Source organism: Salmonella sp. JXY0409-18, from assembly GCF_020268625.1.
In the GTDB taxonomy this organism is placed as follows: Bacteria; Pseudomonadota; Gammaproteobacteria; order Enterobacterales; family Enterobacteriaceae; genus Salmonella; species Salmonella enterica.
Genome location: NZ_CP084216.1, coordinates 3,561,764 through 3,677,106, shown reverse-complemented (window position 1 = coordinate 3,677,106; position 115,343 = coordinate 3,561,764). Strand labels below are relative to the sequence as shown.

Genomic DNA, 115,343 nt, shown 5'->3' with positions numbered 1-115,343 from the left:
TCAGCGTCTGACCCTGAAAAAATATATCAACATCGGCGTGGCGGTTGATACCCCGAATGGCCTGGTGGTTCCGGTCTTTAAAGACGTGAATAAGAAGAGCGTGACCGAGCTGTCTCGCGAACTGACCACCATCTCCAAAAAAGCGCGTGATGGTAAGCTGACCGCTGGCGAAATGCAGGGTGGTTGCTTCACTATCTCCAGCATCGGCGGCCTGGGAACTACCCACTTCGCGCCGATTGTTAACGCGCCGGAAGTGGCTATCCTCGGCGTTTCTAAGTCGGCGATGGAACCGGTGTGGAATGGGAAAGAGTTTGTGCCGCGTCTGATGATGCCTATCTCTCTTTCCTTCGACCACCGTGTGATCGATGGTGCTGATGGTGCGCGTTTCATTACCATTATCAACAATATGTTGTCTGACATTCGCCGTCTGGTGATGTAATGAAAAAGCCGGCCCGACGGCCGGCTTTTTTTGATAATCTCATGTATTTTGTGAGGTTATTAGCGAAAGCGATAATTCGTGATCCGTTTGTTGTTTCAAAATTGTTAACAATTTTGTAAGATACGGGCGGATAGAACGACCCGGTGGATGATGGGCGATCAAGTACCCCGGACCGCCGGATACAAATAAAGAGGTCATGATGAGTACTGAAATCAAAACTCAGGTCGTGGTACTTGGGGCGGGCCCGGCAGGCTATTCTGCCGCTTTCCGTTGCGCTGATTTAGGTCTGGAAACCGTAATTGTAGAACGTTACAGCACCCTTGGCGGTGTTTGTCTGAACGTCGGCTGTATCCCTTCTAAAGCGCTGCTGCACGTAGCAAAAGTTATCGAAGAAGCCAAAGCGCTGGCTGAACACGGTATCGTCTTCGGTGAGCCGAAAACCGATATCGACAAGATTCGTACCTGGAAAGAGAAAGTGATCACGCAGCTGACCGGCGGTCTGGCGGGTATGGCCAAAGGCCGTAAAGTGAAAGTGGTCAACGGTCTGGGTAAATTCACCGGGGCGAACACCCTGGAAGTTGAAGGCGAAAACGGCAAAACCGTGATCAACTTCGACAACGCGATTATCGCGGCAGGTTCTCGTCCGATCCAATTACCGTTTATTCCGCATGAAGACCCGCGCGTATGGGATTCTACCGACGCTCTGGAACTGAAAGAAGTGCCGAAGCGTATGCTGGTCATGGGCGGCGGTATCATCGGTCTGGAAATGGGTACCGTATACCACGCGCTGGGTTCAGAGATTGACGTGGTTGAAATGTTCGACCAGGTTATCCCGGCGGCTGATAAAGACATCGTTAAAGTCTTCACCAAGCGCATCAGCAAGAAATTCAACCTGATGCTGGAAACCAAAGTAACTGCCGTTGAAGCGAAAGAAGACGGTATCTACGTTTCGATGGAAGGCAAAAAAGCCCCGGCTGAAGCGCAGCGCTATGATGCGGTTCTGGTGGCGATCGGTCGTGTGCCGAACGGTAAAAACCTCGACGCGGGCAAAGCAGGCGTGGAAGTTGACGACCGTGGCTTTATCCGCGTCGACAAACAGCTGCGCACCAACGTGCCGCACATCTTCGCTATCGGCGATATCGTCGGTCAGCCGATGCTGGCGCATAAAGGCGTTCACGAAGGCCACGTTGCCGCTGAAGTTATCGCCGGGAAGAAACACTACTTCGATCCGAAGGTTATCCCGTCTATCGCGTACACCGAGCCAGAAGTGGCATGGGTTGGCCTGACCGAGAAAGAAGCGAAAGAAAAAGGCATCAGCTATGAAACCGCCACCTTCCCGTGGGCAGCTTCTGGCCGTGCTATCGCTTCTGACTGCGCAGACGGTATGACCAAACTGATTTTCGACAAAGAATCTCACCGCGTGATCGGCGGGGCGATTGTCGGCACCAACGGCGGCGAGCTGCTGGGTGAAATCGGTCTGGCGATCGAAATGGGCTGTGACGCGGAAGACATCGCGCTGACCATTCATGCGCACCCGACTCTGCATGAGTCCGTGGGCCTGGCGGCGGAAATCTTCGAAGGTAGCATTACTGACCTGCCGAACCCGAAAGCGAAGAAGAAATAATCTTCTGTAGGTGGCAATGCGCCATTCGACACAGAAAAGCGGCTTTACAGCCGCTTTTTTTATGCATGGCAAATCAGATGTGTCAAATGATGGCGAAGGATAACGAAACCGCAAAATTTATCTTTTCCGCAGCAGTGCGCTTTTCAAACCTTATGCCGTCGGTAGTGCCTTTGTCAGTCATTTTCGACCAACTAATTGTTTCATAAGAAATACCTCTCCTTACTTTGTCATCACCCTGAAATTAGTAACGCCATAAAATAATAGCGAGCTAATTATGAGGTTTGATATATGAAACTTTTTCTGACAACAGCAGCGCTAACCGCGACGTTGATCTCCGGCATGGCATTTGCCAGCGATCCCGTCATCCCCTGGGCGACTAACAGCGGCGGTACGGAAAGTACGCATATTGCGGCAATGGGCGAGGATTTGAATGCGCAGCATCAGCAGATCACCCACACGCATGAAGGCGTATGGGCGGCCAATTCCGGCAGCATTCAGGCTGATGAAGCCGCGCTGACCAGCAACAAGCCGCCGGTACAAGGCCACCCGGAATTAATGCCGCATCAGGGCTAATGATCATGGCCTGGCGATAACGCCAGGCGCTTACGGGTTATTCGGCGACCTGCCACTGCGCGTCTGGCGCAAAACGCGTGATAGCCTGAACTTTACTCTCCGTCTCTTTGCCTAAATCCGCCTGATAAATACGATCGTCTTGGTTGACCATAAAACTCATCACCCCGGTTTCGCCGTAATGCATCGGCCAGGCCAGAAGCGCCGCGCCGTGACCGTCGTTATCGCTGATAATACGGAAATGGTAGCCGTGGTAACCCTCATCTGGCGCTGCGGGGCTAAAGTTTGGGCCTAAGGGACTGGGGGCGTCGCCTGCTTTGGTTGGCCAGTACAGGCCATCTTTTTGGCCTTCGCTACTGATTATCCTGTGCGCCCAGCGATGGTTTTGTAAGTAATAGTCCTGCTGTGCATCAACGTAAGCATGCATAGCCTGTAAGGTAGAAAGTTCATTTCGCCCAATAGTACGGGTGAGGATCTCATTCCCGGCTGCCGCCATATCAAAGTGCCAGCCGCCAGCCTCTTTCACCATGGGCACCGGGAGCTGCCAGTCTTCTCGTCCGACATTCAGGTGCGCCGTATTGTCTTTTTGTACAATGCGATGGCCTTCGCGCCAGTCACGGTTGAAGCGGGCCACGGCCTCGGGATCGGCGCCTTCCGGCGGCAGAAATTGCCGCCAGTCATCGCCCAGTAGCGCGGTAAGCTGCGTTTCGTTTTTTCCGGCTACCGCCGCGGCGAAGGCGCTGGCGGCCGCTTCCGGGGAGGGGAACCGTTCCTGCGCGTAGCCCAGCAAGGGTAACGACAGTAACAGAGCGCTTAACATAACCTTTTTCATTATCTGCTCCGGTTAACGGCGATGAAATTCATGATGTTCAGAAAAATGTTCCCGCGCGGCGGCGTGTTGCTCGGTGTTTAAGTGGCTGCCGCGACGGCTTTCCAGGCCGCGTAGCTGTTGCGATTGCCATGACGGCGATCGACTGTCGTTCCCGCTAAACACATTGGCGTGCATATTCTGGCGAAATGCCTGACGCTGCTGCGGCGTAGAGGATGCGATCCGCTGATGCGCCGCGTTACGCTGTTGCTGCGATAAGGGATGCTGCTGCGTCTGGGATTTCAGCGTCGCGCTATGCTGCTGCGCCGTCTGTCGACGCGCGCTGTCATACTGATTGTCATAACCGCGATAATTATTACGCCGGGCTATCTGATTTAATTGTTGTGAGGCCGCTTTACGCTGGGCATCGCGGGTGCCTGGCGCTGGCAAAGAAGCGTTCGCTGTATGGCTGCGCTGTTGGAATTGCGTCATGGCCGCCTGGCGCTGACTGTCGCGAGACACTGGCGCTTGCTGCGTTGCGCTTAACCCGCCGCTAACATTGGTGGGATGGAACCGTTGCGCAACGGTATTATTCGGATAGGGGACGCCATTGCGCCAGGCGGGATTATGCTGCCAGCCCATCGTTTGGCCCGGCAGGTTTTGCCCGGATATCCGGTTGAAATTATTGACATTGATATTGATATTATCGCCATTGTGTTGATAACCGTTACCACCATGATGGTAATCATCATCATGATGGTCGTCGTCATGGTGGTGATGATCGTCGTCATCCCAGTCTATGCTGCTGAACAACGCATAGGTGGTGGCGACGCCCAGACTATAACCAAAACCTTTAACAAAACTATCGGCAAACTGCTGTCCCGGAGGGGGCGGTAAATACACCGGCGGATAAGCGGTATTGGGCCAGGCGCCATACACCGTCGCGGGGTTATAGTTCGGCACGTACACCACCTGCGGATTCGCGGGTTCAATTTTGATGACGGTCGACGGTGTCGCTGGCGTACTGGCGGATGTGGTGGTTGTCGTCGTGACGGCGCTAGAAGCGCTGGACTTCGGCACGCTGGTGACGGTTTGCTGCGGCGTTGATTTTAGCGAACCGGTTTGTTGAGCGAGCAGACGCAACCTTTGTACCGCATCCATCACATCCTGTGGCTGGGCTAAGAACGCATCGCCCAGGTTTTGCACCCATTGCGGATTCTCGCCCATAAGCGCCATCAACTGGGGAAAGGCGACCAGCGATTTGACGCTGGGATCCCACGGTTGGCTGGCCACCGCCTGAATAGCGGCATCGCCCTGCAGCGTGGGGTTATCTCGCGACCACTGGACGGCCTGAACCACGTTCGCCGGGTAGGTGGAGGCCATGAGCACCTGCGAAAGCAGGGCATCGGGATAAAGCGCGACAGGCGCGACCCATTGATCGATTTGCGCAGTGGTAAAGGTCGTTTTCGCGACAGGCGCGGGCACAGCGGTCTGCGTTGGCTCAGGGGCGGGAGCCGCCGCCTGCGCGGGCGCTTCGGGAGCGCGGCTTTTAACATACAGTACGCCCGAAGCGGCAAATAACCCGGCACTGCAGACAAGGGCAATGAGATGGGGTTTAAAGGGCAACGTCATTTTATCTCTCCCGATTCCAGAGAATCGCTATGGTCATTATGCCTGCCGCCGACGGGGTGCAGTTTCGCGTGAGTATAAAGGGACGATAGTTTAATTTTTAGCTAATGTTGGGATCGATAACGTTACGTGACGATCAAAGCACGAAATGAGGTAAGCATTTATGGCTGTAGCTCCCGTCTCAGTAGAGCATTAGACCATCCTTAACGATTCAGCCACTTTTTTATGTTGCTTTTTTGTAAACAGATTAACACTTAAAGAAAATCCTGTTATTGTGCCTTATGCGGTACCGGGCATTTACCCTACTAACTACTGTCTCACAGGAGCGTGAAGAGAATCGCCCATCAACAAAAGCGCCGCATTATGACAATGAGAGCGAGGAGATATCGTCGTGCTAGAAGAATACCGTAAGCACGTAGCTGAGCGTGCTGCCCAGGGGATTGTGCCAAAACCTTTAGACGCAACCCAAATGGCTGCGCTTGTCGAGCTGCTGAAGACCCCGCCTGTGGGCGAAGAAGAATTCCTGTTAGACCTGTTGATCAACCGCGTTCCTCCTGGCGTAGATGAAGCCGCTTATGTTAAAGCCGGTTTTCTCGCTGCTGTCGCGAAAGGCGACACCACCTCCCCGCTGGTCTCCCCAGAAAAAGCCATTGAACTGCTGGGCACCATGCAGGGTGGTTACAACATTCATCCGCTGATTGATGCGCTGGACGATGCGAAACTGGCGCCGATTGCGGCCAAAGCGCTGTCCCACACCCTGCTGATGTTCGATAACTTCTACGACGTAGAAGAGAAAGCCAAAGCGGGCAACGAATATGCCAAACAGGTGATGCAATCCTGGGCCGACGCCGAATGGTTCCTGAGCCGTCCGCCGCTGGCGGAAAAAATCACCGTCACTGTTTTCAAAGTGACCGGCGAAACGAATACCGACGATCTCTCTCCGGCGCCGGATGCGTGGTCGAGACCGGATATCCCGTTACATGCGCAGGCGATGCTGAAAAACGCCCGTGAAGGCATTGAGCCGGATCAGCCAGGCGTTGTTGGCCCCATCAAACAAATCGAAGCATTGCAGAAAAAAGGCTACCCGCTGGCCTACGTGGGTGACGTGGTGGGCACCGGTTCTTCCCGTAAATCCGCGACCAACTCCGTGCTGTGGTTCATGGGCGATGACATCCCGAACGTGCCGAACAAGCGCGGCGGCGGTCTGTGCCTCGGCGGCAAAATTGCGCCTATCTTCTTTAACACTATGGAAGATGCGGGCGCACTGCCGATTGAAGTTGACGTTTCTAACCTGAATATGGGCGATGTGATTGACGTCTACCCGTACAAAGGCGAAGTGCGCAACCACGAAACCGGCGAGCTACTGGCAACCTTCGAACTGAAAACCGACGTGCTGATCGACGAAGTACGCGCCGGTGGCCGTATTCCGCTGATTATCGGTCGTGGCCTGACCACCAAAGCGCGTGAAGCGCTGGGTCTGCCGCACTCTGATGTTTTCCGTCAGGCGAAAGACGTGGCAGAAAGCAGCCGTGGCTTCTCTCTGGCGCAGAAAATGGTCGGTCGCGCCTGCGGCGTGAAAGGTATCCGTCCGGGCGCGTACTGCGAACCGAAAATGACCTCCGTCGGTTCTCAGGATACTACTGGCCCGATGACCCGCGATGAGCTGAAAGACCTAGCCTGTCTGGGATTCTCCGCCGATCTGGTCATGCAGTCGTTCTGTCACACCGCAGCCTATCCGAAGCCGGTTGACGTCACCACGCACCACACGCTGCCGGACTTCATTATGAACCGTGGCGGTGTCTCTCTGCGTCCGGGCGACGGCGTTATCCACTCCTGGCTGAACCGTATGCTGCTGCCGGACACCGTGGGGACCGGCGGCGACTCCCATACCCGTTTCCCGATCGGCATCTCCTTCCCGGCGGGATCTGGCCTGGTGGCATTTGCTGCCGCGACCGGCGTGATGCCGCTGGATATGCCGGAATCCGTGCTGGTGCGCTTCAAAGGCAAAATGCAGCCGGGCATCACCCTGCGCGATCTGGTACACGCCATTCCGCTGTACGCCATCAAACAGGGCCTGCTGACCGTTGAGAAGAAAGGCAAGAAAAACATCTTCTCTGGCCGCATTCTGGAAATTGAAGGTCTGCCGGATCTGAAAGTTGAGCAGGCATTTGAGCTGACCGATGCGTCCGCCGAGCGTTCCGCGGCAGGCTGTACCATCAAGCTGAACAAAGAGCCGATCATTGAATACCTGACCTCCAACATCGTCCTGCTGAAGTGGATGATTGCGGAAGGCTACGGCGACCGTCGTACGCTGGAACGTCGTATTCAGGGTATGGAAAAATGGCTGGCGGACCCGCAACTGCTGGAAGCCGATGCTGACGCGGAATACGCGGCAGTGATCGACATCGATCTGGCGGATATCAAAGAGCCAATCCTGTGTGCGCCGAACGATCCGGACGACGCGCGTCTGCTGTCTGACGTGCAGGGCGAGAAGATCGACGAAGTGTTCATCGGCTCCTGCATGACCAACATCGGCCACTTCCGTGCCGCCGGTAAGCTGCTGGATAACCACAAAGGCCAGTTGCCAACCCGCCTGTGGGTAGCGCCGCCAACCCGTATGGACGCCGCGCAGCTCACCGAAGAAGGTTACTACAGTGTGTTCGGTAAGAGCGGTGCGCGTATCGAAATTCCAGGCTGCTCTCTGTGCATGGGTAACCAGGCGCGTGTAGCCGACGGCGCAACGGTGGTGTCGACCTCTACCCGTAACTTCCCGAACCGTTTAGGTACCGGGGCGAACGTCTACCTGGCTTCTGCGGAGCTGGCGGCGGTGGCGGCGCTTATCGGCAAACTGCCGACGCCGGAAGAGTACCAGACCTTTGTGGCGCAGGTGGATAAGACGGCGGTGGATACTTACCGTTATCTGAACTTCGACCAGCTCTCTCAGTACACTGAGAAAGCGGACGGCGTGATTTTCCAGACTGCGGTGTAATTTGCCTGACGGCGTCAGGCTTACCATGCCTACGCCTCTTATTGCCCGGTGGCGGCTACGCTTACCGGGCCTACAACACCCATCGCAACTGCGGTGGGTTTTTATTTTCATTCCGCCTGCTGTTCCCGCTTTTTTTCTTCTCCGCTGCTGCGATAATGACTGTAAGGGCTTTGCAGAGGAAAACAATTATGGATTACGAATTTCTGCGCGACGTTACCGGAGGGGTAAAAGTACGAATGTCGATGGGCCACGAGGTGGTCGGTCACTGGTTTAATGAAGAGGTTAAAGACAACCTCTCGCTACTGGATGAAGTAGAACAAGCCGCGCGTACGGTCAAAGGCAGCGAACGTTCCTGGCAACGAGCAGGGCATGAATACACGATCTGGATGGACGGCGAAGAGGTGATGATTCGCGCCAATCAGCTGGATTTTTCCGGCGGTGAGATGGAAGAGGGGATGAGTTATTACGATGAAGAGAGTTTATCCCTGTGCGGCATGGAGGATTTTCTGCGGGTCGTCGCCGCGTATCGGGAATTCGTCAGTAAAGCCTGACCCTCTCTTCGTTATTGTCCCGCAACGCCAGTCGACGGACAGTTGGGGGCGTAGTGGAAACGAAATCACCACACATTCCAGCCGGGAGTATCCCGGCTTTTTTATTGCAGAATGATTTTTTGATTTTTATTAATCATTTTAAAACTGTGATCTGACGCGTTTGTGATCTTAATTTGATTGAATATAATCGTTATGATTTTATTCAATCACAACAAGCAACAGGCGGTAAGACCATGAACATCAAAAAAGCAATAGAGCGCGTACCCGGCGGCATGATGGTCGTACCGCTCGTTATTGGCGCAGTCATTAACACCTTCGCTCCACAGGCGCTTGATATCGGCGGTTTTACCACCGCCTTATTTAAAAACGGCGCGGCGCCGCTGATTGGCGCTTTTCTGCTGTGTATGGGAGCCGGTATCAGTGTGAAAGCCGCACCCCAGGCGCTATTGCAGGGCGGGACGATTACGCTCACTAAGTTGCTTGTCGCCATCGGGATTGGCCTGGGCGTGGAGCATCTTTTCGGCGCGGAGGGTATTTTTGGCCTGAGCGGCGTGGCGATTATCGCGGCGATGAGCAATTCGAATGGCGGACTTTATGCTGCGCTGGTAGGCGAATTCGGCAATGAGCGCGACGTCGGCGCTATCTCTATTTTGTCTCTTAATGATGGTCCTTTCTTTACGATGATTGCGCTGGGCGCGGCAGGGATGGCGAACATTCCCATTATGGCGCTGGTGGCGGTGCTGGTTCCGCTGGTTGTCGGCATGATCCTCGGCAATCTTGATCCTCATATGCGCGATTTTTTGACCAAAGGCGGCCCGCTGCTCATTCCTTTCTTTGCTTTTGCGCTGGGGGCGGGCATCAACCTGGAAATGTTACTGCAAGGCGGACTTGCCGGAATTCTGCTCGGCGTGCTGACAACGTTTGTTGGCGGTTTCTTTAATATCCGCGCAGATCGTCTGGTTGGCGGAACTGGCATTGCCGGGGCGGCGGCCTCCAGCACCGCGGGTAATGCCGTTGCGACGCCGCTGGCTATTGCGCAGGCCGACCCTTCGCTCGCCGAGGTGGCCGCTGCTGCCGCTCCGCTGATTGCCGCCTCGGTGATCACCACGGCAATCCTGACGCCAGTGTTGACCTCCTGGGTTGCGAAAAAACAGGCGCGTCAGGCTTCTTTGGAGAAAAACGCATGAAAATGATAGTCATCGCCGACGATTTTACCGGATCGAATGATACCGGCGTCCAGTTGGCGAAGAAGGGGGCGAGAACGGAAGTCATGTTGAGCGCGTCGCAAAAACCGTCCCGCCGCGCCGATGTGTTAGTCATTAACACCGAAAGCCGGGCGATGCCCGCAGATCAGGCGGCATCTGCCGTTTATGCCGCGCTTTCCCCGTGGTGTGAGACATCGCCAGCGCCGCTGGTGTACAAAAAAATCGACTCTACATTTCGCGGCAATATCGGAGCCGAAGTGACGGCGGCTATGCGCGCCAGTCAGCGAAAACTGGCCGTTATCGCCGCCGCGATCCCTGCGGCTGGACGCACGACGCGTGAAGGAAAATGTCTGGTTAATGGCGTCCCGTTACTGGAAACCGAATTTGCCAGCGATCCGAAAACGCCCATTGTCTCTTCCCGTATTGCCGAGATAGTGGCGTTGCAAAGTGAGCTCCCTGTGTATGAAGTCTTTTTGCAGGATGTTCGACGCGGTGGGTTAAGCGCCTTACTTACGGCTTATGCGGCTGAGGGCGAAGGGATTATCGTCGTGGATGCGGTGGAAGAGCGGGACCTGACGTTGATTGCGCAAGCAGCGTGTGAACAACCGTCGATGCCGCTGCTCGTCGGCGCCGCTGGTCTGGCGAATGCGTTGCCGGTTGAACTTTTTATGCAAGACCGGCAGCGGCTGCCGGTACTGGTGGTGGCCGGTTCGATGAGCGAAGCCACGCGACGTCAGGTGGATAATGCGCTGTGCCGGGGACGTGCGGAGGTCGTGGATATCGATGCCGCGCGCATGGTGTCGGATAGCGCGGAGCAGGAAATCGCGTCTGTCGTAGAGCAGGCCTGCGCGCTGTTAAGTCAGCATCGACATACGATTTTACGCACCAGCCGTCGCGCAGAAGATCGACAGTTAATCGACGCGTTGTGCGAAAAATCCGCGATGAGCCGTCAGCAATTGGGCGAGCGACTGAGCCAGCGGCTTGGCGTCGTCACGTTAAACATTATCGAGCAGGCGCGGATTGGCGGGTTGTTTCTGACCGGCGGCGATATCGCTACCGCCGTCGCCGGCGCGCTTGGCGCTGAAGGTTATCGCATTCAGAGCGAGGTGGCGCCCTGTATTCCCTGTGGAACGTTTGTAAACAGCGAAATTGACGATCTGCCGGTCATTACCAAAGCGGGCGGATTCGGTTCAGACAGTACGTTGTGTGACGCGCTTTATTATATTGAGGAGATGTATTGTGGAGACTAAAACCGTTGCCATTACCATGGGCGATCCAGCGGGCATTGGGCCGGAAATTATTGTTAAAGCGCTAAGCGAAGACGGTCTCAACGGCGCGCCGCTGGTGGTTATTGGATGCCTCGCAACGTTGAAACGTTTACAGGCGAAGGGCATTACGCCGAACGTCGAGTTACGGGCCATTGAACGGGTTGCCGAAGCGCGTTTTGCGCCCGGCATCATTCATGTGATTGATGAGCCGCTGGCGCAGCCGGAGGCGCTGGAGGCCGGGAAAGTTCAGGCGCAGGCGGGGGATTTAGCGTATCGCTGCGTGAAGCGCGCCACCGAGTTAGCGTTACGGGGCGACGTACAGGCTATCGCTACCGCGCCGCTGAATAAAGAGGCGCTGCACCTGGCAGGGCACAACTATCCGGGCCATACCGAGCTGCTTGCGACCCTGACCCATAGCCGTGATTACGCGATGGTACTTTACACCGATAAACTAAAAGTGATTCACGTTTCAACGCATATCGCGCTGCGTAAATTCCTTGATACGTTAAGTACCGCGCGTGTCGAAACGGTGATTGGTATTGCTGATACTTTCCTCAAGCGTGTGGGTTACGTTAAACCGCGTATCGCCGTGGCAGGCGTGAATCCTCATGCGGGCGAGAATGGCCTGTTTGGCGATGAAGAGACGCGTATCCTGACGCCAGCCATTACCGATGCCCGCGCAAAAGGTATGGACGTTTATGGGCCATGCCCGCCGGATACTGTATTTCTCCAGGCTTATGAGGGGCAGTATGATATGGTGGTGGCGATGTATCATGACCAGGGGCATATCCCGTTGAAATTGCTTGGATTTTATGATGGTGTGAATATCACCGCGGGGCTGCCATTTATTCGGACCTCTGCCGATCATGGCACCGCATTTGATATCGCCTGGACGGGAAAAGCAAAATCTGAGAGCATGGCCGTATCGATCAAACTGGCAATGCAACTGGCATAATTCCCTGTTATGAAAGGACAACACCGTCTGGATCTCATTGTGGCGTATCTGAAAAACCATACGCTGGTTACGGTAGAACAGCTGGTTGAGGCGGTTGACGCATCACCAGCCACTATCCGTCGCGATTTGATCAAGCTGGATGAGCAGGGTGTGATCAGCCGTAGTCATGGCGGCGTGGCGCTGCGGCGTTTTGAACCCGCCCAGCCCACCACCAATGAAAAACAACTGCGATCGCCTGCTGAAAAACGGGCGATCGCACGCGTTGCCGCATCGCTGGTGAATGCTGGCGATGCCGTCGTGCTGGATGCAGGTACGACAATGATGGAGCTGGCGAAATGCTTAACCCATCTTCCGCTGCGGGTCATCACCGTCGATCTGCATATTGCGCTGTTTTTAGCTGAGTTCCGGCAAATTGAAGTGACGATTGTCGGCGGTCGTATCGATGACAGCAGTCAGTCCTGTATCGGTGAGCATGGGCGTAAGCTGTTGCGTAGCGTGTATCCGAACATCGCGTTTATGAGCTGTAATTCATGGGAGGTAAAAACGGGCGTGACGACCCCAACGGAAGATAAGGCCGGGCTTAAACAGGAGATTATTGCTAATGCGCAGCGCAAAGTGTTGCTGGCGGACAGCAGTAAGTATGGCGCGCATTCGCTCTTTAATGTGGTGCCGCTTGAGCGCTTTAATGATGTGATTACCGACGTCAATCTGCCGCCGTCAGCGCAGGTTGAACTGAAAGGGCGCGCTTTTGCGCTAACGCTGGTGCAGCCGGAGTGACAGCGCCGTCAGGCGCTGCCAGTGGTGAATCAGACCGCAGAAATATTGCGGCCGTAGTAAATCTCGCGCATCTCTTTCCACAGCGCGGCGGTGATCTCCTGGCGTTCGGTTTCAGTGAGATCTTCCGGTTTGGTGTGAAACATGTAGTGCTTAAGATCGAACTCTTTAAGCAGCATCTTGGTATGGAAAATATTTTCCTGATACACGTTTACATCCACCATGTCATACAGCGACTTCATATCTTCCGACATAAAATTCTGAATAGAATTAATCTCATGATCGATAAAGTGCTTCATACCGTTGACGTCGCGCGTAAAGCCGCGCACGCGGTAATCGATGGTAACAATATCAGACTCTAGCTGGTGGATCAGGTAATTGAGCGCTTTTAGCGGTGAAATCACCCCGCAGGTTGACACTTCGATGTCGGCGCGAAAGGTGCAAAGCCCGCCTTCCGGATGGCTTTCCGGATAGGTATGCACACAGATATGGCTCTTATCGAGGTGCGCTACCACGGTTTCCGGCAGCGGGCCGGGATGTTCGGTTTGGTCGATAAGTTTCGGGTCGATCGGCTCTTCGCTCACCAGAATCGTGACGCTGGCACCCTGCGGTTCATAATCCTGACGGGCGATGTTCAGGATGTTCGCGCCGATAATGGAGCAGGTCTCCGACAGGATCTCGGTCAGTCGGTTGGCGTTATAGAGTTCATCGATATAGGCGATATAGCCATCGCGCTCTTCTGCGGTTTTGGCGTAGCAGATATCGTAAATACAAAAACTCAGGCTTTTCGTCAGATTGTTAAAGCCATGCAGTTTCAGCTTTTTCAATTTTTATCACCTCCTTAACGTCACTGTGCGGACAGTGCGTCATGTAGATATTGCGGTAGCGCAAATGCAGCGGCATGAATAGCCGGGTTGTAATAGCGACATTTGAGGCCGGCGGCATGAAAACGCGCCTGAATAATTTCGCTCGACAGGTGACGAAGAGCGTCGTTGTCCGTCGCCCAGGCGAAGGTCATAATGCCGCCGTAATAGGTCGGAATCGCCGCCTGGTAGAAGCCGACATCGCTGAAGTAATGACTCAGCTTGCGGTGGCTATCGAGCGCTTCATCCTGTTGCAGGAAGCACACGCCGTTCTGGGCGACAAAAATGCCGCCCGGATTCAGGCAACGCTTACAGCCTTCATAAAAGGCGGAGGTAAACAGGCTTTCGCCGGGGCCTATCGGATCGGTACAGTCGGAAATGATCACATCAAAGGCCTGATGGGTCTGATTGACGAAATTCACGCCGTCGTCGATTACCAGCGTAAAGCGCGGATCGTCGTAGCTGCCGGCATTGTGGTTGGGTAAATACTGGCGGCAAAACGAGACTACGCCAGCGTCGATCTCCACCATGGTGATGGTTTCGACGTTTTTATGCCGGGTAACTTCACGTAGCATTGCGCCGTCGCCGCCGCCGATAATCAGAACGTGTTTCGCATGACCGTGCGCCAGCAGCGGGACGTGGGTCATCATTTCATGATAAATAAACTCGTCGCGTTCGGTGGTCTGTACCACGCCGTCCAGCGCCATCACGCGGCCAAAAGCGGCGTTTTCAAAGATGATTAAATCCTGGTGATCGGTTTTTTCATGATACAGAACGTTGTCTACGGCAAAGTACTGACCAAACTGGTCGTGTAGCGTTTCATGCCACATCGTATTTTCGGCCATTGGCTGATACCTCCATTGTTAACACCCGTAAAAAAAGGGCGCAACATCATAGCTAACAATGACCGTGGATGCACGGTCATTATTTCAGCAATAGGATCGCGGAGGATTATTTAACGTAGGCTAACAGGCTCAGAGAATCACGGGCCAGAGCTTTGCATTTTTTAGCGACCGGAATACCGATGCCGCTAAGATCGCGGTAGCTGTCTTCGCCCAACGATTTCATATCGAAGGTGTCGTAGTTACTCAGGTCCCACTGATTTTGCTGGGCAAAAAAGACCAGCGCACGGCGAATCTGACTGTTGGGTAAATTTTGGTAACCACAGTCATTTTTCAGAAAAACGAAAACCGCCGTTAAATCGGCCATATCTTCGGCTTCGGATTCAGTAAGCGCATAGCTATTTGCGCATAAGGCCATCAGGCTGCCAAACAACACGGGTCTGAAAAACGTCTTCATTGCTTCTACCACGGCATCAGGGAAAGTCAACGTTAGCATACTGAGAACGTAGCGACGACTTTTATTATCAGGATTGGTCGCGGCGTTTTCATTCTTATTGTATTGCTGTCAGGAATGGTAAAGACGTGTTGCTGGCTTGACCTTCCCGTTAGGGCAGGGTCTAAGCTTAGACACCCGCCTGTTCATTATAAGGAAATGATTATGTTACGCCGTGATTTCTTAAAATATTCAGTGGCGCTGGGGGTTGCATCAGCGCTGCCGCTGTGGAGCCGCGCCGCTTTTGCCGCCGAACGTCCCGCGTTGCCTATTCCTGACCTGTTAACGGCAGATGCGAGCAACCGTATGCAGTTAATTGTTAAAGCCGGACAGTCGACATTCGCCGGTAAGAACGCGACAACCTGGGGCTACAACGGTAATTTGCTGGGGCCAGCGGTACAGCTTCACAAAGGAAAAAGTGTGACCGTTGATATCCATAACCAACTGGCCGAAGACACGACGCTTCACTGGCATGGTCTGGAGATTCCGGGCATCGTCGACGGCGGCCCGCAGGGGATTATTCCCGCAGGCGGAACCCGCACGGTGACGTTTACACCGGAGCAACGCGCCGCGACCTGCTGGATTCATCCGCATAAACACGGCAAAACCGGGCGCCAGGTGGCGATGGGCCTTGCTGGACTGGTGCTGATTGAAGATGACGAGATTCGCAAATTGCGCCTGCCGAAACAGTGGGGCATCGATGATGTGCCGGTGATCATTCAGGACAAACGCTTCTCCGCCGATGGTCAGATTGATTATCAACTGGATATTATGACCGCCGCCGTCGGCTGGTTTGGCGATACGCTGCTGACCAATGGCGCTATCTATCCGCAGCATTCCGCGCCGAAAGGCTGGCTACGTCTGCGCTTGCTAAATGGCTGTAATGCGCGTTCGCTGAATATCGCCGCCAGCGATAATCGTCCGCTTTATGTGATCGCCAGCGACGGCGGCCTGCTGGCGGAGCCGGTGAAAGTCACCGAACTGCCGTTATTAATGGGCGAGCGTTTTGAAGTGCTGGTGGATATCAGCGACGGGAAAGCCTTTGATCTGGTGACGCTGCCGGTCAGCCAGATGGGAATGGCGATCGCTCCGTTTGATAAACCGCATCCGGTGATGCGTATCCAGCCGCTGCGGATTACCGCCTCCGGTACGCTGCCGGATACGTTGACGACGATGCCTGCGTTGCCGTCGCTGGAAGGGCTAACGGTGCGCAACCTGAAACTGTCGATGGACCCGCGTCTTGATATGATGGGGATGCAAATGCTGATGAAGAAATATGGCGCTCAGGCGATGAGCGGTATGGATCATGACAGCATGAACGCGCATATGCAGGGCGGCAATATGGGGCATGGCGAGATGGATCATGGCAACATGGATCACAGCGGGATGAATCATGGCGCGATGGGCAATATGAATCACGGCGGAAAATTCGACTTCCATAACGCTAACTTTATCAACGGCCAGGTCTTCGATATGAACAAACCGATGTTCGCGGCGCAAAAAGGCCGACATGAACGTTGGGTGATTTCCGGCGTGGGCGACATGATGCTGCATCCTTTCCATATTCACGGCACGCAGTTCCGTATTCTGTCAGAGAACGGCAAAGCGCCAGCGGCGCACAGAACGGGCTGGAAGGATACGGTACGCGTTGAGGGCGGTATCAGTGAAGTGCTGGTCAAGTTCGATCACGACGCGCCGAAGGAACATGCCTATATGGCGCACTGTCATCTGTTAGAACATGAAGATACGGGAATGATGTTAGGATTTACGGTCTAATCGCTGTCTCCGACGCAGGCCGGGTAAGGAGAAGCCGCCACCCGGCACAATGCCCGGCATACGCCGGGCATTAATGGTTATTTCGCGTCGTCAGGCAAAGCATAGGCGACGATATAGTCGCCCATCTTCGTACCAAACGAACCGTGGCCTCCGGCAGAAACGACCACATACTGCTTACCGTTTACCTCATAGGTCATCGGCGTTGCCTGGCCTCCGGCGGGTAAACGTCCCTGCCACAGTTTTTCTCCGTTGCTCATGTTATAAGCGCGCAGGTAGTTGTCGGCGGTCGCGGCGATAAACAGCACGTTACCGGCGGTTGAGATTGGCCCGCCGAGCATGGGCATCCCCATGTTGAACGGCACCGGAACCGGCATCGGGAACGGCATACTGTCGCGCGGCGTCCCTATACGTTTCTTCCATACGATTTCATTGGTCTTCAGATCCAACGCGGAAATATAGCCCCAGGCCGGTTGTTTACACGGCAGGCCAAACGGCGAAAGGAACGGATTCAGCGTGACGCCGAATGGTACGCCGTACTGTGGCTGAATACCTGCTTCTGTACCGGTACCTTTCGCGTCTTTCGGCGGCTCCATCGGATTACCCGGGCCGCGTGGGATCAGCTTCGAGACAAACGGCAGCGCCATCGGGTTAGCGATAGCGACCTGACGGTCTGGATCGACGGAAATACCGCCCCATTCAAACATCCCCAGGTTGCCAGGGAATACCAATGTCCCCTGCTCGGACGGTGGAGTGAAGATACCTTCATAGCGCAACTGGTGGAACATAACGCGGCACACCAGTTGGTCGAACATGGTCGCGCCCCACATATCCGCGCCGGAGAGATCTTTTTTCGGGCGGAAGGTTAAATCAGAGAACGGCTGAGTTTTGGCGACGTAATCGCCTTTTGCCGCGCCCTGTGGGACCGGTTTTTCCGGAGCGGGTACGACCAGCTCGCCATTACGTCTGTCGAGCACAAAGATATTACCGGTTTTCGCTGGCGCATAGATAACCGGAACGGTGGTACCGTTAACGGTGATATCCGCCAGCGTCGGCTGTGCCGGCAGGTCCATATCCCACAGATCGTGATGGACGGTCTGATAACTCCAGGCCAGTTTCCCGGTGGTGGCATTCAGCGCCAGGATGGAGCTGGCATAACGTTCCTGCTCCGGCGTGCGGTTACCGCCCCAGATATCCGGCGTGGTCACGCCCATCGGCAGATAGACCAGATCCAGTTTCGCATCATAGGCGGCAGGCGCCCAGGAGTTCGGCGAGTTAAAGGTAAAAGCGTGCTCATCGGCTGGAATCGCGTTCGGATCTTTCGCCCCCGGATCGAAGGCCCACAGTAGCTTACCGGTATTAACGTCAAAACCACGGATAACGCCGGACGTTTCGCGGGTAGAGAAGTTATCCGTGACCGAACCGGCAATGACGATCGTTTTATCGGTGATAATCGGCGGCGACGTCGGTTCATACAGTCCCGGCGTGGTGTCCGGCATATTGGTTTGCAGATTCAGGACGCCTTTATTGGCGAAGGTTTCACACAGCTTGCCGGTTTCGGCATTCACCGCGAAAAGGCGACCGTCATTGACCGGGAGGATAATGCGGCGCGGACAGTCGGCGATGACCTCCGGCGAGGCGGTATCCGCTTTGGCCTCATGATAAGAGACGCCGCGGCAGGTCACATGCTGGAAAGACGAATCGGTCTTCAACTGAGGATCAAAATGCCACTTCTCTTTACCGCTGGCGGCGTCCAGCGCGAACAGACGCTGGTGAGCTGTACACAGATAAAGCGTATCGCCGACTTTAATCGGGGTCACTTCGTTGGTGATTTCGCCCGGATCGTTGGGTTGTTTCAGATCGCCGGTGCGGAAGACCCACGCTTCTTTCAGTTGGTGAACGTTATCCGCAGTGATCTGTTTCAGCGGCGAATAGCGTTGGCCTTCCTGATTACGTCCATAGGCCGGCCAGTCTTCGTCGGCGATCGACGAGCTTGTTGCGGCGGGCGTGGCGTCGGCGCGAAGCGTACCGTTGATCTCCTGCGGGTCGTTGAAGCCAGCCCAGGTCAGAATGCCGCCGCTAATCAGCAGCGCCACGACCAGCGCCGCCACTGCACCGCTGGAAGGAACCACCAGACGATGCCAGACAAACGGCAATATTAGCCAGATGCCGAAAAACACCAGGATATCGCTACGCGGCGTGAGCGCCCAGAAGTCGAACCCGACTTCCCATACGCCCCAAATCATTGTCGCCAGCAGCAAGGCGGCATACAGCCACAGCGCGGCACGTTTACTGCGCCATAGCAATCCGGCCACAACCAGCATCACGAGGCCCGCGATGGGGTAGTACCAGGAACCGCCAATAGCAACCAGCCAGACACCTCCGATAAGAAGATACAGCCCACAAAGCGCTGCAAAGAGGGCCGTCAGCGTCACGAGTAATCGTGGCGATCGTGCGTTATTTTCTGCCATAAAAAGACACCATCCCAAATTGTTAATTTTTTAGTAGCAATTAAGTATAGGAATTAACATGTGTGATCGTAATCACAAAATGAGCTTTCTTATCAAATGCCGCGAATGAATACGTTTGCTGTTATACTGCGTGCCTTGCGCGTCAATGCGGCGTTATTAGTCACCGGCATTGAGTGATTTGTTTTTAAATCATATGGTTATAAATATGAAACATACTGTTGAAGTCATGATCCCCGAAGCGGAGATCAAAGCACGTATTGCCGAGCTGGGTCGTCAGATTACCGAACGTTATAAAGACAGCGGCAGTGAAATGGTGCTGGTAGGTCTGTTGCGTGGCTCATTTATGTTTATGGCGGACCTGTGCCGTGAAGTCCAGGTTCCTCATGAAGTCGATTTTATGACCGCCTCCAGTTATGGTAGCGGCATGTCCACCACCCGCGACGTGAAAATCCTCAAAGATCTGGATGAGGATATTCGCGGTAAAGACGTGCTGATTGTCGAAGACATTATTGATTCCGGTAATACGCTGTCGAAGGTCCGTGAAATCCTGGGCCTGCGCGAGCCGAAATCGCTGGCGATTTGTACGCTGCTGGATAAACCGTCTCGTCGCGAAGTGGACGTGCCGGTTGAGTTCGTTGGCTTTTCGATTCCGGACGAATTCGTAGTCGGTTACGGTATCGACTACGCCCAGCGTTATCGCCATCTACCGTATGTTGGTAAAGTGGTGCTGCTGGACGAGTAAGAGCAGAAATGCCGGATGGCGTCGCTAAAGCGACTTATCCGGCCTATAGCTAATGGCTTATTGGTGGGGAATGTATTTCAGACTTAGGGCGGAGATACCCTTATGATAGCCGTTCTCCAGCGTTTTTTTGTTGGTGGCGGTGACGTCAAGATCGCGCAGCAGGCCATCATTGATACTGTACGCCCAGCCGTGAATGGTCACATTCTGCCCGCGTTTCCACGCTGACTGCATAATGGTGGAATGCCCCAGGTTATAGACCTGCTCCATGACGTTCAATTCATAGAGCGCGTCCAGACGTTGCTCTTCGGGCATTTTTCCCAACAGCGAGCTATGTTTAAGCCAGATGTCGCGGATATGCAGCAACCAGTTATTAATCAAGCCCAGCTCAGGGTTTTCTACCGCAGCCTTGATACCGCCGCAACCGGAGTGGCCGCAAATGATAATATGCTCAACTTCCAGAACATCTACCGCATACTGAACCACGGAGAGACAGTTCAGATCGGTGTGAATAACCAGGTTAGCCACATTACGGTGAACAAACAATTCGCCCGGTTCAAGCCCGGTTAAACGCTCTGCGGGAACGCGGCTGTCGGAACATCCAATCCATAGAAAGCGCGGTTTTTGCGCTTGCGCCAGTTTCTCAAAAAATCCGGGGTCCTCTTCCACCAGCATTTTTGACCATAGTGCATTGTTGCTGATGAGTGTATCTATGTCTTTCATGGAAGTTAACGACCTGTAACCAAATAAGTGCGTTGGGCTAATATAGGGCAACTCCGTAGTTATTTAAACCATATATAAAGTGTAAGAACGTAAAGTAAGTGAGAATTTATGACCATTGCGCTGGAACTTCAACAACTTAAAAAAACCTATCCCGGCGGCGTTCAGGCGCTGCGCGGCATAAATTTGCAGGTCGAAGCGGGGGATTTTTACGCGCTTCTGGGGCCAAATGGAGCAGGGAAATCGACCACCATCGGTATTATCAGCTCATTGGTTAATAAAACGTCCGGGCGCGTTAACGTTTTTGGTTACGACCTGGAAAAAGACGTGGTTAACGCCAAGCGACAGCTTGGACTGGTACCACAGGAGTTTAACTTTAACCCGTTTGAAACGGTGCAGCAGATCGTAGTGAATCAGGCCGGTTATTACGGCGTGGAACATAAAGAGGCGGTTTTACGTAGCGAAAAGTATTTAAAACAGCTCGATCTGTGGGAAAAACGTCATGAACGCGCGCGGATGCTCTCCGGTGGGATGAAACGCCGTCTGATGATCGCCCGCGCATTGATGCATGAGCCTAAGCTATTGATTCTCGACGAGCCGACGGCGGGCGTCGATATTGAATTGCGTCGCTCGATGTGGGGATTCCTGAAAGACTTAAACGCCAAAGGCACCACGATTATTCTCACCACCCACTATCTGGAAGAGGCGGAAATGCTGTGCCGCAATATCGGTATTATTCAGCACGGTGAGCTGGTGGAAAATACCTCCATGAAAAATCTGCTTTCAAAGCTGAAATCGGAGACGTTTATTCTGGATTTAGCGCCAAAAAGCCCGCTGCCTAAGCTTGCGGGTTATCAATATCGTCTGGTGGATACCTCGACTCTGGAGGTTGAAGTGTTGCGCGAGCAGGGGGTTAACAGCGTTTTTAGCCAACTGAGCGAGCAGGGGGTTCAGGTATTAAGTATGCGTAATAAAGCCAACCGTCTGGAAGAACTGTTTGTGTCGCTGGTGCATGAAAAACAAGGAGATCGCGCATGATGCAGCTTTACTGGGTTGCCCTTAAAAGCATCTGGGCGAAAGAGATCCACCGCTTTATGCGGATCTGGGTGCAAACGCTAGTGCCGCCTGTCATCACGATGACGCTCTATTTTATTATTTTCGGTAACCTGATCGGTTCGCGCATCGGCGAAATGCATGGTTTTAGCTATATGCAATTTATTGTGCCGGGCCTGATTATGATGGCGGTTATTACTAACTCCTACGCGAATGTCGCGTCGTCATTTTTTAGCGCCAAGTTTCAGCGCAATATTGAGGAACTGCTGGTCGCGCCGGTACCAACGCACGTGATTATCGCCGGATTTGTCGGCGGCGGCGTAGCGCGCGGGCTGTGCGTGGGGATTCTGGTGACGGCGATTTCGCTCTTTTTCGTGCCTTTCCAGGTGCATTCCTGGGTATTTGTCGCGCTAACGCTGATTCTGACCGCGATTCTGTTCTCGCTGGCCGGACTGCTGAACGCCGTGTTTGCGAAAACCTTTGACGATATCAGCCTGATCCCGACCTTTGTGCTGACGCCGCTGACCTACCTCGGCGGGGTATTTTACTCGCTGACGCTGCTGCCGCCGTTCTGGCAAGGGTTGTCGCACCTGAACCCGATCGTCTACATGATCAGCGGCTTCCGTTATGGTTTCCTGGGTATCCATGATGTGCCGCTGGTCACCACATTTGGCGTACTGGTGATCTTTATCGCCGCTTTCTACCTGCTGTGCTGGTCGCTGATCCAGCGTGGGCGCGGTTTGCGCAGTTAAGTGTTGACAGGGGAGATGGGGCGTTGGGTTGCACTTCGCTTCACCCCATCTACGGGGCCGTAATATCAATGGGTTACGGGTCTGTAGGGGGAGGCTTGCTGAAACCCAACGCTTCTCTCAGCGAATCTGAATCTCCAGCGTGGCGGTAGCCTGGTATTCTCCGGTGTGGGGAACATGTCCGGTGGTATTGACCGGCGCGGCGGTGAACTCGGTGCTGCCTCTACCGTCGGCGTAATCTTCAATCGGCAATTCGGCGCTGCCGCCGGGAACGATGGTCTTATCGTATTTATCGGAAATCCGTATCCCTAAATTCTCATTGTCGGTTTTCAGGTATTCCGGGTTGTGCGGATCGGTTTCTCCATTCAATGACATTGACAGGTTGGTGCCGTCCGCCACGTTGCTACAGGTAAAGTTTACCTGAGTGGTGATGTGCGAGTTCTGCGGACTGTCGCCGAGGTGACGAATATCTTTGCCCTCAATATCCGGCAGCCTGACCTCGATAACCTGCCCGGCGTTGATGGAACAGGACTGTGGCACGGTAATGGTCCCGGACATGGTGACGTGCGCGATAGGGGGAACGGAGGGGGGAATATTATCTCCACTGCTGCCCGGCGTTTTTGATAAATAGAGATTCATGATCGTTGTTTGCGGGATCGAGATTTCTCCGACCAAAGGATGAGTAATATAAATCCTTACCGTGCCTTTATTACCCGCCGTCATTGATTTCATTTCTGCATCGCCACAGCCGCCTGCGGAGGCATCATTATTGCTGATTGAGGAAAACGGGACGGGAATATATTCGCCAAGCTTCCCGGCTATATACGCTTCGGTACCAATTTCCAGTTTGCCTGCCACGAGGACATAGTAATCCATATGTCCGTAGTATCGCGCCTCGCTGTGCGTGCCTTTCTGCGTCAGATCGCCGGTGGTCGCGGTGAAATAGTTGTACCCGCGATAATCACTGTTATCGCAGTCGCATTTAGCCGAATATTCTCCGCCTGCTGACCAGTGCTCTTCAACGATGGTTCCCGTCTGGTTCCCATCCGTATCGGTAATGGTTTGATTAAAACTAAAAGGAAAATCATGCGTGCCGCTGGTTGGTTGACACCAGCCGCTTCCGTTGCCCATCGTTCCGTCTGCCAGCGCATGGCCTGAAAATAGCGACAATGCCAGCAGCATCCATAAATTCTTCATTGTGTTCCTCACTGGCAGACGGCGTTCGCCATCACGATGCCGTTCATATTTTTGCTGATATCCAGACGGTAATCCGCGCGGCAAGAGGCGCTTCCCCAGTTCACCAGGAGCAGGCCCTCTTCCGGCAGGCCGCTGAGGAAGACCTGGCCTTTATCGCCGACGATACTGGCCAGGTTCGCATCCTGCCCATCGACGCTTGCCGTCGCGCCAAAGGGCACGGGCTCGCCATTGCTGCGCGTCAGCGTTAACAGCGCGCGATAGCCCTTATGCGTGTCATACGCCGCGCGCACCACCGCATTACGTGTCGGGTAGACGGTCTGGTTGTTGAGTGGAATATCCACGTTGTCGGCAAACGAGCTGCTGTCGAGCGAGATATCGTAGCGATAATACGGAGTGACGTTGGGGATCACCGTATAACCCCGGAAGTCGGTGGCGACGCCGGTCTGGTTTTCAACTGAAACGCCGCTGGCACCGGGCGCTTTAATTAAAATCGCCGCGCCGGTAATTGGCTGGCTCAGGGTAATACCGTTTTCGTGCGCCAGAATGCCGCCGCTGATGCCGTAGCTGACCTGTTGGCTATCTGGCGACTGATTGTAACCGGCGTTGAGGTTGGCATAAGTGCCTTTGTAGCTGGCGTTTACCCCGCCGGAATCACCGTCTTGTGTGCTGTGGCTCTGCTGTAACGACCAGTTCAGGTTTCTGTCACGCAGCGCGGTGCCGCTAAGGGTGGTGCTGTTCACCGTAGCATCGTGCTTACGCGTGTTCAGCATATAGCTGGCGTATAGCCTGGAATCGAACACCGTAAACGGAACATGCAGCGACAGCGTGAACAGCCGATCGTTCTGGTTATAACGATCGTCGTCGTTATCATCATCGTCATTATCCGATCGGTACTGGTAGGTGTTTTTGTTATAGCTGTAGCTTAACGTATAGCTCACCGGGCCCCAGCTATTGTTGTAGTTGGCGCTCAGAGATTCCATCTGCTGCGCGCTGTGCCAGTAATCTTCTTTTACCCAACTTAGCGTTAAGGAACCGAGCGTATCGCTAATTTGCTGGTTGACTGAAGCTTCGAAACGATTATGGCGCTTGCCGTAGTTATCATAAAAATCGTCGTCCGGGTTGATCACCTCGCTCAGCGAATTGTAGTTTTCGCTGGCGTAACGATAGCCGGCCAGCGAAAACGTGGTGCCCGTACTGACGACGCCCTTGCTGTAGCGGACGCGCCAGGATTGCCCGGCTTCTTTGCGGCCATCGTCAAATTTGGCGTGCGACCAGATACCGTCCAGGGAAATGGCCCCCAGCATCTGCATATTTTGCCCGACGCCGAAGGCGACGGACTGGTATTTATCGCCGGCAATCTGGCTGCCGCCGTACAGCGTGATACCCCACGGCAGGCCGTACAGCAGGGTCGCCTGGCCGAAGTCGTCCAGCGTGTGGTTGTCGTAATCACGATATTTACCCACGGTCACGCTGTATTTTGCCCGTCCGGTGCGCTGCAGAATCGGCAGCGAAGAGTAGGGCACGATAAAATGCTGTTCGCTACCGTCGGCTTCTTTTACCGTCACGTCGTAGTCGCCGTTGCTGCCGGTGGGAAACATATCGTTGATTTCAAATTCGCCCGGCGAAACGGCAGTTTGATAGGCGATATAACCGTTTTGCCGCACGATAACCTGCGCGTTTGAACGGGCGATGCCGCGAATCGTCGGGGCGTAACCACGCTGGCTGTTGGGCTGCATTTGATCGTCAGAGGTGAGCTGGAGGCCGCGAAAAGGTACGCTGTCGAACACGTCGGATGGCGTATTGCTGTCTCCGGCGGTGAACTGGCTTTTCAGCGCGATAATGTCGCGCTGTAAATAGTTATAAACGCTGTTCCAGCTACCGCTCTCGCCGTTATTTGCGCTCCAGTTACTGTAGTTGCGAAAACGCCACGGCCCGAGGTTAAAACCCGGCTGGAGAGCGAGATACTTCGATTCCGCATCGTCGGAATCCTCACTGGAACCGTACTCTTTATAGCCGCTGAAACTGTAGTTCAGCATTAGCGCGGTAATTCCCTCCTGCCACTTTTCCGGCGGCACGTAGCCGCGCGCGTTGTTGGCGATGTAGAGTTGAGGGATGCTTATCGATAATGCCTGTTGCTGAAAATCAAACTGCTGGCTGGCGCCGGGGATAGCGCTGAGATTGACGCAGCTTTTTTCACTCTCCAGCGTTGGAAAAAGGTCGGTTTTGACGCCGTTATCTTTTAGTTCCTGAAGCCGTAAACAGCCCTGTAATGCCTGTTGACCGTCACTGAGCGTCGTGAGTTGAAAATCAACGTTTCGCGCGCCGATTTCTGTTTTGTTGATAATGATAGTGACGTAATAGGTGCCAGGAAGTTGGCTTTTGTCGTTATCAAATGTCGACAGATCGACGCTTGTGCGATTCGCCTGCCCATGGTGTTCAATAAATGCCGGATTGAAATAGTCGCGCGCCCATGCAACATGTGCGAACGTGCTGCCCAGCGCGATACACACAGCGCAGCGCGATAAATAAAATCCCCTGTGTTGCCCTTTGCGCATCGGCACTCTCATCCCTGTCACTCTTCTCAAGGCGTTTGTTTATGTTCGGGGCCAGTACCGCCAAAATCGTTGATGATAGACCAGGCGATCGGGCCGCTGGCGGCGGCAGGCAGCGTGTACTGCGCGTTGCCGAAAGGCGCCACATAGCGCGGGGCTTTTATTTTTTGACTGCCAACGGAAAGGGTGGCGAAGTTCATATAATAGGGCGTGGGGTTCTTCACGGTGAGCGTGCGACCCTGACGCGACCACGTTAACCGATCGGCAACCTCTTCTGGCTTTTGGGTTAACGCTTTTGGCCGGTAAATCAGCTTAAATTCCGCTTTAACGGCCAGCATGAGCGTATTGTGCTTATTGTCCGGATTGCTGCTGGGAATCGATTTAATATCCAGCCAGTACAGCGACTCGCGATCTTCCGGCAAATTGCCGCCGGTACGGATAATTCGCAGTACGTTCTTTTGCCCGCCATTAAGGCGAAAAAGCGGCGGGGTGACCATAAACGGCGCATCGCCGCTCGCCCCGGTTTCGCTGATCGATTGCGCCCAGGACTGAATTAAATAGGGAACGTTGTCGCTATTGCTTATCGATATGGATGCATCTTTGGCATCGCCGTGAAAAATAACCCGCGTTGCGCCGATGTTTATCCCTGCGGCATGCGCCAGCGAACCGCACAACAGGCAACAAAGCAACCCTGCTTTAGCCAATGAATTCATTGATGACCTCAATAAACAAATGGGCCAGCCGACGCTGGCCGCCAGGATCAGTTATATTGCAGATAGAATGTTGCGCTTGCATCGACATTTCCCGACCCAACGGGAACCGCGGTGGCGATATAGCGGGCGGTGAAAGGCATTGAGAGTGTCGTCACCCCCTCTTCTGTAGGGAGCGCGACTGCGGAAGACCATGCCTGAAGATCGTTAAAGGTCACTGGCGTACTGTCACCCGTTTTATCAAGAATTTGCACGCCAATATTCTGAGCATCAGCCTCATTTTTCAGGATGGTCGCATCGGTTCCGTTGAGCGTACCTTCAAAGCGTGCCTGTACATTGCTGTAGATGTTTGCGTCGCAGTTTTCGAGATCGATGGTGAAGCCTTTATCCCCTGCCGTTTGCCCTGCGGCAGTAAAAAGAGAGGCAAATTCGTTCTGTAATGTTACCTCTATTAATACTGAATCCGTTTTTACCGTACAGGCGTTTTGCTGAATGAGGCCGGTGATATGTACGGTGCCGTCTTTAGCGGTGTCTGCCAGCGCGGCGGGGGAGAGGGTGATGGCAGCCAGTGCCACAGCGAGTGTTTTTAAGGTGAGTTTCATTATCTTTGATCCTTTAAGATATTATAAATATTGACATAGTAGCAATATTTATTGTGTGGAAAGTTATTGTTCTTTTTATTCCCGAATGAGTAAATATGATGTTCGATGATTTTTGCGGCGCGAAGAAAAATTCAGAATACATAAATATAAAATATTTATAATATATATTTTATTGATTGTTTTGGTGGGTGTTTGTTTAATAATTGCCGTGATTATACTTTCAATGGGCCAGATTCTATGAAGGCTGCGAACATTTTTAAAAATAATGCAAATTTTTTTGAATAAAAAATGATCGTGGTCATAGAGTGTTGTCGGCCAAAAAAACATGCTGACATGCTGGATTGGAGCTCAATGGAGGAGAAGTTATGCTGGGATGGGTGATTACCTGCCATGACGATCGCGCACAGGATATGCTTGATCGCCTGGAGAGAAAAAATGGTCCGCTGGCGCAATGCCGGGCGGTCAATTTTTGGCGCGGCGTGAGCTCAAACATGTTGAGCCGTATGATGTGTGATGCCCTCCATGCCACCGACTCCGGTGAAGGCGTGATATTTTTAACCGACATTTCCGGCGCGGCGCCTTATCGTGTAGCGTCGCTGATGAGCCATAAACATTCTCAATGTGAAGTTATTTCAGGTGTCAGCTATTCATTGATAGAGGAAATGCTTCCTTTGCGAGAGTCGATGAGCAGTTCAGCATTTCGCGACCAGATTGTCGCGCTTGGCGCGCCGGATGTCACCAGTCTCTGGCATCAGCAGCAGAAAAACCCGCCTTTTGTATTGCTACATGATTTGTATGAGTTTTGATCAATACCATTGACGACGCTTTTGCTACAATAACGGCGTTTTTTCGCCTCGGTTATGATATATGGTTATGCGCGTTGTTCTTATCTTGCTGTTCTTTTTCTCCGGTAATGTGTTGGCTGCCTTGCCCGCTCGTTATATGCAAACGACGAAAGACGCCGCCATCTGGTCGCAGATTGGCGATAAAATGGTGACCGTAGGGAATATCCGCGCCGGACAAATTCTTTCCGTAACGCCTGTTGCGGCTGATTATTATGCCTTTAAATTCGGCTTCGGCGAGGGGTTTATCGATAAAGGCCATCTGGAACCTGTGCAGGGAAAACAAAAAGTGGAAGATGGCCTGGGCGATCTTAACAAGCCGCTCAGCAATCAGAATCTGGTGACCTGGAAGGACACGCCGGTGTATAACGCGCCGGACATCAGTAGCGCCCCGTTTGGCGTATTGGTGGATAACTTGCGTTACCCCATTATTAGTAAGCTGAAAGGCAGGCTACATCAAACCTGGTATCAGATCCGTATTGGCGACAGGCTGGCTTATGTCAGCGCCATGGATGCGCAGGAAGACAACGGCATTCCGATTTTGACCTATCATCACATCTTACGTGATGAAGAGAATACCCGTTTTCGCCATACGTCCACCACGACTTCGGTTCGGGCATTCAGCAACCAAATGACCTGGCTTCGCGATCGCGGCTATGCCACGTTGACGATGTACCAACTGGAGGATTACATCCATAACCGCGCGAATTTCCCGGCGCGCGCGGTGGCTATCACCTTTGATGATGGCCTTAAATCGGTGAGTCGCTATGCGTATCCGGTATTAAAGCAGTACGGTATGAAAGCGACGGCATTTATTATTTCATCGCGTATTAAGCGCCATCCGCAAAAATGGAATCCCAGGTCGCTGCAATTTATGAGCGTGTCCGAATTGCGCAAGATAAGCGATGTTTTTGATTTTCAGTCGCATACTCACTTTTTACATCGGGTAGATGGGCATCGTCGTCCGATTTTATATAGCCGCAGCTACCATAATATTCTGTTTGATTTTGAACGTTCGCGGCGGGCGCTCGCACAGTTTACTCCGCACGTATTTTATCTTTCTTATCCCTTTGGCGGCTATAACGCGACCGCGATCAAAGCAGCAAAAGACGCCGGTTTCCATCTGGCGGTCACCACGGTGAGAGGGAAGGTGAAGCCGGGAGATAATCCGATGCTGCTCAAAAGGCTGTATATTTTACGCACGGATTCGCTGGAAACCATGTCGCGGCTGATCAGCAACCAGCCGCAGGGGTAAGGACTATCAGGCGACCTGGACCGGAATGGCTTTCGCGGTACGCTTCATTTCGTTGTCGCCTTCAAAGTAGGCCACTTTCGGCCGCCATGTCCGGGCTTCTTCATCAGACATGGTGACGAAGCTGGCGATAATCACAATGTCGCCAACCTCAGCGCAGTGCGCCGCCGCGCCGTTCACCGAGATGATTCTGGAGCCGCGTTCAGCCGCAATCGCATAGGTTGAGAAACGTTTCCCATTGGTCACGTTCCAGATATCAATCGCTTCGTTTTCCAGAATACCGGAGGCATCGAGGAAATCCTGGTCAATGGCACAGGAACCTTCGTAGTGCAGGTCCGCCTGCGTGACTTTTACGCGGTGGAGCTTGCCTTGCAGCATGGTGCGAATCATAACATCTATACCCTGTCGTTTATCTTGACTAAGCAGGCGCTTGTGGCCTGCTTTGGAAATTCTCAGGCAGTATTGCCCGATTTTTAACCCCTGTCTACTGGGCTAATGTAACGCTTTGATTATCGATCAGACGCGCCTGACCCAGCCAGGCGGCGGCCAGAATCACGGCGCGTTTGCTGGTTTCCGTCAGTTCCAGCAGCGTGTCGGCATCACGGATTTGAATGTCGTCGGCACGGAAGCCTTTTTCATTCAATTCCTGTTCGGCAATGGCAATAATCTCTTGCAGCTCACGATTACCCGCAATCAGTTTTTCAGCGATGCTATTCATCACGTTGTGTAGACCTGGCGCAATTTTGCGCTGCTCTGCGGTCAGATAACTGTTACGTGAGCTGAGCGCCAGACCGTCTTTGGCGCGAATAATCGGCACGCCGACGATCTCAATGTCATAACTCATATCCGCCACCATTTTGCGAATCAGCGCCAGTTGCTGGAAATCTTTCTCGCCAAAGCAGGCGATATCCGGCTGGATCAGGTTGAACAGCTTGCTGACGATGGTCGAGACGCCGCGGAAGTGGCCCGGACGGCTGGCGCCTTCCAGCATGGTGGAGAGGCCGGGAACATCAACGTACGTCTGGCCTTCCAGCCCCTGCGGGTAAATTTCCTCAACGGCTGGCGCAAAGACATAATCGACTTTGCGCTTGTTCAGCTTTTCACAGTCTTCCTGCAGCGTGCGCGGATAACGCACCAGATCGTCCGGCCGGTCAAACTGCATCGGATTGACGAAAATGCTGACGAACACCACATCAGCCCGGGCTTTTGCCTCATCGACCAGCTTCATATGACCGTCGTGCAGATTGCCCATGGTGGGAACCAGTGCGACGCGTTTGCCTTCCTGACGCAGACGACGGATATGCTGGCGCAGCAGCGGCAGGGTTTCAATGATTAGCACAACAAGACTCCTTGAGTTGCCTGATGATCCTGCCCGATGGCGCTGCGCTTATCAGGCCTACATCCGTTGAGGATCTGTAGGCCGGATAAGACGCGTCGCGTCGCCATCCGGCACGGTTAGAAAAATTAGTGAAAGCTGTGTTCTTCGCCCGGATAAACGCCGGACTCCACTTCAGCTATATACTGCCGTACAGCTGCGCGCATGTCGCCCGTTTCGGCAAGGAAATTTTTCGCAAATTTAGGGATATGGCCGCCGGTGATGCCGAACGCGTCGTGCATTACCAGGATCTGCCCGTCGGTAACGTTGCCCGCGCCGATGCCGATCACCGGAATCGACAGTGCTTCCGTGACGCGCTTCGCCAGTTCAACCGGCACGCATTCCAGCACCAGCAGCTGTGCGCCCGCCGCTTCTAAGGCCAGCGCGTCATCCAGCAGCACCTGCCCGGCGTCGCCGCGCCCCTGAATTTTATAGCCGCCGAAGATATTCACCGACTGCGGCGTCAGCCCCAGATGGCCGCACACCGGCACGGCGCGTTCGGTGAGCATTTTCACCGTATCAACCAGCCATGTGCCGCCTTCGATCTTGACCATATTGGCCCCGGCGCGCATCACGATGGCCGCGTTTTCAAACGCCTGTTCCGGCGTGGCATAAGCCATAAACGGCAGGTCGGAGAGCAGCAGGCAGTTCGGCGCGCCACGGCGAACGGCGCGGGTGTGGTAGGCGATATCTTCCACGGTGACCGGCAGGGTGGAGTCGTGCCCCTGAATTGTCATGCCCAGGGAATCGCCCACCAGCATCACGTTGATGCCTTCATCGGCGAACAGTTTGGCAAAGCTATAGTCGTAGGCGGTGATTGTCGCGAAGCGCTTCTTTTCCTGTTTGCATTTTTGCAGCAGTGAGATAGTGGTGGGTTTGCTCATAACCTCTCCGGCCATAATATTGATGAATAGAATGGCCGCATTGTAGGGGAATGACCGAAGAAAGTGTTAGCGCTTTGTGGGAAAGGAAAAAACCGGCAGAGGAGGTCTACCGGAATAAACATCAGGGATAAGTAATGGTGAATTTACCCGTAGCTTTGAATTTTCCTGGGGTTATCGCTTTGTTACCATCCTGTTTCAGGGTCGCCTGGAAATTCATTACCTGCTCAGCATTCCCAATTTCGCTATTTCCGTAATCCGGGGAATTAGTAAAAGAATAAATAGAACTGCTGATGTTTGGCTTAAGTAAGGTCCAGTCAGCAGGACTGTTTGGATTTTTCTCCCCTTCGATCATAACACCAATGCCATCAGCCGCTTCACTGCCGGTAAGTGTATTACCGAGCAAGGTGTTATCCTGTCCTCCTACCGTTGCAGAACTTAACGTAACATTCAATTCTTTAACGTAAGCGCAATTACTGAGCTTTATGGAAAATTTGCGGTTAATGGTATTCGCCGAAATGTCTTTGGCATTCTGTTCCCCAAATGGAACCGTTGAATTTGTTACCCCATCGCCTGTGACCGCATTGGCCTGGCAGGTAGGATAGTTAATCGTCAACTGATTTGGTGCTATATTGTAATATACATTATGTGAGCCTGAGAAGGCTGGTGATGAAGCAAATTGATAATCATACGATTGTTCTTTTCGTAGCGAGACAGATAACGAAGTTGCTCCGGCAGGATTAAAAGAGTCATCAATATACAAATGATATTTAACCCACAGAACAATACCGCCTAATCCAAAATAGGTCCAGTTGGTTGGCCTCTGACAGAGTTCGAAACGACCATCCTTTGGCATGATATTTGTTAAATCAAATTTTTTTGCGCCGGACGTTTCTCCGTTGCTCCAGTTTATCCAGAATTTTTCACCCCAGTATTGGCCGCCAAAGTTGATATTGGTGACTTCGATACCCATGTACATACCAGGAGTATTAGTTTCCCATAACATATTACCGTTGTAGGTTTTACCGGAGTTCTTGTAGCCATGATACAGTGTCAGGACATGGTTATCATGATCTTTGTTACAACTTAGCCCAGTAGTGGGGTCGAGCTCTGTCGCATCATTCGATACGGAGATTTCACGCAGTCCTGAGCCGTTATGAATAGCTATTGGATTAAGCATGTTTTTGGGCGCATAGGATTTTGTAAAATCCTGCACCGCTCCCCATACGTTTCCCCCTTCATTCTTTGTATATTGGCCTACATATAGTGACCAGCCATACGAAGGCGTCACAAAAGAAACGAAAGATAACAGTAATAATGATATGATTTTAACGACACTCTTTAGTCTCTGAGTGTTTAATAGCATCAGTCGGTGAACGCATTTTGTTATCATAATAGTTAACTGGTCCTCACGTTATTCGTATTCAACATTTACCAGCACGCGGCTGCTGAGTTTGCCGGGGACGACCACGTCGTTACTGAGGACTTTCTGCATCCGGGCATAAAACGTCCATGAGGTATCGCTGTATGTCGTCGCGGCAAAGGTTGCCCGCGAGGAGCCATCGGTGTTCAGAACGTTATGGCGGGGTGACTCGGTGGTAAAAATCACTACGCCGACGTTGGAGGCACCGTCTGTGCTGGTCGCTAAATCATTGGCAAACACCTGCTTATTACCGGTAACGAACTGCCCGCTCTGTGGTAAGAAGTTAAACGTGACGTTCGTGATTGCGCCGCCGCTAACCGGGCAGCTTATCAACTTAATCAGAAATTCCTTGCCGCCCCCGTAGTCCGTTTCCGCCGTGATGCCATCGGCAAAGTAACTCGGCCCGACGGTCGCTAAACTGACTGTACCATTACCGTCAATTTCAATCTGGCAGGTATCTTTCTGCACGGTGGCGGTAAAATCCACGTTGGTGTCGGCATACAGCGGCGCGATAAACAGGGCTGTTGCCAGCCCTGAAAATAACGTGGCGAGCATGAGTCTGCGCAAACGTCTCATTGGTATCACCATTACTGGTAAGTGATGGTGAAGGTGGTGGGGGAATAGAAGTCACCTGCTGTTAGCGCAGTGATTGCATAACCGGTAACCGGCACCATGCGAGCGCTTAACGGATAATCAACCGGTGTGGTTGAACTTGCACTGCTCAGATCAATCTCTTGCGCATTTTTGTTACGGCAGTGGAACTGGACGCTGTTAGAACCTTCCGGGGTATCTGTTGTCCAGAGTTCAACAGCGGTTCTCTGTGCTTTAGACGTCGCTGTGGAGGCGTTGGCAAATTCTGCGTTAGTCGAATCGCTGCCTGCGCAACCTGCATCTCTTGGCGCAATGACCAAAGAGGCTTTTTTATCTTTTAATCCCGCGCAGTCACTGAAGCGCAGTTTAAAGCTTTTGACTTTTGTTTTGGCAAAAACTTCCGAAATGTAGACGTTGCCAAATGCGATAGTATCGGTGGCGGTTTCACCGTCCAGCACCGATGCGGAGCAGGTTCCCGCCGTGATGTTGGCATTTACCGTTAAGTCCAGGCTGGCGGTGCCATCGGCCTGCGCCATTGTTGATACGCCCGCGGTCATGGTCGCCAGTGCGCCTAAGATTACGCCGCGCAATACTTGCTTTTTCATTATCATCGTCCCTGTTATTGATAAGTGAAGTTAAACGTAGCGGTAGAGCTGAAGGCACCCATGGTACCCGCGCCGTCGGTCAGTTCACGCAGCGCAACCGTCATCTCTACTTCGTTTGCTGTGCGCTCGTCGTCAGTCCAGGTAATTGAACCGGAGCCTGGCGTGAAATAGGTTTCATCGGTGGTGCTCTTACGCTTAAAGCCCATACCAATATTGCTGGCCGCATCGGACGCCGCAGACTGGTTTTTAATAAAGTTGCCGCTGGCATCCGCAGAGCTGCCGAGTGCGGTGGTAATTTTCGTCAGGGCGGCACTGCAATCTTTCGCCACAAACTTAAAGTTTTTCTGCGATTCCGCTGATTTTTTTATGATTTTATCCAACCCGACATCGCCGACATTCAGCGTATAGCCGCTGGTAGCATCACCCGATACGTTCGAGCCATCTAACGCCGCAATCGACATGCTGCACGTCGTGGCCAGCACGGTAGCGGTAAAGTCAACGTTGATATCTTCCGCCTGACTGGTCAGTGGAAATATCATCGCGAGCACAGAGGCTGCTAAAAGGTGCTTATTCCTTCTCATTGTCTATTCCATTTGATTTAAGGTTATTAACACGACAGGTTACGTGGTCTAACAGTAAGGTCTGGCTGGACCCTACCGTTTGTTGCGTTGCAGGCAACGCAAAGGTTGCTGAACAAGTTACTGGCTGGTTTTCTTCAAACCAACGTACTGAGAGTTCGCCCGCATCGCTGATACCGCGAACAAAAGCCTGTCCGCCCTGGCCCATGTTGCCGATCTGCACATCGTTCTCGTAGATTTCTGCGCCAAACGGCAGAGCTTTGCCGTCATTGCGGGACATGTTAAGAATGACCGAGCGTCCCTGGTCGGTTTCAAAACTGGCTAAGACCACCGCGCCATCGCGCGGCACCAGAGTTGCGCTGGTGCTCTTAAGCTCAACGTCGTTTTCCAGTGTGTCGATATCGACATTGACCAGGTTTTCTCTGTAGGCGGAAAGCGAGTTTGTCGCGCCGTAGCCCCAGCGATCGATGGTGCTGTTGCCACCATTGATGCGTGCGCCTTTCGCGCCGGGGGCTTTTACCAGCACGATGGCATCGCTATTACCGAAGTTATCGTTAGTGAACGTCAGGCCGCCGCCATGCAGGACAAAGCCCCCGTTTGTCGCGAGCGAATATTGTCGGCTGCTATCGTTATTGGCAGAGGCTGAGGCCGAAATATCTCCCCACGGGGATTGATAGCTGGCATAGCCGCCGATATCAGAGATGCTCTTGCCCTCTTTCTGCATGGTATAACCCGTATTTACGCTATAGTTCAGCATATTGTCTTTGCTGCTACCGCTGCTGTTCATGCTCAGGTTATGGCCACCGTTAAAGTCCGTCCGCATCTGCGTGGAGAGGGTGTTAAAACCGGAACGGCGACTCTCCCCGCCAAGCAGGTTGGCGAGCGGAATACTTAGGTTGATATAGAGCGAATCATCTTTTTTACCGTCTTCATCCCAGGTGCGTTGCAGGTTGACGCTCATGCTGCCCCATGAGAAGCCTTTGCCGTAGCCCAGCGTATAATCGCTGCGGCTGTCGCCCGTCGCCCAGTAATCGGTCCAGGAGCCTGAGAGATAAAAGGAACCGTAATCCGTTTCGCCATACTGTAACGGCTGGCTGATGCTGAGGGTGATCTGGTTTTTCAGGCGCGCAAAGTTATTCATGGTGTTGCGCTGGTCGTCATCCCCATATTTCGCTTCGTCGATCAACTGAAGCGCATCGTTCAGCCCCAGATAATTCTGGGTTGAATAGCGGTAGGCCGCCACGTTAAACGAGGTATCAGTGGCTTCAATCAGCTTGTTCCACGTTAAGCGGTAGCTCTGCCCCTGATAGGTTTTATCGTCAGGGATCTCCGCGCGGGAGTGGGTGACGTCCAGCGCGATGGCGCCAAACGGCGTGTTGAGGCCCATGCCGAGCAACCCCGCCAGGTAGTGATTATCGGTAGCCTGAACGCCAGTATAGGCGGTCAGATAGTTGTTCAAACCGTAATAGTAGGTACCCTGCGCGACATACGGATTATCGTGAAGATCGTCGTCATTCACTTCCCCGGCGCTGACATCCCAGCGCCCGACGCCGGGTTTTTGCATCTGCATTACCGAGGAGAAGGGCTGGCTAAAGGTACGCTTGCTGCCGTCGGCCTCTTCGATAGTGACGATGAGGTCGCTCCCGTAGCCAGAAGGGCTGAGATCGTTAATCTCGAACGGACCTGGCGGCACCGTTGATTCATAAATTTTGTAGCCGCCCTGGGTAATGGTGACTTTGGCGTTGGTATTGGCGACGCCGCGGATCACAGGGGCGTAGTTGGCAAGCTGTGACGGTAGCATACGGGAGTCACTGTACAGACGCACCCCGCGAATGCTGACCGAGTCGAAAGTCTCGCCAGTGGTGTACGCCTCGCCTAACATCAGTTGCGAGCGCAGCGCAGTGAGATCGCGCTGGATGTAGCGGTTCTGAAAATCGAAGTTACTGCCGCTGTTATTGTTCCAGTTATAGTTACCGTTGGCGCGAAAACGCCATGCTCCGAGGTTAATACCGGTATTGAAAGCGGCGTACATATTGTCGTTATCGACACCGTGATTGGTATTGTGATAGCCGTTAATGTTGTAGGAGAGGAGCGCGGCCGGGATTCCGTTTTCCCATAGCGACGGTTCCACATAGCCGTCATAACTTTTGTTAATCCATGCCTGAGGCACGACGATATCCAGGCGCTGGTCGCCCATATCAAACGTCACGCTGGATTGTTCAATCAGCGCTGGCAGGTTTAAGCAATCGCTGCTCTCGTCGTCGCCTTTCTTCAAAATGGCTTTTTCGCCGACGTTTTGCGGCGACTTAATGTGTAGCTGCGCCAGATTTTTCATGGTCAGGCAGGCCTCGGCGCTTTTTTTGCCGATATCGATAAACGGGATGGTCTGGCTGGCGACGGCCTTCTCATTGACAAACACTCTCACGGTGTACGTTCCCGCTGGCGTGGGGTTGCCATTAGAATAGCGGCTGACATCAATAGACGTAGCGCCATCGCCCATCAGAAATGTGCTGTCGTATTCAACGATGTCCGCAGCCAGGCCGGGCTGACTGTAAAACAACGCACAGCACATCGCGAGCAACGTCTTTTTTGGCATGGTCCTGGTTGTGGAAACGTTTTGCACCGTCTTTTTCATCCTGCTTTGTGATAACGTCATTACAGTGAAGCTGAGCCAGCGATGATGCCGCCGTAGTCATTAATGGACTGGAATTCCAGTTTGCCTGCGCTGGCGTTTTGCAGTCCTTTCACCGTGAAGGCGGCTTTGCCAAAGGGGGCAACCATGGTCGCGTCGACGTCATAGCGTTTTCCGCCGCTGGTGTAGGTGGCAGAGTTAAAGGAGACGTAATACGGAGTCGGGTTATCGGCGCGAAGAACGGCATGGCCCTGTTCGCTGGCGACCTGCCATTTCAGCTGTTTTGCCGCTTCTGCCGGGGCGCCCGGTAAACCCGTCGGGCGATAAAATAGTTTGATGCGGGTGCGAAACGCCAGCTGGAGCAAATTCTTATTTTCTTCCTGGTTGGTATTTGCCTTCGGTGGAACTTCCAGCACGTTGAACCAGAAAACGCTTTCGCGATCTTTCGGTAGCGATTCTGTGGCGGTATACATAATTTTTATCGACTGCCCGCGCTTAGGTTCTATTCGTGATACCGGCGGCGTGGCGGCGAAGGGCGCTTTAATACTGCCCGGCTCGGCATTATCATTGCCGAGATCTATCCAGTTCTGAACTAATAATGGGCTTTTACCTTTATTTTCCAGACGCACGCTGACATCTTTTTTATTTGCATCATAAATAATACGCGTGCCAGAAATAATAATATCGGCCTGGCTGGCAGAGCTAAATAATGCCCCGGTCAGAGCGATAGCAGACAAAGTAAACTTTAAAGAGTGAGACATAAGCCGTCCTTGCTGTATTGAATATCCGAAACAGGGTAAGTAGCGCCGAAATTTGCTACTACCCTGCAATGTGCATCGTCTGTAATACTGTCTGTTAAAGACAGCGAGACTGATGACAAACACCGAAGCTGAATAAATGTTGGGTTTTATTTAACCCGTAAAAATTAACTCATTTATATTCATTGAGTTATTGGTTTTATGGGGCAAGACGCAGCCCAACATTAAACAGCACCAATAGCGTTGTCAGCAATCTGAGAGGCGACTATTACTCGTAAGTAAAGGTATAAATCGCATTGGTGGAGACCAGACCGGTTGTCACGCTGGCACCTGCATCAGACGATTTCACGTAAGACGCTTTAAAGTTGTAGGTTGCGATACCGTTGGTAAAGCTTTCTTCCATCGTGTTAGAAGGATCGTTGATTTTCACCAGCGAGAGAGCGTTGGCATCGTCAACATGGTGAACCGCGATATCAACCGCTTTCGCCGCCTCGATACCGCTGCGGGTCAGCGTTTCGTCGTTATCCAGGGTGCCCTTCGTATTGCTAAAAGAGGAGGACATCGTCAGATGTGATTTCACCAGGCCTGCGCCAGCATCGGAGCAGTCGATAATGATGGAGAAATCTTCTGCGTTTACGCCTGCGGTGCTGTTTTGAACTTCTGCGGTAACATCGCTAACGTGTGCGGTTTTCAGAGTAACCGTACCGTCGATATTGCTATTACCAACAGCGGAGCTGACGACTTTTTTACAGGTTTCAGCGCTGACCAGACCTTCAAAATTAATACGACCACCTTCGACAGCCATAACGGAAGAAGAGCCTAAAGCCATAAATACGGCTGTCGCCAGGAGAACTTTTTTCATACTTGCATCCTTACAAAATGAGATAAATGTACCACTTCAATAAGATTAAAGAGGGACGGCACATTTTATGCGTATATTTCATTATGTAAAATAACGAAATATTATATGTTTGTTTAAACGATATTTGTGGTGAATTTTTTTTTCAAAAGCAAAAATGCTGATTAGATTTATATGTTTTTTAATGATGTTTAAAAACAAGATAGTACATTAAATCTGCAAAAAAAGCGGCTTTAGGGGGAGAGGGATGTTAATGAATTCACTGAATCAATTTAATAATTTTACATATAAATGACATTCATTTTTGCTAAACAATCTTTTAAGTGAAAATAACGATTGGATTTATTCCATTAATTAGTGAGCGAAGTAATAATACAGGTTTCTTAAAAATAATATTAATTAAAAATTACCAGTATGCTGGTGCGGGGGTATGTTGATGAACAAGCTGCGTCAGCGCGACGCCATCGTCGGGGAAGCGCAGTTTTGGAGCGATCTCAAACAGCGGCCACAGCATAAAACCGCGGTTTTTCATGTCGTAGTGCGGAACCGTCAGACGGTCGGTGTTAATGACTTCATCGCCAAACAGCATAATGTCGAGATCCAGCGTACGCGGCCCCCAGCGTTCTGCTTTGCGTACCCGACCCTGTTGCAGCTCAATGCGCTGGGTATGGTTAAGCAATTCTTCGGGGGCGAGGGCGGTATCCAGCGCCACCGCGGCGTTCAGGTAATCGGGCTGATCCTGTGGGCCAAGCGGCGGCGTGCGGTAAAACGAAGAAACCGCGACGATACGGCTATCGGGAATGTTGGCGATAGCCTTCAGGGCGGCATTAACCTGCTCCAGAGGAGAGGCCAGATTACTGCCAAGCGCGATATACGCGATCGTCATACGGTGCCCTCGCGGCGCGGCGCGCGTTTGCGCGGACGTGAACGGCGGCGGCGTGGAGCAGGATCGTCGTCCAGCTCGTTGAGCATTCCTTTTTGTTCCGGCGGCGCGGAAGCCTGAAACTCGGCCCACCACTGCGCCAGACGTTGCAGCTCAGTATTATTTTCCACCTGAGCGCGCAGCTCCAGCAAATCAAACGCGGCGCGGAATTTGGGATGTTCCATCAGCTTCCAGGCGCGTTTGCCCTGGCGTCGCGACATCCGTAACTGAAGCTGCCAAATATCACGGGTAAGCGTGGTCAGACGTTTCGGGATCGCCAGTGAACGGCAGGCTTCATCCAGCACGTCATTCATGGCCAGCGCGAAAGCGTCGTAATAGGCCAGACCGCTCTCCTGAGCGATTTTTTGCGCCATCTCCAGCAGCGGATACCAGAACATGGCGGCAAACAAAAATGCCGGATTAACGCGCATCTCGTTACGGATGCGGTTATCCGTATTCTTCAACACCTGCGCAATGATGCGTTCCATTGCGCTGTCGCCGTTTTCGGTGAAATAACGCGTAATGGTAGGAAACAACGGCTGGAAGAGGTTGTATTCCCGCAGTTGTTGATAGGTTTCAAAACCGTTCCCCGCCTGCAGCAGTTTCAGCGACTCTTCGAACAGGCGCGCGGGAGGAATGTCGTTTAGCAAGGTTGCCAGACGCGGGATTGGCTCAGCCGTTTCAGGGCTGATACGCATATTGAGCTTCGCAGCGAAACGCACGGCGCGCAGCATTCGAACCGGATCTTCGCGGTAGCGCGTTTCCGGATTGCCGATCAGGCGAATCACGCCTTCTTGCAGATCCTGCATCCCGCCGACGTAATCGCGCACGGTAAAATCCGCCACGCTGTAGTAAAGGCTGTTGATGGTGAAATCGCGGCGCTGGGCATCTTCTTCGATAGAGCCGAAGATATTATCGCGCAGCAGCATACCGTTTTGCCCACGCTGGGAGGTCGTACGGTCGCTTTCACTGCCTTCATGATGACCACGAAACGTTGCCACTTCGATAATTTCCGGGCCAAACATCACGTGAGCCAGGCGGAAACGACGCCCCACCAGACGGCAATTGCGGAATAATTTCCGTACCTGATCCGGTGTAGCGTTGGTGGTCACGTCGAAATCCTTCGGCTTTTTGCCGAGCAGGAGATCGCGGACGCCGCCGCCGACCAGGTAGGCTTCATAGCCCGCTTTGTTCAGCCTGTACAGTACCTTGAGGGCATTTTCACTGATATCTTTGCGGGAGATAGCGTGCTGTTCACGCGGGATAATCGTCATATGTGGACGGGCGACGGCTTGTTCTGCCTCGCTCTCCTCGCGGCTTAACACCTTACGGCAAAAATTAGCGACTCGGGTAAAAATAGCGCACCTCGGTAGTGTCATACATTAATAAGATCAACTTACTCTATGTCTTTCGCATTACGGCAGACGGGCGCAAGAGAATAACGCGACCTGGGCTGTAAGCATCATTAACGCCGCAGCAATGCGAAAGACGATGAGCAAAAATAGCGGCTAATCATAGCTCAGCGAGACGCATTTGAGAATGCCGGATTTACATTAGCCGATGTGGGTACGGCTGTAAGCCTCCAGTGCGTCACCGCAAAGCGCAGCAACTCCTCAACAGACATCTCCTGCCACGCTACGAGGTCGCGTTGGCCTAAAAAGCGCAATGCCTGGACCAGTACCGGGCGCGGATCGCCTGTCGCAAGCGCAGGGGCATGATTTTGCTTGGAAAGTTTAGCGCCTTGTTCGTTGAGCGCCAGCGGAAGGTGCACGTAACCTGGCACACGCCAGCCAAACTGTTTATACAGAGAAAGTTGTCGGACAGTGGGTTCGATTAAATCTGCGCCGCGGACGATCTCCGTCACCCCCTGAAAATGATCGTCGACCACCACGGCCAGATTATAAGCAAACAGTCCGTCGCGGCGGTGGATAATAAAATCTTCGCTCGCCAGCTGTGGGTCAGCCTGGATGTCGCCGCGCAAGGCATCATGGAAACGCATCACCGGATGCTGCTGTTTAATTCTGACGGCGGCATTCTCCGGCCCGTGGTATAACGTCCGGCAATGGCCGTCGTAAATACCGCCCAGACGTTGAATGCGCGAGCGGGGGCAAGTGCAGTAGTAGCTCAGTCCCTGCTCGTGAAGCCAGGCCAGCGCCTCGCGATAAGCCTCATGACGCTGTGATTGCCATAAGACCTCGCCATCCCAGTGCAGGCCGTAATGTTCCAGCTGGCGCAGAATGGTCGCTGCGGCACCGGGAACTTCACGTGGGGGGTCGATATCCTCTATGCGAACGCGCCAAATTCCGCGTTGCGCACGGGCTTGTAAATAGCTGCCGAGGGCGGCGATTAACGAGCCGAAATGCAGTTCGCCGGATGGCGACGGCGCGAAACGGCCAATATAGTGTGAGTCAGTCATGCTGCGGGCAATAAAGAATAAGGCGGGAAAACTCCCGCCTGTCATAAATAGGGTAGAAACGAACGGGATTAACCCGCCATCTGTTTTTCGCGAATTTCAGCCAGCGTTTTGCAGTCGATGCACAGATCGGCTGTTGGACGCGCTTCCAGGCGGCGGATACCAATCTCCACCCCGCAGGACTCGCAATAACCGAAGTCTTCATCTTCCACTTTCTTCAGCGTCTTCTCGATCTTTTTGATCAGTTTGCGCTCACGGTCACGATTACGTAACTCCAGGCTAAACTCCTCTTCCTGCGCGGCGCGATCGACCGGATCGGGGAAGTTGGCGGCTTCGTCCTGCATGTGCGTCACAGTGCGATCGACTTCATCCCGGAGTTGATTACGCCATGCTTCAAGAATACGCTTGAAGTGCGATAGCTGGGCTTCGTTCATATACTCTTCGCCCGGTTTCTCCTGGTACGGCTCCACCCCAGCGATGGCGAGAATACTCAGGGACGATGTTTTACGGTTTTGCCCTTCTTGCATGTTGCTTCTCCTTAACACGCACTATCGATCCCCATGTTCGGGGGAAAATCAGGTCGCTATAAATAGCAGATGCTTTTCCGGATAGCAATTATCTAAACGTAACACTTGACAACCCTGTGAGGAAAAGCGTATTTACGCACGCGGCCAGAATACTTAATAATCAGGCTGTTATTCCACTACAACGTTATGGGTACTGGTTCGTTCAGTTCCATTTTTTGGGCTGAAAGTTCTGCTTTATAAGCTAAAACTTCCACGCCTTTATTCTGAGCCTCGCTCAATAGCTGCGCGTATTTTATATCGATATGACGTGCGGGTGAAAAACGTGTAATGGCGGAGTGCAGCACCGCGAACACCACCACCGCGCGATGACCTGCCGCCGCAACGCCCATCAACTCCCGAAGATGTTTTTGCCCTCGTTCGGTAATGGCGTCGGGAAAATAACCGTTTTCTTTTTCCGCTAACGTGACCGATTTCACTTCAATATAGCAGTCCGGGCGGAAATCTGCCTGTAACATAAAATCTATACGGCTGCGCTCGGCGCCATATTTGACTTCACTTTTCAGAATATTGTACCCCGCCAGCGCCGGCAGGCGATTCTCCTGAATCGCTTCTTTCGTTAGCTGGTTCGCCCGCAGCGTATTCACGCAAATGAATGCGCCGGATTGCGTTTCAGTCAATTCCCAGGTATGCGGATATTTGCGTTTAGTATTTTCTGATGTCGAATACCAGACGGTATCGCCTGGCGTGGCGCAGCCGGTCATTGCGCCGGTATTAGGACAGTGCAGCGTAAGCGTCGTACCGTCAGGGGTGATCACATCGGCTAAAAAACGTTTATAGCGCTGAATCAACGTAGCGCGTTGTAAAGGGGGGGAGAATAGCATCGACATTCCTTCATTATTATTCGCCCAGCGTCCAGCGCTGCAGCTCGGCATAGCGGGTACGGCCTTGCCCATACGAAGAGGCGTAAAGCGCAAATGACGTAACCGGAAATGACCAGCAAAAGCCCGGCGGCGGGATAGCCACCGTATGGCTGGCGTCGCGCAGCAGCGTAATATGCGGGTGAAAAGGCTGCGGGCTTTGGTAACAACCGCTGCGGGCGGCCTGCGCGCGCAGCATATTAGCCAACTGCAACAACCCGTGCGGCGGCTGGCGCATCCCCAGCCACACCACGCGTGAACGCAGCCACTGACCGGCGTCATCCAGATGTAGCGTAAAGCCCGGCTGGCGAATTCGTCCGGCCAGTTGCGCAAGCGCGCGCTGCTTATCGTTACTGACGTCGCCTAAAAAGGCCAGCGTCAGGTGTAGGTTCGCCGCTGCCACGGGGCGTCCGTCTTCAGAGGCAAAATGGGTGGCGCGCCAGGCGATAATTTGCGCGCGCGCGTCGTCGGGTAAGTCAATCGCAAAAAACAGCCGTTTTGGCTCAGACATAGGGATACTCGGTTATGGATTAACACGATGCTACAATGCGGCGCAAAGAAAGTTAACCCCGTGGAGCCGTTTGTGACGTCATTGCCCGTTGCCGCCGTATTGCCTGAATTGTTGACAGCCCTCAAAACCGCGCCGCAGGTTTTGTTGTCCGCGCCTACCGGGGCGGGGAAATCCACCTGGCTGCCGTTGCAACTCCTGCAACAAGGTCCGGTTGCTGGAAAAATTCTCCTGCTTGAACCGCGTCGTCTGGCGGCGCGTAATGTCGCGCAGCGTCTGGCGGAAGCGTTGAATGAAAAGCCTGGCGAAACGGTAGGTTACCGGATGCGCGCGCAAAGCTGCGTGGGGCCGCGTACCCGGCTGGAAGTGGTGACAGAAGGCGTATTGACCAGAATGATTCAGCGCGATCCCGAATTACGCGGCGTGGGGCTGGTGATACTGGATGAATTTCATGAGCGCAGTTTACAGGCGGATTTAGCGTTGGCGCTGTTGCTGGATATCCAGCAAGGGCTTCGTGACGATCTCAGGCTGTTAATCATGTCAGCGACGCTGGATAACGACAGGCTCTGTCAGCGACTGCCTGATGCGCCGACGATCGTCTCGGAGGGGCGCGCGTTCCCGGTGGAGCGACGTTATCAACCGCTTGCGGCGCATTTGCGTTTTGATGAAGCCGTCGCGATGGCGACAGCGGAACTGCTGCGCAATGAAAACGGTTCGCTGCTGCTATTTTTACCCGGCGTAGGCGAAATACAGCGCGTTCATGAACATCTGGCGTCGCGGGTAGGGAGTGATGTCCTGCTTTGTCCGCTGTATGGCGCATTGTCTCTGGAGGCGCAACGCAAAGCGATTGTTCCCGCACCCGCCGGGATGCGTAAAGTGGTGTTGGCGACTAACATTGCCGAAACCAGTTTGACGATTGAAGGGATTCGTCTGGTCGTCGATAGCGCTCAGGAGCGCGTGGCGCGATTCGACGCGCGAACGGGACTGACGCGGCTGGTTACGCAGCGTATCAGTCAGGCGTCAATGACGCAGCGTGCGGGGCGCGCCGGACGACTGGCGCCGGGAATCTGTTTACATCTGCTGGCAAAAGAACAGGCGGAGCGGGCGGCGGCGCAAAGCGATCCGGAAATCTTACACAGCGACCTCTCCGGTTTGTTGATGGAGGTGTTGCAGTGGGGATGTCACGATCCGGCATCGCTTTTCTGGCTGGACAGGCCGCCGGAGGTGAATCTTCAGGCCGCCCGCCGTTTATTATTGATGTTAGGCGCGCTGGAGGGCGAGCGATTAAGCGCGCGGGGGCGGAAAATGGCGGCAATGGGTAACGATCCGCGTCTGGCGGCGATGTTAGTCAACGCCGACGAGGGCGATAGCGCCGCCACCGCCGCCATGCTCGCGGCCATCCTTGAGGACCCGCCGCGCGGCGGCGGTACGGATTTAAGCGTGCTATTTTCGCGGCGACAGCCGGGCTGGCAGCAGCGTAGCCAGCAGCTTTTAAAACGGCTGCAGGTGCGTAATGGCGAGCCGGATAGCGCGCTTATTATGCCGCTATTGGCCAGAGCGTTTAGCGACCGCATCGCGCGGCGCCGTGGTCAGGAAGGGCGCTATCAGTTAGCCAATGGTATGGGAGCGATGCTAGATGCGGATGACGCGTTGGGACGTCATGAATGGCTGATCGCGCCGCTGTTGCTGCAAGGGAGCGCCTCGCCGGACGCCCGAATATTGTTGGCGCAGCCGCTGGATATTGCCTCGCTGATTCAGTCGTGTCCTGATTTACTACGCCAGCCTGACACGGTTGAATGGGACGAAGCGCAGGGAACGTTGAAAGCGTGGCGCAGAATGCGTATTGGACAGTTGACGGTTAGCGTTCAGCCACTGGCGAAGCCGTCTGAAGAGGAGCTTCATCAGGCGATGCTGAACGGCATCCGCGATAAAGGTCTGGCCGTCCTTAACTGGACGCCGGAAGCGGAGCAGTTCCGTCTGCGTCTGCACTGTGCGGCGAAATGGCTGCCGGAATATGACTGGCCTGCCGTGGACGAGGCGTCGCTGCTGGCGACTCTGGAAAACTGGTTGCTGCCGCACATGACAGGCGTACAGTCGTTACGGAGTCTGAAATCTCTGAATGTGACTCAGGCGTTACGGGGACTGCTTGACTATGCCATGCTGCAACGTCTGGATAGTGAACTGCCTGGGCATTACACTGTGCCGACGGGAAGCCGAATAACGATTCGTTATCATGAAGATAACCCGCCCGCTCTGGCGGTCAGAATGCAGGAAATGTTTGGCGAAGCGAAGACTCCAACCATCGCTCAGGGCCGCGTGCCGCTGGTGCTGGAGCTGCTTTCGCCTGCGCAGCGACCGCTACAGATTACGCGCGATTTAAGCGCTTTCTGGCAGGGGGCGTATCGCGAAGTGCAAAAAGAGATGAAGGGCCGTTACCCCAAACATGTCTGGCCGGACGATCCGGCGAATACGGCCCCAACGCGGCGCACGAAGAAGTATTCGTGACGTGTTATACGTTGCCTCCAGGCCGGATAAGGCGTTAATCGCCATCCGGCAAAAGGGTAAATTGAGAGATTTCTTCTTCTGTCGTCTGGCGGAAGAATAGAGAATCGGGCCTTTGCGCCTGTATGTTGCGGAGAAAAAGCATGGCGGGGAATGACCGCGAGCCGATTGGACGTAAGGGGAAACCGTCACGTCCTGTGAAACAAAAGGTGAGCCGTCGTCGGCAGCATGACGACGATTATGATGATGACTATGAGGATGAAGAACCGATGCCGCGTAAAGGTAAGGGCAAAGGGCGTAAGCCTCGTGGCAAGCGCGGCTGGCTGTGGCTATTGCTAAAACTGTTTATCGTTTTTGTGGTGCTGTTCGCCATTTACGGCGTCTATCTGGATCAAAAAATCCGCAGCCGTATTGATGGCAAGGTCTGGCAGCTTCCGGCGGCGGTATATGGCCGGATGGTGAACCTTGAGCCAGACATGCCTGTCAGCAAAAACGAGATGGTGAAATTGCTGGAAGCGACGCAGTATCGTCTGGTGACGAAGATGACCCGTCCCGGCGAATTTACCGTGCAGGCCAATAGCATTGAGATGATCCGTCGTCCGTTTGACTTCCCGGACAGCAAAGAAGGGCAGGTGCGCGCGCGGCTGACGTTCAGTGACGGGCGTCTGGAAACCATCGTCAATCTGGATAACAACCGCCAGTTTGGCTTCTTCCGTCTCGATCCGCGGCTTATCACCATGCTTTCTTCGCCAAATGGCGAGCAGCGTTTATTCGTCCCGCGCAGCGGTTTCCCGGATCTGCTGGTCGATACGCTGTTGGCGACGGAAGACCGTCATTTCTATGAGCATGATGGCATTAGTCTTTACTCTATCGGGCGTGCGGTGCTGGCCAACCTGACGGCGGGACGCACGGTGCAGGGGGCCAGTACGCTAACCCAGCAGCTGGTGAAGAACCTGTTCCTCTCCAGCGAAAGATCATACTGGCGTAAAGCGAATGAAGCCTACATGGCGCTGATCATGGATGCCCGTTACAGTAAAGATCGTATTCTTGAGCTGTACATGAACGAGGTCTACCTCGGTCAAAGCGGGGACAATGAAATTCGCGGTTTTCCTCTGGCGAGCCTGTATTACTTTGGTCGTCCGGTAGAGGAACTGAGCCTCGATCAGCAGGCGTTACTGGTTGGGATGGTTAAAGGGGCGTCGATTTATAACCCGTGGCGCAACCCGAAACTGGCGCTGGAGCGTCGTAACCTGGTGTTACGCCTGTTACAGCAGCAGAAAATCATCGATCAGGAACTCTATGACATGCTGAGCGCGCGTCCGCTTGGCGTACAGCCGCGCGGCGGCGTTATTTCACCGCAGCCAGCGTTTATGCAGATGGTTCGTCAGGAACTGCAGGCGAAGCTGGGGGATAAAATTAAAGATCTCTCCGGCGTGAAGATCTTCACCACCTTTGACTCCGTGGCGCAGGATGCCGCAGAAAAAGCCGTTGTCGAAGGCATTCCGGCGTTGAAGAAACAGCGTAAATTGAGCGATCTGGAAACCGCGATGGTGGTAGTGGATCGCTTTAGCGGCGAGGTGCGCGCGATGGTTGGCGGGGCGGAGCCGCAGTATGCCGGCTATAACCGTGCCATGCAGGCGCGCCGTTCCATCGGGTCGCTGGCGAAACCGGCGACCTATCTGACCGCGTTAAGTCAGCCGAACTTATACCGTCTGAACACCTGGATTGCCGATGCGCCGATTTCTCTGCGCCAGCCGAATGGTCAGGTCTGGTCGCCGCAGAACGACGATCGTCGCTACAGCGAAAGCGGGAAAGTGATGCTGGTGGATGCGTTAACTCGCTCAATGAACGTACCGACGGTCAATCTGGGGATGGCGTTAGGTTTACCGGCGGTAACCGATACCTGGACGAAGCTCGGCGTGCCGAAAGATCAGCTCAATCCGGTTCCGGCGATGCTGTTAGGGGCGCTGAACCTGACGCCGATCGAAGTGGCGCAAGCGTTCCAGACTATCGCCAGCGGCGGAAATCGCGCGCCGTTATCAGCGCTGCGTTCGGTTATTGCGGAAGATGGTAAGGTGCTGTACCAAAGTTATCCGCAAGCTGAACGCGCCGTACCGGCACAGGCGGCTTACCTGACGCTATGGACAATGCAGCAGGTCGTCCAGCGTGGTACGGGGCGTCAGCTTGGCGCGAAATATCCGGGTCTGCATCTGGCGGGTAAAACCGGGACGACAAACAACAATGTCGATACCTGGTTTGCCGGGATTGACGGCAGCCAGGTGACTATCACCTGGGTAGGCCGTGATAACAACCAGCCGACGAAATTGTACGGTGCCAGCGGCGCGATGGCGATTTACCAGCGCTATCTGGCGAACCAGACGCCGACGCCTTTAGTTCTGACGCCGCCGGAAGATGTGGTGGATATGGGCGTTGATTACGACGGTAATTTTGTCTGTAGCGGCGGTATGCGCACTCTGCCGGTCTGGACGGACGATCCAAATACGCTGTGCCAGCAGGGCGAGATGATGCAGCAGCAACAGCAGCCGTCAGGCAATCCGTTCGATCAGTCGTCTCAGCCGCAGCAGCCTGCGCAGCAACAGCCGCCGAAAGAAGAGAAGAGCGACGGCGTTGCCGGCTGGATTAAGGAGATGTTCGGCGGCAATTAATCACGGTAATAGTGCCGGGTGGCGCTGTGGTTACCCGGTCTACACCGTTACGACTCCATTATGTGCGACGTAGGCCGAATAAGACGCTTACGTCGCCATCCGGCAAACCCTCCATAAATAACATTTCAGTCTAATTTATTAACCCTTCCTTTTCATCTGGTTATTTCTTAACCCCTTAGTTTTCGTAGGGCCGCGTATCGCTTGCCATTGCGACGATATTTCGCCTATCATGCTGCGGTTATAATAATAATTATCGTTTACGTTATCATTCACTTTCATCAGAGATATACTAATGGCGCGTCTTAAAACTGCTCAGCCAAACTCCTCACTGCGTAAAATCGCAGTTGTAGTAGCCACAGCGGTTAGCGGCATGTCTGTCTATGCACAGGCGGCGGTTCAACCGAAAGAAGAAACCATTACCGTAACCGCAGCGCCTGTCGCGCAGGAAAGTGCCTGGGGACCGGCTCCGACCATCGCCGCGAAGCGTTCCGCCACCACCACCAAAACTGATACACCTATCGAAAAAACGCCACAGTCGGTTTCGGTGGTCACTAACGAAGAGATGCAGATGCATCAATTCCAGTCAGTAAAAGAAGCGTTGGGTTACACGCCGGGCGTAACGGTAAGCAGCCGCGGCGCTTCCAATACCTATGACTTCGTGATTATCCGTGGCTTCTCTTCCGTCGGCCTGAGCCAGAATAACTATCTGGATGGCCTGAAATTGCAGGGGAACTTCTACAACGATGCGGTTATTGATCCCTACATGCTTGAGCGTGTTGAGTTGATGCGTGGCCCAACGTCCGTTCTCTACGGTAAGAGCAACCCGGGCGGTATCATTTCGATGGTTAGCAAGCGGCCGACTACTGAGCCGCTGAAAGAAATTCAATTCAAAATGGGGACGGACAATTTGTTCCAGACCGGTTTTGATTTTAGTGATTCCCTGGATGACAACGGTGAGTTCTCATATCGTCTGACGGGACTGGCGCGTTCGACAAACGAACAGCAAAAGAGTTCTGAGTCGCAGCGCTATGCGATTGCGCCCTCTTTTACCTGGCGTCCGGATGAGAAAACGAATTTTACGTTCCTTTCTTATTTCCAGAACGAACCAGAGACCGGCTACTACGGCTGGCTGCCGAAAGAGGGAACGGTTGAACCATTACCGAATGGTAAACGTCTGCCAACGGATTTCAACGAAGGGGCGTCAAACAACACCTATTCTCGTAACGAGAAAATGGTGGGATATAGTTTCGAGCATGGCTTCAACGACACTTTTACCGTGCGCCAGAATTTACGTTTTGTCGAAATGAAAACCGCGCAAAAAAGCGTCTATGGCACGGGGATTGCGGCGGACGGCCATACGCTTAACCGCGGTACTATCGTTGACAACGAGCGTTTACAGAATTTCAGCGTAGATACACAACTGGAAAGTAAATTCGCGACCGGCGATATTGATCATACGTTGCTGACGGGTGTCGATTTCATGCGTATGCGTAATGATATTAACGCGACGTTTGGTAGCGCGCCGTCAATCGATCTCTATAACAATTACCATCCTGAATACTTTGCTTTCGGCGGCGCTGAGCCGTACCAGATGAACGAAAGTAAACAAACAGGCCTCTATGTTCAGGATCAGGCGGAATGGAATAAGTGGGTATTTACTCTCGGCGGCCGCTATGACTGGTCTAAACAAGCGACAACGGTGCGTCAGAATTCCACTACGCCGACAGAAGGATATATTGAACGTAATGACCACCAGTTCACCTGGCGCGGTGGCGTAAACTACGTATTCGATAATGGAATTTCACCTTACTTCAGCTATAGCCAATCTTTCGAGCCAAGCGCCTTCGATTTGTGGAGCACCCCACGCGTTTCTTACAAGCCGTCAAAAGGCGAGCAATATGAAGCAGGGGTGAAATATGTACCGAAAGACATGCCGGTTGTTGTTACGGGTGCCGTTTATCAGCTGACCAAAACCAATAACCTGACCGCCGATCCAACCAACCCATTAGCGCAGGTGCCGGCAGGCGAAATTCGTGCGCGAGGTGTAGAGCTGGAAGCCAAAGCAGCATTGACGGCTAACATCAATATGACGGCGTCTTACACTTATACTGATGCTGAATACACGAAAGACACTAATCTGAAAGGGAATACGCCAGAGCAGGTGCCTGAACACATGGCGTCGTTGTGGGGCGATTACACCTTCAACGACGGTCCGTTGTCAGGTTTAACGCTGGGAACAGGCGGTCGTTTTATTGGTTCCAGTTACGGCGATCCGGCCAATAGCTTCAAGGTAGGCAGCGCAGCAGTGATGGATGCGGTCGTCAAGTACGATCTGGCGCGTTTTGGTATGGCGGGCTCCAGCATTGCGGTTAACGTTAATAATCTGCTCGACCGCGAATACGTCGCCAGCTGCTTCCAGACCTACGGCTGTTTCTGGGGCGCAGAACGTCAGGTCGTTGCAACGGCAACCTTCCGTTTCTAATTTCTTTTTGGGCACGGCTTGCCGTGCCCGTTTTACAAGTTGGCTGCGATGCAGGAAAACCACATTCATTCCGATACCACCTTTGCGCTGCGAAGCGTCGCCTTTCGTGTGCCGGGCCGCACGCTTTTACACCCTCTCTCGTTAACGTTTCCCGCAGGTCGCGTCACCGGACTTATCGGCCATAATGGTTCCGGTAAATCCACGCTGTTAAAAATGCTGGGCCGCCATCAGCCGCCTTCCGAAGGGGATATTCTGCTCGACAATCAGCCGCTGGCGAGCTGGAGCAGCAAGGCGTTTGCCCGCAAAGTTGCCTATCTGCCTCAACAATTGCCGCAGGCGGAAGGAATGACGGTGCGCGAACTGGTAGCGATTGGCCGCTATCCGTGGCACGGCGCGCTGGGGCGCTTTGGCGTCGCGGACCGGGAAAAAGTAGACGAGGCGATTACGCTGGTCGGCTTAAAACCGCTGGCGCATCGTCTGGTAGACAGTCTTTCCGGCGGCGAGCGCCAGCGCGCGTGGATTGCCATGCTGGTCGCGCAGGACAGCCGTTGTCTGCTGCTGGATGAGCCGACGTCAGCGCTGGATATCGCCCATCAGGTTGACGTGCTGGCGCTGGTGCATCGTTTAAGCCAGCAGCGCGGGCTGACGGTGGTTGCGGTGCTGCACGATATCAACATGGCGGCCCGCTACTGTGATTATTTAGTCGCGCTACGCGGCGGTGAAATGATTGCGCAAGGAACGCCTGCGGAACTGATGCGCAGTGACACGCTGGAACAGATTTACGGTATCCCGATGGGTATCCTTCCGCATCCGGCGGGCGCCGCACCTGTGAGTTTTGTGTATTAATGCGTGATTTATATCCTCTTACTCGCCGCCGTTTATTAACGGCGATGGCGCTCTCGCCGCTGCTGTGGCAAATGAATACGGCGCAGGCTGCCGCTATCGATCCCCGCCGGATTGTGGCGCTGGAGTGGCTGCCGGTTGAGCTGCTGCTGGCGCTCGGTATTACGCCTTATGGCGTGGCGGACGTGCCAAATTATAAGCTGTGGGTTAGCGAACCGCCGTTGCCGGATTCGGTGATTGATGTGGGTCTTCGCACTGAACCCAATCTCGAACTGCTGACAGAGATGAAGCCGTCGTTTATGGTCTGGTCGGCAGGGTACGGACCCTCGCCGGAGAAACTGGCGCGGATCGCGCCGGGGCGCGGGTTTAATTTTAGCGACGGCAAAAAGCCGCTGGCGGTGGCCCGACGCTCGCTGGTTGAACTGGCGCAGACGCTGAATCTGGAAACTGCGGCAGAAAAACATCTGGCGCAATACGATCGCTTCATCGCCAGCCAGAAGCCGCATTTTATCCGCCGCGGGGGGCGTCCGTTACTGATGACGACGCTTATCGATCCGCGGCATATGCTGGTGCTCGGCCCGAATTGCCTGTTCCAGGAGGTGCTGGACGAGTATGGCATCGTCAATGCCTGGCAGGGTGAAACCAACTTTTGGGGCAGTACGGCGGTCAGCATCGATCGGCTGGCGATGTATAAAGAAGCGGATGTGATCTGCTTCGATCACGGGAATAGCACCGATATGAACGCGCTGATGGCAACGCCGCTGTGGCAGGCCATGCCGTTTGTCCGCGCCGGGCGTTTTCATCGGGTGCCCGCCGTTTGGTTCTATGGCGCGACCCTCTCCACGATGCATTTTGTCCGCATCCTGAATAACGTGTTGGGAGGCAAAGCGTGAGCAGAAAACGTGAAATGCCGGATGGCGGCGCGAAAAACGCCTTATCCGACCTACGGTTCGGGCGCTTTGTAGGCCGGATAAGGCGAAGCCGCCATCCGGCGTTGCTGTTATTGGCGCTGTTTGTTGCCGCCTGCTGGCTGACATGGGTTAACTTCTCCGTTGCGCTACCGCGCAGCCAGTGGCAACAGGCTATCTGGTCACCGGATATCGACATCATTGAGCAGATGATTTTTCATTACAGCCTGCTGCCAAGACTGGCGATTTCGCTACTGGTGGGCGCGGGACTTGGGCTGGTAGGCGTCCTGTTCCAGCAAGTATTACGTAACCCGCTGGCGGAACCGACCACGCTGGGTGTGGCGACCGGCGCGCAATTGGGGATCACGGTGACTACGCTTTGGGCGATTCCCGGCGCGCTGGCCACGCAGTTTGCCGCCCTGACGGGAGCCTGCATTGTCGGCGCGCTGGTGTTCGGCGTGGCGTGGGGCAAACGCCTGTCGCCGGTAACCCTAATCCTCGCCGGGCTGGTGGTCAGCCTCTATTGTGGGGCTATCAACCAGCTATTGGTGATTTTCCACCACGATCAGTTGCAAAGCATGTTTTTATGGAGCACCGGAACGCTGACGCAAACCGACTGGAGCGGCGTGCAGCGTCTGTGGCCGCAGTTGCTGGGCGGTGTGGTGCTCACGTTATTGTTGTTACGCCCGATGACGCTGATGGGGCTGGATGACGGCGTTGCGCGTAATCTGGGGCTGGCGCTGTCGTTAGCGCGTCTGGCGGCGCTGTCGCTGGCGATTGTGTTGAGCGCGCTGCTAGTCAACGCGGTGGGCATTATCGGTTTTATCGGCCTGTTTGCGCCGCTGCTGGCGAAAATGCTTGGCGCAAGACGTCTGCTGGCGCGCTTGATGCTGGCGCCGCTCATTGGGGCGCTTATTTTGTGGCTATCCGATCAGATTATCCTTTGGCTCACCCGCGTATGGATGGAGGTCTCCACCGGTTCAGTGACGGCGTTAATCGGCGCGCCGCTGCTACTATGGCTGCTGCCGCGGCTTAAAAGCATGAGCGCGCCGGATATGAACGCCAGCGATCGTGTGGCGGCGGAGCGTCGGCATGTCCTCGCTTTTGCCGTTGCCGGTGGCGCCCTCTTGCTGCTGGCAACATGGGGCGCGCTCTCTTTTGGTCGCGACGCGCACGGCTGGACGTGGGCGAGCGGAACGCTGCTTGAGGAACTGATGCCGTGGCGCTGGCCGCGGATACTGGCGGCGTTAATGGCGGGCGTCATGCTGGCGGTGGCGGGCTGCATTATTCAGCGTCTGACCGGTAATCCAATGGCCAGTCCGGAAGTGCTGGGGATCAGTTCCGGAGCCGCGTTTGGCGTGGTGTTGATGCTGTTTTTGGTGCCGGGGAATGCCTTCGGTTGGCTACTGCCCGCCGGAAGCCTGGGCGCGGCGGCGACACTGCTGATTATTATGTTAGCCGCCGGACGCGGCGGTTTCTCGCCACAACGGATGTTGCTGGCGGGGATGGCGCTCAGCACCGCGTTTACCATGCTGCTAATGATGCTCCAGGCGAGCGGCGACCCGCGGATGGCGGAAGTGTTGACCTGGATCGCAGGATCTACCTATAACGCCACTGGCGGGCAGGTTACGCGAACCGCGATCGTAATGGTGATTTTGCTGGCAATTGTGCCGTTGTGCCGCCGCTGGTTAACGATTTTGCCTCTGGGTGGCGATGCCGCGCGCGCGGTGGGCATGGCGCTTACGCCGTCGCGTATCGCGCTGCTGGCGTTGGCGGCTTGTTTGACGGCAACCGCGACGATGACCATTGGGCCGCTGAGTTTCGTTGGACTGATGGCGCCGCATATTGCGCGGATGCTCGGTTTTCGCCGGACGATGCCGCATATGGTCATCTCGGCGCTGGCAGGGGGCGTTTTACTGGTCTTTGCCGACTGGTGCGGCAGGATGGCGCTATTTCCGTATCAGATCCCGGCGGGACTGCTTTCAAGCTTTATTGGCGCGCCGTACTTTATCTATTTGCTACGTAAACAGAGCCGCTGAGTTTGCCGGATGGCGGCATAAATGCTTTATCCGGCCTACGGCGTAGAATGTAGGCCGGGTAATCGTCACCCGGCAATTCATCCTTTACAATTTCGCAAACACCCGACGTGCGGCGTCAATGGTATTATTAATGTCGTCCATGCTGTGTGCGACCGACATAAAACCCGCTTCAAACGCCGATGGCGCCAGATACACGCCTTCCTCCAGCATCAGGTGGAAGAAACGCTTAAAGCGTTCAACGTCGCACGCCATCACGTCCTGATAGCAGGTTACGCTCTCAGCGTCGGTGAAGAAAATCCCGAACATGCCGCCGACATGGTTGACGACCAGTGGGATCCCCGCTTCCTGCGCCGCTTCGCACAGCCCTTCCGCCAGACGGGTGGTGAGCTCATCCAGCGTTTCATGAATGCCGGGCTGGGCGACTTCATTCAGGCAGGCGAAACCGGCCGCCATCGCAATCGGGTTGCCGGAAAGGGTGCCCGCCTGGTAAACCGGGCCCGTTGGCGCCAGCGCATCCATTACATCGCGACGACCGCCAAACGCGCCTACCGGCATCCCGCCGCCGATGATTTTACCCAGACAGGTCAGGTCCGGCACGACGCCGTAGTAATCCTGGGCTCCGGCCAGCGCTACGCGAAAACCGGTCATCACTTCGTCGATAATCAGCAGCGCGCCGAACTCATCGCACAAGGCGCGCAGACCTGGCAGGAATTCCGGCAGCGGCGGGACGCAGTTCATATTGCCCGCCACCGGCTCGACGATGATACAGGCGATTTCCTGCGGATATTGTTCAAACGCCGCGCGCACTGACGCCAGATCGTTATAAGTGCAGGTCAGCGTATGTTTCGCGAAATCTGCCGGCACGCCCGGTGAGTTCGGCTGACCGAGCGTCAGCGCGCCAGAACCGGCTTTGACCAGCAGACAGTCGGCGTGGCCGTGGTAGCAGCCTTCGAATTTGATAATCTTATCGCGGCCAGTAAAACCACGCGCCAGGCGAATAGCGCTCATCGTCGCTTCGGTACCGGAGTTCACCATGCGCACCATGTCCATGGTCGGCACCAGGTTGGTGACCAGTTCCGCCATTTTCACTTCCATTTCGGTTGGCGCGCCGAAGCTTAAACCGCGCTCTGCAGCTTCGATCACCGCATTGCGGATAGCCGGGTGGTTATGCCCCAGTACCATTGGCCCCCAGGAACCGACATAGTCGATATACGCTTTGCCATCGACATCGTACAGATACGCGCCGTCCGCTTTTTCGATAAACAGCGGGGTGCCGCCCACGCCAGTGAAGGCGCGAACAGGGGAGTTCACACCGCCGGGGATCAGCTCGCGGGCCGCGCTATAGAGATTTTCAGACTTACTCATGGAAAGATTCCTGGTTCGTAGAAAAAGTGAATACCCGCTATTCTAAGTTATTCAGAGAAGGTTATGAAAGTTTTACGCATTTGAAACAATACGATTTGCAGGGGATTTTCACGGCGTTGGCGAGTAGAATGCCGACTTTAGATTTGTATTACCAATTAATGATCTTCTGATGAAAACAGACACTTCCACCTTTTTAGCTCAGCAAATTGTGCGCTTACGGCGCAGAGATCAGATTCGCCGGTTAATGCAGCGGGATAAAACGCCGCTGGCCATCCTGTTCATGGCGGCCGTTGTCGGCACGCTTACCGGACTGGTTGGCGTCGCCTTTGAAAAGGCGGTTTCCTGGGTACAAAACATGCGCATTGGCGCGCTGGTTCAGGTCGCGGACCATGCGTTTTTGCTTTGGCCGCTGGCCTTTATCCTTTCGGCGTTACTGGCGATGGTCGGCTACTTTTTGGTACGAAAATTTGCGCCGGAAGCCGGCGGCTCGGGTATCCCGGAAATTGAAGGCGCGCTGGAGGAGTTACGTCCGGTGCGCTGGTGGCGCGTGTTGCCGGTGAAGTTTATCGGCGGGATGGGGACGTTGGGCGCAGGAATGGTATTAGGGCGCGAAGGGCCAACGGTACAAATCGGGGGCAACCTGGGGCGCATGGTGCTGGATGTTTTTCGTATGCGCAGCGCCGAAGCGCGGCATACGTTGCTGGCGACCGGCGCGGCGGCGGGGCTCTCTGCGGCGTTTAACGCGCCGCTGGCGGGTATCCTGTTTATTATTGAAGAGATGCGCCCGCAGTTTCGCTACAACCTGATTTCGATTAAAGCGGTGTTTACCGGCGTCATCATGTCGAGCATTGTGTTCCGCATATTTAACGGCGAAGCGCCGATTATTGAAGTCGGCAAACTGTCTGATGCGCCGGTTAACACGCTGTGGTTATACCTTATCCTCGGTATTATTTTTGGCTGCGTCGGGCCGGTATTTAATTCGTTGGTGCTGCGTACCCAGGATATGTTTCAGCGCTTTCATGGCGGCGAAATTAAAAAATGGGTGCTTATGGGCGGCGCGATCGGCGGCCTGTGCGGTATTCTGGGGTTGATTGAGCCGGAAGCGGCAGGCGGCGGATTTAACCTTATTCCTATCGCCGCGGCAGGTAATTTTAGCGTCGGGCTACTGCTGTTCATCTTTATTACCCGGGTGGTCACGACGCTGCTTTGCTTTTCTTCCGGCGCGCCGGGGGGCATTTTCGCCCCGATGCTGGCGCTGGGAACGCTGCTTGGTACGGCCTTCGGTATGGCGGCGGCAGTGCTTTTCCCGCAGTATCACCTGGAGGCCGGTACCTTTGCGATTGCCGGGATGGGGGCGCTGATGGCGGCGTCGGTGCGCGCCCCGTTGACGGGGATTGTGCTGGTGCTGGAGATGACCGATAACTATCAGCTCATTTTGCCAATGATTATCACCTGTCTTGGCGCGACACTATTAGCCCAGTTTTTGGGCGGGAAACCGTTATACTCAACCATCCTGGCGCGCACTCTGGCGAAGCAGGATGCGGAACAGGCGGCGAAAAACCAGAATGCGCCTGCGGGCGAGAATACTTGAACGAATTACCAGGGTATTAGATAATGACTGCCAATATTGGGTGAAAATTTATCCAATTACCGATGTCGTTTGGAGCAAAATATGAGTGATGACGTAGCGCTGCCGCTGCAGTTTACCGACGCAGCAGCGAATAAAGTAAAAAGTCTTATCGCTGACGAAGATAACCCGAATCTGAAACTGCGCGTGTATATCACCGGCGGTGGTTGCAGCGGCTTCCAGTATGGTTTTACCTTTGACGATCAGGTTAACGAAGGGGATATGACCATCGAAAAACAGGGCGTTGGCCTGGTGGTTGACCCGATGAGTTTGCAGTATCTGGTGGGTGGTTCGGTGGATTATACCGAAGGCCTGGAAGGTTCCCGCTTCATTGTAACCAACCCGAATGCGAAAAGTACCTGCGGGTGTGGCTCTTCCTTCAGCATTTGATTGCTGTTCGTTGTGCCGGATGGCAACGCGAGCGTCTTATCCGGCCTACAACATCTTTCCTGTAGGCCCGATAAGCGTAGCGCCATCGGGCAAAACAATATCAACGTCCGTTTTCATCCAGTGCAAACGTCGGCAATTTCAAATGCCAACGAATGGCCGCCAGCCGAATGAACAGCGTGACGACCATACCCATCATGCTGGCGCTTTCCAGCGGTACTGAAAACGTATAAAACGCGGTGGCGTGAACAATCCCGCCGATAATACAGGCCGTGGCATAGATTTCGGTGCGTAGGATCATGGGAATCTCGCGTGCCAGAACATCGCGAATAATCCCGCCGCCGACGCCGGTAATCACGCCCATACAGACTGCCACTAATGGCCCCGTTTCAGCGAGGAAGGCTTTATTCACCCCAATGCCGACAAACACCGCCAGCCCGACCGCATCCAGTACCGGCAACATCCATTTCGGCAGACGTCTTGGCTGGCGAACCAGCAGGATGGTCAGCATACTGGTGACCATGGCGACGACCAAATCGGTAGGATCTTTAACCCAGAATACCGGGCCGTTATCCAGCGCCATATCGCGGATTGTCCCGCCGCCGACGGCAGTAACGACGCCGAGCACCAGGACGCCGAACGGGTCCATACGTAATTTCCCGGCCAGCAACACGCCAGAGATAGCAAATACAGCCGTGCCTACAATATCCAGCCAATAGACGAGCATTGTCGAATCCCCACTGGGAGCCTGGTAAGACAGGCTCTAATTCACCTGTGAAAGCGCATTACAGAGTTGTTTTGCGGCGAGGATAATACGCGGGCTTGCGCGTTCAAACCAGTCGCTGTTAAGCGGAATAACCGGAATTTTTAACAGGTTTCCCCAGTATTGTTCAATTTTGAGAATTTCGCCCGCTTTTCCGGCCACGATAATGGCCTGAGGATGCCTTGCCAGCACCTGTTCACGGCTAACTTGCGGCCACGGCACGCGGCTGTCAGCAAAGACGTTTTCTCCGCCGCAGGTCGTCAAAACCTGATGTTGAATAGACCCTTTACCACTGGTAAACAGAGGATTCATGCCAAACTGAAGAAAGACGCGCTTTTTAGCTTTACCGGCATACTCGGCGTTGAGCGCGGCGTACTCGTTTAGCAATGTCTGCGCTGCCTGCTGAGCCTTTTCCGGCTGCGGGCTCCAGGCAGCCAGTTGACGGAGCGTGTCGGCGATCTGTTCGATGGTTACCGCGTCCACCCACATGACCTTAATACCTAATGACGTCAGTTGGTTTACCTGGCGTTCCGCATTACCGCCGCGCCAGGCGACGACCAGATCCGGCTTCAGCGCCACAATGCGTTCCAGATTCATTCCCTGCCAGGTAGAGACCTGTTCTATTTTTTGCGCTTCGGGCGGGTAGTCGGAATAGCTGCTGACGCCAACGGGCGTAATCCCGGCGGCAAAAGCGAGCTCCGTATTGGCGGGAGAGAGGGTAATGACGCGCGGCGCAGCGTAAAGCCACACCGGGAGCGTAAGCAGCAGGGCGACCAGCGCCCTGAACATTTGCTTAGCCATGCGCCAGTTTCTGTACCAGTGTTTCGACCATCAGAGTCGACTGTTTCGCCGCCACCGCGAGGAATTCGTCAAAGCTGAGGTGCGATTGCTGATCGGCCACGTCAGAAATAGCGCGTACCACTACGAACGGCACGTTGAAGTTATAGCAGACGTGTGCGATAGCGGTGGCTTCCATCTCTACGGCGACCGCGTCGGGGAAGTTATGCCGAATTTTTGCCAGCCCGACGGAGCCGTTAATAAACGCGTCGCCGCTAACAATAAGGCCGCGTACCGCGTTCAGATTCAGCTCTCTGATGCAGGATTCCGCGGCGGCGATCAGTTTATCATCGGCCTTAAATCCGGCCGGACAGCCCGGTAATTGCCCGTATTCATAGCCGAAAGCGGTCACATCAGCGTCGTGGTAACGCGCTTCGTCAGAGACGACGATATCGCCGACCTTCAGCGTGGACGCCAGACCGCCTGCGGAACCGGTATTGATGATCACGTCCGGTTTGCAGTGCTCCAGAAGCAACGTTGCGCCCAGCGCCGCCGCGACTTTACCGATACCAGATTTCAGCAACGCCACTTCGGTGCCATTCAACTGGCCGGTGTAAATTTCGCAGCCGCCCAGCGTAATCGTCTGACGGTTGTCAATTTTGTCACGCAGCAGCGTAACTTCTTCTTCCATTGCGCCAATGATGCCGATTTTCATAGATTTACTCGCGATAAGTCAGTTTTGAGGGCATAGTTTATCATGCGCTTATGGGGAAGCGCATTTCTCAGGCGGGGAGAGAATATGGCATCGATCGATTTCCGAAATAAAATTAACTGGCATCGTCGTTATCGTTCACCGCAGGGCGTAAAGACGGAACATGAGATCCTGCGGATTTTTGAAAGCGATCGCGGGCGGATTATCAACTCTCCGGCTATACGCCGTTTGCAGCAAAAAACGCAGGTTTTCCCGCTGGAGCGCAATGCCGCAGTACGTACTCGCCTGACGCATTCGATGGAGGTGCAGCAGGTGGGGCGTTATATCGCGAAAGAGATTTTAAGCCGCCTGAAAGAGCAAAACCGACTGGAGGAGTACGGCCTGGACGCGCTGACCGGTCCCTTTGAAAGTATTGTGGAAATGGCCTGCCTGATGCACGACATCGGTAATCCGCCGTTCGGTCATTTTGGCGAGGCGGCGATCAATGACTGGTTTCGTCAGCGGCTGCATCCGGAAGATGCGGAAAGTCAGCCGCTCACGCATGATCGCTGTGTGGTTTCCTCGCTACGGTTACAGGAAGGCGAAGAAAATCTGAACGATATTCGCCGCAAGGTACGTCAGGATATCTGCCATTTTGAAGGCAATGCACAGGGAATTCGTCTGGTACATACGCTCATGCGGATGAATCTTACCTGGGCGCAGGTTGGCGGAATTTTAAAATATACCCGTCCGGCATGGTGGCGAGGGCCGGTGCCGGATTCCCATCGCTATTTAATGAAGAAACCGGGTTATTATCTTTCTGAAGAGAAGTATATTGCGAGGTTACGTAAAGAACTTCAGTTAGCGCCTTACAGTCGCTTTCCATTAACGTGGATTATGGAAGCCGCAGATGATATTTCTTATTGTGTCGCCGATCTTGAAGATGCGGTAGAGAAAAGAATCTTTAGCGTTGAGCAGCTTTACCACCATTTATATCACGCGTGGGGCCACCATGAGAAGGATTCGCTGTTTGAGCTGGTGGTAGGAAATGCGTGGGAAAAATCACGCGCCAATACATTAAGCCGCAGTACCGAAGATCAGTTTTTTATGTATTTACGGGTAAATACATTAAATAAACTGGTGCCCTATGCCGCTCAGCGTTTTATTGATAATTTGCCGCAGATTTTTGCCGGTACCTTCAATCAGGCGTTACTGGAAGATGCCAGCGGTTTTAGCCGCCTGCTTGAACTCTATAAGAATGTGGCGGTTGAACATGTGTTTAGCCATCCGGATGTAGAACAGCTTGAACTACAGGGATACCGGGTGATCAGCGGGTTATTAGATATCTATCAGCCGCTATTAAGTTTGTCGCTTAACGACTTTCGCGAGCTGGTGGAAAAAGAACGGTTGAAACGCTTCCCCATAGAATCGCGCTTATTTCAGAAACTTTCTACGCGCCATCGTTTGGCCTACGTGGAAGTCGTCAGTAAATTACCTACGGATTCGGCGGAGTACCCGGTACTGGAATATTATTATCGCTGTCGGTTGATTCAGGATTATATCAGCGGGATGACTGACCTTTACGCATGGGATGAATATCGGCGTTTGATGGCGGTCGAACAGTAAATGGACTTTTGTAAAGATGGACAATAAATTTTTACTTTTTCCAGAAACTTTGTTCCGGAACTTCGCGTTATAAAATGAATCTGACGTACACAGCAATTTTGCGTTACCTGTTAATCGAGATTGAAACACATGAAAAAAACCACATTAGCAATGAGTGCACTGGCTCTGAGTTTAGGTTTGGCATTGTCGCCTCTGTCTGCCACGGCGGCTGAAACGTCCTCTTCAGCAATGACTGCCCAGCAGATGCCAAGCCTGGCACCGATGCTCGAAAAAGTGATGCCATCGGTGGTCAGTATTAATGTAGAAGGTAGCACCACGGTGAATACGCCGCGTATGCCGCGTAATTTCCAGCAATTCTTTGGCGATGACTCCCCGTTCTGCCAGGACGGTTCTCCGTTCCAGAATTCTCCGTTCTGCCAGGGCGGCGGTAACGGCGGCAACGGCGGTCAACAACAGAAATTCATGGCGCTGGGCTCCGGCGTAATTATTGACGCCGCGAAGGGCTACGTCGTCACCAACAACCACGTGGTTGATAACGCCAGCGTGATTAAAGTACAGCTTAGCGATGGGCGTAAATTCGATGCTAAAGTGGTGGGCAAAGATCCGCGTTCTGATATCGCGCTGATTCAAATTCAGAATCCGAAGAACCTGACGGCGATTAAGCTGGCGGACTCCGACGCGCTGCGCGTGGGGGATTATACCGTCGCTATTGGTAACCCGTTTGGTCTGGGCGAAACGGTGACGTCAGGTATCGTTTCGGCGCTGGGGCGTAGCGGCCTGAACGTAGAAAATTACGAGAACTTTATTCAGACCGACGCCGCGATTAACCGCGGTAACTCCGGCGGCGCGCTGGTGAACCTGAACGGTGAGCTGATCGGTATTAACACCGCGATTCTGGCGCCGGACGGCGGCAACATCGGTATCGGCTTCGCTATCCCCAGTAACATGGTGAAAAACCTGACGTCGCAGATGGTGGAATACGGCCAGGTGAAACGCGGCGAACTGGGGATCATGGGGACTGAGCTGAATTCCGAATTGGCGAAAGCGATGAAAGTCGACGCCCAGCGTGGCGCGTTCGTCAGCCAGGTGATGCCGAATTCGTCCGCGGCGAAAGCGGGTATCAAAGCCGGGGATGTCATTACCTCGCTGAACGGTAAACCGATCAGCAGCTTTGCGGCGCTGCGCGCTCAGGTCGGCACTATGCCGGTCGGCAGCAAAATCAGCCTCGGTCTGCTGCGTGAAGGTAAAGCGATTACGGTTAATCTGGAACTGCAGCAGAGCAGCCAGAGTCAGGTTGATTCCAGCACCATCTTCAGCGGGATTGAAGGCGCTGAAATGAGCAATAAAGGCCAGGATAAAGGCGTTGTGGTGAGCAGCGTGAAAGCGAATTCACCCGCCGCGCAAATTGGCCTCAAAAAAGGCGATGTCATTATCGGCGCTAACCAGCAGCCGGTGAAAAATATCGCCGAGCTGCGTAAAATTCTCGACAGCAAGCCGTCGGTGCTGGCGCTGAATATTCAGCGTGGTGATAGTTCTATTTATTTGCTGATGCAGTAATCACCTTTGTCCCCTTCCGCCATGGAAGGGGGCAACACTTTTCTGTGAAACCCCCCACAACTCCATACTTATTTGCACCGTTTTGTGCATTTGCACAATGTCGAGACTTGTCATCTTCCTTATGCTTGTGCTCTGCTCACAGGAGGGATTTATGGCTGGCTGGCATCTTGATACCAAAATGGCGCAGGATATCGTGGCGCGCACTATGCGCATCATCGATACCAATATCAACGTAATGGATGCCCGCGGGCGTATTATCGGCAGCGGCGATCGGGAACGTATTGGTGAATTGCACGAAGGCGCGCTGTTAGTGCTGTCGCAGGGCCGGGTTGTGGATATCGACGACGCCGTGGCGCGACACCTGCACGGGGTACGTCAGGGGATTAATCTTCCCTTACGCCTTGAGGGCGAAATTGTCGGCGTGATCGGTCTCACCGGCGAACCAGAGCATCTGCGTAAATATGGCGAACTGGTGTGTATGACTGCCGAAATGATGCTGGAGCAGTCGCGGTTAATGCACCTTTTGGCGCAGGATAGCCGTTTGCGCGAAGAGCTGGTGATGAACCTGATTCAGGCCGAAGAAAATACGCCGGCGCTGGTGGAATGGGCGCAGCGTTTGGGGATCGATTTGAACCAGCCACGTGTGGCGGCGGTGGTGGAAGTCGATAGCGGCCAGCTTGGCGTCGATAGCGCAATGGCGGAACTTCAGCAGTTGCAGAATGCGCTTACCACGCCGGAGCGTAACAACCTGATAGCCATTGTGTCTCTCACCGAGATGGTGGTGCTCAAACCCGCTTTAAACTCGTTTGGTCGTTGGGATGCTGAAGATCATCGTAAGCGCGTAGAGCAGCTTATCTCGCGAATGAAAGAGAATGGTCAGCTACGTTTTCGCGTGGCGCTGGGCAATTACTTTACCGGGCCGGGCAGTATTGCACGCTCATACCGCACGGCGCGCACCACGATGATGGTCGGCAAACAGCGGATGCCAGAAAGCCGCAGCTATTTTTATCAGGATTTGATGCTGCCGGTTCTGTTAGATAGCCTGCGTGGCGGCTGGCAGGCCAATGAGCTGGCGCGCCCGCTGGTAAAACTCAAAGCGATGGATAACAACGGATTATTACGTCGGACGCTGACGGCGTGGTTTCGCCATAATGTCCAGCCGCTGGCGACCTCTAAGGCGCTGTTTATTCATCGTAACACGCTGGAATATCGGCTAAATCGTATTTCGGAACTGACCGGGCTGGATTTGGGAAATTTTGACGATCGGCTGTTGCTGTATGTGGCGCTACAGCTGGATGAACAGCGTTAAGTCCGGCAGCGCTTCGCTGACCAGAGCAGGGAACTTGGGCGAAGTGGTAGGCCGGATTAGGCAAAACCGCCATTCGACAACGTAATCTCACAGCGCCCGAAGACGCTGTGATGGGGGGGGGGTTAATTCGTGGTCAGGCGCTGCAATCCCCGCGCCGTGACCTGCCAGATCACGTGTTGCGGCTGCGGCCAGCTTTCGCCATTGAGCGGGTTGCGGATAACCGACTGGTCTGCGCCCTCGGCATGAAAGACCTCAATCGTATAATCCTCACCCAGCCCGCAGACGTCAGTATAGCCGCCAAGCTGCACCGAACCTTTTATCGACTGACGGTAAACCACCGTACCGCGCGTATTATAAATCGTCACTGCCGCATATTCCGTTGCGAAGTCGCTATGCGGCACAATTGGGTATGCGGTAAAGATAAATTGTTGCGCACGGATGTCTATTTCCATACTGGCAAAACCATTTTCTTCCTTGCCAATAAGCTGCCAGCTGAATTTATCGCCATATAATGCGGCAGCATCGGAGGTATTTTTCTCTTCCGTTTGTTCCGGTGAGTCGACCTCCAGCCCATCGCTCACCACGCGCCAGCGGTTGTGTTTTTTCAGCGTGACGTTTTGCCCGGTCGTTTCATTGATGGCGTTGCAACGGTAAGGTTCGTCATGGAAGAGCTCAATGTACATTCCCGCTTGCAAAACAACCGTATCGCTATCGGCTGAATAGTGGGTGATGCCATCATAATGACGGCTATAGATAACCTCGCCGGACTCCTCCTTCACCGTGAGCGTGCTGTATGTCGCGGTATAGTAGGGATGAGGCTGCCCGGCCAGTGTTTCTATTGTCATGCGCTGTTGCCGATTATCGTAAGCAAGCTGGCAAAACGTTCTGTCGCCTTGTCCGCGTAACTGCAACGTCACGCCTTTACCGATGCCTTCGCCCGGCTCGCTGTTATCCGTCGGCAGCACATCAACGCTGTCGCGCATTAACGCGCTACGGGTCGGCTCTTCAATGTGGGAGAGCATCAGCCAGAGATCGTTTTTGCAAGCGGCATAAGGTTGCGCCATCAATGAAGGGCAGGCGCGGATAGCATCTGCGCGATGGGTAAACATAGCCTGGAGATCTGCGGCAGGATCGTTGTTGAGCGAAAAATGATAAAGCCCTTCGCTATCAAGACGCAGTAACTGATATTTCGTCGACGAGACCAATGTCAGATAGCCCGGCGAGGCTTTCAGGCGGCCAGGCTCGGCATGATAAAGATAAAGGTGGTAGTGGTCGCTAAACGGCACCACAATTTTTTCGGTGGCGCAGTTTGTTCCGTTCATCTTACGTTCAAAAACCTTTTCGCCGCTGGCGGTTAACACCGTTATGCTGGCGTATAAGGTATTCGCGAAGTAGCTGTGCGGCGTGGCTTTCGTGATGTCCAGAACTAATTGTCTGGCCTCATGATCCACGGCTAAACGGGCGAAGGGCATGTCGCCGTAGCCGAGGAAAATCAACTGCTCATTATGCGCGGCGCTGTCCTGCAAGGCGGTGAAATTAACGGTAAGCGCGTTTTCCCCTTCGCGGATAACCACATAGTCCGTGTCTGGGCGGTATTTCTGCGATCGCCCTTTGGGCAGGGTGAGATGGTAAATGCCAATGGGCAGGGGAGTTAACGTGAGCGTACTGTCGTTGACGGGCAATGTATACGTGTTGCCGGCGTTGTCGTGTAGCGTTAAGGCGCGTCCATAAAGTTGCTCCGGCTGATCGATATTCAGCGTTAGCGTGAGCGTTCCCGTTTTGTTCAGCGCCGCCAGCTCGGCGTTTTCAACCAGCCAGACAAAAGAGTCCAGCCCCAACTGTTGGCGCGCGCTTTCCCATTCGCGCTCCGGCAGCAGATCGTAAAGCGGCCAGACGGGTTTTACCGCCTGTGCGGCGATCTGCTCGCGGGTGAACGCATCGACCGGTAAGCCGCACAGCTGAATAAACGGCGCGACGTCATAACCTGAGGCTGTGGCGATGGCGTCCGCCAGCAGATCGGTCAGGCGATGCTCGCAGGGCAAAAAGTTTTCGCCAGCACCCAGCGCGCGGTAGTTCTGGTTAAACGCCCGGAAGGCTTCTGTTCCGCCTTTAAATAACATCAGCATCAGAAATTGCAGACGGGGTCGGACGCCCCAGGCGCTAATCGGCGTGCGATTCCGCAGATGGGTAATGAATTGCAACTCCTGCTCAGGCTGTCGCCCGTAATCATAGAGCCAGCCGTCGGTATAAAGATGGTTCCCCTGGTTCAGGTTAAGCTGCTGGAAAAACGCGGCGTAAATGTTGTTCCACACCTCACCGACTGGCAGGTCGACGTCATTCATAAAGACGCCCTGATAGCCGTGACCGATTTCATGCAGAATCGTCCACTGCGTGGCGACATTATCGATCCACCCCTGGCTTAATGTTGCAGCCGTTTGCGCGCACCACCAGGGGAGATAATAAGCCGCGCCGACGCCGTGTTTATCCGCTTTAATAAAATAGCGGTTAGCGACATTTTGATTAAGCGGCGAAGCAGGGCTATCGCTGAGACCAGTCCAGTCATTATAGGCGTCGATCACTCGCGTATAGTACGCATCCAGCGCGGTGATACCGGCGTTGATGACATTAGCGCGATCCGCCCAGGGCAGCAGAAAACGCACGCGGTCCAGTTCCAGCAGGGCAAAAGGCGACGCCTGTTCTTCCCAGGTCTGGAAAAAAGTGTCTTCGGATTGCCCCTTACGCCAGTGTGGCAAATTTTTATTGCTGGTTGGCTGTCGGTAGATCACCGAAAACTCGCCGCCCTGCGCAAAAAAGAGGGTATCAATAAAGGGAACGGAATCGACCGTTGTGCTGATCGTTTGCCAGTTGCCGTTCAGCGTAAGCGATTTCTCACACGCTGAGTCATTGCACAGCAGACGGAGTCTGGCGTTACCGGCGTTGTTATTTGGCTGGCGGATTTGCAGCTGCGTATTCGCTGGCAGAATAAATCCCAGCGCCTGGCGGTCGTGCTCGCGCCCCTTTTCAAATTTGATGTTATCCAGTCCGGGGGCCGCAGGCAGCGAATAACATGTTAACGTGATTTCCTGAGTCATATAACCTCCATAAATAGGGAGGATGAACATAGCTTTTTATTTTTATTAATAAATACAGCAGGATAACGAAATGATATGTATTGAGCTGCTGTGAGGCATAGTGATGAAAAATGGTGGTAGCCGTGAGGCGGATGAGAGGGAGCAGCAGGGTGAGAGGGGCCCGAAATGAAGCCCCGGCAGCTTTTTTATTTGCGGGTAAGCTTGTCCAGATCGGCTTCGATTTCACTGATCTTATTCGCGACGACGCTTTCCAGGTGGCGCAAGTCGTCGAGGATCTTACGTTTGAGATCGAGTTCTGAGCGGTCGCGCTGGCAGATTTGGTCCAGCTCGTCAATCACATAGCGTAGGTTAGGGCTAATCTCCTGTACTTCTTTATAACCCTGACCGATGCCATCGGCCACCACCGTTTTACGCTGGCGTGGATACTTAAACTTCACGCTTTTAGCAAAGAATTCACCTCTATCCTTTTGAAAATAGATTTTCAGGATATCGTTATTGGCTTCTTGCCGCAGGCTGTAACGATCGATTTCCTCAGGATTGGTAATGCCCAGACTTTTTAGATTGTCATACATAGCGGTATCCTTCATCACACTATAACTTTTGAATAATTAACGAAAAGTTGGTTTTTCGCCACCAATGGATACAAAAAAAGCGCGGTTGATCGCAGAAGACGTCTCGGCAACGTCATGAGTAAAAGGACGGTGGTTATTGATAGTTTAAGTAATTCAACGCGATATTCCGTTTATAGAGAAAGCGTTTGAGGTCAGTGTGGAAAATTGACCGGAGGTAGTGGTCGATAACCTTGAGAGGCGGAGTCTATGTCCGGAACGTATAATGCTACTATTCGCCGGGTGGTGATTTCCGCCTGGATAGGAAACTCCATTGAATATTATGATTTTCTATTATACGGCCTGGCAAGCGCGCTGGTATTTGGCCCGCTTTTTTTCCCTGGCGCCAGCCCATTGACTGCAACGTTATCTTCTTTTGCCAGTTTCGGCGTGGGATTTATTTCCCGGCCGCTGGGCGCGCTATTTTTTGGCAACAGGGGAGATACGCTTGGGCGTAAAAACACGTTATTAATCACGTTAGGTGGGATGGGCGCGGTCACGTTTCTCATCGGTTGCCTGCCTTCTTACGCCAGTATTGGCGCGCTGGCGCCTGCCTTACTGGTTATTCTGCGTTTTCTGCAGGGATTTATGGTTGGAGGCGAATGGGGAGGCGCCATGTTAATGGTCGTGGAATATGCTGCTGGAAAGCACCGGGGGCGGTTAAGCGCGCTATCGCAAACAGGAGGACTCACGGGACAATTATTGGCGACAGGCGCATTTATAGTCGTGACCCAATTACCGAAGGATGCGTTGTTATTGTGGGGATGGCGTATTCCTTTTCTGCTCAGTGCGCTTTTGGTGCTGCCTGGATTATATATGCGTCATCGTCTGGATGAGACGCCTGTCTTCCGTGCGTTTAAAAAGCAGCAGGCCATTAAGCATATGCAGCAAAAAGAAGAAAGGCCGGTGGTCAAAGTGGTACGAGAACAATGGCGCAGCATTTTGCTAATTATAATTCTACGTTTTGCGGAAAGCGTTCCCTTTTTTCTTGCCACCGTCTTCGCGGTTTCCTGGGCGACGACGCAGCTTGGGATTGCCAGCCTGACTATTCTGTACATTGTAATGTTCACCTGTCTGCTGGCGTATCCCATGCACGTGCTATTTGGCATCATGTCGGATCGGCGTGGCTGCCGTCAGGTGTATATTTTCGGCGCGCTTTTTGTCGCGGCAATGGCTTTTCCCTTTTTCTGGCTGCTGGAAAGCCGTTCGCTAATACTGATGACAATGGGCTACGTTCTGCTTATTAACATTGGTCATAATTCACTGAATGCCGTGCAACCTTCTTTTTTCGCCGGACTGTTTCATCCGCCTGTACGCTACAGCGGTTCATCAATTGGCGCTCAGTTGGGGGCGGTTGTGGCAGGGGGATTCACGCCGTTTATCGCTAAAGCGTTAAGCGCAGTCTATGATAACAGTTGGACTTTGGTTGCCGGTTATGTCGTTTTGACTGCGTTGGCTTCGGCGTTTGCGGCAAAGATTGCGCCGGAAACCGTGTTACCGCATTCGCCGTAATGCAAAGGGGGGCTGTCGCCCCCGCTTTTCACTCGCTTAATCAATAGTGCGCAATAATTCGTTAATGCCCACTTTGCCACGCGTTTTGGCGTCGACTTTTTTCACGATCACCGCGCAGTACAAACTGTACTTACCGTCTTTTGACGGCAGGTTGCCGGAAACGACCACGGAGCCCGCCGGTACGCGGCCATAGTGAACTTCACCGGTTTCGCGATCGTAGATTTTGGTGCTCTGGCCGAGGTATACCCCCATGGAAATGACGGAACCTTCTTCGACAATGACGCCTTCCACGACTTCAGAACGCGCGCCAATAAAGCAGTTGTCTTCAATGATGGTCGGGTTAGCCTGCAGAGGCTCCAGTACGCCGCCGATACCCACGCCGCCGGAAAGGTGAACATTTTTACCAATCTGCGCGCAGGAACCCACCGTCGCCCAGGTATCAACCATGGTGCCTTCGTCAACGTAGGCGCCGATGTTAACGTAAGACGGCATCAGCACGGTGTTGCGGGCGATAAATGCGCCCTGACGAACGGCTGCAGGCGGAACGACGCGGAAGCCTTCTTTCTGAAAACGCGCTTCGTCGTAATCAGCGAATTTCATCGGGACTTTATCGAAGTAGCGGCTTTCCGCACCGTCGATAACCTGGTTATCGTTAATACGGAAAGAGAGCAGAACCGCTTTCTTCAACCACTGGTGAGTGACCCACTGACCGTCGATTTTTTCTGCGACACGCAGCGCGCCGGAATCAAGTAGAGAAATGACCTGGTTTACCGCCTCTCGGGTCACGGTATCTACATTAGCCGGCGTAATATCGGCGCGGCGCTCAAAAGCGGTCTCAATAACGTTCTGTAACTGCTGCATTGTTAAACTCTTTCATATAAATAAACACACTACCCTTTATCGTTTGGATTGAGGGCCGCTGTCAACCGTTGTTGCACCTCAAGTTGCAGCACATTATTAAGCGCGCGCCGATCCGCTGTGGCGATTATGAATAAATCTTCTACTCGTTCACCAATGGTTGTAATTCGGGCGCCATGAAGCGAAATTCCCAGATCGGCAAAAATTTGTCCGACCCTGGCCAGCAGACCAGGTTGATCGAGCGCGATCAATTCCATGAATGATTTTCTGTCGGTATGGGTGGGCAAAAAATTGACTTCCGTTTCGACCGTAAAGTGCCGTAACTTTGCCGGTTGCCGGCGCGGCTGCGGCGGCTGCCAGCTACGCTGCGTAATGGTCTGTTCAAGACCGGTGCGAATAACGTCATGGCGATCCGCCGCCAGCGGGCTGCCGTCTGGTTCCAGAACGATAAACGTATCCATTGCCATGCCGTCGCGAGTGGTAAAGATCTGCGCGTCATGGACGCTTAAATTACGCCTGTCCAGCTCGGCGCAGACGGCGGCAAACAGATAGGGTCTGTCCGGACTCCAGATAAAAATTTCGGTTCCGCCGCGCGTGGCCTGCGGACTGAGCAACACTAACGGTTGGCTCAGATCGTGCTGCAATAAATGGCGTGCGTGCCAGGCGAGCTGATTTGGACTATGACGAACAAAATAGTTAGCGCGACAGCGGGTCCAGATTTTGTGCAGCGCGGCTTCATCAATATTGTCCATTCGCAGCAGCGCCAGCGCCTGAAGCTGATGGTGACGCACGCGCTCACGCATATCCGGCGTATTTTGCATTCCACGTCTGAGCTGTTTTTCAGTGGCGAAGTACAGCTCGCGCAGCAGGCTCTGTTTCCAGCTATTCCACAAGGTTTCGTTGGTCGCGCAGATGTCCGCGACGGTCAGGCAGACCAGAAAACGCAGCCGTGTTTCGGTTTGCACCTCTTCGGCGAACTGCTTGATGACTTCCGGATCCTGGATGTCGCGGCGCTGGGCGGTGACTGACATCAGCAGGTGTTGGCGCACCAGCCAGGCGACCAGTTGCGTTTCGCGTGAGTTCAAACCGTGCAGTTCGGCGAAGGTGAGTACATCCTGCGCGCCCAGTACCGAATGGTCGCCGCCGCGTCCTTTCGCAATATCGTGGAACAGCGCGGCGATCAGGATCAGTTCCGGATGGGGAAGCCGCGGCCAGAGATCGACGCATAGCGGATGGCGCTGGCGCGTCTCTTCTTTCGCGAAGCTCTCCAGTTTGAGCATTACGCGGATGGTGTGTTCATCCACCGTGTATGCGTGGAACAGGTCAAACTGCATTTGTCCGACGATGTGCGACCACTGCGGCATATAAGCCCACAGTACGCTGTGGCGATGCATAGGCAGCAGGCCGCGGCTGACCGCGCCGGGATGGCGCAGCATACTAAGAAACAGAGTGCGCGCCTCCGGGATGTAACACAGCGGTTGGCTCAGGTGGCGGCGGGCGTGGCGCAAATGGCGTAACGTCGTAGAGTAGATGCCGGTGATCGCGCTATTGCGCACCATCATATAAAACATGCGCAGGATCGCTTGCGGTTCGCGGATAAACAGCGTGTCGTCACGCAGATCAATGAGCGTGCCGCGCAGTTGAAACTCATCGTCAACAGGACGTGGTTTTTCATCCGCAGGCAGCGCCAGAATCGCCTCGTCAAATAGCTGAAGCAGCATCTGATTAAGTTCGCTCACCCGGCGCGTAACCCGGAAGTAGTCTTTCATCATCCGCTCAACCGGATCATTGCCCTCGCCGCTGTAGTTAAGGCGTTGAGCGACGCTTAACTGGCGGTCGAACAGCAGGCGGTTATCGTAGCGGCTGACCACCAGATGTAGCGCAAAGCGAATGCGCCACAGGATATGCAGGCATTCGTTGAGTTCCGCGCGCTCTGCGGGGGTTAAAAAGCCGAATCCCACCATCTCATCGAGCGAGGTAGCGCCGAAGTGACGTCGGGCGACCCACTGCAATGTATGGATATCGCGCAGGCCGCCGGGGCTGCTTTTAATATCCGGCTCCAGATTATAGCTGGTACCGTGATAGCGCTGGTGGCGCTGGTTCTGCTCTTCTACTTTGGCGGCGTAAAATTTGTCGGACGGCCAAAAACCTTCGCTGAAAATATGTTTTTGCAGTGCCAGAAACAGAGCAACATCACCGATCAGCAGGCGCGTTTCGATGAGGTTTGTCGCAACGGTTAAATCAGACAGACCTTCCAGCAGACACTCTTCCAGCGTACGTACGCTATGCCCGACATCCAGCTTGACGTCCCATAATAAAGTCAGCAGCTCGCCGACCTTTTGTGCCTGTTCATCGGGCAGCTTTTTGCGGCTTAAAATGAGCAGATCAATATCGGAAAGCGGATGCAGTTCGCCGCGTCCATAGCCGCCGACGGCGACCAGCGCCAGATCGGCAATCTGACCGAAACCGGCCTCAATCCACAGGCGTTGCAACAACTGGTCGATAAATTCGGTACGAGCTTCAATAAGCTGTTCAGCACAAATGCCGCTGTCAAATGCCTCGCCCAGCCAGTGTTGAAAGATGTCGATGCGGGCTTTGATACCGGCGACGGTCAGTTCAGCGCGCGGCCAGACGCCAGGGTTTTGCGGCTGGTCAGGGAGGGTGGGGAGTGCGGTATTCGCGTGCTGTTCAGGAAGAGTATTCATATGCGCCACCCATTAAAAAGCCGGATGGTGGCGTGAATGCCTTATCCGGCCTACGTATTTACTCTTCATCCTTCAAGTTGCTTCTACGTTGGCTGCGCTCGTTCACTCCAGTCACGTACTTATGTACGCTCCTGAAGATTCACTCTCTTGCCGCCTTGAGGCAACTCGAATGATTTTGAGTAAAGGTGTAATTTGTAGGCCTGATAAGATGCGAAGGCATCGCCATCAGGCAAAACATTATTCGTCGTGTGTGATGATCGCCGGGATGGTGTCATCTTTACGCAGCGTCAGAATTTCACAGCCGTTTTCCGTTACCACAATAGTATGCTCGTACTGAGCAGACAAGCTGCGGTCTTTGGTTTTTACCGTCCAGCCGTCTTTCATGGTGCGGATACGGTAATCCCCGGCGTTCAGCATCGGTTCAATGGTAAAGGTCATGCCAGGCTGCAACACGACGCCGCCATCGTCTGCATCATAATGCAGCACCTGCGGTTCTTCATGGAAGCCGCGACCAATACCGTGTCCGCAGTATTCACGTACCACGGAGAAACCTTCGCCTTCGGCATATTTCTGGATGGCGGCGCCAATTGTGCGCAGGCGGATGCCCGGTTTCACCATTTTGATGCCCAGATACAGGCTCTCTTGCGTGACGCGGCACAGACGCTCGCCCAGAATGGTCGGTTTGCCGACGATAAACATCTTCGAGGTATCGCCGTGGAATTCATCTTTAATCACGGTCACGTCGATGTTGACGATATCACCATCTTTCAGATGTTTAGCGTCATCCGGAATGCCGTGGCACACCACTTCATTAATAGAGATACAGACGGATTTCGGATAGCCGTGGTAGCCGAGGCAGGCGGAGATCGCGTGTTGTTCGTTAACGATGTAATCGTTACAGATACGGTCCAGTTCGCCGGTGGTGACGCCCGGTTTGATATACGGTTCGATCATTTCCAGCACTTCGGCTGCCAGACGGCCCGCGACGCGCATTTTTTCGATGTCTTCAGATGTCTTGATAGAAATAGCCATGGATAGTGTCCAGCAGTGTCGATTATTTCGGCAATAATTGTGTAAGTGCTGACAATGGTATCAGTCAGGGGTGTACCCTGCCAAATTGAGAATCATTCTGAACTTCGCCTTTCGTGCCACAAGTGCGTTGGCGACATTTTTTCACCCCAGTCACTTACTGGCCGTAAGCTCCAGGGGATGCAAAAATTTGCCGCCTGCCTGTAACACGAAATTCATCGTTCAATTCAGCACTGAGTGCCAACAATTATTGGTGTCGGTGGCGTATTTGTGGTATAAAGCGCGCCGGACTTCCGATCCATTCGAAGACTACACACGATGGACGGGAGCGACAAATCTCACTTTGTGTAACAACACACACGTATCGGCACATATTCCGGGGTGCCCTTTGGGGTCGGTAATATGGGATACGTGGAGGCATAACCCCAACTTAATCTATAGAGGTTTTAAATCATGGCAACTGTTTCCATGCGCGACATGCTCAAGGCTGGTGTTCACTTTGGTCACCAGACCCGTTACTGGAACCCGAAAATGAAGCCTTTCATCTTCGGCGCGCGTAACAAAGTTCACATCATCAACCTTGAGAAAACTGTACCGATGTTCAACGAAGCTCTGGCTGAACTGAACAAGATCTCTGCTCGTAAAGGTAAAATCCTTTTCGTTGGTACTAAACGCGCTGCAAGCGAAGCGGTGAAAGAAGCTGCTAACAGCTGCGACCAGTTCTTCGTGAACCATCGCTGGCTGGGCGGTATGCTGACTAACTGGAAAACAGTTCGTCAGTCCATCAAACGTCTGAAAGACCTGGAAACTCAGTCTCAGGACGGTACTTTCGAAAAGCTGACCAAGAAAGAAGCGCTGATGCGTACTCGTGAGCTTGAGAAACTGGAAAACAGCCTGGGCGGTATCAAAGACATGGGCGGTCTGCCGGACGCTCTGTTCGTTATCGATGCTGACCACGAGCACATTGCTATCAAAGAAGCGAACAACCTGGGTATCCCGGTATTTGCTATCGTTGATACCAACTCTGATCCGGACGGCGTTGACTTCGTTATCCCGGGTAACGATGACGCAATCCGTGCTGTTAGCCTGTACCTGGGCGCTGTCGCTGCAACCGTTCGTGAAGGCCGTTCTCAGGATCTGGCTTCCCAGGCGGAAGAAAGCTTCGTAGAAGCCGAGTAATAAGGCTTGATAACTCCCTAAAATAGTTCGAGTTGCAGGAAGGCGGCAAGCTCGAGAATTCCCGGGAGCTTACATCAGTAAGTGACCGGGATGAGCGAGTGAAGGCAACGCACCTGCGGCTCGAAATATGAAGGGGAGAGCCCTTATAGACCAGGTAGTATCACGTTTGGTTAGGGGGCCTGTATATGGCCCCCTTTTTCACTTTTATATCTGTGCGGTTTGATGCCGGGCAGATCAAATCTTTCGAGGATTTTAGAATGGCTGAAATTACCGCATCCCTGGTAAAAGAGCTGCGTGAGCGTACTGGCGCAGGCATGATGGATTGCAAAAAAGCGCTGACTGAAGCGAATGGCGACATTGAGCTGGCAATCGAAAACATGCGTAAGTCCGGCGCTATCAAAGCGGCGAAAAAAGCAGGCAACGTGGCTGCTGACGGCGTAATCAAAACCAAAATCGACGGTAACGTCGCTTTCATTCTGGAAGTTAACTGCCAGACTGACTTCGTGGCTAAAGATGCTGGCTTCCAGGCATTTGCTGACAAAGTGCTGGACGCCGCTGTTGCTGGCAAAATCACTGACGTAGAAGTCCTGAAAGCGCAGTTCGAAGAAGAGCGCGTTGCTCTGGTAGCGAAAATTGGCGAGAACATCAACATTCGTCGCGTAGCTTCCCTGGAAGGCGACGTTCTGGGTTCTTACCAGCACGGTGCGCGCATCGGCGTTCTGGTTGCTGCTAAAGGCGCTGACGAAGAGCTGGTTAAACAGCTGGCGATGCACGTTGCGGCAAGCAAGCCGGAATTCGTTAAGCCGGAAGACGTGTCTGCTGACGTGGTAGAGAAAGAGTACCAGGTACAGCTGGACATCGCGATGCAGTCCGGTAAGCCGAAAGAAATCGCAGAGAAAATGGTTGAAGGCCGCATGAAGAAATTCACCGGCGAAGTTTCTCTGACTGGTCAGCCTTTCGTCATGGAACCGAGTAAATCTGTTGGCCAACTGCTGAAAGAGCACAACGCTGACGTGACTGGCTTCATCCGCTTTGAAGTGGGCGAAGGCATTGAGAAAGTCGAGACTGACTTTGCAGCAGAAGTTGCTGCGATGTCTAAGCAGTCCTGATTTTCCTGAGGAGCCGCCTGAGGGCGGCTTCTTTTTGCGCCTCTCTTGTAAAATCAGCCGACGCCTGGCGTCTGCGCTGAAATGCGACGTACAATGTCGCCGGAATTAACTCATATCAATCGTTGACAGTCTCAGGAAAGAAACATGGCTACCAATGCAAAACCCGTCTATAAACGCATTCTGCTTAAATTAAGCGGCGAAGCTCTGCAGGGTACGGAAGGCTTCGGTATTGATGCAAGCATACTGGATCGTATGGCTCAGGAGATCAAAGAACTGGTTGAACTGGGTATTCAGGTTGGTGTGGTGATTGGCGGTGGTAACCTGTTCCGTGGCGCAGGTCTGGCAAAAGCGGGGATGAACCGCGTTGTGGGCGACCACATGGGCATGTTGGCCACCGTCATGAACGGCCTGGCAATGCGTGATGCGCTTCACCGCGCCTATGTGAACGCCCGCCTGATGTCGGCAATTCCTTTAAACGGCGTATGCGACAACTACAGTTGGGCCGAGGCTATTAGCCTGCTGCGTAATAACCGTGTTGTGATTCTGTCTGCAGGTACGGGTAACCCGTTCTTCACTACCGACTCTGCGGCCTGTCTGCGCGGGATCGAAATTGAAGCGGATGTCGTACTGAAAGCGACCAAAGTGGATGGCGTATTCACTGCCGATCCGGCAAAAGATCCTTCCGCGACCATGTACGATCAGCTGACCTACAGCGAAGTGCTGGATAAAGAGCTGAAAGTGATGGATCTGGCGGCGTTCACGCTGGCTCGTGACCACAAACTGCCGATTCGTGTTTTCAACATGAACAAACCGGGCGCGCTGCGTCGTGTGGTGATGGGCGAAAAAGAAGGGACGTTAATCACGGAATAATTCCCGTGAGCGCCAAATACGGGTAAGATTCTGTGCTATTGACGGGTCTTATTACCTGGCAGAAATTAAACGAGACTATACTTAGCACATCTTTGTATTGTGTGACCGTCTGGTCTGACTGAGACTAGTTTTCAAGGATTCGTAACGTGATTAGCGATATCAGAAAAGATGCTGAAGTACGCATGGAAAAATGCGTTGAAGCGTTCAAAACCCAAATCAGCAAAGTGCGCACGGGTCGTGCTTCTCCCAGCCTGCTGGATGGTATTGTCGTAGAATACTATGGCACTCCGACCCCGCTGCGCCAGTTGGCAAGCGTAACGGTAGAAGACTCCCGTACCTTAAAAATTAACGTGTTTGACCGTTCTATGGGGCCAGCCGTTGAAAAAGCGATCATGGCGTCAGACCTCGGTTTGAATCCAAGCTCTGCGGGCACCGATATTCGCGTTCCGCTGCCGCCGCTGACCGAAGAACGTCGTAAAGATCTGACGAAAATTGTCCGTGGCGAAGCGGAGCAGGCGCGTGTCGCCGTTCGTAACGTCCGCCGTGATGCGAACGATAAAGTAAAAGCTCTGCTGAAAGATAAAGCGATCAGTGAAGATGACGATCGTCGCTCTCAGGAAGAAGTACAGAAAATGACCGACGCGGCAATTAAGAAAGTTGATGCGGCGTTGGCAGATAAAGAAGCAGAACTGATGCAGTTCTGATTGATCTGTACGCAGATATAAACTCATTCCACCGCTAAACCTGGCGGATGAGTGGTGTACAAAGCGCCGCGCAGAAGACATTATCAGGTCTCCTGTGCGGCGTTTTGCTTTTTATTCCGTTTCAACACTTCTGGACGTTTCATGAAGCAATTAACCATTCTGGGCTCGACCGGCTCTATTGGTTGCAGCACACTGGACGTGGTGCGCCATAATCCTGATAGCTTCCGCGTTATCGCGCTGGTGGCGGGTAAAAATGTCGCCCGCATGGCGGAGCAGTGCCTGGAGTTCTCGCCGCGTTATGCCGTGATGGACGATACGTCGAGCGCAGAACAGCTCAAAATAATGCTTCAGCAGCATGGCAGCCGCACCGAGGTTCTGAGCGGTCAGCAGGCTGCCTGTGAGATGGCGGCGCTTGATGAGGTCGGGCATGTGATGGCGGCCATTGTGGGCGCGGCTGGTTTACTGCCGACCCTGGCGGCGATCCGCGCAGGGAAGACGATTCTGCTGGCGAATAAAGAATCGCTGGTGACCTGCGGGCGGCTGTTTATGGACGAAGTAAAACGCAGCAACGCCCGGCTTTTACCCGTCGATAGCGAACATAACGCGATTTTTCAGAGTTTGCCGCAATCTATTCAGCATAATCTGGGATACGCTGACCTTGAGCAAAATGGCGTAACGTCGATTTTGCTTACCGGGTCTGGTGGCCCGTTTCGTGAAACGCCAATGTGCGATCTGGCAGCGATGACGCCGGATCAGGCATGTCGTCATCCGAACTGGTCGATGGGGCGAAAAATCTCCGTCGACTCCGCCACCATGATGAATAAAGGTCTGGAATACATTGAAGCGCGTTGGTTATTTAATGCCAGCGCACGTCAGATGGAAGTGTTGATCCATCCGCAATCGGTCATTCATTCGATGGTGCGTTATCAGGACGGCAGCGTCCTGGCGCAGCTTGGAGAACCTGACATGCGTACGCCTATTGCGCATACGATGGCATGGCCGAATCGCGTCGCGTCCGGCGCGCAGCCGCTCGATTTTTGCAAACTCAGCGCGTTGACGTTTAGCGCGCCAGATTATCAGCGTTATCCATGCCTGAAGCTGGCGATGGAGGCGTTTGAGCAAGGTCAGGCGGCAACGACGGCGCTCAATGCGGCAAACGAAATCACCGTTGCCGCGTTTCTGGCGCAACAGATTCGTTTTACCGATATCGCCGGGCTCAATTTAGCGGTGCTGGAGAGGATGGATTTACAGGAACCGGCAAGCGTTGAGGACGTATTGCAGGTTGACGCCATCGCGCGTGAAGTAGCCAGAAAACAAGTGATACGGCTCTCACGCTGACGATTATCCCGCGACAGAAGATCGTGCTATTTGTTAGCGTTGGGCTTCGGTGATATAGTCTGCGCCACCTGATCGCAGGTTTTTGGCTTTTTTCGGTCAGGTTAGCCGTGGTTTTACACGGCTTTTTTGTGGATACACAAAATCATTCAGGACGCATCGGGACGGCAGGCGAATACGTTCCCGGCGTGCGCAGACAGCGCACGACAGGGGCGATGACGCGCAGTCATCCGCGAAGCGGACCGAAGAGAATGTGTATAAAGGCTTCAGTATTCCTGAGTACCGCTAAATCCTTTCAGGGACAAAAACGCGTTATGTTGTCTGCAACTCAACCAGTAAGCGAAAATTTGCCAGCGCATGGCTGCCGTCATGTTGCAATAATTATGGATGGCAATGGTCGCTGGGCGAAAAAGCAAGGGAAGATCCGGGCCTTTGGGCATAAAGCCGGGGCGAAGTCCGTCCGGCGAGCGGTCTCTTTTGCTGCCAATAACGGTATTGATGCGTTAACGCTGTATGCCTTTAGTAGTGAAAACTGGAACCGACCGGCGCAGGAAGTGAGCGCGTTAATGGAGCTGTTTGTGTGGGCGCTGGATAGCGAAGTCAAAAGCCTGCACCGCCATAACGTTCGCCTGCGTATTATCGGCGATATCAGCCGATTCAACTCACGTTTACAAGAACGTATTCGCAAATCAGAAGCGCTTACCGCCCATAATACGGGTCTAACGCTGAATATCGCTGCGAATTACGGCGGACGTTGGGATATTGTCCAGGGAGTCCGACAACTGGCGGAACAGGTGCAGGCTGGAGTGCTGCGCCCCGATCAGATTGATGAAGAGAGACTAGGCCAGCAAATCTGTATGCATGAGCTGGCGCCTGTGGATTTAGTAATTAGGACTGGGGGAGAGCATCGCATTAGTAACTTTTTGCTTTGGCAAATTGCCTATGCCGAACTTTACTTTACGGATGTTCTTTGGCCCGATTTCGATGAACAAGACTTTGAAGGTGCGCTGCATGCCTTTGCTAATCGAGAGCGTCGTTTCGGCGGTACCGAGCCTGGTGATGACAAAGCCTGATGGGGGTTGCTTTTGCTGAAGTATCGCCTGATTTCTGCTTTTGTGTTAATACCCGCGGTCATCGCTGCGCTTTTTTTATTGCCGCCGGTGGGGTTCGCCATTATTACGCTGGTTGTCTGTATGCTGGCCGCGTGGGAATGGGGACAGTTAAGCGGTTTCGCCGCGCGTTCACAGCGGGTTTGGCTGGCGGTGCTGTGTGGTCTGTTATTGGCGCTGATGTTATTTTTGTTGCCTGAGTATCATCACAACATTCGTCAACCGCTGGTTGAGATGTCGCTTTGGGCATCGTTAGGATGGTGGGTTGTCGCGCTACTGCTGGTGCTATTTTATCCCGGTTCGGCGGCAATCTGGCGCAACTCAAAAACATTGCGTCTCATTTTCGGTTTGTTAACTATTGTGCCATTTTTCTGGGGAATGCTGGCGCTGCGCGCCTGGCACTATGACGAGAATCATTACAGTGGCGCAATATGGCTACTCTATGTCATGATCCTGGTCTGGGGAGCGGACTCTGGCGCGTATATGTTTGGTAAATTATTTGGCAAACATAAGCTGGCGCCGAAGGTTTCCCCGGGTAAAACCTGGCAAGGGTTTATCGGCGGGCTTGCTACGGCTGCCGTGATCTCATGGGGTTACGGTATGTGGGCGAATCTGAATGTTGCGCCTGTTATCTTGCTGATTTGCTCTGTGGTGGCGGCTCTGGCTTCTGTACTGGGCGACCTCACCGAGAGTATGTTTAAGCGCGAAGCAGGAATTAAGGATAGCGGCCACTTGATTCCAGGCCATGGCGGCATTCTGGACCGAATTGACAGCCTGACGGCTGCCGTACCGGTCTTTGCTTGCCTGTTGTTACTGGTGTTCAGGACGCTCTAACGGAAGGTTTTATGCTGAGTATTCTCTGGAATCTGGCTGCATTCATCATCGCACTGGGCGTGCTGATCACTGTGCATGAATTTGGTCATTTCTGGGTTGCCCGGCGCTGCGGTGTGCGAGTTGAGCGCTTTTCCATCGGTTTTGGCAAAGCGCTCTGGCGTCGTACCGATCGGTACGGCACCGAGTATGTCATCGCCCTGATCCCGCTGGGCGGCTACGTCAAAATGCTGGATGAACGCGCCGAACCGGTAGCGCCGGAATTGCGTCGTCACGCCTTCAATAACAAAACGGTGGGCCAGCGCGCCGCAATTATTGCCGCAGGTCCGGTTGCGAACTTCATTTTTGCTATCTTTGCTTACTGGCTGGTCTTTATCATCGGCGTCCCTGGCGTTCGTCCGGTCATTGGCGAAATAACGCCCAACTCGATTGCTGCGCAGGCGCAAATTGCGCCTGGTACGGAACTTAAAGCTGTTGATGGTATCGAAACCCCTGATTGGGATGCCGTGCGTTTACAACTGGTGTCCAAAATTGGCGATCAGCAGACGACGGTGAGCGTCGCGCCGTTTGGTAGCGACCAGCGGCAGGACAAAACGCTTGATTTACGTCACTGGGCATTTGAGCCTGATAAGCAAGATCCTGTATCTTCTTTAGGGATTCGGCCCCGCGGGCCACAGATTGAACCGGTACTGTCAGAAGTGCAGGCGAATTCCGCAGCCAGTAAAGCGGGTTTGCAAGCGGGCGACAGGATCGTTAAAGTCGATGGTCAGCCGTTAACGCAGTGGATGAAATTCGTGACGTTTGTACGCGATAATCCCGGTAAGCCGTTAGCGTTAGAGATTGAAAGGCAGGGGAGCGCCTTGTCGTTGACGTTAACGCCGGATACGAAATCGGTTAACGGAAAGGCGGAAGGGTTTGCAGGCGTGGTGCCTAAAATTATTCCTCTGCCGGAAGAGTACAAGACTATACGCCAGTATGGGCCTTTTAGCGCCATCCTCGAAGCCACGGATAAGACGTGGCAGTTGATGAAGCTGACGGTCAGTATGCTGGGTAAATTGATAACCGGTGATGTGAAACTGAACAACCTCAGTGGGCCGATTTCTATCGCTCAGGGGGCTGGGATGTCAGCGGAGTTCGGGGTGATTTATTACCTGATGTTCCTTGCGCTAATCAGCGTGAACTTAGGGATAATTAACCTGTTTCCGCTGCCCGTTCTTGACGGGGGTCATCTGCTGTTCCTGGCGATTGAAAAGCTTAAGGGCGGGCCGGTATCCGAGCGGGTTCAAGACTTTAGTTATCGCATTGGCTCGATTTTGCTGGTGTTGTTAATGGGGCTTGCACTTTTCAATGATTTCTCTCGGTTGTAAGAGAGTTAGTTAGGAAGAACGCATAATAACGATGGCGATGAAAAAGTTGCTCATAGCGTCGCTGCTGTTCAGCAGCGCCACCGTATACGGTGCTGAAGGGTTCGTAGTGAAGGACATTCATTTCGAAGGCCTGCAGCGAGTCGCCGTTGGTGCGGCTCTCCTCAGTATGCCGGTGCGCACAGGCGACACGGTTAATGATGAAGATATCAGTAACACCATTCGCGCTCTGTTCGCCACCGGCAACTTTGAGGACGTCCGCGTCCTGCGCGATGGTAATACCCTTCTGGTTCAGGTAAAAGAACGTCCGACCATTGCCAGCATCACTTTCTCCGGGAACAAGTCGGTGAAAGATGACATGCTCAAGCAAAACCTCGAAGCGTCTGGCGTACGTGTTGGCGAGTCTCTGGATCGCACCACGCTGTCTGATATCGAAAAAGGTCTGGAAGACTTTTACTATAGCGTAGGTAAATACAGCGCCAGCGTTAAGGCGGTCGTCACGCCGCTGCCGCGCAACCGTGTTGATCTTAAACTGGTGTTCCAGGAGGGCGTATCGGCGAAGATCCAACAGATCAACATCGTCGGTAACCATGCCTTTAGCACCGAAGAACTCATTTCTCATTTCCAGTTGCGTGACGAAGTGCCGTGGTGGAACGTCGTCGGCGATCGTAAATACCAGAAACAGAAGCTGGCGGGCGACCTTGAAACCTTGCGTAGCTACTATCTGGATCGCGGCTACGCGCGTTTCAATATTGACTCCACGCAAGTGAGTCTGACGCCGGATAAGAAAGGGATCTACATCACCGTCAATATCACCGAAGGCGATCAGTACAAGCTTTCCGGGGTTCAGGTAAGCGGTAACCTGGCCGGACATTCCGCTGAAATTGAGAACCTGACGAAAATTGAACCGGGCGAGCTCTATAACGGCACCAAAGTGACCAAAATGGAAGATGACATCAAAAAGCTTCTGGGTCGCTATGGTTACGCCTATCCGCGCGTGCAGTCACAGCCTGAAATTAACGATGCTGACAAAACCGTAAAACTGCGCGTGAACGTCGATGCGGGCAACCGTTTCTACGTGCGTAAGATCCGCTTTGAAGGCAACGATACCTCAAAAGATTCCGTTCTGCGCCGTGAAATGCGCCAGATGGAAGGGGCGTGGCTGGGCAGCGACCTGGTTGATCAGGGTAAAGAGCGTCTGAACCGTCTCGGCTTCTTTGAAACCGTCGACACCGACACGCAGCGCGTTCCGGGTAGCCCGGATCAGGTTGATGTGGTGTACAAGGTGAAAGAGCGTAATACCGGTAGCTTCAACTTCGGTATCGGTTACGGTACAGAAAGCGGCGTGAGCTTCCAGGCCGGCGTTCAGCAGGACAACTGGTTAGGTACCGGTTATTCCGTGGGGATTAACGGCACCAAAAACGACTACCAGACCTACAGCGAACTGTCCGTTACTAACCCATACTTTACCGTTGATGGCGTGAGCCTCGGTGGTCGTATCTTCTATAACGACTTCCAGGCGGACGATGCAGACCTGTCCGACTATACCAACAAGAGTTACGGTACGGACGTGACGCTTGGCTTCCCCATCAACGAGTACAACACGTTGCGTGCTGGTTTAGGGTATGTGCATAACTCCCTGTCCAATATGGAACCGCAGGTTGCAATGTGGCGTTATCTGGCATCAATGGGTCAGTATCCGAGTACTAATGATCAGGATAATAGTTTTAGCACTGATGACTTCACCTTTAACTACGGCTGGACCTACAACAAACTAGACCGTGGTTACTTCCCGACGGAAGGTACGCGTATCAACCTGACGGGTAAGGTGACGATTCCGGGATCGGATAACGAATACTATAAAGCGACGTTGGATACCGCGACCTATGTACCGATCGATAACGATCATAAGTGGGTCATTCTGGGCCGTACCCGCTTTGGTTATGGCGATGGTTTAGGCGGTAAAGAAATGCCGTTCTATGAGAACTTCTATGCCGGTGGTTCCAGTACCGTTCGTGGCTTCCAGTCCAATACCATTGGTCCTAAGGCGGTCTATTATCCCTATAACCCTAAAAATTACGATGCTGATGAAGACTACGATTGCGCGACGCAGGACGGCGCAAAAGATATGTGTAAGTCGGATGATGCGGTAGGGGGTAACGCGATGGCGGTCGCCAGCCTGGAATTTATCACGCCGACGCCGTTTATCAGCGAGAAATATGCTAATTCGGTCCGTACTTCTTTCTTCTGGGATATGGGGACCGTCTGGGATACTAACTGGGATTCCAGCCAGTATTCTGGTTATCCGGACTACAGCGATCCGAGCAACATCCGTATGTCCGCGGGTATCGCATTACAATGGATGTCCCCATTGGGGCCGTTGGTCTTCTCCTACGCCCAGCCGTTTAAAAAGTACGATGGAGACAAAGCCGAGCAGTTCCAGTTTAACATTGGTAAAACCTGGTAATTGTTCACTGCAAAGGAATGCATTGGTAGTGTAGCGATGACTTTTGGCGATGCCCCCAGGGATCGCCAGGCCACGCAAAGAGCTGTACCTTCGGGTGCAAATGGGATGGTAAGGAGTTTATTGTGAAAAAGTGGTTATTAGCTGCAGGTCTTGGTTTGGCGATGGTAACGTCCGCACAGGCTGCTGACAAAATTGCAATCGTCAACATGGGTAATCTGTTCCAACAGGTTGCGCAGAAGACGGGTGTATCCAATACACTGGAAAACGAATTTAAAGGCCGTGCGGCTGAACTGCAAAAAATGGAAACTGATCTGCAATCTAAAATGCAGCGTCTGCAATCCATGAAAGCAGGTAGCGATCGTACTAAGCTGGAAAAAGACGTGATGTCTCAGCGCCAGACTTTCGCGCAAAAAGCGCAGGCTTTTGAGAAAGATCGCGCTCGTCGTTCCAACGAAGAACGCAACAAACTGGTGACTCGTATCCAGACTGCAGTGAAAAAAGTGGCTAACGACCAGAGTATCGATCTGGTGGTAGACGCAAACACCGTTGCTTACAACAGCAGCGATGTGAAAGACATCACCGCTGACGTACTGAAACAGGTTAAATAAGTAATGCCTTCAATTCGACTGGCTGACTTAGCAGAACAGTTGGATGCAGAATTACACGGTGATGGCGATATCGTCATCACCGGCGTTGCGTCCATGCAATCTGCAACAACAGGCCACATTACGTTTATGGTAAATCCTAAGTACCGTGAACACTTAGGTTTATGCCAGGCTTCTGCGGTTGTCATGACGCAGGACGATCTTCCTTTTGCTAAGAGCGCGGCGCTGGTAGTTAAAAATCCCTACCTGACCTACGCGCGCATGGCGCAAATTTTAGATACTACGCCGCAGCCCGCGCAGAATATCGCGCCAAGCGCCGTGATTGATGCGACGGCAACGCTGGGTAGCAATGTTTCAGTCGGCGCGAATGCGGTGATTGAATCTGGCGTACAACTGGGCGATAACGTGGTTATCGGCGCAGGCTGTTTCGTCGGAAAAAATAGCAAAATCGGGGCGGGTTCACGCTTGTGGGCGAACGTAACGATTTACCACGACATTCAGATCGGTGAGAATTGCCTGATCCAGTCCAGTACGGTGATCGGCGCGGACGGTTTTGGCTACGCTAACGATCGTGGCAACTGGGTGAAGATCCCACAACTGGGCCGGGTCATTATTGGCGATCGTGTCGAGATCGGCGCCTGTACCACCATTGACCGTGGCGCGTTGGATGATACTGTTATTGGCAATGGCGTGATTATTGATAATCAGTGCCAGATTGCACATAACGTTGTGATTGGCGACAATACGGCAGTTGCCGGTGGCGTCATTATGGCGGGTAGCCTGAAGATTGGCCGTTACTGCATGATTGGCGGCGCCAGCGTGATCAATGGGCATATGGAAATATGCGACAAAGTCACGGTAACTGGCATGGGTATGGTGATGCGTCCCATCACGGAACCGGGCGTCTACTCCTCAGGCATTCCGCTGCAACCCAACAAAGTATGGCGTAAAACTGCTGCACTGGTGATGAACATTGATGATATGAGCAAGCGTCTCAAAGCGATTGAGCGCAAGGTTAATCAACAAGACTAACGTTCCGCCTTGTAGTTGCCATTCTTTTCCGGCCTGTCACATTCATACGATTGCGGCAGGCCGTGTTATTATTGCCTTTTTGTATATTTGGACAGGAAGAGTATTTTGACTACTAACACTCATACTCTGCAGATTGAAGAGATTTTAGAGCTTCTGCCGCACCGTTTTCCGTTTTTACTGGTCGATCGCGTGCTGGACTTTGAAGAAGGTCGTTTTCTGCGTGCGGTGAAAAATGTCTCCGTCAACGAGCCGTTTTTCCAGGGACACTTCCCGGGCAAACCGATTTTGCCAGGCGTGCTGATTCTGGAAGCGATGGCGCAGGCAACCGGTATTCTGGCGTTTAAAAGCGTTGGTAAACTGGAACCTGGCGAACTGTATTATTTCGCGGGTATTGATGAAGCGCGCTTTAAGCGTCCGGTGGTGCCAGGCGATCAGATGATCATGGAAGTCACTTTCGAGAAAACGCGCCGTGGCCTGACCCGCTTTAAAGGGGTTGCGCTGGTCGACGGTAAAGTTGTGTGCGAAGCAACCATGATGTGTGCTCGTAGCCGGGAGGCCTGATTCGTGATTGATAAATCCGCCTTTATTCATCCTACCGCCATTGTGGAAGACGGCGCTGTAATTGGCGCTAATGCCCACATTGGTCCCTTTTGTATTGTTGGGCCGCAGGTCGAAATTGGTGAGGGAACCGTACTGAAGTCTCATGTGGTCGTGAATGGTCAAACCAAAATCGGCCGCGACAACGAGATTTATCAGTTTGCCTCTATCGGTGAAGTGAACCAGGATCTGAAATATGCGGGTGAGCCGACCCGTGTGGAAATTGGCGATCGTAACCGCATCCGCGAAAGCGTCACCATTCATCGTGGAACAGTGCAGGGCGGTGGGTTGACGAAGGTGGGTAGCGATAACCTGCTGATGATCAATGCGCATGTCGCACATGATTGTACGGTAGGTAATCGCTGTATCCTCGCCAACAACGCCACGCTGGCGGGGCACGTATCAGTCGATGATTTTGCGATCATCGGCGGTATGACGGCAGTTCATCAATTCTGCATTATCGGTGCGCATGTGATGGTCGGCGGCTGCTCCGGCGTGGCGCAGGATGTCCCTCCGTATGTGATTGCGCAGGGTAACCATGCGACGCCGTTCGGGGTAAATATCGAAGGGCTGAAGCGTCGCGGCTTTAGCCGTGAAGGGCTGGTGGCGATTCGTAATGCCTACAAACTGTTGTACCGCAGTGGTAAAACGCTCGACGAAGCGAAGCTGGAAATCGCTGAACTTGCTGAAAAGCATCCGGAAGTGAAGGCGTTTACCGAGTTCTTTGAGCGTTCAACGCGCGGTCCGATTCGTTAATGGCGGCACAGCGTCCTTTAACGATTGCCCTGGTCGCCGGTGAAACGTCCGGCGATATTCTTGGCGCAGGCTTAATTCGTGCGCTGAAAGCGCGCGTACCCAACGCCCGCTTTGTGGGCGTTGCGGGGCCGCGTATGCAGGCCGAAGGGTGTGAAGCCTGGTACGAAATGGAAGAGCTGGCGGTCATGGGCATTGTTGAAGTGCTCGGACGTTTACGCCGTTTGTTGCATATCCGCGCCGATCTGACCCGCCGTTTTACCGAACTCAAGCCCGATGTCTTTGTCGGGATTGATGCCCCTGATTTCAATATTACCCTCGAAGGTAATCTGAAAAAACAAGGGATTAAGACCATTCATTATGTCAGCCCGTCTGTTTGGGCCTGGCGACAGAAACGCGTTTTCAAAATAGGCAGATCCACTCATATGGTGTTGGCTTTTCTGCCTTTCGAAAAAGCGTTTTACGATAAATTTAACGTCCCGTGCCGCTTTATCGGTCACACCATGGCGGATGCAATGCCGCTGGACCCGGATAAAAATGCGGCGCGCGACGTGCTGGGTATCCCGCATGACGCCCATTGTCTGGCGCTACTGCCAGGCAGCCGTGGCGCGGAAGTGGAAATGCTCAGCGCCGACTTCCTGAAAACCGCACAATTGCTGCGACAGCGCTATCCCGATCTGGAAGTGGTAGTGCCGCTGGTGAACGCGAAACGCCGCGAGCAGTTTGAAAAAATTAAAGCGGAGGTTGCGCCGGATCTCGCCGTTCATTTGCTGGACGGCATGGCGCGCGAGGCGATGATCGCCAGCGACGCGGCTCTGCTGGCCTCGGGTACGGCGGCACTGGAGTGTATGCTGGCAAAATGCCCGATGGTAGTGGGGTATCGTATGAAGCCCTTCACTTTCTGGCTGGCGAAACGTCTGGTAAAAACGGAGTATGTGTCTTTGCCTAACCTGCTGGCGGGAAGAGAATTAGTCAAAGAGTTGTTGCAGGAAGAGTGCGAACCGCAAAAACTCGCCGAAGCGCTGTTGCCGCTACTGGCGAACGGTAAAACCAGCCATGCGATGCACGACACCTTCCGTGAATTGCATCAGCAGATCCGCTGTAATGCCGATGAGCAGGCGGCAGATGCCGTCCTGGAGTTAGCACAATGATCGAATTTGTTTATCCACACACCCATTTAGTGGCGGGTGTGGATGAAGTGGGCCGTGGCCCGCTGGTGGGCGCCGTAGTGACCGCCGCCGTGATCCTCGATCCGGCTCGTCCGATCGTCGGTCTGAATGATTCCAAAAAATTGTCTGAAAAGCGTCGTCTGTCATTGTATGACGAGATTAAAGAAAAGGCGTTAAGCTGGAGTCTGGGACGCGCGGAAGCGCATGAAATTGATGAGCTGAATATTTTGCATGCCACCATGCTCGCCATGCAGCGCGCTGTCGCTGGTCTGCATATTGCGCCAGAATATGTGCTGATCGACGGCAATCGCTGTCCGGCGCTGCCTGTGCCGTCAATGGCCGTGGTGAAAGGAGACAGCCGCGTGGCGGAGATTAGTGCGGCGTCTATTCTGGCGAAAGTCACCCGCGACGCAGAAATGGCGGCGCTGGATATCGTTTTTCCTCAGTATGGCTTTGCGCAGCACAAAGGCTATCCAACCGCTTTTCATCTGGAAAAGTTGGCACAGTATGGCGCGACGGCGCACCACCGACGCAGTTTTGCGCCTGTTAAACGCGCTCTGGGACTTGTGTCCTGATTCTTGTATCGAGAAATCTGAAGATGTCTGAACCACGTTTCGTTCACCTGCGGGTGCACAGCGACTACTCTATGATCGATGGGCTGGCGAAGACCGGGCCGCTGGTGGAAAAGGCGGCCTCATTAGGTATGCCTGCGCTGGCGATCACCGATTTTACCAACCTCTGCGGTCTGGTGAAGTTCTACGGAGCGGGTCATGGCGCGGGCATTAAACCCATCGTCGGGGCGGACTTTAACGTTCACAACGAACTGCTGGGAGATGAGCTGACTCATCTGACGGTACTGGCGGCGAATAATACGGGATACCAGAACTTGACGTTGCTGATCTCGAAAGCGTATCAGCGCGGCTACGGCGCGGCAGGCCCGATTATCGAGCGCGACTGGTTGGTAGAGCTTAAAGAAGGTTTGATCCTGCTTTCCGGCGGGCGCATGGGCGACGTAGGCCGCTGTCTGCTACGCGGCAACCAGGCGCTGGTGGAGGAGTGCGTTGCTTTCTATGAAGCGCATTTTCCCGATCGCTACTTCCTGGAACTGATCCGCACCGGCAGACAGGATGAAGAGACCTATCTTCATGCTGCGGTTGAACTGGCTGAGGCACGTGGTTTGCCAGTTGTCGCGACAAACGATGTCCGTTTTCTTGAAAGCGATGATTTTGACGCCCATGAAATTCGTGTCGCGATCCACGACGGTTTCACGCTTGACGATCCTAAGCGTCCGCGCAATTACTCGCCGCAGCAATATATGCGCAGCATCGATGAGATGTGCGAGCTGTTCGCCGATATTCCGGAGGCGCTGGAAAATACGGTGGAGATTGCCAAACGCTGCAACGTAACGGTACGTCTGGGTGAATATTTCCTGCCGCAGTTCCCGACCGGCGATATGACTACCGAAGATTATCTGGTCAAAAAATCGAAAGAGGGGCTGGAAGAGCGTCTGGCTTTCCTGTTTCCGGACGAAGAAGAGCGCAAAAAGCGTCGCCCGGAATATGACGAGCGTCTGGATATTGAACTACAGGTTATCAACCAGATGGGGTTCCCTGGCTACTTCCTCATCGTGATGGAGTTTATCCAGTGGTCAAAAGATAACGGCGTGCCGGTAGGGCCGGGACGTGGTTCCGGGGCTGGTTCGCTGGTGGCCTACGCGCTGAAAATTACCGACCTTGATCCGCTGGAATTTGACCTGCTGTTCGAACGTTTCCTGAACCCGGAACGTGTCTCGATGCCTGACTTCGACGTTGACTTCTGTATGGAGAAACGCGACCAGGTGATTGAGCACGTCGCAGACATGTACGGGCGTGATGCAGTATCGCAAATTATCACCTTCGGTACGATGGCGGCGAAAGCCGTTATCCGCGATGTGGGCCGCGTGCTGGGGCATCCGTACGGTTTTGTCGATCGTATCTCGAAGCTGGTGCCGCCCGATCCGGGCATGACGCTGGCAAAAGCCTTTGAAGCGGAACCGCAACTGCCGGAAATTTACGAGGCGGACGAAGAGGTCAGAGCGCTGATCGATATGGCGCGTAAGCTTGAAGGTGTCACGCGTAACGCCGGTAAACACGCTGGCGGCGTGGTCATCGCGCCGACCAAAATTACCGACTTTGCGCCGCTGTACTGCGATGAAGAGGGCAAGCATCCGGTTACCCAGTTTGATAAAAGCGACGTGGAATATGCCGGACTGGTGAAGTTCGACTTCCTCGGTTTGCGTACGCTGACTATCATCAACTGGGCGCTGGAGATGATCAACAAGCGGCGCGAGAAAAACGGCGAGCCGCCGCTGGATATCGCCGCCATTCCGCTGGACGATAAAAAAAGCTTCGACATGCTGCAGCGCTCGGAAACCACGGCGGTCTTCCAGCTTGAATCGCGCGGTATGAAAGACCTGATCAAGCGTCTGCAGCCGGACTGCTTTGAAGATATGATCGCACTGGTGGCCCTGTTCCGTCCCGGCCCGTTGCAGTCAGGGATGGTAGATAACTTTATCGACCGTAAGCACGGTCGTGAAGAACTCTCTTACCCGGACGTTCAGTGGCAGCATGAAAGCCTGAAGCCGGTACTGGAGCCGACTTACGGCATCATTCTGTATCAGGAACAGGTGATGCAGATTGCCCAGGTACTTTCCGGGTATACTCTCGGCGGCGCGGATATGCTGCGTCGTGCGATGGGGAAGAAAAAGCCGGAAGAGATGGCCAAACAGCGTTCCGTTTTTGAAGAGGGCGCGAAAAAGAACGGTATCGACGGCGAACTGGCGATGAAAATCTTTGACCTGGTGGAGAAATTCGCCGGTTACGGGTTTAACAAATCGCACTCCGCCGCTTATGCGCTGGTTTCTTACCAGACGCTATGGCTAAAGGCGCACTATCCGGCTGAATTTATGGCGGCGGTGATGACTGCCGATATGGACAACACCGAGAAGGTCGTCGGCCTGGTGGACGAGTGCTGGCGGATGGGACTGAAAATTCTGCCACCGGATATTAACTCCGGATTGTACCATTTCCACGTTAACGATGAGGGCGAGATCGTCTACGGCATCGGCGCGATCAAAGGCGTCGGCGAAGGGCCGATCGAAGCGATCATCGACGCGCGTAATCAGGGCGGCTATTTCCGCGAACTGTTTGATCTGTGCGCGCGGACCGACACCAAAAAGCTCAACCGCCGGGTGCTGGAAAAGCTGATCATGTCCGGGGCGTTCGACCGCCTGGGGCCGCACCGCGCCGCGCTGATGAACTCATTGGGCGATGCGCTGAAAGCCGCCGACCAGCACGCCAAAGCGGAAGCTATCGGTCAGGCGGATATGTTCGGCGTACTGGCGGAAGAGCCGGAGCAAATCGAGCAATCCTATGCCAGCTGCCAGCCGTGGCCGGAGCAGGTGGTGTTAGATGGGGAACGTGAAACGTTGGGGCTGTACCTGACGGGCCACCCTATCAATCAGTATTTAAAAGAAATTGAGCGCTATGTCGGCGGGGTAAGGCTCAAAGACATGCATCCGACAGAACGTGGTAAAGTCACCACGGCTGCGGGGCTCGTGATTGCCGCAAGGGTTATGGTCACCAAGCGCGGCAATCGTATCGGCATCTGTACGCTGGATGACCGTTCCGGGCGTCTGGAAGTGATGTTATTTACCGACGCGCTGGATAAATACCAGCAGTTGCTGGAAAAAGACCGCATACTTATCGTCAGCGGACAGGTCAGCTTTGATGACTTCAGCGGGGGGCTTAAAATGACCGCCCGCGAAGTGATGGATATTGACGAAGCTCGCGAAAAATACGCTCGCGGGCTTGCTATCTCGCTGACGGACAGGCAAATTGATGACCAGCTTTTAAACCGACTCCGTCAGTCTCTGGAACCCCACCGCTCGGGGACCATTCCAGTACATCTCTACTATCAGAGGGCGGATGCGCGTGCGCGGCTGCGTTTTGGCGCAACGTGGCGTGTCTCTCCGAGCGATCGTTTACTTAACGATCTGCGTGGCCTCATTGGTTCGGAGCAGGTGGAACTGGAGTTTGACTAATACAGGAATACTATGAGTCTGAATTTCCTTGATTTTGAACAGCCGATAGCAGAGCTGGAAGCGAAAATCGATTCTCTGACTGCGGTAAGCCGCCAGGATGAGAAACTGGATATTAATATCGATGAAGAAGTCCATCGCCTGCGCGAAAAAAGCGTAGAACTGACGCGCAAAATCTTCGCCGATCTCGGCGCATGGCAGGTAGCCCAACTGGCGCGCCATCCGCAGCGTCCGTACACCCTGGATTATGTCCGTCTGGCGTTTGATGAGTTTGATGAGCTGGCGGGCGATCGCGCCTATGCGGATGACAAAGCCATCGTCGGCGGTATCGCGCGTCTGGAAGGGCGACCGGTGATGATCATTGGTCATCAGAAGGGTCGTGAAACCAAAGAAAAAATTCGTCGTAACTTTGGCATGCCTGCGCCGGAAGGCTACCGCAAAGCGCTGCGCCTGATGGAAATGGCTGAACGCTTCAACATGCCGATTATCACCTTCATCGACACCCCGGGCGCTTACCCTGGCGTGGGCGCGGAAGAGCGTGGTCAGTCTGAAGCTATCGCCCGCAACCTGCGTGAGATGTCTCGTCTGAACGTACCGGTCATCTGCACCGTGATTGGCGAAGGCGGCTCCGGCGGCGCATTGGCGATTGGCGTGGGTGATAAAGTGAATATGCTGCAATACAGCACCTATTCCGTTATCTCCCCGGAAGGTTGCGCCTCTATTTTGTGGAAGAGCGCCGACAAAGCGCCATTGGCTGCTGAAGCGATGGGCATCATCGCGCCGCGTCTGAAAGAGCTGAAGCTAATCGATTCCATCATTCCGGAGCCGCTGGGCGGCGCGCACCGTAATCCGGAAGCGATGGCGGCGTCGCTAAAAGCGCAGCTGCTGGAAGATTTAGCCGATCTCGATGTGTTAAGCACCGATGATTTAAAAAACCGTCGTTACCAGCGTTTGATGAGCTACGGTTACGCCTAATCATTTACCTCATTTTTCCCAGGAGGCCGGATAATCCGGCCTCTTTTTTTTGGACGAGGAAAAATGAGACGCCGATGAGTTGATGTGATTAAACGCAACGGCATGTTCTCCCTGACACTGTATCAACTGCCAGGCGTGTGGCCAGGGCAGGCAGTGAACTACCCTTCAAGGAGAAAATTATGGGATTGCAAAAAACACTGGCGCTCAGCGCCGTGGCGGCAGGAATCATGTTGAGCTTATCCGGTGCGCAGGCCGCGCCGCTGCTTAGCAGTAGTGAGCCAATGACCATCAACGCCAGCGATCTGGCGGCGAAAGAGAAAGCGCTGACGGATTTTCCGTTAATGGAAGCAGTGAAATCCTCTATCCAGACGTTGGATAACAGCGCGGTCGAACAAATCGAACCGGGGCGCGCCGCTAACCCGGCAAACGTAAAACGCGTTGAAAGTATTCTGAAAGAGGCCGACTGGGATTATCTGTTCCCGATGCGCGCGCCGGAATACACTTACTCTAACTTCCTGAAAGCGATAGGTAAATTCCCGGCGGTTTGTGGTACCTACACCGATGGACGCGATAGCGACGCTATCTGCCGTAAAACCCTGGCTACTATGTTTGCGCATTTTGCCCAGGAGACGGGCGGTCACGAAAGCTGGCGTGACATTCCGGAATGGCGTCAGGCGCTGGTCTATCTGCGCGAAGTCGGCTGGACTGAAGGGCAGAAAGGCGGCTACAACGGCGAATGTAACCCGGATGTATGGCAGGGCCAGACCTGGCCGTGCGGTAAAGATAAGGACGGCGATTTCCTCAGCTATTTTGGTCGCGGGGCAAAACAGCTTTCTTATAACTACAACTATGGGCCTTTCTCTGACGCGATGTATGGCGACGTTCGCCCTCTGCTGGATAAACCCGAGCTGGTGGCGGATACCTGGATGAACCTGGCGAGCGCCGTCTTCTTCTTTGTGTATCCGCAGCCGCCGAAGCCGTCTATGCTACATGTGATTGACGGTACCTGGCAGCCAAACGATCGCGATAAAGCAAACGGCCTGGTATCAGGTTTCGGCGTCACCATTCAAATCATCAATGGCGGCGTGGAGTGCGGCGGCGCAGATGAGAATGCGCAGTCGCTTAACCGTATCGCCTACTACAAAGAGTTTGCCAACTACCTGAAAGTGCCGGTGCCGGCGGACGAAGTGTTGGGCTGTAAAAAGATGAAGCAGTTCGATGAAGGCGGCGCTGGCGCGTTACCGATCTACTGGGAACAAGACTGGGGCTGGAGCGCCGATACTGCGGACGGTAAAACCTATTCCTGCCAGTTAGTGGGATATCAGACGCCGTATACCGCCTTTAAAGAGGGTGACTACACAAAATGTGTACAGCATTATTTCAACGTTAATGTCGTCGATGATAACGGAACCACTGAACCGGATGTCACGCCAACTCCGGCGCCAGTGACGGATGAAAACGTGGCGCCAGTCGCGCGCATTGCCGGGCCGGTCGGGGCGGTGGAAGCCGGTAGCCCGGTTTCACTCAGCGCGGAAGGATCGACCGACGCGAATGGCGACAAGCTCACCTATACCTGGATGTCGCAGGATGGCAAAACGCTGAGCGGCCAGGATAAAGCCGTTGTGATTTTCAACGCGCCGGATGTCACTCAGAACACCCAGTATGTGGTGAATCTGACCGTTAGCGACGGTACGCTCTCCAGCACTGCGGTTTATACGCTGAATGTGAAAGCGAAGGCCGCCGCTGCGGATGACGAAGATAAGACCACCAGCTACCCTGCCTGGAGCAGCAGCCAGAAATGGAATCCGGGCGACATCGTCAACAATAATGGCGCATTGTACCAGTGCAAACCGTTCCCGGAAGGCTCATGGTGTAATGTTGCGCCTGCCTACTATGAGCCCGGCGTAGGGATTGCCTGGGCCGATGCATGGAACGCATTGTAATAAGATAAATCCTGTCGGTGCTTTGCATCGGCAGGATTGTTACTATGCTTATCTCAGGTTTTTTCAGGAGAAAGCATGAACATCATCGCCATTATGGGGCCGCACGGGGTTTATTATAAAGATGAACCCATCAAGGAGCTTGAGCGTGCATTACAATCCCTGGGATTTCAAATTATCTGGCCGCAAAATAGCGTTGACTTGTTGAAGTTTATTGAACATAACCCGCGCATCTGCGGCGTTATTTTTGACTGGGATGAATACAGTCTCGACCTTTGTAGCGAAATCAACCAGCTAAATGAATACCTTCCTCTCTACGCCTTTATCAATACCAACTCCACGCTGGACGTTAGCGTTCACGATATGCGCATGGCGCTGTGGTTTTTTGAGTATGCATTGGGGCTGGCTGAAGATATCGCGACGCGCATTCATCAATATACAAACGAATATCTCGATAATATTACGCCGCCGTTTACCAAAGCGCTGTTTACCTACGCCAAAGAAGGAAAATATACCTTTTGTACGCCGGGTCATATGGCAGGAACGGCGTATCAGAAAAGCCCGCCAGGCTGTCTGTTTTATGACTTTTTTGGCGGCAATACCTTAAAGGCCGATGTGTCGATTTCGGTGACTGAGCTGGGATCGCTGCTGGATCACACCGGGCCGCATCTGGAAGCGGAAGAGTATATCGCCCGTACTTTTGGCGCCGAGCAGAGTTATATGGTGACGAACGGTACGTCGACCTCGAATAAAATTGTCGGTATGTATGCCGCGCCTGCGGGAAGTACGCTACTTATTGATCGTAATTGCCATAAATCGCTGGCGCATTTGCTGATGATGAGCGATGTGGTGCCTCTCTGGTTGAAGCCGACGCGCAATGCGCTCGGTATTCTCGGCGGTATTCCTAAGCGTGAATTTACCCGCGACAGCATTGCGCGTAAGGTGGCGGAAACCTCGCAGGCGCAATGGCCGGTTCATGCGGTTATCACCAATTCTACTTACGATGGTCTGCTGTATAACACTAACTGGATCAAGCAGATGCTGGACGTTCCCTCGATCCATTTTGATTCCGCCTGGGTACCCTATACCCATTTCCATCCGATCTACCAGGGGAAAAGCGGGATGAGCGGCGATCGGGTGCCCGGAAAAGTGATTTTCGAAACGCAATCCACCCATAAAATGCTGGCGGCTTTTTCGCAGGCGTCGCTTATTCATATCAAAGGGGAATATGACGAAGAGACGTTTAACGAAGCGTTTATGATGCACACTTCCACATCGCCGAGCTATCCCATTGTCGCCTCTATCGAGACCGCGGCGGCGATGCTGCGCGGCAATCCAGGGAAAAGATTGATTAATCGTTCGGTGGAACGGGCGCTCCATTTTCGTAAAGAGGTACAGCGGTTACGTGAAGAGTCCGATAGCTGGTTCTTTGATATCTGGCAGCCGGAAGAGGTTGATGAGGCCGAATGCTGGCCGGTCACGCCGGGAGAAACCTGGCATGGCTTCACCGATGCTGATGACGATCATATGTTTCTCGATCCGGTTAAGGTGACAATCCTGACGCCGGGGATGGATGAACAGGGCAACATGAGCGAAGAGGGGATACCCGCCGCGCTGGTGGCGAAGTTCCTCGATGAGCGAGGCGTGGTGGTGGAAAAAACCGGGCCGTATAATCTGCTGTTTTTGTTCAGCATAGGGATTGATAAGACCCGTGCGATGGGGCTGCTGCGCGGGCTGACGGAATTTAAACGGGCCTACGATCTTAACCTGCGCGTTAAAAATATGTTGCCGGATCTGTATGCGGAAGATCCGGATTTTTATCGCAATATGCGCATTCAGGATCTGGCGCAGGGGATCCATAAACTGATCCGCCAGCACGATCTTCCGGGGCTGATGCTGCGGGCGTTCGAGGTTTTACCGGAGATGATCATGACCCCGCACCAGGCCTGGCAGCGTCAGATCAAAGGCGAGGTGGAAACCGTGGCGCTCGATCAACTGCCAGGGCGCGTTTCCGCGAATATGATCCTGCCTTATCCGCCAGGCGTTCCGCTGTTGATGCCCGGCGAGAGGATCACGCAACAGAGTCGGGCCGTGCTCGATTTTCTGCTGATGCTCTGCTCGATTGGCCAGCATTATCCCGGTTTTGAAACGGATATTCACGGCGCGAAACGGAATGAAGACGGGGTGTACCAGGTACGAGTCTTAAAACACGCCTGTTAGCTTGCCTGACGGGAATGTGACGAGTAACGTACTGATAATCAATAAAGGAGACGCTATGCTGGGATTAAAACAGGTTCATCACATCGCGATCATTGCGACAGACTATGCGGTGAGCAAGGCGTTTTACTGCGATATTCTGGGGTTCGATCTGCTAAGCGAAGCCTGGCGGAAAGAGCGTGACTCGTGGAAGGGCGATTTGGCGCTAAACGGGCAGTATGTAATTGAGCTTTTCTCTTTTCCCTTCCCTCCGGCGCGTCCAAGCCGACCTGAAGCCTGCGGCCTGCGCCATCTGGCTTTCAGCGTGGAAAATGTGGAAAACGCCGTTGCGCATCTGGAAAAGCATCAGGTTAAGTGCGAACCGATACGTATCGATCCGTATACCGGGAAGCGCTTTACTTTTTTCAACGATCCGGACGGTTTACCGCTTGAGCTGTATGAGCAGTAAGGCTTGTCATTAAGACGCTCGCCAGGTAACGTTGCCGGGCTAAGTCACTATAAGCATGGATCATGACCACTCTCACGTTGAATACCTCGTTACTCTCTTCTCGCCGTATTCTGGCTGCCTTTAGCGGTGGCCTGGATTCTACGGTGCTTCTGCATCAACTGGTGTTGTGGCGAGAACGCCATCCTGACGTCACGCTGCGTGCTATCCATATTCATCACGGTTTAAGCCCTCATGCTGATAGCTGGGTGCGGCATTGCGAAACCGTATGCGAACGCTGGCAGGTTCCGCTGGCAGTGGAGCGGGTGACGCTGGCGGATAATGGCCTGGGTATCGAGGCCCATGCGCGTGAAGCGCGCTACCGGGCGTTCGCACAGACGCTATTGCCTGGCGAAGTGCTGGCAACCGCGCAGCACCTTGACGATCAGTGTGAAACATTCCTGCTGGCGTTAAAGCGCGGCAGCGGTCCGGCCGGACTTTCCGCGATGGGAGAATGCTCGCCTTTTGCCGGAACTCTGCTTCTTCGCCCGCTGTTGAGAGAAACGCGGAAGACGCTGGAACAGTGGGCTGTGCGTCATGGCTTATGCTGGATTGAAGATGAAAGCAATCAGGATGACGCCTACGATCGCAATTTTTTACGCCTGCGCGCGCTTCCGCTCTTGCAGCAGCGCTGGCCGCATTTTCCTGCGGCAGTAGCCCGTAGCGCGACGCTCTGCGCCGAGCAAGAAAGGCTGCTGGACGAGCTTCTGGCCAGCGATCTTACGGACTGTATCACGGCGGAGGGAACATTGCGGCTCTCTCCATTAATGTCGATGAGCGATGTACGGCGGGCGGCGATTTTGCGTCGCTGGCTGGCGATGCGTAATGCGCCGATGCCCTCTCGCGACGCGCTGGAACGTATCTGGCAGGAGGTGGCGCTGGCGCGCGACGATGCCTCTCCCTGTTTACGTTTTGGCGATCGCGAGATTCGCCGTTATCAGTCGCAACTGTGGTGGATTAAATCCGTGGCCGGACAACACGAAACGACGGTTGCCTGGCCCGTCTGGCAAACACCGCTGGCGCTGCCTGCCGGCTTAGGGACGGTACAGCTCGTTCCTGGCGGCGAACTGCGCCGACCGCGAGAGGAAGAATCCGTCAGCATTCGTTTTAAAGCGCCAGGCGTACTACATATTGTCGGGCGTAACGGCGGACGTAAATTAAAGAAAATCTGGCAGGAGCAGGGGATCCCGCCCTGGCGACGAGACACCACGCCGCTGTTGTTTTACGGCGAAACGCTGATTGCGGCTGCGGGTGTTTTTGTGACGCGTGAGGGAGCAGCAGAAGATAAAGAAGGGGTGAGTCTGGTTTGGCATGCCTGATGGCGCTGCGCTTATCAGGCCTACGTATCGCATGGAACGTAGGCCGGATAAGGTGCTTGCACCGCCATCCGGCAACAAAATACTCAGGATTCGCTAACTACCACGGTACCAATTTCCGGGTGGCTGAAACTGGCGATTTTATCGAGACGAAGTTCACAAGACTCGCCGGAAATCTCGGCAAGCAGATACTCTACGTTTTTACGTAAGATCAAATCGTTCGCTTTTGCCTGCAAAACCTCGCCATCTTTTAACGTTAGCGTCAGTATTAAATGATGCATGCAGGCAAGCTCAAGACTATCGTAGTCATCGCAATTAATGGGTTGATACGTTTCATTCATTGACATAATCGCTCACCAGTAAGTTCGCGGCAGCATAAGCTGCCTTTTCCCTGACCGACTCTGAAAGGGCGCTATCTGCCGCCACTTCATTAAGCACTTTCAATACACAACCCAGCGCATCCGGGACATACCCTAAGTCTCCGCTGGCGATTTCCGCATACCGCTTGCGTACTAACTCACAATATTTTTCCACATGCCCTCCTGTCAGCATTCTGACTTAACCGTGGATGCAAGTCTAAGCCTACGAAGTTAAATCTTGTTTAGCAAGGTGACTATACCATACTCATTTGCGCAATATCAGCGCCTGACGCGAGTGGGTAAAAGATTCGTTAACAGCCTTTTAGCGCGGTTTTCGCTACAATGGGCGCCTGATTCGAAAGGAGTTTTCTCATGGCGCTTAAAGCGACAATTTATAAAGCCGTCGTCAATGTGGCTGACCTTGATCGCAACCGGTTTCTGGATGCGGCATTGACGCTGGCGCGTCACCCTTCTGAAACGCAGGAGCGCATGATGTTGCGCCTGTTGGCATGGATAAAATATGCTGATGAACGGTTGCAGTTTACACGCGGGCTCAGCGCGGAAGATGAGCCGGAGGCCTGGCTGCGCAACGATCATCTGGGCATCGATCTCTGGATAGAGCTGGGGCTGCCGGATGAGCGCCGTATTAAGAAAGCCTGTACTCAGGCGAGCGACGTCGCGCTCTTTGCTTATAACTCCCGGGCGGCGCAAATCTGGTGGCAGCAGCATCAAAGCAAGTGCGCGCAGTTCGCTAACCTGTCCGTCTGGTATCTGGATGACGGGCAACTGGCGCAGCTCAGTGAATTTGCCGATCGTACCATGACGCTACAGGCGACGATTCAGGACGGCGCAATCTGGCTTTCTGATGCTCGGAATAATCTGGAAATACAGCTAACCGCCTGGCAACAGCCCTCATGATTGCCATCTCCCGGACGGTCTCCATAGCCGATAATGAGCTGGAAATTACGGCCATTCGCGCGCAGGGCGCGGGTGGTCAGCACGTAAATAAGACCTCTAGCGCGATTCATTTGCGCTTTGACATTCGGGCCTCTGGCCTGCCAGAGTATTATAAACAGCGTTTGCTGACGGCCAGCCACCATCTGATAAGCGATGATGGCGTCATTATCATTAAGGCGCAGGAGTTCCGGAGCCAGGAGCTCAACCGGGAAGCGGCTATCGCCAGGCTGGTTGCCGTCATAAAAGAATTAACCGCGGAGCAGAAAAGCCGTCGCGCAACCCGTCCGACGCGTGCCTCGAAAGAGCGCCGCTTGTCCTCAAAGGCGCAAAAATCTTCTGTAAAGGCGCTTCGCGGCAAAGTTCGTCGTCCACTGGATTGACGGGCAGGAATAGCAATTTCATAAGGATTTTATGGTGAGAACAGCAATATTGTCAGTAGCGGCAGCCTGTACGCTATTTGCATTGATAGGGTGTAATAACCGTGCGGAAGTTGACGCCCTGCAACCTGCGCAGGCGGCGGAATTAAAACCCATGCAGCAAAGCTGGCGCGGCGTGCTGCCCTGTGCGGATTGTGAAGGTATTGAAACGTCACTGTTTCTGGAAAAAGACGGCACATGGGTGATGAACGAGCGTTATCAGGGCGTGCGCGAAGAACCTTCCTCTTTTGCGTCATACGGTACCTGGGCGCGGACGGCGGATAAACTGGTGTTAACCGACAGCAATGGCGAGAAATCGTATTATCGCGCGAAAGGCAATGCGCTGGAGATGCTCGACAGAGAAGGCAATCCGGTGGCTTCGCAGCTTAATTATACGCTTGTGCCTGTTACCGCCAGCCTGCCGGTAACGCCAATGCCGTTGCGTGGTATGTATGTATACAGGGCCGATGCGGCGACCTTTACCGATTGTGCGACCGGAAAACGGCTGCCGGTCGCCAGTAACGCCCAGCTTGAGCGCGGCTATCTGACGGCGAAAGGTGAAGCGGAAAAACCGGTGCTGCTGACGGTAGAAGGGCATTTTGTGTTTGCCGCGAACCCGGACACGGGCGAGCCGGTAAAAATGCTAATAGCCGATAAAAACGCGAAGTTTGCGCCGGGTAAAGATTGCACTCACTAATAAAAGGCCTCGCAGGATGCGAGGCCTTTACATATCTGCCGGGTGGCGCCGGGCAATCCCAACAAAATGTCGTTTAGCCTTTAATCGCCTTGACCAGATAATCAACGATATCGCCGGTTTTAATCAGCGATTTTTCACCGCTGCGACGGTATTTATACTCAATATCGTCGTTATCCAGGTTGCGATCGCCAATCACGATAGTATGTGGAATACCAATCAGCTCCATATCGGCAAACATCACGCCCGGGCGCTCTTTACGGTCGTCCATCAGCACTTCAATGCCCTGCGCGCGCAATTCGCTGTACAGCTTTTCCGCCAGCTCCTGCACACGGAAGGATTTGTGCATATTCATCGGCAGAATAGCGACCTGGAAAGGCGCAATGGCGTCAGGCCATACAATGCCGCGCTCGTCAAAGTTCTGCTCGATAGCCGCGGCAACGACACGTGTTACGCCGATACCATAGCAGCCCATTGTCAGGATCTGGTTACGGCCATCTTCACCCTGAACGGAGGCTTTCAGCGCTTCTGAGTACTTGGTACCTAACTGGAAGATGTGACCCACTTCGATACCGCGTTTGATAAGCAACGTTCCCTGACCATCCGGACTCGGATCGCCGGCGACTACGTTACGGATGTCGGCAACAACAGGCGTCGCCACATCGCGATCCCAGTTAATACCAAAGTAGTGTTTACCGTCGATGTTGGCGCCAGCGGCAAAATCGCTCATGGCGGCAACGGTACGATCGATGATGACCGGAATCGGCATATTGACCGGGCCGAGGGAGCCAGGGCCGGCATTAATTACGGCGCGAATCTCTTCTTCGGTAGCGAAGGTCAGCGGGCTGGCAACGTGCGGCAGTTTTTCCGCTTTAACTTCATTCAGTTCATGATCGCCGCGAACCAGCAGAGCCACCAGCGGAGACTTGCTGTCTTTCGCCGCTTTCACCAGCAGCGTTTTTACCGTTTTTTCAATTGGCAGGTTGAACTGTTCCACCAGCTCCGCGATGGTTTTGGCATTTGGCGTATCGACCAGAGTCATTTCCTGCGTCGCCGCTGCGCGCGGCGTTTGCGGCGCGATAGCTTCTGCCAGTTCAATGTTAGCCGCGTAATCAGAAACATCAGAGAAAACGATATCGTCTTCGCCGCTTTGCGCCAGCACCTGGAATTCATGCGAGGCGTTGCCGCCGATAGAACCGGTATCGGCCTGTACCGCGCGGAAATCCAGCCCCATACGGCTGAAGATACGGCTATACGCGGCGTACATGGCGTCATAGGTTTCCTGCAACGACTCCTGAGAGGTGTGGAAAGAGTAAGCATCTTTCATCAGGAATTCGCGCGAACGCATCACGCCAAAGCGCGGACGCACTTCATCACGGAATTTGGTCTGGATTTGGAAGAAGTTCAGCGGCAACTGCTTATAAGAGCTGAGTTCATTACGCACCAGATCGGTGATAACTTCTTCGTGGGTCGGGCCGAGTACGAACGGACGCTCGCCACGGTCGACAAAACGCAGCAGTTCCGGACCGTACTGTTCCCAACGACCACTCTCTTGCCACAGGTCGGCTGGCTGAACGACTGGCATCGACACCTCGATAGCACCGGCGTTGTTCATCTCTTCACGCACGATGTTTTCGACTTTTTTCAGGACGCGCAGGCCGGTCGGCAGCCAGGTATATAACCCGGAGGCGAGCTTGCGGATCATCCCAGCGCGCAGCATCAGCTGGTGGCTGATAACCTCGGCGTCGGCAGGTGTCTCCTTCAGAGTGGAGAGCAGGTATTGGCTAGTACGCATGTTGTTACGGTTCCAGTTGAACGATCGAACAGGCTCAATGTGAGCCTGATACAAAAAAAGTGATTTAGTTTACCAGCGTGCAAGAGATGTCAAAAGAGAAGGGCGTGAAATTACCGTGGTTCCAGCGCAAACACTTCAAATCCAGTGCTAACCACACGCCAGCGCACGTTAAAATCATGCAGCCAGACGGCATAGGTTTTGCCCGTCTCTTCACCCTTACGATAAGCCGGGCGAGGATCTTGCGCCAGCACATCGCAAATAAATGTCCGTAGCTGCGGATAACACCTTTCCAGCGTCGTAAGCTGTTGAGCCACCTCAGCGGTAAAACTCACGGGCATTTCAGCTATCGGCGCCTGTTGCGCATAGCTGGCGGCGGCGTCCGGTAAGGCCTCGGCAAACGGTAAATACGGTTTAATATCCACCACCGGCGTGCCATCCACCAGATCCAGACTGCCTAATTTCAGAATTACGCTCTCTTTCCGGCACTCGATACCTTTTAGCGCAACGAGCGACATGCCAATCGGATTGGGGCGGAACGTGGAGCGCGTGGCAAAAACGCCCATTCTGGCGTTACCGCCAAGACGGGGCGGACGAACTGTTGGCCGCCAGCCGCCGTCCATCGTCTGATGAAAAACGAAAAGCACCCACAAATGGCTGAACGCTTCCAGGCCGCGAACGGCATCGGCCTGGTTGTAAGGCGCTATCAGATGCAGTTCGCCGCAGGCGCTTTTGACCAGACCAGGCTGGCGCGGAACGGCGAATTTTTCTTTATAGGGGGAGCGAATAACGCCGATTTGTTCAAACTGAAAGCTGCTCATTTCGCCGAAATATTCAGGGCGGACCCGATACAAACCGCCTGACGGTAGCAGCCTGGCGTGCCGCTGGTAATTTCACAGCTGTGCAGCAGGACGGCGTTGGCTTTCATTTTAGATGCATTAATCTGCATACGCTTGCGCGCAGTTGGAATGTTAGGCGGAGAGTCTTGATTTGTCGCCTGGCAGGATTCGCCGCTAACCTCGCCAAGATCGCGGAAAGGTTTGCCGACTAAGTCTTCAGCATTGGTGTAAATCCTGACGGGAGCGGCACGCGGCGCTTTAGGTTTCTCCGGCTCCGCTTTTGGCGGGGTTGCGGTGCTTTGAACGGGTTCAACAGGGGATCTGCTTAGCATGGAACAACCGCCCAGCATGAGTGCCAATAAACAGATCGGTAAAGCACGCATAATATTTCCTCAATGAATGTTCTAATTGCCAGATATTGAATCAGGAGCTTGCATAAATGACAAGACGGGCAATAGCCCGTCCTGAATAATATTACAGATTGTGGAATCAGCCTAAAACTTACCAGCCTTTCACCGCGCCGCCATTAAAAACTTTATTTGCGGCTTCGTACACTTCATCAGACTGGTAAGCCTGAACGAATTTTTTCACATTCTCGGCGTCTTTGTTATCTTCACGCGTCACGATAAGGTTAACGTACGGAGAATCTTTATCTTCAACGAAGATACCGTCTTTCGCTGGCGTCAGGCCAATCTGGCTGGCGTAAGTCGTATTGATGACCGCTAACGCGATCTGCGCGTCATCCAGCGAACGCGGCAACTGCGGCGCTTCCAGCTCAACAATTTTCAGATTTTTCGGGTTTTCCACGATATCCAGCGAGGTAGGAAGCAGACCGACGCCGTCTTTCAGTTTAATCAGCCCTACTTTTTGCAGCAGCAACAGGGAACGACCAAGGTTGGTCGGGTCGTTAGGCACAGCGACCTGGGAACCGTCCTTGAGCTCATCCAGAGATTTGATTTTTTTGGAATATCCTGCAATGGGATAGACAAAAGTCTTACCAACGGAAACCAGTTTGTAGCCGCGATCTTTGATTTGCTGATCCAGATACGGTTTGTGCTGGAAGGCATTGGCATCGATATCGCCTTTGCTCAGCGCTTCATTAGGCAGAACATAATCATTAAAGGTCACCAATTCCACGTCCAGGCCGTATTTTTCTTTCGCGACTTTCTGCGCGACTTCGGCAACTTGCTGCTCTGCGCCAACGATTACGCCGACTTTAATATGATTCGGATCTTTTTCATCCTGACCGCAACCCGCAAGTGCCAGAGAACCAATCAGAGCACCCACTGCCGCAAAGGTTTTGAATTTGAACGCCATGCTTATTTCCTTAATGAGTATTTGTGTTGTGTTTAACGTTACTTATGCGTGACAGCCCTGACGATGCGATCGCCGGATAACTGAATTAAATAAACCAGAACGACAAGTAATACCAGCACCGTATTCATCACGGTAGCATTGTATCCAATATAACCGTACTGATAGCCGATTTGACCGAGGCCGCCTGCGCCGACGGCGCCGCCCATTGCGGAGTAACCGACCAGGGTGATCAGTGTAATGGTTGCCGCATTCACCAGACCAGGCAGCGCTTCCGGTAAAAGGATTTTACGTACAATTTGCAGCGGCGTGGCGCCCATCGCTCGCGAGGCTTCAATCAGCCCGGCAGGGATCTCTAACAACGCATTTTCCACCATACGGGCGATAAAAGGCGCGGCGCCGACGGTCAGCGGTACAATTGCGGCCTGCAAACCAATGGAGGTGCCGACAATTATTCGGGTAAAAGGAATCATCCACACCAGCAGGATGATAAAGGGAATCGAGCGGAAAATATTGACCACCGCGGAGAGGGAGCGATACAGCCGGGCGTTCTCCATAATCTGCCCCGGGCGCGTAACATACAGCAATACGCCGACCGGCAGGCCAATCACGAAACCGAAGAAACCGGAGACAAAGGTCATCGCCAGCGTTTCCCAGACGCCACGAACCAGTAACCACATCATTGCCTCAGACATAACCCAGTACCTCAACTTTCACATGGTGATCCTGCAGCCAGGCAATTGCGGCTTGCGTCTCTTCTTGTGTGCCGTGCATTTCCGTTAGCATAATGCCGAACTTCACACCGCCCGCGTAATCCATCTGCGCGCTGATAATATTATTGTTCACGTTGAAACGACGCGCGGTTTCAGAAAGCAGCGGGGCATCCACAGACTGTCCGGTGAACTCCATGCGCAGCATCGGCACGCTGTCAGTTTCCGGCGACGCTTTCAAACGCGCCTGGTAATCTTCCGGAATGTCCAGGTGCAGAGTGGACTGAATAAACTTCTGCGCCAGCGGCGTTTTAGGATGCGAGAAGACTTCGCTGACCGTATCCTGCTCAATAAGCTCGCCATTACTGATGACGGCAACGCAGTCGCAGATACGTTTTACGACATCCATTTCATGAGTGATAAGCAGAATCGTCAACCCCAGACGACGGTTGATATCTTTCAGCAATTCCAGAATCGAACGGGTCGTCGCGGGATCAAGCGCGCTGGTGGCTTCATCGCACAGCAACACTTTTGGATTACTGGCTAACGCGCGGGCAATCGCGACACGCTGTTTCTGACCGCCGGAAAGATTTGCCGGATAGCTGTCGTGCTTGTCGCCAAGACCGACTAAATCCAGCAGCACTGTGACACGGCGTTTGATCTCTTCCTTTGGTGTGTTATCCAGTTCCAGCGGCAACGCGACGTTGCCAAACACGGTACGGGAAGAGAGCAGGTTAAAATGTTGGAAAATCATGCCGATTTGACGGCGAGCTTTGGTCAACTCAGACTCTGAAAGCGTTGTCAGCTCCTGACCGCCTACCATTACGCTTCCTTCAGTAGGACGTTCAAGTAAGTTTACGCAGCGAATGAGCGTACTTTTACCGGCGCCGGAGGCGCCAATGACGCCATAAATCTGCCCGGCAGGCACGTGCAGGCTGACATTATTTAGCGCCTGAATGGTGCGCGTCCCCTGCTGGAACACTTTGGTAATATTCGAAAGTTTAATCATTGATTCTTTATTATCGTAATGAAATGAGCGGAGGCATTTTCGTCTGCCTAATACGGTCAACGCCGTCAACAGAATGGATGTTAAGGCATCCAGACGTCTAAATCAATCAGGCTTTATACGATGAGCACTTTCTTGCCTGCTGAAACATGCGATACTAGCGCCACTTGCTTTACTCAGGAGCTATAAAAGGTGGCAAAGTCTGTACCCGCAATTTTTCTCGACCGTGACGGCACCATTAATGTGGATCACGGCTACGTACATGAAATCGATGCATTTGAGTTTATAGACGGCGTTATTGACGCGATGCGCGAGCTAAAAAAAATGGGCTATGCGTTGGTGGTGGTGACGAACCAGTCCGGAATCGCGCGCGGCAAATTCACTGAGGCGCAGTTTGAAACGTTAACCGAATGGATGGACTGGTCGTTGGCGGATCGCGATGTTGATTTGGACGGCATCTATTATTGTCCTCACCATCCGCAGGGCAGCATAGAAGAGTTCCGTCAGGTATGTGATTGCCGCAAGCCGCATCCAGGAATGCTTATCTCGGCGCGTGATTTCCTGCATATCGATATGGCGGCTTCTTATATGGTGGGAGACAAGCTGGAAGATATGCAGGCGGCAGCGGCGGCAAATGTCGGGACAAAAGTGCTGGTGCGTACGGGCAAACCGGTCACGGCAGAAGCAGAAAACGCGGCGGACTGGGTGTTAAACAGCCTTGCTGACCTGCCATCAGCGATAAAAAAGCAGCAAAAATAAGCGTTATGGATAAAAGATGAGCGGTTAAAACAAAAATGCATTTTTCCGCTTGTCTTCCTGAACCGACTCCCTATAATGCGCCTCCATCGACACGGCGGATGTGAATCACTTCACACAAACAGCCGGTCGGTTGAAGAGAAAAATCCTGAAATTCAGGGTTGACTCTGAAAGAGGAAAGCGTAATATACGCCACCTCGCGACGGTGAGCTGAAAGCTGCGTCGCACCTGCTCTTTAACAATTTATCAGACAATCTGTGTGGGCACTCGAAGATACGGATTCTTGACGTCGCAAGACGAAAAATGAATACCAAGTCTCAAGAGTGAACACGTAATTCATTACGAAGTTTAATTCTTTGAGCATCAAACTTTTAAATTGAAGAGTTTGATCATGGCTCAGATTGAACGCTGGCGGCAGGCCTAACACATGCAAGTCGAACGGTAACAGGAAGCAGCTTGCTGCTTTGCTGACGAGTGGCGGACGGGTGAGTAATGTCTGGGAAACTGCCTGATGGAGGGGGATAACTACTGGAAACGGTGGCTAATACCGCATAACGTCGCAAGACCAAAGAGGGGGACCTTCGGGCCTCTTGCCATCAGATGTGCCCAGATGGGATTAGCTTGTTGGTGAGGTAACGGCTCACCAAGGCGACGATCCCTAGCTGGTCTGAGAGGATGACCAGCCACACTGGAACTGAGACACGGTCCAGACTCCTACGGGAGGCAGCAGTGGGGAATATTGCACAATGGGCGCAAGCCTGATGCAGCCATGCCGCGTGTATGAAGAAGGCCTTCGGGTTGTAAAGTACTTTCAGCGGGGAGGAAGGTGTTGTGGTTAATAACCGCAGCAATTGACGTTACCCGCAGAAGAAGCACCGGCTAACTCCGTGCCAGCAGCCGCGGTAATACGGAGGGTGCAAGCGTTAATCGGAATTACTGGGCGTAAAGCGCACGCAGGCGGTCTGTCAAGTCGGATGTGAAATCCCCGGGCTCAACCTGGGAACTGCATTCGAAACTGGCAGGCTTGAGTCTTGTAGAGGGGGGTAGAATTCCAGGTGTAGCGGTGAAATGCGTAGAGATCTGGAGGAATACCGGTGGCGAAGGCGGCCCCCTGGACAAAGACTGACGCTCAGGTGCGAAAGCGTGGGGAGCAAACAGGATTAGATACCCTGGTAGTCCACGCCGTAAACGATGTCTACTTGGAGGTTGTGCCCTTGAGGCGTGGCTTCCGGAGCTAACGCGTTAAGTAGACCGCCTGGGGAGTACGGCCGCAAGGTTAAAACTCAAATGAATTGACGGGGGCCCGCACAAGCGGTGGAGCATGTGGTTTAATTCGATGCAACGCGAAGAACCTTACCTGGTCTTGACATCCACAGAACTTTCCAGAGATGGATTGGTGCCTTCGGGAACTGTGAGACAGGTGCTGCATGGCTGTCGTCAGCTCGTGTTGTGAAATGTTGGGTTAAGTCCCGCAACGAGCGCAACCCTTATCCTTTGTTGCCAGCGATTAGGTCGGGAACTCAAAGGAGACTGCCAGTGATAAACTGGAGGAAGGTGGGGATGACGTCAAGTCATCATGGCCCTTACGACCAGGGCTACACACGTGCTACAATGGCGCATACAAAGAGAAGCGACCTCGCGAGAGCAAGCGGACCTCATAAAGTGCGTCGTAGTCCGGATTGGAGTCTGCAACTCGACTCCATGAAGTCGGAATCGCTAGTAATCGTGGATCAGAATGCCACGGTGAATACGTTCCCGGGCCTTGTACACACCGCCCGTCACACCATGGGAGTGGGTTGCAAAAGAAGTAGGTAGCTTAACCTTCGGGAGGGCGCTTACCACTTTGTGATTCATGACTGGGGTGAAGTCGTAACAAGGTAACCGTAGGGGAACCTGCGGTTGGATCACCTCCTTACCTTAAAGAAGCGTACTTTGCAGTGCTCACACAGATTGTCTGATGAAAAACGAGCAGTAAAACCTCTACAGGCTTGTAGCTCAGGTGGTTAGAGCGCACCCCTGATAAGGGTGAGGTCGGTGGTTCAAGTCCACTCAGGCCTACCAGATTCGCTCCCGTGCTTTGTTGTGGCAAAGCTCGCATACTTCAGTATGCTTCGCTTCACCACGCCGCGCCCGGAAACGAATCAAAGGTAAGAGGTTCTGACTACACGATGGGGCTATAGCTCAGCTGGGAGAGCGCCTGCTTTGCACGCAGGAGGTCTGCGGTTCGATCCCGCATAGCTCCACCATCTCGTGAGTGTTTACGAAAAAATACTTCAGAGTGTACCTGAAAGGGTTCACTGCGAAGTTTTGCTCTTTAAAAATCTGGATCAAGCTGAAAATTGAAACACAGAACAACGAAAGTTGTTCGTGAGTCTCTCAAATTTTCGCAACACGATGATGAATCGCAAGAAACATCTTCGGGTTGTGAGGTTAAGCGACTAAGCGTACACGGTGGATGCCCTGGCAGTCAGAGGCGATGAAGGGCGTGCTAATCTGCGATAAGCGCCGGTAAGGTGATATGAACCGTTATAACCGGCGATACCCGAATGGGGAAACCCAGTGTGACTCGTCACACTATCATTAACTGAATCCATAGGTTAATGAGGCGAACCGGGGGAACTGAAACATCTAAGTACCCCGAGGAAAAGAAATCAACCGAGATTCCCCCAGTAGCGGCGAGCGAACGGGGAGGAGCCCAGAGCCTGAATCAGCATGTGTGTTAGTGGAAGCGTCTGGAAAGGCGCGCGATACAGGGTGACAGCCCCGTACACAAAAGCGCATGTGCTGTGAGCTCGATGAGTAGGGCGGGACACGTGGTATCCTGTCTGAATATGGGGGGACCATCCTCCAAGGCTAAATACTCCTGACTGACCGATAGTGAACCAGTACCGTGAGGGAAAGGCGAAAAGAACCCCGGCGAGGGGAGTGAAAAAGAACCTGAAACCGTGTACGTACAAGCAGTGGGAGCACCCTTTGGGGTGTGACTGCGTACCTTTTGTATAATGGGTCAGCGACTTATATTCTGTAGCAAGGTTAACCGTATAGGGGAGCCGGAGGGAAACCGAGTCTTAACCGGGCGTTAAGTTGCAGGGTATAGACCCGAAACCCGGTGATCTAGCCATGGGCAGGTTGAAGGTTGGGTAACACTAACTGGAGGACCGAACCGACTAATGTTGAAAAATTAGCGGATGACCTGTGGCTGGGGGTGAAAGGCCAATCAAACCGGGAGATAGCTGGTTCTCCCCGAAAGCTATTTAGGTAGCGCCTCGTGAATTCATCTCCGGGGGTAGAGCACTGTTTCGGCTAGGGGGCCATCCCGGCTTACCAACCCGATGCAAACTGCGAATACCGGAGAATGTTATCACGGGAGACACACGGCGGGTGCTAACGTCCGTCGTGAAGAGGGAAACAACCCAGACCGCCAGCTAAGGTCCCAAAGTCATGGTTAAGTGGGAAACGATGTGGGAAGGCCCAGACAGCCAGGATGTTGGCTTAGAAGCAGCCATCATTTAAAGAAAGCGTAATAGCTCACTGGTCGAGTCGGCCTGCGCGGAAGATGTAACGGGGCTAAACCATGCACCGAAGCTGCGGCAGCGACGCTGATGCGTTGTTGGGTAGGGGAGCGTTCTGTAAGCCTGCGAAGGTGGCCTGTGAGGGTTGCTGGAGGTATCAGAAGTGCGAATGCTGACATAAGTAACGATAAAGCGGGTGAAAAGCCCGCTCGCCGGAAGACCAAGGGTTCCTGTCCAACGTTAATCGGGGCAGGGTGAGTCGACCCCTAAGGCGAGGCCGAAAGGCGTAGTCGATGGGAAACGGGTTAATATTCCCGTACTTGGTGTTACTGCGAAGGGGGGACGGAGAAGGCTATGTTGGCCGGGCGACGGTTGTCCCGGTTTAAGCGTGTAGGTGTGTGTTCCAGGTAAATCCGGTTCACTTTAACACTGAGGCGTGATGACGAGGCACTACGGTGCTGAAGCAACAAATGCCCTGCTTCCAGGAAAAGCCTCTAAGCATCAGGTAACATCAAATCGTACCCCAAACCGACACAGGTGGTCAGGTAGAGAATACCAAGGCGCTTGAGAGAACTCGGGTGAAGGAACTAGGCAAAATGGTGCCGTAACTTCGGGAGAAGGCACGCTGACACGTAGGTGAAGTGATTTACTCATGGAGCTGAAGTCAGTCGAAGATACCAGCTGGCTGCAACTGTTTATTAAAAACACAGCACTGTGCAAACACGAAAGTGGACGTATACGGTGTGACGCCTGCCCGGTGCCGGAAGGTTAATTGATGGGGTCAGCGCAAGCGAAGCTCCTGATCGAAGCCCCGGTAAACGGCGGCCGTAACTATAACGGTCCTAAGGT

General features: G+C 53.6%; 96 protein-coding genes, 2 tRNA genes and 2 rRNA genes (2 of these 100 running past the window's edge). 56 read left to right on the top strand and 44 right to left on the bottom strand.

Features of this window, described 5'->3' with window-relative positions; genetic code table 11:
- The 3 genes from aceF to LDB27_RS17965 all read left to right on the top strand — a co-directional run.
- Positions 1-439, top strand: partial view of a pyruvate dehydrogenase complex dihydrolipoyllysine-residue acetyltransferase gene (gene aceF, locus LDB27_RS17975; protein ID WP_000963593.1) — the end only. 1,448 nt of this gene lie to the left of the window's left edge; 439 of the gene's 1,887 nt are visible here — the last part of the coding sequence; its start codon lies beyond the left edge, outside the window; it ends in the stop codon at positions 437-439.
- Between the two features lie 199 nt (positions 440-638).
- Positions 639-2,063 (top strand): dihydrolipoyl dehydrogenase, encoded by a 1,425-nt coding sequence (gene lpdA / locus LDB27_RS17970; RefSeq protein WP_001529952.1) that lies wholly within the window; start codon positions 639-641, stop codon positions 2,061-2,063.
- A 288-nt stretch (positions 2,064-2,351) separates the two neighbouring features.
- The gene (locus LDB27_RS17965; protein WP_000765363.1) at positions 2,352-2,636 is read left to right on the top strand and encodes an outer membrane protein; all 285 of its coding nucleotides are present in this window, start codon (positions 2,352-2,354) and stop codon (positions 2,634-2,636) included.
- 37 nt (positions 2,637-2,673) lie between these two features.
- On the opposite strand, the gene LDB27_RS17960 is transcribed toward LDB27_RS17965, so the two are convergent.
- On the bottom strand, positions 2,674-3,465 hold the full coding sequence (locus LDB27_RS17960; protein WP_000757446.1) for a DUF2950 family protein: 792 nt from the start codon (positions 3,463-3,465) through the stop codon (positions 2,674-2,676).
- A gap of 12 nt (positions 3,466-3,477) precedes the next feature.
- The gene (locus LDB27_RS17955; RefSeq protein ID WP_000174511.1) at positions 3,478-5,073 is read right to left on the bottom strand and encodes a DUF3300 domain-containing protein; all 1,596 of its coding nucleotides are present in this window, start codon (positions 5,071-5,073) and stop codon (positions 3,478-3,480) included.
- A gap of 388 nt (positions 5,074-5,461) precedes the next feature.
- Here LDB27_RS17955 and acnB point away from each other — a divergent pair, with 388 nt between their 5' ends.
- The 6 genes from acnB (at position 5,462) to LDB27_RS17925 (ending at position 12,815) form a co-directional block, all read left to right on the top strand.
- Complete coding sequence (gene acnB, locus LDB27_RS17950) at positions 5,462-8,059, top strand: bifunctional aconitate hydratase 2/2-methylisocitrate dehydratase (protein ID WP_000888957.1); 2,598 nt, start codon at positions 5,462-5,464, stop codon at positions 8,057-8,059.
- A 188-nt stretch (positions 8,060-8,247) separates the two neighbouring features.
- Complete coding sequence (gene yacL, locus LDB27_RS17945) at positions 8,248-8,610, top strand: protein YacL (RefSeq protein ID WP_001529871.1); 363 nt, start codon at positions 8,248-8,250, stop codon at positions 8,608-8,610.
- A gap of 233 nt (positions 8,611-8,843) precedes the next feature.
- The gene (locus LDB27_RS17940) at positions 8,844-9,797 is read left to right on the top strand and encodes a 2-keto-3-deoxygluconate permease 1 (RefSeq protein WP_001022084.1); all 954 of its coding nucleotides are present in this window, start codon (positions 8,844-8,846) and stop codon (positions 9,795-9,797) included.
- Positions 9,794-11,065 carry a D-threonate kinase gene (gene dtnK, locus LDB27_RS17935; RefSeq protein WP_000782196.1) on the top strand — a complete coding sequence of 424 codons (1,272 nt, stop codon included), beginning with the start codon at positions 9,794-9,796 and terminating at the stop codon, positions 11,063-11,065. Before LDB27_RS17940 ends, dtnK begins: the two co-directional genes overlap by 4 nt.
- Entirely contained in the window at positions 11,055-12,038 is a 984-nt protein-coding gene (locus LDB27_RS17930) for a D-threonate 4-phosphate dehydrogenase (RefSeq protein WP_000448745.1), read from the top strand. Before dtnK ends, LDB27_RS17930 begins: the two co-directional genes overlap by 11 nt.
- 9 nt (positions 12,039-12,047) lie before the next feature.
- Complete coding sequence (locus tag LDB27_RS17925; RefSeq protein ID WP_000678250.1) at positions 12,048-12,815, top strand: DeoR/GlpR family DNA-binding transcription regulator; 768 nt, start codon at positions 12,048-12,050, stop codon at positions 12,813-12,815.
- A gap of 29 nt (positions 12,816-12,844) precedes the next feature.
- Here the strand turns inward: LDB27_RS17925 and speD are convergent, their stop codons facing one another.
- The 3 genes from speD to LDB27_RS17910 form a co-directional block, all read right to left on the bottom strand.
- Entirely contained in the window at positions 12,845-13,639 is a 795-nt protein-coding gene (gene speD, locus LDB27_RS17920) for an adenosylmethionine decarboxylase (protein WP_000734276.1), read from the bottom strand.
- A 20-nt stretch (positions 13,640-13,659) separates the two neighbouring features.
- Positions 13,660-14,520, bottom strand: a complete 861-nt coding sequence (gene speE / locus LDB27_RS17915) for a polyamine aminopropyltransferase (RefSeq protein WP_000829964.1) — start codon at positions 14,518-14,520, stop codon at positions 13,660-13,662.
- A gap of 106 nt (positions 14,521-14,626) precedes the next feature.
- A complete protein-coding gene (locus LDB27_RS17910; RefSeq protein ID WP_000846613.1) occupies positions 14,627-14,974 on the bottom strand; it encodes a YacC family pilotin-like protein in 348 nt (115 codons plus the stop codon).
- A gap of 201 nt (positions 14,975-15,175) precedes the next feature.
- Here LDB27_RS17910 and cueO point away from each other — a divergent pair, with 201 nt between their 5' ends.
- The gene (cueO, locus tag LDB27_RS17905) at positions 15,176-16,786 is read left to right on the top strand and encodes a multicopper oxidase CueO (RefSeq protein ID WP_000946047.1); all 1,611 of its coding nucleotides are present in this window, start codon (positions 15,176-15,178) and stop codon (positions 16,784-16,786) included.
- 77 nt (positions 16,787-16,863) lie between these two features.
- On the opposite strand, the gene LDB27_RS17900 is transcribed toward cueO, so the two are convergent.
- Positions 16,864-19,254 (bottom strand): glucose/quinate/shikimate family membrane-bound PQQ-dependent dehydrogenase, encoded by a 2,391-nt coding sequence (locus LDB27_RS17900; protein ID WP_000829733.1) that lies wholly within the window; start codon positions 19,252-19,254, stop codon positions 16,864-16,866.
- A 205-nt stretch (positions 19,255-19,459) separates the two neighbouring features.
- Between LDB27_RS17900 and hpt the strand changes: the two genes are divergently transcribed.
- On the top strand, positions 19,460-19,996 hold the full coding sequence (gene hpt, locus LDB27_RS17895) for a hypoxanthine phosphoribosyltransferase (protein ID WP_000683342.1): 537 nt from the start codon (positions 19,460-19,462) through the stop codon (positions 19,994-19,996).
- A gap of 57 nt (positions 19,997-20,053) precedes the next feature.
- Here hpt and can read toward each other — a convergent pair whose 3' ends face one another.
- Complete coding sequence (gene can / locus LDB27_RS17890; RefSeq protein WP_000651590.1) at positions 20,054-20,716, bottom strand: carbonate dehydratase; 663 nt, start codon at positions 20,714-20,716, stop codon at positions 20,054-20,056.
- A 108-nt stretch (positions 20,717-20,824) separates the two neighbouring features.
- On the opposite strand from can, the gene LDB27_RS17885 reads away from it, so the two are divergent.
- On the top strand, positions 20,825-21,751 hold the full coding sequence (locus tag LDB27_RS17885; protein ID WP_024155108.1) for an ABC transporter ATP-binding protein: 927 nt from the start codon (positions 20,825-20,827) through the stop codon (positions 21,749-21,751).
- Positions 21,748-22,518 (top strand): ABC transporter permease, encoded by a 771-nt coding sequence (locus LDB27_RS17880; RefSeq protein ID WP_000983418.1) that lies wholly within the window; start codon positions 21,748-21,750, stop codon positions 22,516-22,518. Before LDB27_RS17885 ends, LDB27_RS17880 begins: the two co-directional genes overlap by 4 nt.
- 117 nt (positions 22,519-22,635) lie before the next feature.
- Here LDB27_RS17880 and LDB27_RS17875 read toward each other — a convergent pair whose 3' ends face one another.
- The 4 genes from LDB27_RS17875 to LDB27_RS17860 are packed head-to-tail and all read right to left on the bottom strand — an operon-like array spanning position 22,636 to position 27,576.
- Positions 22,636-23,712, bottom strand: coding sequence for a fimbrial protein (locus LDB27_RS17875; protein ID WP_023207542.1), 1,077 nt, complete (start codon positions 23,710-23,712; stop codon positions 22,636-22,638).
- Positions 23,713-23,720: 8 nt separating this feature from the next.
- A complete protein-coding gene (locus LDB27_RS17870; protein ID WP_023213690.1) occupies positions 23,721-26,267 on the bottom strand; it encodes a fimbrial outer membrane usher protein in 2,547 nt (848 codons plus the stop codon).
- Positions 26,268-26,293: 26 nt separating this feature from the next.
- On the bottom strand, positions 26,294-26,977 hold the full coding sequence (gene stiB, locus LDB27_RS17865; protein WP_001086398.1) for a fimbrial biogenesis chaperone StiB: 684 nt from the start codon (positions 26,975-26,977) through the stop codon (positions 26,294-26,296).
- Positions 26,978-27,024: 47 nt separating this feature from the next.
- Positions 27,025-27,576, bottom strand: a complete 552-nt coding sequence (locus LDB27_RS17860; protein WP_131065646.1) for a fimbrial protein — start codon at positions 27,574-27,576, stop codon at positions 27,025-27,027.
- Between the two features lie 365 nt (positions 27,577-27,941).
- Here LDB27_RS17860 and LDB27_RS17855 point away from each other — a divergent pair, with 365 nt between their 5' ends.
- Complete coding sequence (locus LDB27_RS17855; RefSeq protein WP_000901969.1) at positions 27,942-28,382, top strand: PTS sugar transporter subunit IIA; 441 nt, start codon at positions 27,942-27,944, stop codon at positions 28,380-28,382.
- A 61-nt stretch (positions 28,383-28,443) separates the two neighbouring features.
- Positions 28,444-29,673: a polysaccharide deacetylase family protein gene (locus tag LDB27_RS17850; protein WP_000245330.1), complete on the top strand. Its 1,230-nt coding sequence runs from the start codon at positions 28,444-28,446 to the stop codon at positions 29,671-29,673.
- Between the two features lie 6 nt (positions 29,674-29,679).
- On the opposite strand, the gene panD is transcribed toward LDB27_RS17850, so the two are convergent.
- From panD to thpR, 16 genes are all read right to left on the bottom strand, one after another.
- Positions 29,680-30,060, bottom strand: coding sequence for an aspartate 1-decarboxylase (panD, locus tag LDB27_RS17845; RefSeq protein WP_000621526.1), 381 nt, complete (start codon positions 30,058-30,060; stop codon positions 29,680-29,682).
- A gap of 94 nt (positions 30,061-30,154) precedes the next feature.
- On the bottom strand, positions 30,155-31,009 hold the full coding sequence (gene panC, locus LDB27_RS17840) for a pantoate--beta-alanine ligase (protein WP_000905340.1): 855 nt from the start codon (positions 31,007-31,009) through the stop codon (positions 30,155-30,157).
- 125 nt (positions 31,010-31,134) lie between these two features.
- The gene (gene panB / locus LDB27_RS17835; RefSeq protein ID WP_000043006.1) at positions 31,135-31,929 is read right to left on the bottom strand and encodes a 3-methyl-2-oxobutanoate hydroxymethyltransferase; all 795 of its coding nucleotides are present in this window, start codon (positions 31,927-31,929) and stop codon (positions 31,135-31,137) included.
- A gap of 121 nt (positions 31,930-32,050) precedes the next feature.
- Positions 32,051-33,319: a fimbrial-like adhesin gene (locus LDB27_RS17830; RefSeq protein WP_001632328.1), complete on the bottom strand. Its 1,269-nt coding sequence runs from the start codon at positions 33,317-33,319 to the stop codon at positions 32,051-32,053.
- Between the two features lie 21 nt (positions 33,320-33,340).
- Positions 33,341-33,925, bottom strand: a complete 585-nt coding sequence (locus LDB27_RS17825; protein WP_023892065.1) for a fimbrial-like protein — start codon at positions 33,923-33,925, stop codon at positions 33,341-33,343.
- Positions 33,926-33,936: 11 nt separating this feature from the next.
- Positions 33,937-34,545 (bottom strand): fimbrial protein StaE, encoded by a 609-nt coding sequence (gene staE / locus LDB27_RS17820; protein ID WP_000745164.1) that lies wholly within the window; start codon positions 34,543-34,545, stop codon positions 33,937-33,939.
- Between the two features lie 14 nt (positions 34,546-34,559).
- Entirely contained in the window at positions 34,560-35,126 is a 567-nt protein-coding gene (locus tag LDB27_RS17815; protein ID WP_001549988.1) for a fimbrial protein, read from the bottom strand.
- The gene (locus LDB27_RS17810) at positions 35,113-37,719 is read right to left on the bottom strand and encodes an outer membrane usher protein (protein ID WP_001125002.1); all 2,607 of its coding nucleotides are present in this window, start codon (positions 37,717-37,719) and stop codon (positions 35,113-35,115) included. The genes LDB27_RS17815 and LDB27_RS17810 overlap by 14 nt, the downstream gene beginning before the upstream one ends.
- 59 nt (positions 37,720-37,778) lie before the next feature.
- Positions 37,779-38,516: a fimbrial chaperone gene (locus LDB27_RS17805; RefSeq protein ID WP_000019793.1), complete on the bottom strand. Its 738-nt coding sequence runs from the start codon at positions 38,514-38,516 to the stop codon at positions 37,779-37,781.
- A gap of 265 nt (positions 38,517-38,781) precedes the next feature.
- Positions 38,782-39,375: a fimbrial protein gene (locus LDB27_RS17800; RefSeq protein ID WP_000756783.1), complete on the bottom strand. Its 594-nt coding sequence runs from the start codon at positions 39,373-39,375 to the stop codon at positions 38,782-38,784.
- Positions 39,376-39,778: 403 nt separating this feature from the next.
- Entirely contained in the window at positions 39,779-40,258 is a 480-nt protein-coding gene (folK, locus tag LDB27_RS17795; RefSeq protein WP_000150780.1) for a 2-amino-4-hydroxy-6-hydroxymethyldihydropteridine diphosphokinase, read from the bottom strand.
- Positions 40,255-41,652 (bottom strand): polynucleotide adenylyltransferase PcnB, encoded by a 1,398-nt coding sequence (pcnB, locus tag LDB27_RS17790; RefSeq protein ID WP_204355897.1) that lies wholly within the window; start codon positions 41,650-41,652, stop codon positions 40,255-40,257. The genes folK and pcnB overlap by 4 nt, the downstream gene beginning before the upstream one ends.
- A gap of 161 nt (positions 41,653-41,813) precedes the next feature.
- Positions 41,814-42,710, bottom strand: coding sequence for a tRNA glutamyl-Q(34) synthetase GluQRS (gene gluQRS / locus LDB27_RS17785; RefSeq protein WP_225519884.1), 897 nt, complete (start codon positions 42,708-42,710; stop codon positions 41,814-41,816).
- Between the two features lie 68 nt (positions 42,711-42,778).
- Entirely contained in the window at positions 42,779-43,234 is a 456-nt protein-coding gene (dksA, locus tag LDB27_RS17780) for an RNA polymerase-binding protein DksA (RefSeq protein WP_001155232.1), read from the bottom strand.
- A 176-nt stretch (positions 43,235-43,410) separates the two neighbouring features.
- Positions 43,411-44,115 carry a DNA/RNA nuclease SfsA gene (gene sfsA, locus LDB27_RS17775; protein WP_000899412.1) on the bottom strand — a complete coding sequence of 235 codons (705 nt, stop codon included), beginning with the start codon at positions 44,113-44,115 and terminating at the stop codon, positions 43,411-43,413.
- 16 nt (positions 44,116-44,131) lie between these two features.
- Entirely contained in the window at positions 44,132-44,662 is a 531-nt protein-coding gene (thpR, locus tag LDB27_RS17770; protein WP_001294182.1) for an RNA 2',3'-cyclic phosphodiesterase, read from the bottom strand.
- Between the two features lie 72 nt (positions 44,663-44,734).
- On the opposite strand from thpR, the gene hrpB reads away from it, so the two are divergent.
- From hrpB to fhuB, 6 genes are all read left to right on the top strand, one after another.
- Positions 44,735-47,164 (top strand): ATP-dependent helicase HrpB, encoded by a 2,430-nt coding sequence (gene hrpB, locus LDB27_RS17765; RefSeq protein ID WP_225519883.1) that lies wholly within the window; start codon positions 44,735-44,737, stop codon positions 47,162-47,164.
- 140 nt (positions 47,165-47,304) lie between these two features.
- Positions 47,305-49,827, top strand: coding sequence for a bifunctional glycosyl transferase/transpeptidase (mrcB, locus tag LDB27_RS17760; RefSeq protein ID WP_000918127.1), 2,523 nt, complete (start codon positions 47,305-47,307; stop codon positions 49,825-49,827).
- A gap of 292 nt (positions 49,828-50,119) precedes the next feature.
- Complete coding sequence (gene fhuA / locus LDB27_RS17755) at positions 50,120-52,309, top strand: ferrichrome porin FhuA (RefSeq protein ID WP_000113229.1); 2,190 nt, start codon at positions 50,120-50,122, stop codon at positions 52,307-52,309.
- 48 nt (positions 52,310-52,357) lie between these two features.
- Positions 52,358-53,155 carry a Fe3+-hydroxamate ABC transporter ATP-binding protein FhuC gene (gene fhuC, locus LDB27_RS17750; RefSeq protein WP_001157204.1) on the top strand — a complete coding sequence of 266 codons (798 nt, stop codon included), beginning with the start codon at positions 52,358-52,360 and terminating at the stop codon, positions 53,153-53,155.
- On the top strand, positions 53,155-54,045 hold the full coding sequence (fhuD, locus tag LDB27_RS17745; RefSeq protein ID WP_001205366.1) for a Fe(3+)-hydroxamate ABC transporter substrate-binding protein FhuD: 891 nt from the start codon (positions 53,155-53,157) through the stop codon (positions 54,043-54,045). The genes fhuC and fhuD overlap by 1 nt, the downstream gene beginning before the upstream one ends.
- A gap of 14 nt (positions 54,046-54,059) precedes the next feature.
- Complete coding sequence (gene fhuB / locus LDB27_RS17740; RefSeq protein ID WP_225519952.1) at positions 54,060-56,099, top strand: Fe(3+)-hydroxamate ABC transporter permease FhuB; 2,040 nt, start codon at positions 54,060-54,062, stop codon at positions 56,097-56,099.
- Positions 56,100-56,183: 84 nt separating this feature from the next.
- Here the strand turns inward: fhuB and hemL are convergent, their stop codons facing one another.
- Positions 56,184-57,464: a glutamate-1-semialdehyde 2,1-aminomutase gene (gene hemL, locus LDB27_RS17735; protein WP_001602163.1), complete on the bottom strand. Its 1,281-nt coding sequence runs from the start codon at positions 57,462-57,464 to the stop codon at positions 56,184-56,186.
- A gap of 169 nt (positions 57,465-57,633) precedes the next feature.
- Here hemL and clcA point away from each other — a divergent pair, with 169 nt between their 5' ends.
- The gene (gene clcA, locus LDB27_RS17730; protein ID WP_000845430.1) at positions 57,634-59,055 is read left to right on the top strand and encodes a H(+)/Cl(-) exchange transporter ClcA; all 1,422 of its coding nucleotides are present in this window, start codon (positions 57,634-57,636) and stop codon (positions 59,053-59,055) included.
- An 81-nt stretch (positions 59,056-59,136) separates the two neighbouring features.
- Positions 59,137-59,481, top strand: a complete 345-nt coding sequence (gene erpA, locus LDB27_RS17725) for an iron-sulfur cluster insertion protein ErpA (protein WP_001278668.1) — start codon at positions 59,137-59,139, stop codon at positions 59,479-59,481.
- A 100-nt stretch (positions 59,482-59,581) separates the two neighbouring features.
- On the opposite strand, the gene LDB27_RS17720 is transcribed toward erpA, so the two are convergent.
- Genes LDB27_RS17720 through mtnN form a run of 3 tightly spaced genes read right to left on the bottom strand, consistent with a single transcriptional unit; the run spans position 59,582 to position 61,733 of the window.
- Complete coding sequence (locus LDB27_RS17720; protein WP_000964234.1) at positions 59,582-60,205, bottom strand: TRIC cation channel family protein; 624 nt, start codon at positions 60,203-60,205, stop codon at positions 59,582-59,584.
- 36 nt (positions 60,206-60,241) lie between these two features.
- Positions 60,242-61,042 (bottom strand): vitamin B12 ABC transporter substrate-binding protein BtuF, encoded by an 801-nt coding sequence (gene btuF, locus LDB27_RS17715; RefSeq protein WP_001118843.1) that lies wholly within the window; start codon positions 61,040-61,042, stop codon positions 60,242-60,244.
- A complete protein-coding gene (mtnN, locus tag LDB27_RS17710; protein WP_000689822.1) occupies positions 61,035-61,733 on the bottom strand; it encodes a 5'-methylthioadenosine/S-adenosylhomocysteine nucleosidase in 699 nt (232 codons plus the stop codon). Before mtnN ends, btuF begins: the two co-directional genes overlap by 8 nt.
- An 84-nt stretch (positions 61,734-61,817) precedes the next feature.
- Here mtnN and dgt point away from each other — a divergent pair, with 84 nt between their 5' ends.
- From dgt to cdaR, 3 genes are all read left to right on the top strand, one after another.
- Complete coding sequence (gene dgt, locus LDB27_RS17705; RefSeq protein WP_000146450.1) at positions 61,818-63,335, top strand: dGTPase; 1,518 nt, start codon at positions 61,818-61,820, stop codon at positions 63,333-63,335.
- 129 nt (positions 63,336-63,464) lie between these two features.
- Positions 63,465-64,892, top strand: a complete 1,428-nt coding sequence (gene degP / locus LDB27_RS17700) for a serine endoprotease DegP (protein ID WP_000753958.1) — start codon at positions 63,465-63,467, stop codon at positions 64,890-64,892.
- A gap of 151 nt (positions 64,893-65,043) precedes the next feature.
- Complete coding sequence (gene cdaR / locus LDB27_RS17695; RefSeq protein ID WP_000929420.1) at positions 65,044-66,201, top strand: DNA-binding transcriptional regulator CdaR; 1,158 nt, start codon at positions 65,044-65,046, stop codon at positions 66,199-66,201.
- Positions 66,202-66,323: 122 nt separating this feature from the next.
- On the opposite strand, the gene LDB27_RS17690 is transcribed toward cdaR, so the two are convergent.
- On the bottom strand, positions 66,324-69,293 hold the full coding sequence (locus tag LDB27_RS17690; RefSeq protein ID WP_115396310.1) for a putative mucin/carbohydrate-binding domain-containing protein: 2,970 nt from the start codon (positions 69,291-69,293) through the stop codon (positions 66,324-66,326).
- Between the two features lie 185 nt (positions 69,294-69,478).
- Complete coding sequence (locus tag LDB27_RS17685) at positions 69,479-69,865, bottom strand: DUF3461 family protein (RefSeq protein ID WP_000272193.1); 387 nt, start codon at positions 69,863-69,865, stop codon at positions 69,479-69,481.
- 246 nt (positions 69,866-70,111) lie between these two features.
- Here LDB27_RS17685 and LDB27_RS17680 point away from each other — a divergent pair, with 246 nt between their 5' ends.
- Positions 70,112-71,413, top strand: coding sequence for an MFS transporter (locus LDB27_RS17680; RefSeq protein WP_000017175.1), 1,302 nt, complete (start codon positions 70,112-70,114; stop codon positions 71,411-71,413).
- Positions 71,414-71,449: 36 nt separating this feature from the next.
- On the opposite strand, the gene dapD is transcribed toward LDB27_RS17680, so the two are convergent.
- The 3 genes from dapD to map all read right to left on the bottom strand — a co-directional run bounded on the left by dapD (position 71,450) and on the right by map (position 76,008).
- Positions 71,450-72,274, bottom strand: coding sequence for a 2,3,4,5-tetrahydropyridine-2,6-dicarboxylate N-succinyltransferase (gene dapD, locus LDB27_RS17675; protein WP_001186673.1), 825 nt, complete (start codon positions 72,272-72,274; stop codon positions 71,450-71,452).
- A gap of 29 nt (positions 72,275-72,303) precedes the next feature.
- Positions 72,304-74,976 carry a bifunctional uridylyltransferase/uridylyl-removing protein GlnD gene (glnD, locus tag LDB27_RS17670; RefSeq protein WP_001094523.1) on the bottom strand — a complete coding sequence of 891 codons (2,673 nt, stop codon included), beginning with the start codon at positions 74,974-74,976 and terminating at the stop codon, positions 72,304-72,306.
- A gap of 237 nt (positions 74,977-75,213) precedes the next feature.
- The gene (map, locus tag LDB27_RS17665; protein WP_001018214.1) at positions 75,214-76,008 is read right to left on the bottom strand and encodes a type I methionyl aminopeptidase; all 795 of its coding nucleotides are present in this window, start codon (positions 76,006-76,008) and stop codon (positions 75,214-75,216) included.
- 450 nt (positions 76,009-76,458) lie between these two features.
- Between map and rpsB the strand changes: the two genes are divergently transcribed.
- The 21 genes from rpsB to tilS all read left to right on the top strand — a co-directional run bounded on the left by rpsB (position 76,459) and on the right by tilS (position 102,142).
- Positions 76,459-77,184, top strand: a complete 726-nt coding sequence (gene rpsB, locus LDB27_RS17660) for a 30S ribosomal protein S2 (protein WP_000246886.1) — start codon at positions 76,459-76,461, stop codon at positions 77,182-77,184.
- 257 nt (positions 77,185-77,441) lie between these two features.
- Positions 77,442-78,293 carry a translation elongation factor Ts gene (gene tsf / locus LDB27_RS17655; RefSeq protein WP_000808106.1) on the top strand — a complete coding sequence of 284 codons (852 nt, stop codon included), beginning with the start codon at positions 77,442-77,444 and terminating at the stop codon, positions 78,291-78,293.
- 144 nt (positions 78,294-78,437) lie between these two features.
- Complete coding sequence (gene pyrH, locus LDB27_RS17650) at positions 78,438-79,163, top strand: UMP kinase (RefSeq protein ID WP_000224567.1); 726 nt, start codon at positions 78,438-78,440, stop codon at positions 79,161-79,163.
- Positions 79,164-79,309: 146 nt separating this feature from the next.
- A complete protein-coding gene (gene frr, locus LDB27_RS17645) occupies positions 79,310-79,867 on the top strand; it encodes a ribosome recycling factor (protein WP_000622423.1) in 558 nt (185 codons plus the stop codon).
- Positions 79,868-80,008: 141 nt separating this feature from the next.
- Positions 80,009-81,205: a 1-deoxy-D-xylulose-5-phosphate reductoisomerase gene (gene ispC, locus LDB27_RS17640; protein ID WP_000811899.1), complete on the top strand. Its 1,197-nt coding sequence runs from the start codon at positions 80,009-80,011 to the stop codon at positions 81,203-81,205.
- A gap of 311 nt (positions 81,206-81,516) precedes the next feature.
- Positions 81,517-82,275, top strand: a complete 759-nt coding sequence (gene ispU, locus LDB27_RS17635; RefSeq protein ID WP_000947413.1) for a (2E,6E)-farnesyl-diphosphate-specific ditrans,polycis-undecaprenyl-diphosphate synthase — start codon at positions 81,517-81,519, stop codon at positions 82,273-82,275.
- Positions 82,276-82,287: 12 nt separating this feature from the next.
- Positions 82,288-83,145, top strand: a complete 858-nt coding sequence (gene cdsA / locus LDB27_RS17630) for a phosphatidate cytidylyltransferase (RefSeq protein ID WP_000922422.1) — start codon at positions 82,288-82,290, stop codon at positions 83,143-83,145.
- A gap of 11 nt (positions 83,146-83,156) precedes the next feature.
- Positions 83,157-84,509, top strand: a complete 1,353-nt coding sequence (gene rseP / locus LDB27_RS17625) for a sigma E protease regulator RseP (protein WP_000949017.1) — start codon at positions 83,157-83,159, stop codon at positions 84,507-84,509.
- 31 nt (positions 84,510-84,540) lie between these two features.
- Positions 84,541-86,973: an outer membrane protein assembly factor BamA gene (gene bamA / locus LDB27_RS17620; RefSeq protein ID WP_001240936.1), complete on the top strand. Its 2,433-nt coding sequence runs from the start codon at positions 84,541-84,543 to the stop codon at positions 86,971-86,973.
- Between the two features lie 122 nt (positions 86,974-87,095).
- Positions 87,096-87,581 (top strand): molecular chaperone Skp, encoded by a 486-nt coding sequence (skp, locus tag LDB27_RS17615; RefSeq protein ID WP_000758966.1) that lies wholly within the window; start codon positions 87,096-87,098, stop codon positions 87,579-87,581.
- Between the two features lie 3 nt (positions 87,582-87,584).
- Positions 87,585-88,610, top strand: coding sequence for a UDP-3-O-(3-hydroxymyristoyl)glucosamine N-acyltransferase (gene lpxD / locus LDB27_RS17610; RefSeq protein ID WP_001139265.1), 1,026 nt, complete (start codon positions 87,585-87,587; stop codon positions 88,608-88,610).
- Positions 88,611-88,715: 105 nt separating this feature from the next.
- Positions 88,716-89,171, top strand: a complete 456-nt coding sequence (gene fabZ / locus LDB27_RS17605; RefSeq protein ID WP_000210741.1) for a 3-hydroxyacyl-ACP dehydratase FabZ — start codon at positions 88,716-88,718, stop codon at positions 89,169-89,171.
- Positions 89,172-89,174: 3 nt separating this feature from the next.
- Positions 89,175-89,963 carry an acyl-ACP--UDP-N-acetylglucosamine O-acyltransferase gene (lpxA, locus tag LDB27_RS17600; protein WP_000565950.1) on the top strand — a complete coding sequence of 263 codons (789 nt, stop codon included), beginning with the start codon at positions 89,175-89,177 and terminating at the stop codon, positions 89,961-89,963.
- Positions 89,963-91,111, top strand: coding sequence for a lipid-A-disaccharide synthase (gene lpxB, locus LDB27_RS17595; RefSeq protein ID WP_000741216.1), 1,149 nt, complete (start codon positions 89,963-89,965; stop codon positions 91,109-91,111). The genes lpxA and lpxB overlap by 1 nt, the downstream gene beginning before the upstream one ends.
- Entirely contained in the window at positions 91,108-91,704 is a 597-nt protein-coding gene (gene rnhB / locus LDB27_RS17590; RefSeq protein ID WP_000569411.1) for a ribonuclease HII, read from the top strand. Before lpxB ends, rnhB begins: the two co-directional genes overlap by 4 nt.
- Before the next feature lie 23 nt (positions 91,705-91,727).
- A complete protein-coding gene (gene dnaE / locus LDB27_RS17585) occupies positions 91,728-95,210 on the top strand; it encodes a DNA polymerase III subunit alpha (protein ID WP_225519882.1) in 3,483 nt (1,160 codons plus the stop codon).
- Positions 95,211-95,222: 12 nt separating this feature from the next.
- Positions 95,223-96,182 carry an acetyl-CoA carboxylase carboxyl transferase subunit alpha gene (gene accA / locus LDB27_RS17580; protein WP_000055753.1) on the top strand — a complete coding sequence of 320 codons (960 nt, stop codon included), beginning with the start codon at positions 95,223-95,225 and terminating at the stop codon, positions 96,180-96,182.
- Positions 96,183-96,361: 179 nt separating this feature from the next.
- A complete protein-coding gene (locus tag LDB27_RS17575; RefSeq protein ID WP_000524167.1) occupies positions 96,362-98,125 on the top strand; it encodes a chitinase in 1,764 nt (587 codons plus the stop codon).
- 75 nt (positions 98,126-98,200) lie between these two features.
- Positions 98,201-100,342 carry a lysine decarboxylase LdcC gene (gene ldcC / locus LDB27_RS17570; RefSeq protein WP_001021048.1) on the top strand — a complete coding sequence of 714 codons (2,142 nt, stop codon included), beginning with the start codon at positions 98,201-98,203 and terminating at the stop codon, positions 100,340-100,342.
- Positions 100,343-100,397: 55 nt separating this feature from the next.
- Positions 100,398-100,787 carry a VOC family protein gene (locus LDB27_RS17565; protein WP_114052948.1) on the top strand — a complete coding sequence of 130 codons (390 nt, stop codon included), beginning with the start codon at positions 100,398-100,400 and terminating at the stop codon, positions 100,785-100,787.
- Positions 100,788-100,849: 62 nt separating this feature from the next.
- Entirely contained in the window at positions 100,850-102,142 is a 1,293-nt protein-coding gene (gene tilS / locus LDB27_RS17560) for a tRNA lysidine(34) synthetase TilS (protein WP_115396309.1), read from the top strand.
- 83 nt (positions 102,143-102,225) lie between these two features.
- Here tilS and rof read toward each other — a convergent pair whose 3' ends face one another.
- Together rof and LDB27_RS17550 are read right to left on the bottom strand one after the other, a co-directional pair.
- Positions 102,226-102,486, bottom strand: a complete 261-nt coding sequence (gene rof / locus LDB27_RS17555; protein WP_000062329.1) for a Rho-binding antiterminator — start codon at positions 102,484-102,486, stop codon at positions 102,226-102,228.
- Positions 102,473-102,673: a YaeP family protein gene (locus tag LDB27_RS17550; protein ID WP_001518678.1), complete on the bottom strand. Its 201-nt coding sequence runs from the start codon at positions 102,671-102,673 to the stop codon at positions 102,473-102,475. The genes rof and LDB27_RS17550 overlap by 14 nt, the downstream gene beginning before the upstream one ends.
- A 197-nt stretch (positions 102,674-102,870) precedes the next feature.
- On the opposite strand from LDB27_RS17550, the gene LDB27_RS17545 reads away from it, so the two are divergent.
- Genes LDB27_RS17545 through nlpE form a run of 3 tightly spaced genes read left to right on the top strand, consistent with a single transcriptional unit; the run spans position 102,871 to position 104,568 of the window.
- Positions 102,871-103,416, top strand: coding sequence for a YaeQ family protein (locus tag LDB27_RS17545; RefSeq protein WP_001185319.1), 546 nt, complete (start codon positions 102,871-102,873; stop codon positions 103,414-103,416).
- Positions 103,413-103,835 (top strand): alternative ribosome rescue aminoacyl-tRNA hydrolase ArfB, encoded by a 423-nt coding sequence (gene arfB / locus LDB27_RS17540; RefSeq protein WP_000560527.1) that lies wholly within the window; start codon positions 103,413-103,415, stop codon positions 103,833-103,835. Before LDB27_RS17545 ends, arfB begins: the two co-directional genes overlap by 4 nt.
- 31 nt (positions 103,836-103,866) lie before the next feature.
- Positions 103,867-104,568: an envelope stress response activation lipoprotein NlpE gene (gene nlpE, locus LDB27_RS17535; protein WP_000252576.1), complete on the top strand. Its 702-nt coding sequence runs from the start codon at positions 103,867-103,869 to the stop codon at positions 104,566-104,568.
- 73 nt (positions 104,569-104,641) lie between these two features.
- On the opposite strand, the gene proS is transcribed toward nlpE, so the two are convergent.
- The 6 genes from proS to metN form a co-directional block, all read right to left on the bottom strand.
- Entirely contained in the window at positions 104,642-106,360 is a 1,719-nt protein-coding gene (gene proS / locus LDB27_RS17530; protein WP_001260672.1) for a proline--tRNA ligase, read from the bottom strand.
- A gap of 110 nt (positions 106,361-106,470) precedes the next feature.
- Entirely contained in the window at positions 106,471-107,178 is a 708-nt protein-coding gene (tsaA, locus tag LDB27_RS17525) for a tRNA (N6-threonylcarbamoyladenosine(37)-N6)-methyltransferase TrmO (protein ID WP_000093984.1), read from the bottom strand.
- Positions 107,175-107,579 carry an Rcs stress response system protein RcsF gene (rcsF, locus tag LDB27_RS17520; RefSeq protein WP_001202315.1) on the bottom strand — a complete coding sequence of 135 codons (405 nt, stop codon included), beginning with the start codon at positions 107,577-107,579 and terminating at the stop codon, positions 107,175-107,177. The genes tsaA and rcsF overlap by 4 nt, the downstream gene beginning before the upstream one ends.
- A gap of 118 nt (positions 107,580-107,697) precedes the next feature.
- Entirely contained in the window at positions 107,698-108,513 is an 816-nt protein-coding gene (gene metQ / locus LDB27_RS17515; protein WP_000874215.1) for a methionine ABC transporter substrate-binding lipoprotein MetQ, read from the bottom strand.
- 38 nt (positions 108,514-108,551) lie between these two features.
- Positions 108,552-109,205, bottom strand: a complete 654-nt coding sequence (locus LDB27_RS17510; protein WP_001287486.1) for a methionine ABC transporter permease MetI — start codon at positions 109,203-109,205, stop codon at positions 108,552-108,554.
- Positions 109,198-110,229: a methionine ABC transporter ATP-binding protein MetN gene (gene metN, locus LDB27_RS17505; RefSeq protein ID WP_115396307.1), complete on the bottom strand. Its 1,032-nt coding sequence runs from the start codon at positions 110,227-110,229 to the stop codon at positions 109,198-109,200. The genes LDB27_RS17510 and metN overlap by 8 nt, the downstream gene beginning before the upstream one ends.
- A 189-nt stretch (positions 110,230-110,418) precedes the next feature.
- Here metN and gmhB point away from each other — a divergent pair, with 189 nt between their 5' ends.
- The 5 genes from gmhB to LDB27_RS17480 form a co-directional block, all read left to right on the top strand.
- Positions 110,419-110,985 (top strand): D-glycero-beta-D-manno-heptose 1,7-bisphosphate 7-phosphatase, encoded by a 567-nt coding sequence (gene gmhB, locus LDB27_RS17500; protein WP_001140158.1) that lies wholly within the window; start codon positions 110,419-110,421, stop codon positions 110,983-110,985.
- A gap of 370 nt (positions 110,986-111,355) precedes the next feature.
- Positions 111,356-112,897 (top strand): 16S ribosomal RNA (locus LDB27_RS17495).
- 69 nt (positions 112,898-112,966) lie between these two features.
- Positions 112,967-113,043 (top strand) — tRNA-Ile (locus LDB27_RS17490).
- 109 nt (positions 113,044-113,152) lie between these two features.
- Positions 113,153-113,228: transfer RNA gene (locus tag LDB27_RS17485), tRNA-Ala, on the top strand.
- A 182-nt stretch (positions 113,229-113,410) separates the two neighbouring features.
- Positions 113,411-115,343 (top strand): 23S ribosomal RNA (locus LDB27_RS17480); it runs 973 nt beyond the window's last position.
- The 16S and 23S rRNA genes sit together here with 2 tRNA genes alongside, the layout of an rRNA operon.

Excerpts from the sequence above, each read along its gene's own strand:
- lpdA (WP_001529952.1), top strand. The coding sequence starts at position 639 with ATGAGTACTGAAATCAAAACTCAGGTCGTGGTACTTGGGGCGGGCCCG.
- LDB27_RS17965 (WP_000765363.1), top strand. The coding sequence starts at position 2,352 with ATGAAACTTTTTCTGACAACAGCAGCGCTAACCGCGACGTTGATCTCC.
- LDB27_RS17960 (WP_000757446.1), bottom strand. The coding sequence starts at position 3,465 with ATGAAAAAGGTTATGTTAAGCGCTCTGTTACTGTCGTTACCCTTGCTG.
- LDB27_RS17955 (WP_000174511.1), bottom strand. The coding sequence starts at position 5,073 with ATGACGTTGCCCTTTAAACCCCATCTCATTGCCCTTGTCTGCAGTGCC.
- yacL (WP_001529871.1), top strand. The coding sequence starts at position 8,248 with ATGGATTACGAATTTCTGCGCGACGTTACCGGAGGGGTAAAAGTACGA.
- LDB27_RS17940 (WP_001022084.1), top strand. The coding sequence starts at position 8,844 with ATGAACATCAAAAAAGCAATAGAGCGCGTACCCGGCGGCATGATGGTC.
- dtnK (WP_000782196.1), top strand. The coding sequence starts at position 9,794 with ATGAAAATGATAGTCATCGCCGACGATTTTACCGGATCGAATGATACC.
- LDB27_RS17925 (WP_000678250.1), top strand. The coding sequence starts at position 12,048 with ATGAAAGGACAACACCGTCTGGATCTCATTGTGGCGTATCTGAAAAAC.
- speE (WP_000829964.1), bottom strand. The coding sequence starts at position 14,520 with ATGGCCGAAAATACGATGTGGCATGAAACGCTACACGACCAGTTTGGT.
- LDB27_RS17910 (WP_000846613.1), bottom strand. The coding sequence starts at position 14,974 with ATGAAGACGTTTTTCAGACCCGTGTTGTTTGGCAGCCTGATGGCCTTA.
- cueO (WP_000946047.1), top strand. The coding sequence starts at position 15,176 with ATGTTACGCCGTGATTTCTTAAAATATTCAGTGGCGCTGGGGGTTGCA.
- LDB27_RS17900 (WP_000829733.1), bottom strand. The coding sequence starts at position 19,254 with ATGGCAGAAAATAACGCACGATCGCCACGATTACTCGTGACGCTGACG.
- hpt (WP_000683342.1), top strand. The coding sequence starts at position 19,460 with ATGAAACATACTGTTGAAGTCATGATCCCCGAAGCGGAGATCAAAGCA.
- can (WP_000651590.1), bottom strand. The coding sequence starts at position 20,716 with ATGAAAGACATAGATACACTCATCAGCAACAATGCACTATGGTCAAAA.
- LDB27_RS17885 (WP_024155108.1), top strand. The coding sequence starts at position 20,825 with ATGACCATTGCGCTGGAACTTCAACAACTTAAAAAAACCTATCCCGGC.
- LDB27_RS17880 (WP_000983418.1), top strand. The coding sequence starts at position 21,748 with ATGATGCAGCTTTACTGGGTTGCCCTTAAAAGCATCTGGGCGAAAGAG.
- LDB27_RS17875 (WP_023207542.1), bottom strand. The coding sequence starts at position 23,712 with ATGAAGAATTTATGGATGCTGCTGGCATTGTCGCTATTTTCAGGCCAT.
- LDB27_RS17870 (WP_023213690.1), bottom strand. The coding sequence starts at position 26,267 with ATGCGCAAAGGGCAACACAGGGGATTTTATTTATCGCGCTGCGCTGTG.
- stiB (WP_001086398.1), bottom strand. The coding sequence starts at position 26,977 with ATGAATTCATTGGCTAAAGCAGGGTTGCTTTGTTGCCTGTTGTGCGGT.
- LDB27_RS17860 (WP_131065646.1), bottom strand. The coding sequence starts at position 27,576 with ATGAAACTCACCTTAAAAACACTCGCTGTGGCACTGGCTGCCATCACC.
- LDB27_RS17855 (WP_000901969.1), top strand. The coding sequence starts at position 27,942 with ATGCTGGGATGGGTGATTACCTGCCATGACGATCGCGCACAGGATATG.
- LDB27_RS17850 (WP_000245330.1), top strand. The coding sequence starts at position 28,444 with ATGGTTATGCGCGTTGTTCTTATCTTGCTGTTCTTTTTCTCCGGTAAT.
- panD (WP_000621526.1), bottom strand. The coding sequence starts at position 30,060 with ATGATTCGCACCATGCTGCAAGGCAAGCTCCACCGCGTAAAAGTCACG.
- panB (WP_000043006.1), bottom strand. The coding sequence starts at position 31,929 with ATGAGCAAACCCACCACTATCTCACTGCTGCAAAAATGCAAACAGGAA.
- LDB27_RS17830 (WP_001632328.1), bottom strand. The coding sequence starts at position 33,319 with ATGATAACAAAATGCGTTCACCGACTGATGCTATTAAACACTCAGAGA.
- LDB27_RS17825 (WP_023892065.1), bottom strand. The coding sequence starts at position 33,925 with ATGAGACGTTTGCGCAGACTCATGCTCGCCACGTTATTTTCAGGGCTG.
- staE (WP_000745164.1), bottom strand. The coding sequence starts at position 34,545 with ATGAAAAAGCAAGTATTGCGCGGCGTAATCTTAGGCGCACTGGCGACC.
- LDB27_RS17815 (WP_001549988.1), bottom strand. The coding sequence starts at position 35,126 with ATGAGAAGGAATAAGCACCTTTTAGCAGCCTCTGTGCTCGCGATGATA.
- LDB27_RS17810 (WP_001125002.1), bottom strand. The coding sequence starts at position 37,719 with ATGCCAAAAAAGACGTTGCTCGCGATGTGCTGTGCGTTGTTTTACAGT.
- LDB27_RS17805 (WP_000019793.1), bottom strand. The coding sequence starts at position 38,516 with ATGTCTCACTCTTTAAAGTTTACTTTGTCTGCTATCGCTCTGACCGGG.
- LDB27_RS17800 (WP_000756783.1), bottom strand. The coding sequence starts at position 39,375 with ATGAAAAAAGTTCTCCTGGCGACAGCCGTATTTATGGCTTTAGGCTCT.
- folK (WP_000150780.1), bottom strand. The coding sequence starts at position 40,258 with ATGACGATCGCGTATATCGCGCTTGGCAGTAATCTGGCCTCTCCTCTG.
- gluQRS (WP_225519884.1), bottom strand. The coding sequence starts at position 42,710 with ATGACTGACTCACACTATATTGGCCGTTTCGCGCCGTCGCCATCCGGC.
- dksA (WP_001155232.1), bottom strand. The coding sequence starts at position 43,234 with ATGCAAGAAGGGCAAAACCGTAAAACATCGTCCCTGAGTATTCTCGCC.
- sfsA (WP_000899412.1), bottom strand. The coding sequence starts at position 44,115 with ATGCTATTCTCCCCCCCTTTACAACGCGCTACGTTGATTCAGCGCTAT.
- thpR (WP_001294182.1), bottom strand. The coding sequence starts at position 44,662 with ATGTCTGAGCCAAAACGGCTGTTTTTTGCGATTGACTTACCCGACGAC.
- mrcB (WP_000918127.1), top strand. The coding sequence starts at position 47,305 with ATGGCGGGGAATGACCGCGAGCCGATTGGACGTAAGGGGAAACCGTCA.
- fhuA (WP_000113229.1), top strand. The coding sequence starts at position 50,120 with ATGGCGCGTCTTAAAACTGCTCAGCCAAACTCCTCACTGCGTAAAATC.
- fhuC (WP_001157204.1), top strand. The coding sequence starts at position 52,358 with ATGCAGGAAAACCACATTCATTCCGATACCACCTTTGCGCTGCGAAGC.
- fhuD (WP_001205366.1), top strand. The coding sequence starts at position 53,155 with ATGCGTGATTTATATCCTCTTACTCGCCGCCGTTTATTAACGGCGATG.
- fhuB (WP_225519952.1), top strand. The coding sequence starts at position 54,060 with ATGCCGGATGGCGGCGCGAAAAACGCCTTATCCGACCTACGGTTCGGG.
- hemL (WP_001602163.1), bottom strand. The coding sequence starts at position 57,464 with ATGAGTAAGTCTGAAAATCTCTATAGCGCGGCCCGCGAGCTGATCCCC.
- clcA (WP_000845430.1), top strand. The coding sequence starts at position 57,634 with ATGAAAACAGACACTTCCACCTTTTTAGCTCAGCAAATTGTGCGCTTA.
- erpA (WP_001278668.1), top strand. The coding sequence starts at position 59,137 with ATGAGTGATGACGTAGCGCTGCCGCTGCAGTTTACCGACGCAGCAGCG.
- LDB27_RS17720 (WP_000964234.1), bottom strand. The coding sequence starts at position 60,205 with ATGCTCGTCTATTGGCTGGATATTGTAGGCACGGCTGTATTTGCTATC.
- btuF (WP_001118843.1), bottom strand. The coding sequence starts at position 61,042 with ATGGCTAAGCAAATGTTCAGGGCGCTGGTCGCCCTGCTGCTTACGCTC.
- mtnN (WP_000689822.1), bottom strand. The coding sequence starts at position 61,733 with ATGAAAATCGGCATCATTGGCGCAATGGAAGAAGAAGTTACGCTGCTG.
- dgt (WP_000146450.1), top strand. The coding sequence starts at position 61,818 with ATGGCATCGATCGATTTCCGAAATAAAATTAACTGGCATCGTCGTTAT.
- degP (WP_000753958.1), top strand. The coding sequence starts at position 63,465 with ATGAAAAAAACCACATTAGCAATGAGTGCACTGGCTCTGAGTTTAGGT.
- cdaR (WP_000929420.1), top strand. The coding sequence starts at position 65,044 with ATGGCTGGCTGGCATCTTGATACCAAAATGGCGCAGGATATCGTGGCG.
- LDB27_RS17690 (WP_115396310.1), bottom strand. The coding sequence starts at position 69,293 with ATGACTCAGGAAATCACGTTAACATGTTATTCGCTGCCTGCGGCCCCC.
- LDB27_RS17685 (WP_000272193.1), bottom strand. The coding sequence starts at position 69,865 with ATGTATGACAATCTAAAAAGTCTGGGCATTACCAATCCTGAGGAAATC.
- LDB27_RS17680 (WP_000017175.1), top strand. The coding sequence starts at position 70,112 with ATGTCCGGAACGTATAATGCTACTATTCGCCGGGTGGTGATTTCCGCC.
- dapD (WP_001186673.1), bottom strand. The coding sequence starts at position 72,274 with ATGCAGCAGTTACAGAACGTTATTGAGACCGCTTTTGAGCGCCGCGCC.
- glnD (WP_001094523.1), bottom strand. The coding sequence starts at position 74,976 with ATGAATACTCTTCCTGAACAGCACGCGAATACCGCACTCCCCACCCTC.
- map (WP_001018214.1), bottom strand. The coding sequence starts at position 76,008 with ATGGCTATTTCTATCAAGACATCTGAAGACATCGAAAAAATGCGCGTC.
- rpsB (WP_000246886.1), top strand. The coding sequence starts at position 76,459 with ATGGCAACTGTTTCCATGCGCGACATGCTCAAGGCTGGTGTTCACTTT.
- tsf (WP_000808106.1), top strand. The coding sequence starts at position 77,442 with ATGGCTGAAATTACCGCATCCCTGGTAAAAGAGCTGCGTGAGCGTACT.
- pyrH (WP_000224567.1), top strand. The coding sequence starts at position 78,438 with ATGGCTACCAATGCAAAACCCGTCTATAAACGCATTCTGCTTAAATTA.
- ispC (WP_000811899.1), top strand. The coding sequence starts at position 80,009 with ATGAAGCAATTAACCATTCTGGGCTCGACCGGCTCTATTGGTTGCAGC.
- ispU (WP_000947413.1), top strand. The coding sequence starts at position 81,517 with ATGTTGTCTGCAACTCAACCAGTAAGCGAAAATTTGCCAGCGCATGGC.
- rseP (WP_000949017.1), top strand. The coding sequence starts at position 83,157 with ATGCTGAGTATTCTCTGGAATCTGGCTGCATTCATCATCGCACTGGGC.
- bamA (WP_001240936.1), top strand. The coding sequence starts at position 84,541 with ATGGCGATGAAAAAGTTGCTCATAGCGTCGCTGCTGTTCAGCAGCGCC.
- lpxD (WP_001139265.1), top strand. The coding sequence starts at position 87,585 with ATGCCTTCAATTCGACTGGCTGACTTAGCAGAACAGTTGGATGCAGAA.
- lpxB (WP_000741216.1), top strand. The coding sequence starts at position 89,963 with ATGGCGGCACAGCGTCCTTTAACGATTGCCCTGGTCGCCGGTGAAACG.
- rnhB (WP_000569411.1), top strand. The coding sequence starts at position 91,108 with ATGATCGAATTTGTTTATCCACACACCCATTTAGTGGCGGGTGTGGAT.
- dnaE (WP_225519882.1), top strand. The coding sequence starts at position 91,728 with ATGTCTGAACCACGTTTCGTTCACCTGCGGGTGCACAGCGACTACTCT.
- accA (WP_000055753.1), top strand. The coding sequence starts at position 95,223 with ATGAGTCTGAATTTCCTTGATTTTGAACAGCCGATAGCAGAGCTGGAA.
- LDB27_RS17575 (WP_000524167.1), top strand. The coding sequence starts at position 96,362 with ATGGGATTGCAAAAAACACTGGCGCTCAGCGCCGTGGCGGCAGGAATC.
- ldcC (WP_001021048.1), top strand. The coding sequence starts at position 98,201 with ATGAACATCATCGCCATTATGGGGCCGCACGGGGTTTATTATAAAGAT.
- LDB27_RS17565 (WP_114052948.1), top strand. The coding sequence starts at position 100,398 with ATGCTGGGATTAAAACAGGTTCATCACATCGCGATCATTGCGACAGAC.
- tilS (WP_115396309.1), top strand. The coding sequence starts at position 100,850 with ATGACCACTCTCACGTTGAATACCTCGTTACTCTCTTCTCGCCGTATT.
- rof (WP_000062329.1), bottom strand. The coding sequence starts at position 102,486 with ATGTCAATGAATGAAACGTATCAACCCATTAATTGCGATGACTACGAT.
- LDB27_RS17545 (WP_001185319.1), top strand. The coding sequence starts at position 102,871 with ATGGCGCTTAAAGCGACAATTTATAAAGCCGTCGTCAATGTGGCTGAC.
- arfB (WP_000560527.1), top strand. The coding sequence starts at position 103,413 with ATGATTGCCATCTCCCGGACGGTCTCCATAGCCGATAATGAGCTGGAA.
- nlpE (WP_000252576.1), top strand. The coding sequence starts at position 103,867 with ATGGTGAGAACAGCAATATTGTCAGTAGCGGCAGCCTGTACGCTATTT.
- proS (WP_001260672.1), bottom strand. The coding sequence starts at position 106,360 with ATGCGTACTAGCCAATACCTGCTCTCCACTCTGAAGGAGACACCTGCC.
- tsaA (WP_000093984.1), bottom strand. The coding sequence starts at position 107,178 with ATGAGCAGCTTTCAGTTTGAACAAATCGGCGTTATTCGCTCCCCCTAT.
- rcsF (WP_001202315.1), bottom strand. The coding sequence starts at position 107,579 with ATGCGTGCTTTACCGATCTGTTTATTGGCACTCATGCTGGGCGGTTGT.
- metQ (WP_000874215.1), bottom strand. The coding sequence starts at position 108,513 with ATGGCGTTCAAATTCAAAACCTTTGCGGCAGTGGGTGCTCTGATTGGT.
- LDB27_RS17510 (WP_001287486.1), bottom strand. The coding sequence starts at position 109,205 with ATGTCTGAGGCAATGATGTGGTTACTGGTTCGTGGCGTCTGGGAAACG.
- metN (WP_115396307.1), bottom strand. The coding sequence starts at position 110,229 with ATGATTAAACTTTCGAATATTACCAAAGTGTTCCAGCAGGGGACGCGC.